General features: G+C 68.1%; 102 protein-coding genes, 2 tRNA genes, 1 pseudogene and 1 other annotated feature (2 of these 106 cut by a window edge). Of the genes and pseudogenes, 47 read left to right on the top strand and 58 right to left on the bottom strand.

Annotated features, from left to right (window positions below):
* Together MKK88_RS32275 and MKK88_RS32270 are read left to right on the top strand one after the other, a co-directional pair.
* Positions 1-575 carry the 3' portion of a YqaA family protein gene (locus MKK88_RS32275; RefSeq protein WP_244007629.1) on the top strand. 7 nt of this gene lie to the left of the window's left edge, so the window shows 575 of its 582 coding nt (coding positions 8-582); its start codon lies beyond the left edge, outside the window; it ends in the stop codon at positions 573-575.
* Between the two features lie 2 nt (positions 576-577).
* Entirely contained in the window at positions 578-1,066 is a 489-nt protein-coding gene (locus tag MKK88_RS32270; RefSeq protein WP_244007627.1) for a disulfide bond formation protein B, read from the top strand.
* Positions 1,067-1,103: 37 nt separating this feature from the next.
* On the opposite strand, the gene MKK88_RS32265 is transcribed toward MKK88_RS32270, so the two are convergent.
* The 4 genes from MKK88_RS32265 to cpdR all read right to left on the bottom strand — a co-directional run bounded on the left by MKK88_RS32265 (position 1,104) and on the right by cpdR (position 3,174).
* Positions 1,104-1,559 (bottom strand): DUF1178 family protein, encoded by a 456-nt coding sequence (locus MKK88_RS32265; protein ID WP_244007625.1) that lies wholly within the window; start codon positions 1,557-1,559, stop codon positions 1,104-1,106.
* A gap of 17 nt (positions 1,560-1,576) precedes the next feature.
* Complete coding sequence (locus MKK88_RS32260; RefSeq protein ID WP_244007623.1) at positions 1,577-2,434, bottom strand: carbon-nitrogen hydrolase family protein; 858 nt, start codon at positions 2,432-2,434, stop codon at positions 1,577-1,579.
* Positions 2,427-2,696, bottom strand: coding sequence for a glutaredoxin 3 (gene grxC / locus MKK88_RS32255; protein ID WP_244007621.1), 270 nt, complete (start codon positions 2,694-2,696; stop codon positions 2,427-2,429). The genes MKK88_RS32260 and grxC overlap by 8 nt, the downstream gene beginning before the upstream one ends.
* A gap of 121 nt (positions 2,697-2,817) precedes the next feature.
* The gene (gene cpdR, locus MKK88_RS32250; protein WP_003603128.1) at positions 2,818-3,174 is read right to left on the bottom strand and encodes a cell cycle two-component system response regulator CpdR; all 357 of its coding nucleotides are present in this window, start codon (positions 3,172-3,174) and stop codon (positions 2,818-2,820) included.
* Positions 3,175-3,380: 206 nt separating this feature from the next.
* Here cpdR and MKK88_RS32245 point away from each other — a divergent pair, with 206 nt between their 5' ends.
* The gene (locus MKK88_RS32245) at positions 3,381-4,283 is read left to right on the top strand and encodes an N-formylglutamate amidohydrolase (RefSeq protein ID WP_244007619.1); all 903 of its coding nucleotides are present in this window, start codon (positions 3,381-3,383) and stop codon (positions 4,281-4,283) included.
* A 220-nt stretch (positions 4,284-4,503) separates the two neighbouring features.
* Here the strand turns inward: MKK88_RS32245 and MKK88_RS32240 are convergent, their stop codons facing one another.
* Complete coding sequence (locus MKK88_RS32240) at positions 4,504-5,373, bottom strand: UTP--glucose-1-phosphate uridylyltransferase (RefSeq protein ID WP_244007617.1); 870 nt, start codon at positions 5,371-5,373, stop codon at positions 4,504-4,506.
* Positions 5,374-5,706: 333 nt separating this feature from the next.
* On the opposite strand from MKK88_RS32240, the gene galE reads away from it, so the two are divergent.
* The 3 genes from galE to MKK88_RS32225 all read left to right on the top strand — a co-directional run bounded on the left by galE (position 5,707) and on the right by MKK88_RS32225 (position 9,422).
* A complete protein-coding gene (gene galE / locus MKK88_RS32235; RefSeq protein ID WP_244007615.1) occupies positions 5,707-6,699 on the top strand; it encodes a UDP-glucose 4-epimerase GalE in 993 nt (330 codons plus the stop codon).
* Between the two features lie 4 nt (positions 6,700-6,703).
* Positions 6,704-7,906 carry a lytic murein transglycosylase gene (locus MKK88_RS32230; protein WP_244007613.1) on the top strand — a complete coding sequence of 401 codons (1,203 nt, stop codon included), beginning with the start codon at positions 6,704-6,706 and terminating at the stop codon, positions 7,904-7,906.
* An 85-nt stretch (positions 7,907-7,991) separates the two neighbouring features.
* Positions 7,992-9,422, top strand: coding sequence for a DUF459 domain-containing protein (locus MKK88_RS32225; protein ID WP_409566739.1), 1,431 nt, complete (start codon positions 7,992-7,994; stop codon positions 9,420-9,422).
* 37 nt (positions 9,423-9,459) lie between these two features.
* On the opposite strand, the gene MKK88_RS32220 is transcribed toward MKK88_RS32225, so the two are convergent.
* The 4 genes from MKK88_RS32220 to gltB form a co-directional block, all read right to left on the bottom strand.
* The gene (locus tag MKK88_RS32220; protein ID WP_244007609.1) at positions 9,460-10,893 is read right to left on the bottom strand and encodes a glutamate synthase subunit beta; all 1,434 of its coding nucleotides are present in this window, start codon (positions 10,891-10,893) and stop codon (positions 9,460-9,462) included.
* Positions 10,894-10,975: 82 nt separating this feature from the next.
* Positions 10,976-11,266 (bottom strand): BrnA antitoxin family protein, encoded by a 291-nt coding sequence (locus tag MKK88_RS32215; protein ID WP_244007607.1) that lies wholly within the window; start codon positions 11,264-11,266, stop codon positions 10,976-10,978.
* Positions 11,208-11,498 (bottom strand): BrnT family toxin, encoded by a 291-nt coding sequence (locus MKK88_RS32210; protein WP_244007605.1) that lies wholly within the window; start codon positions 11,496-11,498, stop codon positions 11,208-11,210. Before MKK88_RS32210 ends, MKK88_RS32215 begins: the two co-directional genes overlap by 59 nt.
* Before the next feature lie 24 nt (positions 11,499-11,522).
* Complete coding sequence (gene gltB, locus MKK88_RS32205) at positions 11,523-16,238, bottom strand: glutamate synthase large subunit (protein ID WP_244007603.1); 4,716 nt, start codon at positions 16,236-16,238, stop codon at positions 11,523-11,525.
* 547 nt (positions 16,239-16,785) lie between these two features.
* Here gltB and MKK88_RS32200 point away from each other — a divergent pair.
* Entirely contained in the window at positions 16,786-17,658 is an 873-nt protein-coding gene (locus tag MKK88_RS32200) for a hypothetical protein (protein ID WP_244007601.1), read from the top strand.
* Positions 17,659-17,662: 4 nt separating this feature from the next.
* Here the strand turns inward: MKK88_RS32200 and fdhD are convergent, their stop codons facing one another.
* Positions 17,663-18,502 carry a formate dehydrogenase accessory sulfurtransferase FdhD gene (fdhD, locus tag MKK88_RS32195; protein ID WP_409566738.1) on the bottom strand — a complete coding sequence of 280 codons (840 nt, stop codon included), beginning with the start codon at positions 18,500-18,502 and terminating at the stop codon, positions 17,663-17,665.
* A 282-nt stretch (positions 18,503-18,784) separates the two neighbouring features.
* On the opposite strand from fdhD, the gene coxB reads away from it, so the two are divergent.
* The 10 genes and pseudogenes from coxB to MKK88_RS32145 form a co-directional block, all read left to right on the top strand.
* A complete protein-coding gene (coxB, locus tag MKK88_RS32190) occupies positions 18,785-19,624 on the top strand; it encodes a cytochrome c oxidase subunit II (RefSeq protein WP_244007599.1) in 840 nt (279 codons plus the stop codon).
* Positions 19,625-19,674: 50 nt separating this feature from the next.
* Positions 19,675-21,303, top strand: coding sequence for a cytochrome c oxidase subunit I (gene ctaD / locus MKK88_RS32185; RefSeq protein ID WP_243965008.1), 1,629 nt, complete (start codon positions 19,675-19,677; stop codon positions 21,301-21,303).
* A 216-nt stretch (positions 21,304-21,519) separates the two neighbouring features.
* On the top strand, positions 21,520-22,470 hold the full coding sequence (locus MKK88_RS32180) for a heme o synthase (protein ID WP_244007597.1): 951 nt from the start codon (positions 21,520-21,522) through the stop codon (positions 22,468-22,470).
* Positions 22,471-22,475: 5 nt separating this feature from the next.
* Entirely contained in the window at positions 22,476-22,640 is a 165-nt protein-coding gene (locus MKK88_RS32175; protein ID WP_167627646.1) for a hypothetical protein, read from the top strand.
* A gap of 11 nt (positions 22,641-22,651) precedes the next feature.
* Entirely contained in the window at positions 22,652-23,263 is a 612-nt protein-coding gene (locus MKK88_RS32170; protein WP_244007595.1) for a cytochrome c oxidase assembly protein, read from the top strand.
* Positions 23,264-23,416: 153 nt separating this feature from the next.
* A complete protein-coding gene (locus tag MKK88_RS32165) occupies positions 23,417-24,277 on the top strand; it encodes a cytochrome c oxidase subunit 3 (protein ID WP_244007593.1) in 861 nt (286 codons plus the stop codon).
* Positions 24,278-24,424: 147 nt separating this feature from the next.
* A complete protein-coding gene (locus tag MKK88_RS32160) occupies positions 24,425-24,799 on the top strand; it encodes a DUF983 domain-containing protein (protein WP_244007591.1) in 375 nt (124 codons plus the stop codon).
* Between the two features lie 59 nt (positions 24,800-24,858).
* A complete protein-coding gene (locus MKK88_RS32155) occupies positions 24,859-25,557 on the top strand; it encodes an SURF1 family protein (RefSeq protein WP_244007961.1) in 699 nt (232 codons plus the stop codon).
* 210 nt (positions 25,558-25,767) lie between these two features.
* Positions 25,768-26,883, top strand: a complete 1,116-nt coding sequence (sfnG, locus tag MKK88_RS32150; protein ID WP_244007589.1) for a dimethylsulfone monooxygenase SfnG — start codon at positions 25,768-25,770, stop codon at positions 26,881-26,883.
* 41 nt (positions 26,884-26,924) lie between these two features.
* A pseudogene (locus tag MKK88_RS32145) lies at positions 26,925-27,377 on the top strand (hypothetical protein); the annotation flags it as partial.
* 105 nt (positions 27,378-27,482) lie between these two features.
* On the opposite strand, the gene MKK88_RS32140 reads toward MKK88_RS32145, so the two are convergent.
* The 3 genes from MKK88_RS32140 to MKK88_RS32130 all read right to left on the bottom strand — a co-directional run bounded on the left by MKK88_RS32140 (position 27,483) and on the right by MKK88_RS32130 (position 28,872).
* A complete protein-coding gene (locus tag MKK88_RS32140; RefSeq protein WP_244007587.1) occupies positions 27,483-28,370 on the bottom strand; it encodes a cation diffusion facilitator family transporter in 888 nt (295 codons plus the stop codon).
* A gap of 97 nt (positions 28,371-28,467) precedes the next feature.
* Positions 28,468-28,689: a hypothetical protein gene (locus MKK88_RS32135; protein WP_244007585.1), complete on the bottom strand. Its 222-nt coding sequence runs from the start codon at positions 28,687-28,689 to the stop codon at positions 28,468-28,470.
* Positions 28,690-28,695: 6 nt separating this feature from the next.
* Positions 28,696-28,872 carry a hypothetical protein gene (locus MKK88_RS32130; protein ID WP_244007583.1) on the bottom strand — a complete coding sequence of 59 codons (177 nt, stop codon included), beginning with the start codon at positions 28,870-28,872 and terminating at the stop codon, positions 28,696-28,698.
* 169 nt (positions 28,873-29,041) lie between these two features.
* Here MKK88_RS32130 and queA point away from each other — a divergent pair, with 169 nt between their 5' ends.
* Entirely contained in the window at positions 29,042-30,106 is a 1,065-nt protein-coding gene (gene queA / locus MKK88_RS32125; RefSeq protein ID WP_244007581.1) for a tRNA preQ1(34) S-adenosylmethionine ribosyltransferase-isomerase QueA, read from the top strand.
* Positions 30,103-31,239: a tRNA guanosine(34) transglycosylase Tgt gene (tgt, locus tag MKK88_RS32120; RefSeq protein WP_244007579.1), complete on the top strand. Its 1,137-nt coding sequence runs from the start codon at positions 30,103-30,105 to the stop codon at positions 31,237-31,239. The genes queA and tgt overlap by 4 nt, the downstream gene beginning before the upstream one ends.
* A gap of 7 nt (positions 31,240-31,246) precedes the next feature.
* On the opposite strand, the gene MKK88_RS32115 is transcribed toward tgt, so the two are convergent.
* From MKK88_RS32115 to MKK88_RS32105, 3 genes are all read right to left on the bottom strand, one after another.
* On the bottom strand, positions 31,247-32,302 hold the full coding sequence (locus tag MKK88_RS32115) for a hypothetical protein (RefSeq protein WP_244007577.1): 1,056 nt from the start codon (positions 32,300-32,302) through the stop codon (positions 31,247-31,249).
* Positions 32,303-32,414: 112 nt separating this feature from the next.
* A tRNA-Pro gene (locus MKK88_RS32110) sits at positions 32,415-32,491 on the bottom strand.
* An 84-nt stretch (positions 32,492-32,575) separates the two neighbouring features.
* Positions 32,576-33,259 carry a 4'-phosphopantetheinyl transferase family protein gene (locus MKK88_RS32105; protein WP_244007959.1) on the bottom strand — a complete coding sequence of 228 codons (684 nt, stop codon included), beginning with the start codon at positions 33,257-33,259 and terminating at the stop codon, positions 32,576-32,578.
* A 135-nt stretch (positions 33,260-33,394) separates the two neighbouring features.
* Here MKK88_RS32105 and MKK88_RS32100 point away from each other — a divergent pair, with 135 nt between their 5' ends.
* The 3 genes from MKK88_RS32100 (at position 33,395) to MKK88_RS32090 (ending at position 38,112) form a co-directional block, all read left to right on the top strand.
* Complete coding sequence (locus MKK88_RS32100) at positions 33,395-34,690, top strand: MFS transporter (RefSeq protein WP_244007575.1); 1,296 nt, start codon at positions 33,395-33,397, stop codon at positions 34,688-34,690.
* Between the two features lie 48 nt (positions 34,691-34,738).
* Positions 34,739-37,171, top strand: a complete 2,433-nt coding sequence (gene ligA, locus MKK88_RS32095) for an NAD-dependent DNA ligase LigA (protein ID WP_244007573.1) — start codon at positions 34,739-34,741, stop codon at positions 37,169-37,171.
* A 71-nt stretch (positions 37,172-37,242) separates the two neighbouring features.
* Positions 37,243-38,112, top strand: a complete 870-nt coding sequence (locus MKK88_RS32090) for a 3'-5' exonuclease (RefSeq protein WP_244007571.1) — start codon at positions 37,243-37,245, stop codon at positions 38,110-38,112.
* A gap of 6 nt (positions 38,113-38,118) precedes the next feature.
* Here the strand turns inward: MKK88_RS32090 and MKK88_RS32085 are convergent, their stop codons facing one another.
* The gene (locus tag MKK88_RS32085; protein WP_244007569.1) at positions 38,119-39,168 is read right to left on the bottom strand and encodes a threonine aldolase family protein; all 1,050 of its coding nucleotides are present in this window, start codon (positions 39,166-39,168) and stop codon (positions 38,119-38,121) included.
* Between the two features lie 31 nt (positions 39,169-39,199).
* Positions 39,200-40,084, bottom strand: a complete 885-nt coding sequence (locus MKK88_RS32080) for an amino acid ABC transporter substrate-binding protein (RefSeq protein WP_244007567.1) — start codon at positions 40,082-40,084, stop codon at positions 39,200-39,202.
* A gap of 140 nt (positions 40,085-40,224) precedes the next feature.
* Here MKK88_RS32080 and MKK88_RS32075 point away from each other — a divergent pair, with 140 nt between their 5' ends.
* The gene (locus MKK88_RS32075; RefSeq protein ID WP_244007566.1) at positions 40,225-41,169 is read left to right on the top strand and encodes a LysR substrate-binding domain-containing protein; all 945 of its coding nucleotides are present in this window, start codon (positions 40,225-40,227) and stop codon (positions 41,167-41,169) included.
* A 2-nt stretch (positions 41,170-41,171) separates the two neighbouring features.
* On the opposite strand, the gene MKK88_RS32070 is transcribed toward MKK88_RS32075, so the two are convergent.
* Positions 41,172-43,373, bottom strand: a complete 2,202-nt coding sequence (locus MKK88_RS32070; RefSeq protein WP_244007564.1) for an FAD-dependent oxidoreductase — start codon at positions 43,371-43,373, stop codon at positions 41,172-41,174.
* 113 nt (positions 43,374-43,486) lie between these two features.
* On the opposite strand from MKK88_RS32070, the gene MKK88_RS32065 reads away from it, so the two are divergent.
* Positions 43,487-44,266 (top strand): EAL domain-containing protein, encoded by a 780-nt coding sequence (locus MKK88_RS32065; RefSeq protein ID WP_244007562.1) that lies wholly within the window; start codon positions 43,487-43,489, stop codon positions 44,264-44,266.
* Positions 44,267-44,297: 31 nt separating this feature from the next.
* Here MKK88_RS32065 and MKK88_RS32060 read toward each other — a convergent pair whose 3' ends face one another.
* From MKK88_RS32060 to rpsT, 4 genes are all read right to left on the bottom strand, one after another.
* Positions 44,298-44,804 carry a hypothetical protein gene (locus MKK88_RS32060; protein ID WP_244007560.1) on the bottom strand — a complete coding sequence of 169 codons (507 nt, stop codon included), beginning with the start codon at positions 44,802-44,804 and terminating at the stop codon, positions 44,298-44,300.
* A 120-nt stretch (positions 44,805-44,924) separates the two neighbouring features.
* Positions 44,925-46,133: an acetyl-CoA C-acetyltransferase gene (locus MKK88_RS32055; RefSeq protein ID WP_244007558.1), complete on the bottom strand. Its 1,209-nt coding sequence runs from the start codon at positions 46,131-46,133 to the stop codon at positions 44,925-44,927.
* A 219-nt stretch (positions 46,134-46,352) separates the two neighbouring features.
* A complete protein-coding gene (dnaA, locus tag MKK88_RS32050; RefSeq protein WP_244007556.1) occupies positions 46,353-47,846 on the bottom strand; it encodes a chromosomal replication initiator protein DnaA in 1,494 nt (497 codons plus the stop codon).
* A gap of 495 nt (positions 47,847-48,341) precedes the next feature.
* Positions 48,342-48,608, bottom strand: a complete 267-nt coding sequence (gene rpsT / locus MKK88_RS32045) for a 30S ribosomal protein S20 (RefSeq protein WP_007561677.1) — start codon at positions 48,606-48,608, stop codon at positions 48,342-48,344.
* A gap of 276 nt (positions 48,609-48,884) precedes the next feature.
* Here rpsT and MKK88_RS32040 point away from each other — a divergent pair, with 276 nt between their 5' ends.
* Positions 48,885-49,964 (top strand): hypothetical protein, encoded by a 1,080-nt coding sequence (locus tag MKK88_RS32040; RefSeq protein ID WP_244007554.1) that lies wholly within the window; start codon positions 48,885-48,887, stop codon positions 49,962-49,964.
* Positions 49,952-50,728, top strand: a complete 777-nt coding sequence (locus MKK88_RS32035) for a hypothetical protein (protein ID WP_244007552.1) — start codon at positions 49,952-49,954, stop codon at positions 50,726-50,728. The genes MKK88_RS32040 and MKK88_RS32035 overlap by 13 nt, the downstream gene beginning before the upstream one ends.
* Before the next feature lie 483 nt (positions 50,729-51,211).
* On the opposite strand, the gene ccmB is transcribed toward MKK88_RS32035, so the two are convergent.
* Both ccmB and ccmA read right to left on the bottom strand, forming a co-directional pair.
* Complete coding sequence (ccmB, locus tag MKK88_RS32030; protein ID WP_244007550.1) at positions 51,212-51,880, bottom strand: heme exporter protein CcmB; 669 nt, start codon at positions 51,878-51,880, stop codon at positions 51,212-51,214.
* Complete coding sequence (gene ccmA, locus MKK88_RS32025; RefSeq protein ID WP_244007548.1) at positions 51,877-52,515, bottom strand: heme ABC exporter ATP-binding protein CcmA; 639 nt, start codon at positions 52,513-52,515, stop codon at positions 51,877-51,879. The genes ccmB and ccmA overlap by 4 nt, the downstream gene beginning before the upstream one ends.
* Before the next feature lie 102 nt (positions 52,516-52,617).
* On the opposite strand from ccmA, the gene MKK88_RS32020 reads away from it, so the two are divergent.
* Positions 52,618-52,800 (top strand): hypothetical protein, encoded by a 183-nt coding sequence (locus tag MKK88_RS32020; protein WP_244007546.1) that lies wholly within the window; start codon positions 52,618-52,620, stop codon positions 52,798-52,800.
* A 3-nt stretch (positions 52,801-52,803) separates the two neighbouring features.
* On the opposite strand, the gene MKK88_RS32015 is transcribed toward MKK88_RS32020, so the two are convergent.
* Positions 52,804-53,577 (bottom strand): RNA methyltransferase, encoded by a 774-nt coding sequence (locus MKK88_RS32015; RefSeq protein ID WP_244007545.1) that lies wholly within the window; start codon positions 53,575-53,577, stop codon positions 52,804-52,806.
* 194 nt (positions 53,578-53,771) lie between these two features.
* Between MKK88_RS32015 and MKK88_RS32010 the strand changes: the two genes are divergently transcribed.
* Positions 53,772-54,986: an NADP-dependent isocitrate dehydrogenase gene (locus MKK88_RS32010; protein ID WP_244007543.1), complete on the top strand. Its 1,215-nt coding sequence runs from the start codon at positions 53,772-53,774 to the stop codon at positions 54,984-54,986.
* Positions 54,987-56,939: 1,953 nt separating this feature from the next.
* On the opposite strand, the gene MKK88_RS32005 is transcribed toward MKK88_RS32010, so the two are convergent.
* Together MKK88_RS32005 and MKK88_RS32000 are read right to left on the bottom strand one after the other, a co-directional pair.
* The gene (locus MKK88_RS32005; protein ID WP_244007541.1) at positions 56,940-57,377 is read right to left on the bottom strand and encodes a DUF3429 domain-containing protein; all 438 of its coding nucleotides are present in this window, start codon (positions 57,375-57,377) and stop codon (positions 56,940-56,942) included.
* A 138-nt stretch (positions 57,378-57,515) separates the two neighbouring features.
* Entirely contained in the window at positions 57,516-60,851 is a 3,336-nt protein-coding gene (locus tag MKK88_RS32000; protein ID WP_244007539.1) for a hypothetical protein, read from the bottom strand.
* 294 nt (positions 60,852-61,145) lie between these two features.
* On the opposite strand from MKK88_RS32000, the gene MKK88_RS31995 reads away from it, so the two are divergent.
* Positions 61,146-62,933, top strand: a complete 1,788-nt coding sequence (locus MKK88_RS31995; RefSeq protein ID WP_244007537.1) for an acyl-CoA dehydrogenase C-terminal domain-containing protein — start codon at positions 61,146-61,148, stop codon at positions 62,931-62,933.
* A 10-nt stretch (positions 62,934-62,943) separates the two neighbouring features.
* Positions 62,944-63,459: a hypothetical protein gene (locus MKK88_RS31990; protein ID WP_244007536.1), complete on the top strand. Its 516-nt coding sequence runs from the start codon at positions 62,944-62,946 to the stop codon at positions 63,457-63,459.
* A 73-nt stretch (positions 63,460-63,532) separates the two neighbouring features.
* Here the strand turns inward: MKK88_RS31990 and MKK88_RS31985 are convergent, their stop codons facing one another.
* From MKK88_RS31985 to MKK88_RS31975, 3 genes are all read right to left on the bottom strand, one after another.
* Positions 63,533-64,813 carry an O-acetylhomoserine aminocarboxypropyltransferase gene (locus MKK88_RS31985; protein WP_244007535.1) on the bottom strand — a complete coding sequence of 427 codons (1,281 nt, stop codon included), beginning with the start codon at positions 64,811-64,813 and terminating at the stop codon, positions 63,533-63,535.
* A 103-nt stretch (positions 64,814-64,916) separates the two neighbouring features.
* Positions 64,917-65,132, bottom strand: coding sequence for a hypothetical protein (locus MKK88_RS31980; RefSeq protein WP_244007533.1), 216 nt, complete (start codon positions 65,130-65,132; stop codon positions 64,917-64,919).
* 22 nt (positions 65,133-65,154) lie between these two features.
* The gene (locus MKK88_RS31975; protein ID WP_244007531.1) at positions 65,155-65,397 is read right to left on the bottom strand and encodes a hypothetical protein; all 243 of its coding nucleotides are present in this window, start codon (positions 65,395-65,397) and stop codon (positions 65,155-65,157) included.
* 185 nt (positions 65,398-65,582) lie between these two features.
* Here MKK88_RS31975 and MKK88_RS31970 point away from each other — a divergent pair, with 185 nt between their 5' ends.
* The 3 genes from MKK88_RS31970 (at position 65,583) to MKK88_RS31960 (ending at position 69,849) form a co-directional block, all read left to right on the top strand.
* On the top strand, positions 65,583-65,768 hold the full coding sequence (locus MKK88_RS31970) for a hypothetical protein (protein ID WP_244007529.1): 186 nt from the start codon (positions 65,583-65,585) through the stop codon (positions 65,766-65,768).
* A gap of 591 nt (positions 65,769-66,359) precedes the next feature.
* Positions 66,360-68,183: an ATP-binding protein gene (locus tag MKK88_RS31965; protein ID WP_244007527.1), complete on the top strand. Its 1,824-nt coding sequence runs from the start codon at positions 66,360-66,362 to the stop codon at positions 68,181-68,183.
* A gap of 1 nt (position 68,184) precedes the next feature.
* Entirely contained in the window at positions 68,185-69,849 is a 1,665-nt protein-coding gene (locus MKK88_RS31960) for a putative bifunctional diguanylate cyclase/phosphodiesterase (protein WP_244007526.1), read from the top strand.
* Between the two features lie 378 nt (positions 69,850-70,227).
* On the opposite strand, the gene MKK88_RS31955 is transcribed toward MKK88_RS31960, so the two are convergent.
* The 3 genes from MKK88_RS31955 to MKK88_RS31945 all read right to left on the bottom strand — a co-directional run bounded on the left by MKK88_RS31955 (position 70,228) and on the right by MKK88_RS31945 (position 71,586).
* Positions 70,228-70,302, bottom strand: a tRNA-Gly gene (locus MKK88_RS31955).
* Positions 70,303-70,407: 105 nt separating this feature from the next.
* Positions 70,408-70,872: an NUDIX domain-containing protein gene (locus MKK88_RS31950; protein ID WP_244007524.1), complete on the bottom strand. Its 465-nt coding sequence runs from the start codon at positions 70,870-70,872 to the stop codon at positions 70,408-70,410.
* An 18-nt stretch (positions 70,873-70,890) separates the two neighbouring features.
* Positions 70,891-71,586, bottom strand: a complete 696-nt coding sequence (locus MKK88_RS31945) for a fumarylacetoacetate hydrolase family protein (protein ID WP_244007522.1) — start codon at positions 71,584-71,586, stop codon at positions 70,891-70,893.
* Positions 71,587-71,720: 134 nt separating this feature from the next.
* On the opposite strand from MKK88_RS31945, the gene MKK88_RS31940 reads away from it, so the two are divergent.
* Complete coding sequence (locus MKK88_RS31940; RefSeq protein ID WP_244007957.1) at positions 71,721-73,172, top strand: FAD-binding oxidoreductase; 1,452 nt, start codon at positions 71,721-71,723, stop codon at positions 73,170-73,172.
* 266 nt (positions 73,173-73,438) lie between these two features.
* Positions 73,439-73,732: a DUF2218 domain-containing protein gene (locus MKK88_RS31935; protein WP_244007520.1), complete on the top strand. Its 294-nt coding sequence runs from the start codon at positions 73,439-73,441 to the stop codon at positions 73,730-73,732.
* A gap of 50 nt (positions 73,733-73,782) precedes the next feature.
* Here the strand turns inward: MKK88_RS31935 and putA are convergent, their stop codons facing one another.
* Together putA and MKK88_RS31925 are read right to left on the bottom strand one after the other, a co-directional pair.
* A complete protein-coding gene (gene putA, locus MKK88_RS31930) occupies positions 73,783-77,448 on the bottom strand; it encodes a trifunctional transcriptional regulator/proline dehydrogenase/L-glutamate gamma-semialdehyde dehydrogenase (protein WP_244007518.1) in 3,666 nt (1,221 codons plus the stop codon).
* A gap of 210 nt (positions 77,449-77,658) precedes the next feature.
* Positions 77,659-78,321: a DUF4163 domain-containing protein gene (locus MKK88_RS31925; RefSeq protein WP_244007516.1), complete on the bottom strand. Its 663-nt coding sequence runs from the start codon at positions 78,319-78,321 to the stop codon at positions 77,659-77,661.
* A 152-nt stretch (positions 78,322-78,473) separates the two neighbouring features.
* Here MKK88_RS31925 and MKK88_RS31920 point away from each other — a divergent pair, with 152 nt between their 5' ends.
* The gene (locus MKK88_RS31920; RefSeq protein WP_244007514.1) at positions 78,474-79,520 is read left to right on the top strand and encodes a saccharopine dehydrogenase family protein; all 1,047 of its coding nucleotides are present in this window, start codon (positions 78,474-78,476) and stop codon (positions 79,518-79,520) included.
* A gap of 223 nt (positions 79,521-79,743) precedes the next feature.
* Here MKK88_RS31920 and MKK88_RS31915 read toward each other — a convergent pair whose 3' ends face one another.
* The 4 genes from MKK88_RS31915 to MKK88_RS31900 form a co-directional block, all read right to left on the bottom strand.
* Positions 79,744-81,267: a UxaA family hydrolase gene (locus MKK88_RS31915; protein WP_244007512.1), complete on the bottom strand. Its 1,524-nt coding sequence runs from the start codon at positions 81,265-81,267 to the stop codon at positions 79,744-79,746.
* Between the two features lie 29 nt (positions 81,268-81,296).
* On the bottom strand, positions 81,297-82,607 hold the full coding sequence (locus MKK88_RS31910) for an MFS transporter (RefSeq protein WP_244007510.1): 1,311 nt from the start codon (positions 82,605-82,607) through the stop codon (positions 81,297-81,299).
* Positions 82,608-82,703: 96 nt separating this feature from the next.
* The gene (locus tag MKK88_RS31905) at positions 82,704-83,774 is read right to left on the bottom strand and encodes a malate/lactate/ureidoglycolate dehydrogenase (RefSeq protein ID WP_244007509.1); all 1,071 of its coding nucleotides are present in this window, start codon (positions 83,772-83,774) and stop codon (positions 82,704-82,706) included.
* A gap of 103 nt (positions 83,775-83,877) precedes the next feature.
* On the bottom strand, positions 83,878-84,513 hold the full coding sequence (locus MKK88_RS31900; protein WP_244007507.1) for a DUF1194 domain-containing protein: 636 nt from the start codon (positions 84,511-84,513) through the stop codon (positions 83,878-83,880).
* 327 nt (positions 84,514-84,840) lie between these two features.
* Here MKK88_RS31900 and MKK88_RS31895 point away from each other — a divergent pair, with 327 nt between their 5' ends.
* Entirely contained in the window at positions 84,841-85,062 is a 222-nt protein-coding gene (locus tag MKK88_RS31895) for a hypothetical protein (RefSeq protein WP_244007505.1), read from the top strand.
* 29 nt (positions 85,063-85,091) lie between these two features.
* On the opposite strand, the gene MKK88_RS31890 is transcribed toward MKK88_RS31895, so the two are convergent.
* The 10 genes from MKK88_RS31890 to MKK88_RS31850 form a co-directional block, all read right to left on the bottom strand.
* Complete coding sequence (locus tag MKK88_RS31890) at positions 85,092-85,859, bottom strand: DUF1223 domain-containing protein (RefSeq protein ID WP_244007503.1); 768 nt, start codon at positions 85,857-85,859, stop codon at positions 85,092-85,094.
* Between the two features lie 7 nt (positions 85,860-85,866).
* Complete coding sequence (locus MKK88_RS31885; protein WP_244007501.1) at positions 85,867-86,883, bottom strand: lipid A biosynthesis lauroyl acyltransferase; 1,017 nt, start codon at positions 86,881-86,883, stop codon at positions 85,867-85,869.
* 85 nt (positions 86,884-86,968) lie between these two features.
* Positions 86,969-87,994, bottom strand: coding sequence for a zinc-binding dehydrogenase (locus tag MKK88_RS31880; protein ID WP_244007955.1), 1,026 nt, complete (start codon positions 87,992-87,994; stop codon positions 86,969-86,971).
* Positions 87,994-88,119, bottom strand: a complete 126-nt coding sequence (locus MKK88_RS34005; RefSeq protein WP_279602669.1) for a hypothetical protein — start codon at positions 88,117-88,119, stop codon at positions 87,994-87,996. Before MKK88_RS34005 ends, MKK88_RS31880 begins: the two co-directional genes overlap by 1 nt.
* 95 nt (positions 88,120-88,214) lie before the next feature.
* Positions 88,215-88,502 (bottom strand): SH3 domain-containing protein, encoded by a 288-nt coding sequence (locus MKK88_RS31875; RefSeq protein ID WP_244007498.1) that lies wholly within the window; start codon positions 88,500-88,502, stop codon positions 88,215-88,217.
* 30 nt (positions 88,503-88,532) lie between these two features.
* Positions 88,533-89,300, bottom strand: a complete 768-nt coding sequence (locus tag MKK88_RS31870; RefSeq protein ID WP_244007496.1) for an SDR family oxidoreductase — start codon at positions 89,298-89,300, stop codon at positions 88,533-88,535.
* A complete protein-coding gene (locus tag MKK88_RS31865) occupies positions 89,297-90,580 on the bottom strand; it encodes a beta-ketoacyl-ACP synthase (RefSeq protein WP_244007494.1) in 1,284 nt (427 codons plus the stop codon). Before MKK88_RS31865 ends, MKK88_RS31870 begins: the two co-directional genes overlap by 4 nt.
* Positions 90,581-90,641: 61 nt before the next feature.
* Complete coding sequence (locus MKK88_RS31860; protein ID WP_244007492.1) at positions 90,642-91,934, bottom strand: Zn-dependent hydrolase; 1,293 nt, start codon at positions 91,932-91,934, stop codon at positions 90,642-90,644.
* Between the two features lie 98 nt (positions 91,935-92,032).
* A complete protein-coding gene (locus tag MKK88_RS31855) occupies positions 92,033-92,494 on the bottom strand; it encodes a tellurite resistance TerB family protein (protein ID WP_244007490.1) in 462 nt (153 codons plus the stop codon).
* A 517-nt stretch (positions 92,495-93,011) separates the two neighbouring features.
* On the bottom strand, positions 93,012-94,526 hold the full coding sequence (locus tag MKK88_RS31850) for a CYTH and CHAD domain-containing protein (RefSeq protein WP_244007488.1): 1,515 nt from the start codon (positions 94,524-94,526) through the stop codon (positions 93,012-93,014).
* A gap of 360 nt (positions 94,527-94,886) precedes the next feature.
* On the opposite strand from MKK88_RS31850, the gene selB reads away from it, so the two are divergent.
* The gene (gene selB / locus MKK88_RS31845; RefSeq protein WP_244007953.1) at positions 94,887-96,827 is read left to right on the top strand and encodes a selenocysteine-specific translation elongation factor; all 1,941 of its coding nucleotides are present in this window, start codon (positions 94,887-94,889) and stop codon (positions 96,825-96,827) included.
* On the opposite strand, the gene MKK88_RS31840 is transcribed toward selB, so the two are convergent.
* The 3 genes from MKK88_RS31840 to MKK88_RS31830 form a co-directional block, all read right to left on the bottom strand.
* Positions 96,824-97,132: a hypothetical protein gene (locus MKK88_RS31840; RefSeq protein ID WP_244007486.1), complete on the bottom strand. Its 309-nt coding sequence runs from the start codon at positions 97,130-97,132 to the stop codon at positions 96,824-96,826. The two genes, selB and MKK88_RS31840, sit on opposite strands and share 4 nt — an antisense overlap.
* 92 nt (positions 97,133-97,224) lie before the next feature.
* Positions 97,225-97,503, bottom strand: a complete 279-nt coding sequence (locus MKK88_RS31835) for an MSMEG_0570 family nitrogen starvation response protein (RefSeq protein WP_244007484.1) — start codon at positions 97,501-97,503, stop codon at positions 97,225-97,227.
* The gene (locus tag MKK88_RS31830) at positions 97,496-98,734 is read right to left on the bottom strand and encodes an MSMEG_0565 family glycosyltransferase (RefSeq protein ID WP_244007482.1); all 1,239 of its coding nucleotides are present in this window, start codon (positions 98,732-98,734) and stop codon (positions 97,496-97,498) included. Before MKK88_RS31830 ends, MKK88_RS31835 begins: the two co-directional genes overlap by 8 nt.
* 321 nt (positions 98,735-99,055) lie before the next feature.
* On the opposite strand from MKK88_RS31830, the gene MKK88_RS31825 reads away from it, so the two are divergent.
* From MKK88_RS31825 to MKK88_RS31800, 6 genes are all read left to right on the top strand, one after another.
* Positions 99,056-99,826: an SGNH/GDSL hydrolase family protein gene (locus tag MKK88_RS31825; RefSeq protein WP_244007480.1), complete on the top strand. Its 771-nt coding sequence runs from the start codon at positions 99,056-99,058 to the stop codon at positions 99,824-99,826.
* Between the two features lie 141 nt (positions 99,827-99,967).
* Positions 99,968-100,498, top strand: a complete 531-nt coding sequence (hslV, locus tag MKK88_RS31820) for an ATP-dependent protease subunit HslV (RefSeq protein ID WP_244007478.1) — start codon at positions 99,968-99,970, stop codon at positions 100,496-100,498.
* 140 nt (positions 100,499-100,638) lie between these two features.
* Entirely contained in the window at positions 100,639-102,309 is a 1,671-nt protein-coding gene (locus tag MKK88_RS31815; protein ID WP_244007476.1) for a methyl-accepting chemotaxis protein, read from the top strand.
* Positions 102,310-102,373: 64 nt separating this feature from the next.
* Positions 102,374-102,429: a sequence feature (sul1 is cis-regulatory element that is thought to sense ions involved in sulfur or methionine metabolism; They are found in Alphaproteobacteria), on the top strand.
* 63 nt (positions 102,430-102,492) lie between these two features.
* The gene (locus MKK88_RS31810) at positions 102,493-103,989 is read left to right on the top strand and encodes a SulP family inorganic anion transporter (protein ID WP_244007474.1); all 1,497 of its coding nucleotides are present in this window, start codon (positions 102,493-102,495) and stop codon (positions 103,987-103,989) included.
* A 100-nt stretch (positions 103,990-104,089) separates the two neighbouring features.
* Complete coding sequence (gene hslU, locus MKK88_RS31805; RefSeq protein ID WP_244007472.1) at positions 104,090-105,403, top strand: ATP-dependent protease ATPase subunit HslU; 1,314 nt, start codon at positions 104,090-104,092, stop codon at positions 105,401-105,403.
* A 35-nt stretch (positions 105,404-105,438) separates the two neighbouring features.
* Positions 105,439-106,290 carry an EamA family transporter gene (locus MKK88_RS31800; protein WP_244007470.1) on the top strand — a complete coding sequence of 284 codons (852 nt, stop codon included), beginning with the start codon at positions 105,439-105,441 and terminating at the stop codon, positions 106,288-106,290.
* A gap of 7 nt (positions 106,291-106,297) precedes the next feature.
* Here MKK88_RS31800 and MKK88_RS31795 read toward each other — a convergent pair whose 3' ends face one another.
* From MKK88_RS31795 to MKK88_RS31780, 4 genes are all read right to left on the bottom strand, one after another.
* Positions 106,298-106,699, bottom strand: coding sequence for a PTS sugar transporter subunit IIA (locus MKK88_RS31795; protein ID WP_091714599.1), 402 nt, complete (start codon positions 106,697-106,699; stop codon positions 106,298-106,300).
* A gap of 175 nt (positions 106,700-106,874) precedes the next feature.
* On the bottom strand, positions 106,875-107,318 hold the full coding sequence (locus MKK88_RS31790) for an HPr kinase/phosphorylase (RefSeq protein WP_244007468.1): 444 nt from the start codon (positions 107,316-107,318) through the stop codon (positions 106,875-106,877).
* Positions 107,315-109,069 (bottom strand): sensor histidine kinase, encoded by a 1,755-nt coding sequence (locus MKK88_RS31785; RefSeq protein ID WP_279602715.1) that lies wholly within the window; start codon positions 109,067-109,069, stop codon positions 107,315-107,317. The genes MKK88_RS31790 and MKK88_RS31785 overlap by 4 nt, the downstream gene beginning before the upstream one ends.
* A 68-nt stretch (positions 109,070-109,137) precedes the next feature.
* Positions 109,138-109,848 (bottom strand): response regulator transcription factor, encoded by a 711-nt coding sequence (locus tag MKK88_RS31780; RefSeq protein WP_244007464.1) that lies wholly within the window; start codon positions 109,846-109,848, stop codon positions 109,138-109,140.
* A 289-nt stretch (positions 109,849-110,137) separates the two neighbouring features.
* Between MKK88_RS31780 and MKK88_RS31775 the strand changes: the two genes are divergently transcribed.
* The 3 genes from MKK88_RS31775 to lepA all read left to right on the top strand — a co-directional run bounded on the left by MKK88_RS31775 (position 110,138) and on the right by lepA (position 113,205).
* Complete coding sequence (locus tag MKK88_RS31775; protein WP_244007462.1) at positions 110,138-110,923, top strand: HugZ family protein; 786 nt, start codon at positions 110,138-110,140, stop codon at positions 110,921-110,923.
* Between the two features lie 60 nt (positions 110,924-110,983).
* Entirely contained in the window at positions 110,984-111,184 is a 201-nt protein-coding gene (locus MKK88_RS31770; RefSeq protein ID WP_091714603.1) for a hypothetical protein, read from the top strand.
* Between the two features lie 218 nt (positions 111,185-111,402).
* Positions 111,403-113,205, top strand: a complete 1,803-nt coding sequence (gene lepA / locus MKK88_RS31765; RefSeq protein WP_244007460.1) for a translation elongation factor 4 — start codon at positions 111,403-111,405, stop codon at positions 113,203-113,205.
* A gap of 49 nt (positions 113,206-113,254) precedes the next feature.
* Here lepA and MKK88_RS31760 read toward each other — a convergent pair whose 3' ends face one another.
* Positions 113,255-113,443 carry the 3' portion of a c-type cytochrome gene (locus tag MKK88_RS31760; protein WP_244007458.1) on the bottom strand. It continues 129 nt past the right edge of the window, so the window shows 189 of its 318 coding nt (coding positions 130-318); its start codon lies beyond the right edge, outside the window; the stop codon is at positions 113,255-113,257.

Here is a 113,443-nt window from a genome sequence, read left to right as displayed (position 1 = left end):
GCCGGCTCTATGCGTGGATCCTCGCCCTCAGCGGCAGGCCGTCCGCGCCCTACGCGCTCGGCGCCGTGGCTTTCGCCGAGAGCTCGTTCTTTCCCGTGCCGCCCGACGCGATGCTGGTCCCGATGGCGGTGAGCCGTCCGGACCGGGTCTGGCTCTACGCGACGATCGCGACGATTTCATCGGTGCTGGGCGGCCTTGTCGGCTATGCCATCGGCGCCCTGCTGTTCGACTCCCTCGGGGAGTGGCTGATCCGCCTCTACGGTCTGCAGAACTCGGCGACCACCTTCCAGGATTCCTACGCCCGGTACGGGCACTGGGTGATCCTGCTGAAGGGTCTGACGCCGATCCCCTACAAGCTCGTCACGATCACATCGGGCTTCGCCCATTACAGCTTGTTCTGGTTCACCGTTCTGTCGATCGTCACCCGCGGCGCCCGGTTCTTCATCCTGGCCGGGTTGCTCGGTCGATACGGCGTCCAGATCCGGGGCGTCCTTGATCGGCATCTCAACGCCGTGGCGGCGATTTCGGTGGCGATGATCGTCCTCGGCTTCCTGCTCTTCAAGGTGATCCTGTAGCGATGCAGATGGCGGCCGCGCTTCGTCTCAAAACCGCCGGCTTGTGGCTGGCGATCCTGTCCGCCGCCACCCTCGGTGCCGTGCTGGTGATGCAGTACGGATACGGCTATGCGCCCTGCAAGCTATGCCTGACGGAGCGTCTCCCCTACTACGCGGCCGTGCCGCTGGGACTGATCGCGCTGTTCGCCCCGGAGCGCCTCGGCCGGATCGCCCTCGGTCTTGCGGCGTTGGGCCTGCTCTATGGGGCCGGCGTCGGCGTCTATCACGCCGGGGCCGAATGGGGCTTCTGGCCGGGACCGAGCGATTGCGGCGGCGGGACGGGCACGAATCCGGGCCAGATCGGCGATTTCCTCAACACCCTGCAATCGACCAAAGTGGTGGATTGCTCGGTTGCGGCGCTGCGGGTGCTCGGGGTGTCGCTCGCGGGCTGGAACGCCCTCGTGTCGTTCGTGCTGGCGTCTCTGGCGGGAACCGCAGCGGTGCGGCGCTGACAGGCCGCAGCTCTGCCGTCCACACGTGGCGGATGCTCTAGTTGCGGTCGTCCGGCAGGATCGGGATAGCCGCAACCTCGATCCCCTCTTCAACCAGAGCGCGTGCCTCCGCCGGGCTAGCCTCACCGTAGATTGAGCGGCCCTCCGCCTCTCCGTAGTGAATCTTGCGCGCTTCTTCGGGGAAGCGGGTGCCGACATGCTCGGCATTTGCCACCACGTGCTCGCGCAGAGCCTTGAGCATCGCCCGGACTTGTCGCTCGGGCTCAGCGATCAAGGCGACCGGGGCCTCGGTCTGAACCGGCGGCGCAGCCGGGATTCGCCCGCGATCGGTGCGCGCGATGCTCGGCACCATCAGAGCCTTGCTGACCGAGGTGCTGTCACAGACCGGGCATGCCACGAGGCCGCGCGCCGCCTGCGTGTCGAAGGACTCGGAGGACGGGAACCAGCTCTCGAAGCCGTGCCCGGCCTCGCAGACGAGACTGTACCGGATCATTGATCTGTTTTGGGTGTCTATTGTGCCGGCTCGACCTGCCGGCCGACCCGCTGGACCGTAAAAGCGCGTCCATGGTTCAAAGACGGGATCCGTGCCCGGGCATCCATGACCTGGGCCAAGTCGATCTCTGCCATGACGATCCCGGGTTCGTCCCCGCCGGCATCGGCGAGCACGCGACCCCAGGGATCGACGATCAGCGAATGTCCGAATGTCTCGCGGCCGTCCTCATGGACGCCGCCCTGCGCCGCCGAGATCACGAAGGCGCCGGTCTCGATCGCGCGCGCCCGCTGCAGGACGTGCCAGTGCGCAGCCCCCGTCTGGCGGGTGAAGCAGGCCGGCGCGGTCAGCACATCGGCGCCCGCCTCCGCCAGGGCGCGGTACAGGCCAGGAAAGCGGACGTCATAGCAGATCGTCAGGCCGATCGTGGCCAGGTGCGTGTCGGCGACGACCGCGCAGGCCCCGCCGGTATAGGTCGCCGATTCGCGCCAACGCTCGCCGCTCGGCAGGTCGACGTCGAACAGGTGCAGCTTGTCATAGGATGCGATGATCGCGCCCCCGGCATCGATCAGGTAGGCACGGTTGGCGATCTTGTCGCCGGATCGAACCGCAATGGAGCCGACCTGCACCACCGTACCGGTTTCCCGCGCGGCCTCGCGCAGGGCTGCGAGCGTCGGATCCCGCTCTTCGGTGGTTACGTGGGCGAACAGGCGCTCGCGGTTCCGCTCGACCAGGGAGGTAATCTCCGGCGTCTGCACGTAGGCCGCGCCCCGGGCCGCCGCCTCGCGTACCCCCGCCACGGCCGCGTCGCGATTCGCGCCCGGATCTCGGCCCGAGCGCATCTGCACGCAGGCAGCCGTGAACCGGGACTCAGGCATCCGCGGTGTCTTTCAGGAGGGGATCGAGCTTGCCGGCCCGATCGAGGGCGTAGAGATCGTCGCACCCGCCGACATGCCGGCCACCGACGAAGATCTGGGGCACGCTGGTGCGGCCGCCGGCCTTCTCGACCATGGTGGCACGGGCACCCTGCACGCGCTCGACGTCAACTTCCTGGAAGGCGGCGCCCTTCTCCTTCAGCAGGCTCTTCGCCGCCGAGCAATAGGGGCACCACGCCGTGGTGTAGATGGTGACCGGCTGCATGGCGTTCGATGTCCCGCGCGTAACCACCCGACATATAGGTGCGCGCAGGGCGAATTGCCTATGTCCGCGTGGCCACAGCCTTAACGTGGCTCCACCGGCACCACGGCCGAGCCCGGCGCCCTTAGGCGGCGAGCAGCTTCTCGACCTCGTTGACGAGGTCGCGCAGATGGAACGGCTTGGACAGGACCTTCGCGTCCTTCGGCGCCTTGGAATCGGGGTTCAACGCCACGGCCGCGAAGCCGGTGATGAACATGACCTTGATGTCGGGGTCGAGCTCGGTGGCGCGGCGCGCCAGCTCGATCCCGTCCATCTCGGGCATCACGATATCGGTCAGCAGCAGTTCGAACGGTTCCTCGCGCAGGCGATTATACGCCGAGAGGCCGTTGTCGAAGGATAGGACGTCGTAGCCCGCGTTCTGCAGCGCCTTGGCCAGAAACCGGCGCATGTCGTTGTCGTCTTCCGCCAGCAGGATTTTCATCGGCCGGATCCGAGCCTTCGTATCGTGGTGTTGATCCCATAAAGGGACGGGATGGTAAACAAGGTGTTAGGATCGTTGGCCGAGCGCAGGCCGCCTGTGTCGCCCATGGCACGATTGCCCGACGCCACGGAGTGGACAGGCGGACGAACCCGCACCACAGTGCAGGTCTGCCGTGCTCCTTCCATCGCCGGGTTGTCCACGCATCGATGAGCGCTCCCGAATCGGTCAAGCCAGACGCCTTCGGATTCGCACCACCCTATGCAGTGGACGAACCCGCGGCGCATACCCTGCCGTTCGTCTTCAATACCGGCCATTCCGGGGCCGTCTACCCCCCGTATTTCATCGCGGCATCGCGCCTCGATGCCCTGGCCCTGCGGCGGTCCGAGGATGCCCATGTCGAGCGCCTGTTCGCGCCCGTCGTGGAACTCGGCGCGCCGCTGCTGCGCGCCAACTTCCCGCGTGCTTTCCTGGATGTGAATCGCGAGCCCTTCGAGCTCGACCCGCGGATGTTCGACGGACGGCTTCCGCCGTTTGCAAACACCCGCTCGATGCGGGTCGCGGGTGGACTCGGGACGATCCCACGCGTCGTCGCTGACGGCCAGGAGATCTACGCCAAGCGGCTGCCGGTCGAGGAAGCGACCGCACGGATCGAAGGACTCTATCGGCCGTATCACCGGATGTTGCGGGATCTGATCCAGCGCACCGCCAGGTTCCACGGGCATTGCGCGCTCGTCGACTGCCATTCGATGCCCTCGTCGAGCCTTGGGCGCGACGCAGAGTTGAAGGCCGACATCGTGCTCGGAGACCGGTTCGGCACCGCCTGTGCACCGACGTTGATCGATGGATTCGAGGCGGCCTTCCGCGCCCGCGGTTTCCGCGTGGTGCGCAACAAGCCCTACGCGGGGGGCTTCATCACGGAACATTATGGTGAGCCGAACCTGGGACGTCACGCGCTCCAGATCGAGGTCAACCGTGCGCTCTACATGAACGAGAGCAGCCTCGCGACGCATGCCGGATTTCCGGCCCTGGTGGCTGCATTGCGCGCCGTCATCACAGAGGTCGCATCCGACCTGAGTGATCTGTCGCCGCGCCGGATGGCGGCCGAGTGATGAAGACCACCCGCTGAGCGCGACGGCCGGAAACAAAAAAGGCCACTCCCGAAGGAGCGGCCCGAAGTCTAGGGAGGAAACGCCCAAGAAGGGCTGCGTGACCGCGACGCCATCGCGATCTCGCAACGCACAAAATAAAGTGCGCCGCACAAGACGCAAGGATTAAATCGCCGCTGGTGCCGCATCAGGCGCATGGCTGCGTCGCGTCCGGGTCGTTCGCTCAGCCGTGCTCCTTAAGGAGTCGGGCGATCTCGGCCTTCAGCGGACCTGCGAGATCGGCGCGCTCCAGGGCGTAGGCGAGGTTTGCCACCAGGAAGCCGAGCTTCGATCCGGTGTCGTAGGTCCGGCCCTCGTAGCGCATGCCGAAGAAATCCTGCGTCCCCATGAGCTCAATCATGGCGTCGGTGAGCTGGATTTCGCCGCCCGCGCCCTTCTTGCCGTGCTCCAGGATCCCGAAAATCTCCGGTTGCAGAATGTAGCGCCCGGAGATGATGAAATTCGATGGCGCGGTACCCTGCTTGGGCTTCTCGACCATGCCGGTGATCTGAAAGGACTGACCGAAGGTCTCGCCGACGCTGACGATCCCGTACTGATGGGTCTCCTCAGGGGCCACCTCCTCGACCGCGATGACGTTGCCGCCATGCCGCTCGTAGGTCGCCAGCATCTGCTCCATGCAGCCCCGGCTCAGCATGTCGGGGAGCAGGACCGCGAAGGGCTCGTCGCCGATGATCTCACGGGCACACCACACCGCGTGGCCGAGCCCGAGGGGCGCCTGCTGGCGGGTGAAGCTCGTCTGCCCGGCCTTCGGCAGATCCCTCTGGAGTTCCTCATAGGCGGCCGTCTTGCCGCGCTCCTGGAGCGTGCGGTCGAGTTCGTACGCGATGTCGAAATGATCTTCGATCACCGCCTTGCCGCGTCCGGTGACGAAGATGAAATGCTCGATGCCGGCTTCCCGGGCCTCGTCGACCACGTGCTGCACGACCGGCCGGTCGACAACAGTCAGCATCTCCTTCGGAACTGCCTTGGTGGCAGGCAGGAAGCGCGTGCCCAGGCCCGCGACGGGCAGGACGGCCTTGCGGATCGGTTTCATCGATCGGTAACCCCGAAGACTGAAAGAACAACGTGCGCGAGGATTGAAACGATTGGCTCGACACATTCCGGGTCGGAGCCGGACCTGCACCGTGGACAGCGCCGCAGTCAGACAGGGTAACGCGGTGCGTCGCAAGAGCCTGTTGTGGATAGTATGGGGGCAGTGTGCCGTAAATATAGCGTCTACAACCACGTAAGCAGGCGTAAAGCGCTCCTCTGCGCAGACGTGGCCGCTGGTCCCGGGCAGCAGAGCGCGTAGAGGTGGGCAAGGGCCGGGCCTGATGGCAACGTGGGCGTGACCGGCTTCCGCGACGAAGGCTTCTAGGGGAATGACATGGCGGTCCTAGTAACGGGCGGAGCCGGGTATATCGGCAGCCACATGGTTTTGGCGCTGCTCGACGCCGGCCATGAGGAGATCGTGGTTCTGGACGATCTCTCGACCGGCTTCGATTGGGCCGTCCCGGAGGGCGTGAAGCTCGTTGTCGGCGACGTGGCGGATCAGGCCCTCGTCACCCAGACGATCCTACAGCACCGGATCGACGCGCTCGCACATTTCGCGGCCAAGATCGTGGTTCCCGAATCCGTCTCGGACCCCCTCGGCTACTATCTCGCCAATACGGTTAAGACCCGCGCGCTGATTGAGGCCGCGGTCCGGGCCGGTGTACGGCACGTAATCTTCTCGTCGACGGCGGCCGTTTACGGCGAGCCTGAGATCGTGCCGGTCCCCGAGGATCTGCCGCTCAAGCCGATCAATCCTTACGGTCGCTCCAAGCTCATGAGCGAGTGGATGATCGCCGATGCGGCGGCGGCTCACGACTTCACCTATGTCGTCCTGCGCTATTTCAACGTCGCCGGCGCCGATCCGCAGGGCCGTTCCGGCCAATCGACACCCAACGCCACCCACCTGATCAAGGTCGCGACGCAGGCGGCTCTCGGCCAGCGCGAACGCCTCGACGTCTACGGCACCGACTATGCGACGCCGGACGGCTCGTGCCTGCGCGACTACATCCAGGTCTCGGATCTGGCCGAGGCGCACCGGGTCGCCCTCGATCATCTGCGGGCGGGCGGCGAGAGCCTGACGCTGAATTGCGGCTATGGGCGCGGCTACTCGGTCCTCGAGGTGATCGAGGTCGTCAAGCGGATCGCCGGGCGCGACTTCCAGGTTCGGCTCTGTCCCCGGCGCCCCGGGGACCCGGCGCAGATCGTGGCCGAGGCGGCACGCATCCGGGAGCGGCTGGGCTGGCAGCCCCGGCACGACGATCTCGACGTCATCGTGGGCCAAGCGCTCGCCTGGGAAGATCGCCTCGCCAAGCGAAATCGGATCTGAACGGGTGCTGTCGCGGCGAACGGTCCTGGCGGCTGGCCTGTGCCTTCCCGGCGCGGCACGTGCGAAGGAGAAGGCGCGCGCCGACAGCGCCTTTCGTGGGTTCATCGAAGCCCTGCGCCCCGACGCGGCCGCTCGGGGCGTGACGCCGCAGACCTTCGACGCCGCTTTCCGGGGCATCGACGCTCCGGATGCCGCCGTCCTGGCGCGGACGCGCCGCCAAAGCGAGTTCGTCCGGCCGGTCTGGGACTATCTGGTCGGGGCGGTATCTGGTGGCCGGCTCGCCCGGGGGCTGGCGCGCGCGGCCGCTTTGGCCCCAACGCTGCGGGCGATCGAGGGCCGATACGGCGTGCCAGGCCCGGTGATCCTGGCGATCTGGGGCGTCGAATCCGATTTCGGCGCCAGCGCTGGCGATGTCTCGACCATTCGCGCGCTGGCGACCCTGGCGGCGGCCGGCCACCGGGGCGCCCTGTTTCGCGACGAGCTGCTCGCGGCGCTGACGATCCTGCAGCGGGGGGATGTTACCCCTAAGCAGATGCGTGGAAGCTGGGCGGGTGCGATGGGGCAGGTCCAGTTCCTGCCCTCCACCTATCTGGCGCACGCCGTCGACTTCGACGACGACGGCCATCGCGATATCTGGACCAGCCCAGCTGATTCACTTGGTTCCATCGCGGCTTATCTGAAGGATCTCGGCTGGGATCCGGCTCTGTCGTGGGGATACGAAGTGCGCCTGCCCGAGGGATTCGATCTGACGCGCTACGGCGGTGATCTCTCGGCTTTCACCGAACGCGGCGTCCGACGGGCGGATGGCGGTCCGCTGCCGCCGCGGGGGCGCGCCAGCCTGTTCCTGCCGGGCGGAGTCGGCGCGCCGGCCTTCCTGATCACCGACAACTTCGAGGTGATCCGAGGCTACAACACCTCAGATTCCTACGCGTTGGCGGTCGGCCATCTCGCTGACCGGCTCGGGGGCGGGTCAACCCTTGCCGCGCCCTGGCCGACGGCCCCAGGCCTCGACCCTTCGAGCTTGCGAAAGCTCCAGGTCGGGCTGGCATCGGCGGGCTTCTATGATGGGCCGACGGATGGCCGCGCCGGCCCCAAACTGCGCGAGGCCGTGCGACGCTACCAGATCAGCACGGGCCTGCCGGCCGACGGCTACGCGACGCCGGGGCTTCTCGCTCATGTCGAAAGCCGGCCCACGCCCAGGCCGTGAGACGACTTTCGCCTTTAGACCTCTGAGAAACTTCACCCTATAGTGCCGCGGGGTCAGGGGCACCGTTCCACGTGAAGAGTGCGGGATGCGCATGAAAGTCGCTGGTCGGCGCGGCCTCAATCGGGCGGTGCATGCGGGTGCGGCCGCCGCGCTCTGGCTCGTCGGCCTCCCGCTGCTCGGCGGCGCGCCTGCCTTCGCGCAATGGGGCGACGGCTACCAGCAGCCGGGGAACGGGACCTACTACGAAGCGCCGCCGCGGCGGCGGCCCCGGGATGCCTATTACCGGGATGACGGGAGTTACGGGCGCCAGCCCCGCTACGCGCCGCCTCAGGAGGCGCCGCGCCAGTTCTACTGGCCCTGGGAGGATCGGCCGCAGCCCGTCGCGCCCCCACCCGAACGGACCTACCGGGCGCCGCGCCCCCGGAACACCTACAGCCCGACCGAGGCGCAGCGGCCGGCTCCCGCGATCAAGCGCCGGGTACGTCCCGCCCGGGCTCCGACGCCGCCGAAGCCCGCAATCGCCAAGACCGAGCCGCATGTGCAAATCGCCGTGTTCGGCGATTCGCTCGCAGATCACCTCGCCAAGGGCCTCGACGATGTGTTCGAGGACAATGCCGACGTCGCGGTGATCGACCGTGCCAAGGGCGACAGCGGGCTGGTGCGCAAGGACGTCGTCGATTGGCCGAAGGCGGCGCAGGATTACCTGCAGGCGAACCCGAAGGTTCGCTATGCCCTGGTCATGCTGGGCGCCAACGACCGGCAGCCGATTCGCGACGGCGACGAGACCGTCGAGCCCCTGACCGATCGCTGGCGCGTCCTGTATCGGGCGCGCATCGACGCGCTCATCAAGGTGTTCACCGACCGAAAGCTGCCGCTGGTCTGGGTGGGGCTGCCCCCCGTGCAGAGCGAGTCCCTGAGCCGGGACCTTGCCGCGATCAACGACATCGTGCGCGACAGCGTTACCAAGGCTGGGGCGACCTATGTCGATATCTGGCCGGGCTTCGTCGATGACCGGGACCGCTACGCGGCGTCGGGACCGGATCCGGAGGGGCAGATCGCCAAGCTGCGCACCGCGGACGGCATCCATTTCACCAAGGCGGGTGACCGGAAGCTGGCGCATTTCGCCGATGTCGAGCTCAAGCGCCTGATGGGTACGGCGCCGGCGCAGGCCGATCAGCCTTCGGCCGCCGTGACGCCGAGCGGGGCGCCTGCGACAGCTGCCCCGAGCCTCGACGGAGCGGGTGAGCCGACCGACACGGCGGCGATCGATCGTCAGATCACCGCCATGCTGCCGAGCCTGCCCGAACCCCCGGGTATCCCGGCCTTGCCGGTGAAACCGGCAGCCGGTCCTGTCGTGCCGCTGAGCCGGACAGAGGTTTCGCCCGGCGGCGCGTTGCTCAATGGGCGTCCCCGGGACGGGGATAACCTCGGAACTGTGGAGCGGACGCTGCTGCGCGGGAACGCGCCGATGCCGCAACCCGGACGGGCCGACGATTTCCGCTGGCCCCCCGGCTGACGCCAGGGGGCCTCGGAGAGCTCGTCGTATCGGAGTTCTATCGCGGCAGGACGCTTGAGCCCATCAGCGTCTCGTCGATGGCGCGGGCGGCCTGGCGGCCCTCGCGGATCGCCCAGACCACCAGCGACTGCCCCCGGCGCATGTCGCCGGCCGCCCAGATCTTCGCGTCTGAGGTGCGGTAATCCTCCTCGTTCGCCTCGACATTGCCGCGCTTGCTCACGCCGATCCCGGACTGCTCCAGCAACCCCTTCTGCACCGAACCCGCGAAGCCGATTGCCATGAAGACGAGGTCGGCTGGCATCACGAACTCGCTGCCGGGGATCGGCTGACGCTTGGCGTCAACCCGGGCGCAGACGACGCCCGTGAGCTGACCCTTCTTGTTGCCTTCGAGGCGGAGGGTGGCGGCCTGGAACTCGCGCTCGGCGCCCTCGGCCTGGCTGGAGGAGGTGCGCATCTTCGTCGGCCAGTAGGGCCATACGGTGAGCTTGTCCTCCCGTTCCGGCGGCCGCGGGCGGATGTCGAGCTGCGTCACCGACAGGGCGCCCTGGCGGAAGGCGGTGCCGACGCAATCGGAGGCCGTGTCGCCGCCCCCGATCACCACCACGTTCTTGCCCGAAGCCAGAATCGGCTGCTCGCCGTTTCCACGCATCGGCTCGTTGTTCACCCGCCGGTTGGATTGGACGAGGTAGGGCATCGCGTAGTGGACGCCTTCCAGATCCTGGCCAGGGAGCTGCGGGTTGCGCGGATCCTCGGCGCCGCCGCAGAACATCACGGCGTCGAACTCAGCCTTCAGTTCATCGACCGGCTTCGTGACGCCGATGTTCTGGTTGTAGTGGAAGACGACGCCCTCGGCTTCCATCTGGCGGACGCGCCGGTCGATATGGCGCTTCTCCATCTTGAAGTCCGGGATGCCGTAGCGCAGCAGGCCGCCGGCCTTGGGCTCGCGCTCAAACACGTGGACGTCGTGCCCGACGCGGGCGAGCTGCTGGGCGGCCGCCATGCCGGCAGGGCCTGACCCAACGATCGCAACGCGCTTGCCCGTGCGCATCTGCGCCGGCTCGGGCTTGACCCAGCCCATGTTCCAGGCGCGGTCGGCGATCGCCTGCTCGATCGTCTTGATGGCGACCGGCTGGTTCTCGAGGTTCAGCGTGCAGGCCTCCTCGCAGGGTGCGGGGCAGATCCGGCCGGTAAACTCGGGGAAGTTGTTGGTGGAGTGGAGGTTGCGCGAGGCCTCCTCCCAATCCGACTGGAACACGAGGTCGTTCCAGTCCGGGATCTGGTTGTGGACCGGGCAGCCGGTCGGCCCATGGCAGAACGGGATGCCGCAATCCATACAGCGGGCCGCCTGTTTGGTCAGGTCGTGCTCGTCGAGCGGCAGCGTGAACTCACGGAAATGCCGGACCCGGTCGGCGGCGAGCTGATACTTCTGCTCCTGCCGGTCGAATTCGAGGAAGCCTGTGATCTTGCCCATCGTGCTCGTCTCTTCATGCCCCTGTCGCGACGGGACCAGTCACCACCAGGACGAGCCGGACATCCGCTCGTCGCAACACCACTCACACCCGTTCCGGGTGCTCTGCCAGCCATTCCCGGAGCGCCGCTTCGATCCGGATCTGCCAGTCGGCGCCTTGGATGCGAAACGACTCGACCAGCGCCGACGGAAGGACGACAGTTTCGGTTTCGCCCGCCCGTCGCCCGCGACGGATGAGCGTGCCACGGGAACGGACATCCGCCTCGGCGAACCAGCGCTCGTCCAGCTCGGGAGCGTCGTCCGGATCCCAGCCGATCTCATCGGGGGAGCTGGGCCGACCTGAGTCGTGCGCCGAAGCGCGCTTGCTCTCGCTCATTGGCTTTCCTCAAGCTGATGATCCGCCGATCACCGTCCCGCTCCGTCCAAACCGTCACGACAAGACGGTCATCGAGATAACCAACCGTTATCCAACGCGTCTCACCGTAGTCGCCCCGCGTATCCTGGCCGGTCACCTCCGTCCCATCGAAGATCTCTGCACACCGCTCGAAATCAAGGCCGCGCTCGCGGAGTGTGCGAGCGCGTTTCTCGGCATCGTACGTGATGCGCATGAAAGCCCGAAAGTCCGGACTCCCCTACTCCGCCGCCACTGGCATGCGCGCCATCTCCATCTCGCGCAGCGCCCGGCGGTACTCCACCGGCATCACCTTCACGAACTTGGTGCGGTAGCTGCCCCAGTCGTCGAGGATCGCCTTCGCCCGCGGACTGCCCGTGTACTTGAGGTGGTTGGTGATGAGCTGCGTCAGCCGCTCCTCGTCGTGCCCGGACATGTCGGCCAGGATGTCGACCCGCCCCTTGGTCTCCAGGTCGCCGTCCTGGTGGAAGCGACGCATCAGGTCGTCCTCCTCCTCGACCGGCTCCAGATCGACCATCGACAGGTTGCAACGCGCCGAGAACGAGCCGTCCTCATCGAGCACGTAGGCGATGCCGCCCGACATGCCGGCCGCGAAGTTGCGCCCGGTCTCGCCGATCGACACGACCACGCCGCCGGTCATGTACTCGCAGCCATGGTCGCCCATGCCCTCGACCACCGTGATGGCGCCGGAGTTGCGCACCGCGAAGCGCTCGCCCGCGGAGCCGCGGATGTAGCATTCGCCCGCGATGGCCCCGTACAGCACGGTGTTGCCGACCATGATGGTCCGGTCCGGGGGCGACTTCAGCGCGTCGCTCGGCCGGATGATCAGCTTGCCGCCCGACAGGCCCTTGCCGACATAGTCGTTGCCGTGGCCGGTCAGCTCGAGGGTCACGCCCGCCGCCGCCCAGGCGCCGAAGCTCTGGCCCGCCGTGCCGGCGAGCTTCACCACGATGGTGTCGTCGGGCAGGCCCTCATGGCCATGGGCCTTGGCGACCATGCCGGAGAGCATCGCGCCCGCGGCCCGGTCCGAGTTCCGGATCGTCTCGGTGATGACCACCGGTTCGCCGGTCTCGATAGCGGGCTGTGCCTTCTCGATCAGGCGCCGGTCGAGGACCGTGTCGATCGGGTGATGCTGCACGTCCACGTGGCGGATCGCCGTGCCCTCGGCCACCTTCGGCCGATAGAACAGCTTGGTGAAGTCGAGCCCGCGCGCCTTCCAGTGGGCGATGGCCTCGACCTTGTCGAGCACGTCCGAGCGGCCGACCGCCTCCTCCAGCTTGGTGAAGCCGAGCGAGGCCAGGATCTCCCGCACCTCCTCGGCCACGAAGAAGAAGTAGTTCACCACGTGCTCGGGCGTGCCCTTGAAGCGCTTGCGCAGCACCGGATCCTGGGTGGCGACGCCGACCGGGCAGGTGTTCAGGTGGCACTTGCGCATCATGATGCAGCCGGCCGCGATCAGCGGGGCCGTCGAGAAGCCCATCTGGTCGGCGCCGAGCAGCGCCGCGATGATCACGTCGCGACCCGTGCGGATGCCGCCATCGGCCTGCAGGGCGACGCGGCCGCGCAGGTTGTTGAGCACCAGCGTCTGCTGCGTCTCGGCCAGCCCGGTCTCCCAGGGGCCGCCCGCGTGCTTCAGCGAGGTCAGCGGCGCCGCGCCGGTGCCGCCGTCATAGCCGGAGATCGTGATGTGGTCGGCCCGCGCCTTGGCGACGCCGGCCGCGACGGTACCGACACCGACCTCGGAGACGAGCTTCACCGACACGTCCGCCGACGGGTTCACGTTCTTCAGGTCGAAGATCAGCTGAGCCAGATCCTCGATCGAGTAGATGTCGTGGTGCGGCGGCGGCGAGATCAGGCCGACGCCCGGGGTCGCGTAGCGGACCTTGGCGATCTTGGCGTCGACCTTGTGACCGGGCAGCTGGCCGCCCTCGCCGGGCTTGGCGCCCTGGGCGACCTTGATCTGCATCATGTCGGAATTGACGAGGTATTCCGTCGTGACGCCGAATCGGCCCGAGGCCACCTGCTTGATCGCGGACCGGCGCGAGCGCCCGTCCGGCAGCGGCTTGAACCGCTCGACCTCCTCGCCGCCCTCGCCCGAGTTCGAGCGACCGCCGAAGGAGTTCAGCGCGATGGCGAGCGTCTCGTGCGCCTCCTTGGAGATGGAGCCGTACGACATGGCGCCCGTGGCGAAGCGCTTCACGATCTCGGAGGCCGGCTCGACCGATTCGAGCGGCACCGGTGCGCGGCCGATTTCGGAGGCCGCCTTGATCCGGAACAGCCCGCGTAGGGTCTTGAGCTGGTTCTCCTGCCGGTTCACCAGCTGCGCGTATTCCCGGTAGCGCTCGGGCACGTTGAGGCGCACCGCGTGCTGCAGCGTCGCCACCGTGTCGGGCGTCCAGGTGTGGGTCTCGCCGCGGAGCCGATAGGCGTACTCGCCGCCGACATCGAGGGCGTTCCGGTAGACCGGCGCATCGCCGAAGGCGTCGCAGTGACGGCGGACCGTCTCCTCGGCGACCTCGGCCATGCCGACGCCCTCGATGGTCGTGGCCGTGCCGAAGAAGTCCCGGCCCACAAAGGTCGAGTTCAGGCCGACCGCATCGAAGATCTGGGCGCCGCAATAGGACTGGTAGGTGGAGATGCCCATCTTGGACATCACCTTCAGCAGGCCCTTATCGATCGCCTTGATGTAGCGGTAGATGATCTCGTCGTCGGTGAGATCCGGCGGGAACTCGTCCTTCATTTCGAGCAGCGTCTCGAAGGCGAGGTACGGATTGATCGCCTCGGCACCGTAGCCGGCGAGGCACGCGAAGTGATGCACCTCGCGCGGCTCGCCCGATTCGACCACGAGGCCGACCGAGGTCCGCAGGCCCTTGCGGATCAGGTAGTTGTGCACGGCGGCCGTGGCGAGCAGAGCCGGGATCGGGATCCGATCCGGCCCGACCGCCCGGTCGGTCAGCACGATGATGTTGTAGCCGCCGCGCACCGCCGCCTCGGCCCGGTCGCACAGGCGGTCGAGCGCCCCGTCCATGGCCGCCGCGCCCATCTCGGCCGGGTAAGTCATGTCGAGGGTCTTGGTGTCGAACCGGTCCTCGAAATGGCCGATCGAGCGGATCTTCTCGAGATCCGCGTTGGTGAGGATCGGCTGGCGGACCTCCAGGCGCTTGCGCCGGGACGCGCCCTCCATGTCGAGCAGGTTCGGCCGCGGCCCGATGAACGAGACGAGGCTCATCACGGCCTCCTCGCGGATCGGATCGATCGGCGGGTTCGTCACCTGCGCGAAGTTCTGCTTGAAGTAGGTGTAGAGCAGCTTCGACTTCTCGGAGAGGGCCGAGAGCGGCGTGTCCGTGCCCATGGAGCCGACCGCCTCCTGGCCGGTGACGGCCATGGGCTGCATCAGCAGCTTGAGGTCTTCCTGGGTGTAGCCGAAGGCCTGCTGGCGATCGAGCAGGCTGACATCGCCGCGGGACTCGCGCGGCTGCACCGGGCGCAGGTCCTCCAGCACGATCTGGGTGTTCTTCACCCAGTCGGCATAGGGATGCGCGGCGGCGAGCTCGCCCTTGATCTCCTCGTCGGAGACGATGCGGCCCTTCTGCAGGTCGATCAGCAGCATGCGGCCCGGCTGGAGGCGCCAGGACTGCACGATCTTCTCGTCCGGGATCGGCAGGGTGCCCATCTCGGAGGCCAGCACCACGAGCCCGTCGTCGGTGACGATGTAGCGGGCAGGGCGCAGGCCGTTGCGGTCCAGGGTCGCGCCGATCTGGCGACCGTCCGTGAACGCCACGGCGGCGGGGCCGTCCCACGGCTCCATCAGGGCGGCGTGGTACTCGTAGAAGGCGCGCCGCTCCTCGCTCATCAGCGGATTGCCGGCCCAGGCCTCCGGAATGAGCATCATCATCGCGTGGGCGAGCGGGTAGCCGCCCTGCACGAGGAATTCGAGGGCGTTGTCGAAGCAGGCGGTGTCGGACTGGCCCTCGTAGGAGATCGGCCAGAGCTTCGAGATGTCGTTGCCGAACAGATCGGAATCGACGCTGGCCTGACGGGCGGCCATCCAGTTGACGTTGCCGCGCAGCGTGTTGATCTCGCCGTTATGCGCGACCATCCGGTACGGGTGCGACAGGCGCCACGTCGGGAAGGTGTTGGTGGCGAAGCGCTGGTGGACGAGGGCGATCGCCGAGACGAAGCGCTCGTCCTTCAGGTCGAGGAAATAACCACCGAGCTGCGTGACCAGCACCATCCCCTTGTAGACGATGGTCCGGGTCGACACGGAGACCGGGTAGAATTCCTTCACCCGCGGGTCGTCGAGGGCGTAGACCTTGTTGGAGATCACCTTGCGGGCGACGTAGACCCGACGCTCGAACGTATCCTGATCGGTCACCGAGGCCGGCCGGCCGATGAAGACCTGACGGTGATGCGGCTCCGTCGCCTTCACGGCGGCGCCCAGATCCTCCGGATCGACCGGGATGTCGCGCCAACCGAGCAAGGGCAGCCCCTCGGACGCGAGGACCGATTCCACGATCTCCTGGATGATCGCCCGGGGCTCCTCGGCCTTGGGCATGAACAGCTGACCGATCGCGTAGGCGCCGGCCGGCGGCAGCTCGAAGCCCAGCCGCGAGCATTCCTCGGCAAAGAAGCCGTGCGGGATCTGCGTGAGGATGCCGCAGCCGTCTCCCATCTTCGGGTCGGCACCGACGGCACCCCGGTGGTCGAGATTCTCCAGGATCTTCAAACCCTGCTCGACGATGGCGTGGGTACGGCGGTCGTGCATGTCGGCGATGAAGCCGACGCCGCAGGCATCCCGCTCCTGGGCCGGATCGTAGGCGCCCTGCGGTTTCGGCAGCGCCGGATCACGGACGATGAGCGGCATCGCGCCGCCGCGGGGGGCGGCAGCCTGAATCGTGGAAGCGGCAAACGCGTCGGCGGGTCTGCGCTGTGACATGCTTCGATTCGTCCTTCCCTCGACACCGTCCGTCCATGAGCGCCCCGCCCATGAACTTGCGAGCATGTTTCGTGCCCGCGAGCCGTCGGCGCCAGCCATTCCGACCTCATGTCGCAGGCCATCCGGCCGGTCCGCGGGGACACGTCCTTCAGCTGGCGTTCGTCGAGGACCCGGACCGCTTTGGGAGCGGTGTGCTGGCGCGCCCGTATCCGTCTGCCGGAACCCTCGCCCGCGCGCGAGACGGCGACGGCCGGTGCACGGCCGATGGGACAGTTGTGCTGTCCTAAGTCGCGAAATTGCCAGATTGAAATGCTTTCAGCAAGTGACCGCCGCCCTGACCCTTTGTGCCGCTCGGGTCGCCGGTCGAACCGTTGCAAAAAGTGTCCGTATTCTCGCCCGAATCAGGCGGTCTACCCCGAGGGCCGAGCACAAGCGGCATGCGGGGCAACGACCCTGCCGGCATGGTCAAGGTCCGGGTTCTACCGGCCCGGACCATGCCGGGACCGGATACTCTGCCAGGTCTCCAAAACGGGAACGCACCAGAGTGATGATCACGAGCAGGACAGCCGCGCGCCTCCGGACCACGACGACCCGGGCACTCTGCGCTGCGCTGCTGTCCGGCGGTACCCTTATGGGGCTTTGCCGGAGCGCCAGCGCGCAATTCGCCTTCGAGGAAGAGGTGGTGCCCCCGCGTGTAGTGGCCTGGCGTCTCGCCGATCAGGGCTTCACCGGCCTGAGCCGTCCGCGCTTCAACGGACGTGTCTACGTGGTCGAGGCGGTGAGCCCGGCGGGCATGCCGATGCGACTATTCGTCGATCCCGCATCCGGTGGAATCATCGGTCGCCAGCGTCTCGGCGCGCCCGACACCTATGCCCGCCTGGAGCGGCCCGCCCCGGGTTTCGGCTGGACGGAGGAGGATGCCGGCCCCCGACGCGTCCTGCGACCTATCCCGGGAGCAGACGCACCAGCCTTGCGGCTCGATCGACGGCCGGCCGGCACGGCCGCACGGCCTGAGGGCAATCTCGACGGCGTCAATCCCGACAGCGTCGGGCGGGCCGCCTCCCCGCGGAAGGTTGCCCGCACAGCGCCGATGCGGAACCCCGAGCTGCGCGCACCGCATCGGACCTCTCCCGAGGCGCCGGCCCCGAAGATCGCCCCGGCCGAGGCGGCGAAGCCCGAACAGAAGGCCGATTCCGCACCAGAGACCAAATCTGCGGCGATCGAGACGGCACCGTCCACCAATCCCGCCCCGCGGCCCGACGACACGGCCAAGCCTGCCGCCCCAGCGGTCGCGGATGCGGCGAAGCCGGCCGCCAAGGATTGGAAGGACCCGCCGACTGAGCGGAAGCCCGTTCGGGTGATCGGCGGCGCGACCATCGTCCCCGGCCCGTCCGAGAAGGAGCCGGCAGCGGCCCAATAGCGGCCTAGGCCGTTGCGAGCCGCTCCGGACCTGTGAACACCGTCACCGAATCGGCGCGCGCGATGGCGCAGAGCGTGATCCCGTGCGCCCGGGCACGGTCCAGCGCCAGGGAAGTCGGAGCGGAGATCGCCACGATCACGGCCGCACCGAGCCGCGCCGCCTTCTCGACCATCTCGAACGAGCAGCGACTGGTGATCACCAGAAAGCCCTGATCAGACGCGGTCCCGGTGCGCATCATGGCACCGATCAGCTTGTCGAGGGCGTTGTGGCGCCCGACATCCTCCCGCACGGCCGAGAGTTCGCCGTCGAGCCTCGCCCAGGCCGCGGCATGAACCGCCCGGGTCTCAACCCCCAAGCGCTGAGCTGCGTCGAGGCCGGTGAGCGCTCGGGCGATCGCCGGCAGCGGGATCCGCAGATCCGGGACCGCGCGCATCTCCGCCCGCGGCAGCTCCGTCAGATCCTCGATGCCGCAGACGCCACATCCGGTGCGTCCGCTGATCGCGCGCTTGCGGGCGAGGTGCTCGCGCAGCCGCCCCGGGGCCAGGTCCACGTGCAACCGGATGCCGTCCGGGGTGGCCTCGATCCGGGTCTCGCGAATCTCCGCGGCCTCCTCGATGATGCCTTCGGTAAGGCTGAAGCCGTAGGCGAAATCCTCCAGATCGGCCGGCGTCGCCATCATCACCGCATGCGGCACAGAGCCATAGACGAGGTTGATCGGGCTCTCGACCGCGAGCGCCCTTTCCCCAGGCCGCACCGCGTCACTCGTGTAGGCTACGACCTGCATCGGGACCGTCAGCGAGCAGGGCGGTAGAGCCATGGGTTGAGTCCCGGCGTCCTTCGACATTCAGCGCTCCGATGGTGTGGCTTCTCCGTATCGGTCGCGTGGCATGACGCATAGGTGCCGCGCCAGACCTACGCGTGGCCGCAGTTGGATGCTCACAAATACCCGGAAACCGCGCGATGCGACGCTTGTGCGGTTGCGCCTTTGCGGCCCTTGTGGTCTGAAGCCCCGGTCGGATAATGCCGGGTGACACAACCGGTACTCCGTCACGTCGGCACAATCTCACCTCCAAGTTATGGTGAGGGCCGATGGGAGACTAGCAGCCAGGGGAGCCACGAGAGGCAGATGCGGACGGTGCGGACGATCAACCGATCACTCTGGAGCCTCGCCACGTTCGGCGCCCTGCTCTTTCCGACAGTCCAAGCCCAGGCCGGCGGCTTGGGCCAGCCGATCCCATGGGAGATGAGCCGGCAGATCCCGGTCACCGAGAACGCCCGGGACATCCTGAGCTTCGAGATCGGTCTGCATTGGCTGTCGCTCGCCATCTCGGTCTTCGTGCTGGGCCTGATCCTGTGGTGCATTTTCCGCTTCGGCGAGAAGCGGAACCCGACGCCCTCGCGCACCACCCACAACACCGCGATCGAGATTGCCTGGACGATCGTGCCGGTGCTGATCCTGGTCGCCGTGGCGATTCCCTCGTTCCGCCTGCTGCGCACACAGCTTTCGGACCCGAAGGCCGACATGATCGTCAAGGTCATCGGCCACGCCTGGTACTGGTCCTACGAGTATCCGCAGACCGAGGCTGGTGGCGGCTTCACCTTCGACGCCAACATCGACGAGGACAAGCAGCCGCGCCTGCTCCAGACCGACAACGAGATGGTCGTCCCGGTCGGCAAGATCGTGAAGATCCAGGTCACCGCCGCGGATGTGCTGCATTCCTGGGCGATGCCGTCCTTCGGCTTCAAGATCGACGCCGTCCCCGGCCGCCTGAACCAGATGTGGTTCAAGGCCGACAAGGAAGGCACCTTCCACGGCCAGTGCTCCGAGCTGTGTGGCCAGCGCCACGCCTACATGCCGATCGTGGTCCGCGTGGTCAGCGAGCAGGCCTATGCGGATTGGCTGAAGGAAGCGAAGACCAAGTACGCCAGCATCGACAACGGCACGAGCTTCGCCGAGGCCCGCTGAGCCCCGGCTGACCGAACCGCACCCATCCGATTCACAAGGCACCCGAATCCATGGCTACAGCCGCAGCCCATGCCGAGGCCCACGAGGTCCACGACCACAAGCCCTCGTTCTTCGCCCGGTGGTTCCTGTCGACGAACCACAAAGATATCGGCACCCTCTACCTGCTCTTCGCCTTCTGCGCCGGCATGATCGGCGCCTTCCTCTCCTTCGGCATCCGGATGGAGATGGAGCAGCCTGGCCTGCAGTATTTCTCGAACCCCGCGACCTACAACGTGTTCGTCACGGGCCACGGCCTCATCATGGTGTTCTTCATGGTGATGCCGGCGCTGATCGGCGGCTTCGGCAACTGGTTCGTGCCCCTCATGATCGGCGCGCCCGACATGGCGTTCCCGCGCATGAACAACATCTCGTTCTGGCTGACGGTGGCGGGCTTCTGCTCCCTGCTGTGCTCGCTGTTCGTCGAAGGCGCGCCCGGCGCGTCCGGCGCCGGCACGGGCTGGACCGTCTACCCGCCGCTCTCGACCGCCGGCCATCCCGGCCCGGCCGTCGACTTCGCGATCTTCGCCCTGCACCTCTCGGGCGCGGGCTCGATCCTGGGCGCGATCAACTTCATCACCACCATCCTGAACATGCGCGCCCCCGGCATGACGCTGCACAAGATGCCGCTCTTCGCCTGGGCCGAGCTGGTCACCGCCTTCCTGCTGCTGCTCTCGCTGCCGGTTCTGGCGGGCGCCATCACGATGCTGCTGACCGACCGCAACTTCGGCACGACCTTCTTCGACCCGGCCGGCGGCGGTGACCCGATCCTGTACCAGCACCTGTTCTGGTTCTTCGGTCACCCCGAAGTGTACATCATGATCCTGCCGGCCTTCGGCATCGTGTCGCACATCATCGCCACGTTCTCGCGGAAGCCCGTGTTCGGCTACCTCGCGATGGCCTACGCCATGGTGGCGATCGGCGTCGTCGGCTTCGTGGTGTGGGCGCACCACATGTACACGGTCGGCTTGTCGCTCCAGACGCAGTCCTACTTCGTGTTCGCCACGATGGTGATCGCGGTCCCGACCGGCGTGAAGATCTTCTCGTGGATCGCCACGATGTGGGGCGGCTCCATCCGCTTCACCGCTGCGATGCACTGGGCGGTGGGCTTCATCTTCCTGTTCACGGTCGGCGGCGTGACCGGCGTCGTGCTCGCCAACTCGGCGGTCGATAAGTACCTGCACGACACCTACTACGTCGTCGCGCACTTCCACTACGTCCTGTCGCTCGGTGCGGTGTTCATCATCTTCGCCGGTGTCTACTACTGGTTCCCGAAGATGACCGGCCGGATCATCCCGGAATGGGCCGGCAAGCTGCACTTCTGGCTGGCCTTCATCGGCGCGAACGTCCTGTTCTTCCCGATGCACTTCCTGGGTCTCGCCGGCATGCCGCGTCGCTATGCCGACTATCCGGACGCCTTCGCGGGCTGGCACAAGGTCTCGACCTACGGCGGTCACATCTTCGGCCTCGGCATGTTCGTCTTCGTGATCGGCGTCGTCCTGGCCTTCCGTTCCAAGGAGCGGGCTGCCGACAATCCGTGGGGCGAAGGCGCCACCACCCTCGAGTGGACGCTGCCCTCCCCGCCGCCCTTCCACCAGTTCGAGACGCTGCCCCGCATCGTCGACGAGCCCGGCGCGCACTGATAGACACCCCGCGAGGGCCGCATCAGCGGCCCTCGCCCTTCCCCGGAGGCCGGTTCACCCGACCTCCCGGCAAGGGCGAGCGTCGAGGGCGATCCGCACGGGCCAAGGGAGCATTCCCGGGCCCCGCTCACGCCGGCACTTGGAACACGTCGAATTCGAAACACGACTCGGCCGTGACGCGCGTGGCCGGGCGCCGGCACAGCAGCGGCAGACGCGATGACGAGCCTGACGAACAGCATCGGACGCGAAGGTCCGGCCCCCGCCCTCTCGGCGGCCGGCGGCGACGTCCCGGACTATTTCGCGCTCCTCAAGCCGCGGGTGATGGTCCTCGTGATCTTCACAGCGCTTGTCGGCATGGTCGTGTCGCAGGGCCACGTGCAGCCGATGATCGGCGCGATCTCGCTGCTCGCCATCGCGGTGGGTGCGGGCGCCTCCGGCTGCCTCAACATGTGGTGGGATGCCGACATCGACGCCGTGATGAGCCGCACCGCCACCCGGCCGATCCCCTCGGGCCGGATCACCTCTGAGGAAGCTCTCGGCTTCGGCCTGTTCCTCTCGGTGGCCTCCGTGGTGGTGCTCGGCCTCGCCGCCAATGTCCTCGCCGCGGCGCTGCTTGCCTTCACCATCGTGTTCTACGCGGTGGTCTATTCGATGTGGCTGAAGCGGGCGACCGCGCAGAACATCGTCATCGGCGGTGCCGCCGGTGCCCTGCCCCCGGTGATCGGCCAGGCTGTGGTCACCGGATCGGTCGGGATCGAGTCGCTGATCCTGTTTGCGATCATCTTCATCTGGACCCCGCCGCATTTCTGGGCGCTGGCCCTGATCAAGGCTGACGACTACGCCCGCGCCGGCATCCCGATGATGCCGAACGTCGCCGGCCCCGCCTCCACCCGCCGCCAGATCGTCTGGTACTCCCTGCTCCTCGCCCCCCTCGGGCTGGCGCCCGTGGCCCTGGGCTTCGGCGGCCTGCTCTACGCGGTGATCGGCGTCGTCGGCGGCCTCGGCATGGTGGCGTTCAGCATCCGCGTCCTGCGCAACCGCGAGGGCGAGGCGGAGCGGCGCGCGGCGATGGGCATGTTCGGCTTCTCGATCCTCTATCTGTCCGCACTGTTCTCCGCACTGTTGGCCGAGCAGAGCTTCGGCCTGTTCCGGCCGGTCCTGGGCTGAGCACCATGCCGGAGCCCGAGATCCAATATCGTCCCCTCACACCCGAGCAGGAAGCCCGGCGCCGGAAGCGTTCGATCGCGATCGCCCTGGCGCTCGGGGCCTGGGTGCTGCTGTTCTTCGTGCTGACGATCGTCAAGCTCGGGCCGCAGATCCTGAGCCGGCCGCTCTAGGGAGACCCGCCATGGCCTCACCCCAACCGAGTCCGGGCCGCGGCGCCAATCGCACCGCCCTGGCCTGCGCGGGTCTCGCGGTCGGCATGGTCGGCTTGGCCTTCGCGTCGGTCCCGCTCTACGACGCCTTCTGCAAGGCGACCGGCTACGACGGCACGCCGCGCCAGGGCCCGGCGCTCGCAGCCTCCGCGGCGCGCGCCAACGACAGCATGGTGGTCCATTTCGACACCAACGTCGCGCCCGGCCTGCCCTGGAAGTTCGCCCCCGAGACCAACAGCGTCGAGGCCAAGCTGGGCGAGACCAAGACGGTCTTCTTCCGGGTTCAGAACACCGGGACGAAGCCTTCGACGGGAGTCGCCACCTTCAACGTCCAGCCCGGGCTGATGGGCGGCTACTTCGTGAAGATCGCCTGCTTCTGCTTCAACGCGCAGACCTTGCAGCCGGGCGAGACCCTCGACGTGCCGGTGGTGTTCTATGTCGACCCGGCCGTGCGCGACGATTCGAACACGGCCCATCTCTCCGAGATGACCCTGTCCTACACCTACTTCGCCAGCAAGAACGGCGAACCGGTCACGGCCGCCGCGGCCAACACGGCGACCGTCGGGCAGAAGCGGGAATTCTGATCGCGGGCGCGTGACAATACGGGCCCGCACGGACTACACGTGCAGACAAGCTTGGGCGTGGTCTGTGCCACGCCCGGCCAAGAGCAAACAGCCAGCAGCGTCAGGCCGGATGCCGGGTACGGCACAGGGCGGCGGGTGAGGAGCGACGGGACGATGGCCGAGGCGCACGCCAAGAATCACGACTTTCACATCCTGAACCCAAGTCCGTGGCCGCTGATCGGCGCCTTCTCGGGCTTCTTGATGGCGTTCGGCGCCGTCTTCTGGATGAAGAGCCTGCAGATCGGCACCCTGTCGCCGGGCCCCTACATCTTCGGCGCCGGCGCGATCGGCGTCCTCTACACGATGTTCTCGTGGTGGAGAGACGTGGCGCACGAGGCGAATTCCGGCGACCACACCCGGGTCGTCCAGCTCCACCACCGCTACGGCATGATGATGTTCATCGCCTCGGAGGTGATGTTCTTCGTCGCTTGGTTCTGGGCCTATTTCGAGGCCGCCCTCTACACGGCCGATCCGATCCAGATCTCCCGGGTTGAGTTCACCGGCGGCGTCTGGCCGCCGAAGGGCATCGAGGCGTTCGACCCCTGGCATCTGCCGCTCCTCAACACCCTGATCCTGTTGACCTCGGGCACCACCGTCACCTGGGCACACCACGCGTTGCTCGAAGGCGATCGCAAGGGCCTGAAATACGGCCTGTGGCTGACCATCATCCTCGGCGTTCTGTTCACCGCCTGTCAGGCCTACGAATACAGCCACGCCGAGTTCGGCTTCTCGGGCAGCATCTACTCGTCGACCTTCTTCATGGCGACGGGCTTCCACGGCGCCCACGTGATCATCGGCACGATCTTCCTGGCCGTGTGCCTGTTCCGGACTTATGCGGGCCAATTCACCCCGCGCCAGCATCTCGGCTTCGAGTTCGCTGCCTGGTACTGGCACTTCGTCGACGTCGTGTGGCTGTTCCTGTTTGCCGCGATCTACGTGTGGGGCTCGGGCGTCTTTCACGGCGGCGCCCACTGAGATCCATCCCGCCTCTGCATGGCGGGCCTGCGAAGGGCGGCTCCGGCCGCCCTTTTTCGTGTGCGGGATCTGCGAATCCCCATATCGAGTGGGATGAGCCGGAGGCGGCGCGGTCGCGTCAGCCTTGGATCGGTCTGGAGTGTACCCGTGGACCAACGCACCTTCTCGCCGCCGCCCCCGATCCCGACAGGTCTGCGAGGCCGTTGCCCGCGCTGCGGCGAGGGTCATCTGTTCAAGGGTTTCCTGGCCCTCCGCCCGTCCTGCGAAGCCTGCAACCTCGACTATTCGCATTTTGATTCGGCTGACGGCCCGGCCTTCTTCGTGATGTCCATCGTTGGCCTGATCGTGGTCGGCCTCGCCCTCTGGCTCGAGATCACCTACGAGCCGCCGATCTGGGTCCATGCCCTCGTGGCGACGACGCTGTCGGTCGGCCTCAGCTTGATGCTCGTTCGGCCGTTGAAGGGCATGCTGATCGCGCTCCAATACAGCAACAAGGCCGAGCAGGGACGCCTCGAATCGTGAGCGCAGCGACCGCCCGGGCTGCGTGGCGCGATCTCGTCGCGCCGGGATTGGCCACGCTAATGGCGCTTGCGATCCTCCTCGGCCTTGGGACGTGGCAGGTGGAGCGCAGGGCCTGGAAAGAGGATCTGATCGACCGCCTCATCCGGCAGACGAGGGCGGAGCCGGTCGCTCCACCGACCGCCGCGGATTGGGATGCTGCCCGGGACGAGTTCCGCCATGTGCGCGTCTCCGGTCGCTTCCTCAACGACAAAGAGACCCTCGTGCATGGGCTCGCCCCCGGCGAGACGCCGGGCCGGGCCCTTCAGGGCTTCTACGTGCTCACGCCTCTTGTGCGCGACGATGGCAACGTGGTGCTGGTCAATCGCGGCTTCGTGCCGACCGAGCTCAAGGCCCAATCCGATCGGCGGGACGGCCTGGTCGACGGATCGACCACGGTCACCGGCATCCTGCGCGCCAGCGAACCCCGTGGGTTGTTCGTCCCGGAGCCGGATCCGGCCCGCGGCGAATGGTTCAACCGGGACATCGCCGGCATCGCGTCCGCCCGCGGGTTGTCGGACGTGGCGCCCTACATGATCGAAGCCGATGCGATCCCCGGTCAGACCTCGTGGCCCCAAGGTGGTCAGTTGCGGGTTGATCTGCCCAATAACCACCTGCAATACGCATTCACGTGGTTCGGCCTCGCCGGCTGCCTCATTGCGGTCTTTTCCGTCTTCGCATGGCGCCGCCTGCACGAGACGGATACGCCCCACACCGCCTAGCAGAAATTGGCTGCCGCGGAGCCGGCAAGAAGAATAAGCCCATTCAAGACGGGTTGAAAAAAGCAACGCGTTCCTTTGACGGATCGCCTCCCTCCCAGAATACTTCCGTTCGTCTTGAGTGATTGTCCGCCTTCTGGATCATGTATTCAGTTTGCGGCGATCCGTAGAGGGAACGCGGCGCCGCGCGCCGTGCAGTGCAGGGAGCGCCGGATGAGCAGCCATCACATCGCAGAATCGGACCGGGCGCCGATCCGCTTCGCCTATTGGGTGCCCAATGTCTCGGGCGGGCTTGTGATCAGCAAGATACCCCAGCGGACGAGTTGGGACGCCGCGTACAATCGCAAACTGGCGCGGATCGCCGAGGAGGCGGGCTTCGACTACGCGCTGACGCAGATCCGCTTCACCGCCGGCTACGGCGCCGAATATCAGCACGAATCGGTGGCGTTCAGCCACGCCCTGCTGGCCGCCACCACCAAGCTCAAGGTGATCGCCGCGATCCTGCCGGGACCCTGGAACCCGACGCTCGCCGCAAAGCAGATCGCCACGATCGCGCAGCTCACCGAGAACCGCGTCGCGGTCAACATCGTGTCGGGCTGGTTCTCGGGTGAGTTCCGGGCCATTGGCGAGCCCTGGCTCGACCATGACGAGCGCTACCGCCGCTCGGAGGAATTCATCCGCAGCCTGCGGGGGATCTGGACCCAGGACAACTTCACCTTCCGAGGCGATTTCTACCGCTACAGCGACTACACGTTGAAGCCGAAGCCGGGGCAGCCGCTGCCTGAGATCCTCCAGGGCGGATCGTCCCGGGCGGCGCGCGACATGGCGGCCCGGGTATCCGATTGGTACTTCACCAACGGCAATACGCCCGAGAACATACGCACTCAGGTCGCCGATATTCGCGCCAAGGCGGCCCAGAGCGGCAACAACCCGCGCATCGGCGTCAACGCCTTCGTGATCGCCCGGGATACCGAGCAGGAGGCCCGCGCCGTTCTGCAGGAGATCATCGATCACGCCGATACCGATGCCGTGAAGGCCTTCGGCCATGAGGTGAAGAATGCCGGCACGGCCTCCCCCGAGGGCGAAGGCAACTGGGCTAAATCCACCTTCGACGATCTGGTCCAGTACAATGACGGGTTCCGGAGCAACCTGATCGGAACGCCCGATCAGGTCGCCGAACGGATTCTGGACCTCAAGGAGGCGGGCGCAGATCTCGCCCTGCTGGCCTTCCTTCATTTTCAGGAGGAGGTCGCGTATTTCGGCACGCACGTGATCCCGCGGGTGCGCGCCCTCGAGGCCGCCCGCGCCCGGCGCGCCGAAGCGGCCTGACTGTCTCGCTCCTCCGTTTCTGACGGATCCTGGCGCAGGTCATGGCCATCATCGTGGCGGCGGACACCGCCGTCGCACAGAACCATCTCGGCATCGTCGCGGCGATCCGCAGGGTGTCGGGCAACGCGCCGAGGCCTCTGCTGTGCGGAGAGATTCTGCGCAGCCTTCGATCCCGCAACGACGTCCCGGGTCACGGCACCCAGCGGGCAGCCGGTCATCCCCACACGATCCAGGCGATCGGCGACCTGTCCATCCGCCAGCACGCTGCCGAGGCGCGGCTTGAGCGCGCCGAGCTCGTCCTCGACGAGGCCGTGGCCCGTCCGGATGCCGGGAGGGTAGCGGCCGCGCAAATCGCCGTGGCGAAGGCGACGGGGCTGACCACCGCGGTCGCCCCAGCGGCCTCCAACAAGCTTTTCGAGCTCTCAGTCACCTGCTCGACCCTGGCCGCCGGGAACCTCCACCGGTACTGGCGCAACGCCCGGCCCCATACGCGGCACGACCCGGTCCAGTGGAACTTCGCCATCATCGGCATCCAAGCATGGAACGGCGTCGGTTCGCCGTCCCGCGCCTGGAGCCGACGCCTGGAGCTGATCGCCGGATCAGAGCACCGGCACGCCGCGGGCCTTGGCGAGTTCGCCGGGCTCGACATGGATTGTCACCACGGCCCCGGGAATGGTCGTCTCCAGGGCGTTCTCCAGCCGGTCACAGATCGCGTGAGATTCCTCGACGGTCATGACGCCGGGGACGACGAGGTGAAAATCAATAAAGGTCGCCTGCCCGGCCGCCCGGGTGCGCACGTCGTGGGCCTCCAAGGCGCCCTCGCCGTGCTCCGAGATCAGGGATCGGATCTGGGCCACCATCTCGTGCGGGGCGGCCCGGTCCATCAGGCCGTCGACCGATTCGCGCACCATGCGGAAGCCGGACCAGAGGATGTTGAGCGCCACCAGCCCAGCCACGATCGGATCCAGAATCGGGTAGCCAGTCGCCAGTACGGCCCCGACGCCGACCAGCACGCCGCAGGACGTGACGACATCGGCGAAGATGTGCCGCGCGTCGGCGATCAGGGCCGGCGACCGCCACCGCTGCCCCCATCGAATCAGGGCGATCGCCCAGGCGGCATTGATGATACCGGCGACGACATTGATCGCTACGCCGAGGGCGGGGGCATCGAGTGGCCTGGGGGCGAGCACGCCGTAGTACGATTCGCGCAGGATCAGGAGTGCCGCCACGATGATCAGCGCACCTTCGATCACCGCTGAGAAGAACTCGGCCTTGTGATGCCCGTATGGGTGGTCGTCGTCGGCGGGCCGCGCGGCAACGCGCAGCGCCACGAAGGCGCCGATCGCGGCCACCACGTTGATGATGCTTTCCAGGGCGTCCGAATAGAGCGCGAGGCTGCCGGTTAGCCAGGCGGCATAGAATTTGAGGGCCGTGACGGCGAGTCCGATCGCGGCGCTGAAGAGGGCGGCTTTCTGTGTGCGGTCCATGGGGGGCGCCGAATGAGAGTCGGCGCGGCCTTACGGCATGAACCTTACCCCAGGCCACGGCAAAGGTTCGAGGCTCCCGAAAAGGTCATAGCCGCAGCTATGTGCGCTCCGACCCGGCATCGTTCCCGCGCGCGGCCTCGCGCTGACGGCTGGCTTCGGCCTTGGCATGGGCCGCCTCGGCTTTCCGCAGATAGCGGCGCCGCTGCCATGCGAAGCGCGTGCTCGCGGCCAGGGATTCCAGGCGGGCGGCCTCGCGCTCCCAGTAGCCGAGCAACTGACCATCCAGAGTCACGCGCCGGGGCCGGCCGAGGGTCGCCACGGCGCGTTACGTCCGGTCGGCGGGCGGCTCGCCCGTCTCGTTCACGACCAGCGCGTCGGCATCGCCGCGGAAGCTGCCGAGCCCCGCATCCGGCACCGGCACCGCCGGGCTTCCGAAGGGCTGGCTCGGATAGGCCGCCTCGAATTTCGCCCGGGCTTCTTCGGGAGTCCCGGCCTTCAGCACAATTTCGGGCTTCCCCGGCAGAGGCCACCGCGGATCGGCTTCATCGCGTGGACGGACGGCGTACCAGGGCATCGTTGAAGGTTCTCGCGTCTCGGTGACGCGGAAACGGGTAGGCCTCCCGCGGGTTCCGCGGTTGAAACCGGTTGCGGTTCCGTGCAGGCAGCCGGCGATGCGCGTGGATCTGTTCGATTTCGACCTGCCCGAAGCCAGCATTGCCCTGCGTCCGGCCGAGCCGCGGGATGCCGGGCGGCTGCTCGTGGTGCAGCCGGGCGCGGCTTTGTCCGACCGGACCGTGCGCGACCTGCCCGGCGCCCTGCGGGCCGGCGACGCCCTGGTGTTCAACGACACGCGGGTCATCCCGGCGCGGCTTCACGGCGTGCGGACGCGGCCGGGGGCGCCCGGGCAGCGCACCGAGGCGATGCTGCATCTGCGCGAGGGACCGGCGCGGTGGCGTGCCTTCGGCCGCCCGGCCAAGCGGCTTGCCCCCGGCGACACGCTGCGCTTCGGGGATCTGACCGCCACCGTGTTCGAGAAGGGCGAGGCCGGCGAGATCGTCCTCGACTTTGACCGTTCGGGTCCGGACCTCGATGCCGCCATCGCGGCCGAGGGTGTGCTGCCCCTGCCCCCCTATATCGCCGGCAAGCGCGCCGCCGACACGCGGGATATCACCGACTACCAGACGATCTATGCCCGCAACCCGGGCGCCGTCGCGGCCCCCACGGCGGGCCTGCATTTCTCCGAAAGCCTCCTCGCGGATCTCGATGCGGCCGGACTGCGGCGCCACCACGTCACTCTGCATGTCGGAGCTGGCACCTTCCTGCCCGTGAAGGCCGAGGATACGCAGGGCCACCGGATGCACGCGGAGGTAGGCATCCTGGACGCGGCCACCGCCGACGCGCTCAACGCGACCCGCGCCGCGGGGGGCCGGATCATCGCGGTCGGAACGACGGCCCTGCGCCTCCTCGAAAGCGCCGCGCGCCCGGACGGAACACTCGCGGCCTTCTCGGGCCCCACCGACATCTTCATCACGCCGGGCTATCACTTCCGGGCGGTCGACGCATTGGTGACGAATTTCCACCTGCCGCGCTCGACGCTGTTCATGCTGGTCTCGGCGTTCTCGGGCCTCGACACGATGCGCGCCGCCTACGCACACGCGATCCAGGCCGGCTACCGGTTCTACTCCTACGGCGACGCCAGCCTGCTCTTCCCGGGCCCCGGCGCGGACCTGTCATGACCGATCCCCTCCCCTTCGGCTTCACCCTATCGGCGCAGGACGGCGCGGCACGAACCGGCGCAATCACGACGCATCGCGGCGCGATCCGAACGCCGGCCTTCATGCCAGTCGGCACCGCCGCAACCGTCAAGGCGATGTACCCGCAGCAGGTCCGTGACCTCGGCGCCGATGTTGTGCTGGGCAACACCTACCACCTGATGCTGCGCCCGGGCCCCGAGCGGATGGCCCGCCTCGGCGGCCTGCACCGCTTCATGAACTGGGACCGGCCGATCCTGACCGATTCCGGCGGCTTCCAGGTGATGTCGCTCTCAGCGCTCCGGAAAATCGACGAGCAGGGGGTCACCTTCCGCTCGCATATCGACGGGACGGCGCACCACATGAGCCCGGAGCGCTCGATCGAGATCCAGGGGCTGCTGGGCTCCGATATCCAGATGCAGCTCGACGAATGCGTGCGCCTGCCGGCCGACCATGCGGCGGTCGAGAAGGCGATGCACCTGTCCCTGCGCTGGGCCGAGCGCTGCCGGGTCGCCTTCGGTGAGCAGCCCGAGCGGGCGCTGTTCGGCATCGTGCAGGGGGGCGACGTCCCGGCTCTGCGGATCGAGAGCGCCCGCGCCCTGACCGATCTCGACCTCAAGGGCTACGCGATCGGCGGCCTCGCGGTGGGCGAGCCGCAAGCGGTGATGTTTGCGATGATCGAGACGGTGGAGCCGCATCTGCCCGCCGCCAAGCCCCGCTACCTGATGGGCGTCGGCACGCCGGACGACATCCTCGGCGCGGTGGCCCGCGGCATCGACATGTTCGACTGCGTGATGCCAACCCGCGCCGGCCGCCACGGCCTCGCCTATACACGCCACGGCCGGGTCAACCTGCGCAACGCCCGCCATGCCGAGGACACGGCGCCCCTCGACGAGGCTTCGACCTGCCCGGCAACGCGGGATTATTCCCGCGCCTACCTGCATCACCTCGTTCGATCGAACGAGATCCTCGGGATGATGCTGCTGACTTGGAACAACCTCGCCTACTACCAGGACCTGATGGCCGGCGCCCGGGCGGCGATCCGCGATGGGCGATACGCCGACTATTGCAGCGAAACCCGGGCGGGTTGGGCACGGGCCGAGCGCGCCGCCGCATGAGGCGGCGTCAAGGGTGCGCCAGCACCCGATAGGTGCCGGCTGGATCGTCCGTACCGGTCGACACCGCTTCCTTCAGGTCCGCGACGATTCGAGCCGCCACGGGCAGGCGGTAATGCAGCGCGTCCCAGTAATTCGCGTCCCGCGTCGTGAGCATCGACGCGATGCGGAAATCCACCACCGTGGCGCGGTGGCGAACGCCGATCGCGGCCACGCGGCGCTTGCAGGCTGCCTCGCGCCGGCCCGCCGCCGTGCCGGGCGCGCCTTGCGCGGCCGCGTGGATCGGCGTGAACACGAGGAGCTTCACCGCATCGGCGGGCATGCGGCTCAAGAGACCGTCGAGGCGGACAAGCGCCGGCATGGGCGCGTCCTCCGGGTCGGATGCTGCGGCCGGATCGGCGGCGCCCGCCCTGATATGGACGCGCGCGCGCTCGGGATCGTAGCGATCCTCCGGCGGGGTGAAGACCGCGTAGCCGTCCTGCCGGATCCGGGGCCGAGCCAGACCCAACCGCCCAAGCCCGACCTGTGCCGCCACCGTGAGGGCGCGCAGGTTCACCTGCCGTAGCACGCCCCAGGGCGTGCCCTCTGCGTAGAGCCAGTCCGGGAAGGCATTGGCCGTGCGGGCGGGGGGCTTGGCCGAACACCACGTTCCGTCGAGCCCGAACAGGATTGCACGCACTGGATGATTTGCGATGAACAGCTCGGCCAGGCGGATCTGCTCGTCCGGTGTCGCGGCATTAACGGCGAGGTTCGCGAACCGGGCGCCGAAGGCTTCATCCAGCGCATCCGGATCAAGGAGCCGCGCGGTGGAGGTGCCGAACACCGCCGCGTCGAACGACCCGCCCCGGGCAATCTGGGGATAAGACAGGCGCTGATTGGCGTCCATGATCGGCCCCGGGGGATGACCGGGGGCAGCCCGCAGGCCGTATGGATCGAGCAGAGCCACGAAGGCGATAACGGAGATGCTGATGAGCAACGCGGCGGCGATGAGGCTGCGGGCGAAGCTGCGCCACGGTGAGGACGCCTGCGCTTCGTGAGAGGGCCGTTCCGGCAATCGCGATGCCATGGACGGCGCGCTCGCTCCTCCGGTCGACAATCCTGCCTGACGCGGCACGCCTCGACGACGCGATTGCGGTCCAGGCGTCCCAGGCAGAACTAGGCAGGATCTCGGGAAATACTGGTCGGAGTGGCAGGATTTGAACCTGCGACCCCCACGTCCCGAACGTGGTGCGCTACCAGACTGCGCTACACTCCGAAGGCCGGCCCGCATCGCTGCCAGGGCCGGTGAGCGGGCTTATAGCCGTGCCTTGGCCGGGCCGCAAGCGCGGTTTCGCGGCTTTCAGGTGAGTCGATCGGGCCAGCCCGGCGGAAGCGTGTGATGCCGGATCGCGGCGGCGTCGGTCCGAACGGCCACGGTGGCGGCATAACCGGCTCCGGCTTCGATCGCAGCAAGGGTCCATCCGGTGCAATCGCGCAGCAGGCGCGGGGCCGCCGGTGGCAGGGTCACGCTGAAGCGGTCGAGCGGCAGGGATAGGCCGGTGCCCAGCGCCTTCACCACCGCCTCCTTGCGGGTCCAAAGCCCGAAGAAGGTCGCCTCGATCGCGTCGGGCGATAGCTTCGCCAGGGCGGCGGCCTCGTCGGGCGCGAAATGCATCCTTGCGATCCGCACCGCATCCGGGATTGGCCGGATCTGCTCGATATCGACGCCGATGGTGGCTGAACCCGCAAGGCCGATGAGGGCGCGGGCTGCGGAGTGCGACAGATTGAATTCCAGAGGGCTTCCGGTTGGCTCGGAGAGCTGCGGCTTGCCGGCGGCCTGCGTGCTCAGGCGGATCTCGGACGAGGTGCAGCCGCGTGCTTCCGCAAGCACCAACCGGAGCGCGGCGTGACTGGCGATGAAACGCGCGCGATCCACGGGCCGCAGGAACCGGTCGGCGCGCTCGCGCTCCGCGCGGTCGAGCACCTGCGCACAGTGATCGAGCTGGTCGAGCGACAGGGAAAGGTCGACCAGCCACACATCCACCGCGCTCAAGCGACGCCTCGCGGCCGTCTGACGCAGCGGTTAAGGTCGTTCGATGGTGGGGGCACAGGGTGCATCCGGTGACGACGGCATGAGGAGCATCGCGCCCCAGCGTGCGATGGGCAAGGTGCGGCGCGCTTGAGCGATCCCGCCGTGCTTCCCGTCCGCATATCCCTGGGTGGGCCGCTGAGCCTCGCCAATCGCCGCACCCGCTACGGGGTGTTCTTCGCCACCTACCTCTATCAGGGCCTGATCGCCGGATTCTCGCTCACCGCGCTGGCGAATCATCTCACGGCCCAGGGCGTGTCGGCGGCGGAGATGGGCTTTCATTTCGCCCTCGCGGGCCTGCCCTGGACGCTCCAACCGATCCTGTGGGGGCCGGTCGTCGATCGGGCCGGCGATTTCCGCATGGGGCGACGCCGGGCCTTCGCGGTCGCGGCGGTTCTGGGGTGTCACGCCGCGCTCGCGCTTCTGCTGTGGGGCGCAGAGGACCATGTCGGCTGGCTCGGCCTGATCTTTCTGGCACACAGCCTGTGCGCGTCGCTCCTCGACACGGCCTGCGACCGGATGATCATGGACCACGTTCCGGCCACCGAACTCGGCCGGGTGAGCGGCTGCACGCGCGCGGGCTTCGTCGCCGGCAGCAGCGTCGGCGCGGCCGCTTTCGGATGGATGCTCACGGCTTACGGCTTTGCCATCAGCGCGCGCTGGCTCCTCGCAGCCGCAATACTGGCGAGCCTGCCGATCCTGCTGATCCGCGAGGCGTCGACGGATGCGCTTGTCACCCTGGCGCGACGCGGCTCGGCGCCGCGGCGCATGCCCTTCCGCCGCTTCCTGCGCCGCTTGGTTTTGAGCCTGCGCCGGCCACGGGCGCTCCGGCTTCTCGCCCTGTGCTTCGGCCTGGATGGCGCGCTCGGCCTGTTCGAACTGCCCTTCTCGGTGGATCTCCTGCAGCGGCAGGCGTGGGATCCGGCCGACCTGTCCCGGCTCCAGGCCGGTCTGGCGCTCGCGAGCGGCACGGCCGGTGCGCTGGCGGTCGGATTCTGGTCCGATCGGGCTAGTCCGGTGCGGCCGCTGCGTATCCTCCTGATCGCCAGCGCGGGCACCTTTTTGTTGGCGGGTGGCCTGATCGCGTTCGAGCTCGTCGGCGCGGCTGGCCCGGCGATCCTGGCGCTGACCAACATGCTGCCCGGCCTGCTCATCGTCGCGCTGATGCCGGCTCTGCTCCAGGCCAGCCAGGGGCGTGCAGGCGCCGCGACGCAGTTCGAGGTCTACATGGCGGCGATGAATCTCGGGTCCGTAGCCGGCACCGCTGTGGCCGGCTGGCTGGCACCGATCCTGCCGCTGGCGGCCGTGGCCGTGTTCGTGGCCGCAGTCTTCCTGGGTGCTTTCCGGATTGCCGGCCGCGGCGATCTGCTGAGCCCCCGCGGGTGAGGGAAAACGGCGACTCCCGCCGGGCCGCCGATGCGCTAGAACCCCGCCATGGCCGCCGCGAAAACCGACACGCCCGATCTCGACCTGACCGCCGAGGAGGCCCGCTCCGAGCACGCGCGCGTCTCGGAGGCGATCCTCGAAGCCGATCGGCTCTACTATCAGGAGGACGCGCCCGAGATCTCGGACGCGGAATACGACCGCCTGCGCCGAAGCCTGGAGCGTCTGGAGACCCGCTTTCCGGAGCTTGCCGGGACGGGCGCGGCCAGCACATCGGTCGGTGCGAAACCGTCGGAGAAATTCGCCAAGGTGCGGCACGCCGTGCCGATGCTGTCGCTCGGCAACGCCTTCGACGATGCGGAGGTGGCCGAGTTCGTTGCCCGGGTCCGCCGCTTCCTCGGCTGGCCGGAGGACGCGCCGCTCGCCTTCACGGCTGAGCCGAAGATCGACGGCCTGTCCCTGTCGCTCCGCTATGTGAACGGGCGCCTGGACACCGCGGCCACCCGCGGCGACGGCGAGGTCGGCGAGAACGTCACCGCCAATGCCCGGACCTTACAGGACATTCCGGAGACGCTTGAGGGCTCCGGATGGCCGGAGATCTGCGAGGTGCGCGGCGAGGTCTACCTGTCGCACGCCGATTTCGCCGCCATCAACGCCCGGCAGGAGGCGGCGGGCAAGCCGCTCTTCGCCAACCCGCGCAACGCCGCGGCCGGCAGCCTACGCCAGCTCGATCCGGCGATCACCGCGTCCCGGCCGCTCCGGTTCTTCGCCTATGCCTGGGGTGAGCTCTCGACGCCGATCGCCGAGACGCAGACCGGCGCCCTGCGGCTTTTCGCGGAGTGGGGCCTGCCGGTGAACCCGCTGACTGAGACCTTCACCGATGTCGAGGCGATGCTCGCCCATTACCGGCGGATCGAAGCGGACCGGGCCGGGCTCGGCTACGACATCGACGGCGTCGTCTACAAGGTCGACGACCTCGCCCTGCAGAAGCGGCTCGGCTTCGTCTCGCGCTCGCCGCGCTGGGCCCTCGCTCACAAGTTCGCTGCTCAGGAGGCGACGACGGTGGTTGAGGACATCGTCATCAATGTCGGCCGCACCGGCTCGCTGAATCCGCTGGCGAAGCTCAGACCGGTGACGGTCGGCGGCGTGGTGGTGTCGAACGCGACCCTGCACAACGAAGGTTACGTGAAGGGGATCGGCGCCGACGGCGAGCCGATCCGCGACGGTCGCGATATCCGCGTGGGCGACACGGTGACGGTGGTGCGGGCCGGCGACGTCATCCCCAAGGTGATGGATGTCGATCTCACCAAGCGCCCAGCGGATTCGCAGCCCTACGCCTTCCCGGAGACCTGCCCGGCCTGCGGCAGCCGCGCGGTCCGCGCGATCAACCCACGCACCGGCCGTCCCGACGCGATCCGCCGGTGCACCGGCGGCCTGATCTGTCCGGCGCAAGGCGTGGAGCGGCTGAAGCACTTCGTGTCACGCAACGGCTTCGACATCGAGGGGTTCGGCGAGACGTATATCGAGGTGCTGTTCGAGGCGGGCCTCGTGCGCCAGCCCGCCGACCTGTTCCGGCTCGACTTCGACAAGCTGAAGGCCGCCATCGTGGCCCGGCGCGAGGCGCTCTCGGCCGAGCGGCGCGCCGAATCCGGCGCGACGGAACCACCAAAGAAAATCGCCAAGAAGAAGGGTGAGGACGAGGACAAGGCAATCAAGAACCTGCTCGCCGGTGTCGAGGCGCGGCGCCAGGTGCCGATGAACCGTCTCCTCTTCGCCCTCGGGATCCCGCAGATCGGCGAATCGACCGCCAAGGCACTGGCGAAGCGGTTTTCCGACATGCCGTCGCTCATCGCGGCGATCCACGAGGCCGCCGCGGCCCAGCCGGGACCTGATTGGGTCGAGCTTACGGCCGTGCCACGAATCGGCGGGACGACCCGAGATCGTCTGCTCGATCTCGGCCTTCCGGACGACGAGGCGACACCGGGACAGGAGAAGGCGCGCCTGAGCGCGGTTCAGCGCGAGAATCTGATCGCGCATTACGGCGACACCGACGCGGTGCGTTCGGCGATTGCACGGGCTGCGGCGCAGCGCCCCGGGGATGCCTACCGCCTGTTCGCCGATGACGGCGAGATCGGGCCGGTGGCGACCGATGCGCTCATCCTGTTCTTCTCCGAACCCCACAACGCCAAAGCGGTGTCGGCCCTGCTCGACGCGGTCGCGGTCGAGCCGATGGAGCAAGCGGCGTCGGCCTCGGCCTTCGCGGGCAAGACCGTGGTGTTCACCGGCACCCTGGAGAAGATGACGCGCAACGAGGCCAAGGCCGTGGCCGAACGCCTGGGCGCCAAGGTCTCGGGCTCCGTTTCGGCGAAGACCGATCTGGTGGTGGCCGGCCCCGGGGCGGGCTCCAAGCTGAAGGATGCCCAGAAGCACGGCGTCAAGGTCGTCTCGGAAGACGATTGGCTCGGGATGGTGACACAGGGTTGAAGCCCGAGTCCGGGAGGCCTAGACCCCGTGGGGAACACCCCGCGAACTCCCACCCGGCAGGTCGATCCCCGATGACGGTCCTGGCCCTCGACTTCGAGACGGCCAACGAGCGGCGCGACAGCGCCTGCGCGGTGGGTCTCGCCTGGATCGCGGATGGACGGGTGATCCGCCGGGAAAGCCATCTGATCCGCCCGCCGGAGATGCGCTTCTCACCCGGCAACATCCGAGTTCACGGTATTCTGCCGGCCAACGTCGCAGACGCACCGGATTTCGCCACCGCGATGGCGCCGTATCTGGGCGATCTGAGGCGCGGGCTGATCCTGGCGCACAACGCGAGCTTCGATATCGGCGTCCTGCGCGCCGGGCTGGTACGGGCCGGCCTGCCGGTCCCGGATTTCTCCTACCTCTGCACCGTCCAGATCGCGCGCCGGGTGTTTCCGGCGCCGGAGGGCTGCGGGCTGGGCAAGGTGGCGCGGCGCCTCGGCATCCGCTTCGAGCACCACGATGCCGGCGAGGACGCCTATGCCTGCGCGGAGATCGCGCTGGCGGCGATGCGCGAGCGGGAGGCCGCCGACGTTCACGCCCTGGCCGCCGCGCTCGGCCTGCCGATCACGCGGGCAACCGGCGGCCCTGCTGTGCCTCGACGCGCTCCGGGGGCGATCAGCGGGCGCGCGATGGCCGCCTTCCCTCAGACGCCCGCGGCCCTCCGCTTCGCCATGCGGGGGTCCACCGGCAACCGGTACGACGTAAGCTTCGAGGAGCGGCCCGGCGGCCCGCAGCTGCGCTGCACCTGCACGGCGGGCCGCTTCGGCGTGCGCTGCCGCCACGTGAAGGCGTTGGAGGTCGGCGACATCACCGACCTGCTCTCCGACAATGCCGCCGACGTGCTGCTCCTCGCCCGCATGCTCGGCGCGAAGGCGCACGTCGCCGGAGCGGCCTGAGACCGGTCAGGCCGCGTCGAGGCAGGTCCGGAAGACGGCAACGGCGCGCTCGATGTCGGCGGCCGTAATGTGCCGATGCGTCACGAGGCGCAGCCGCTTCGGACCCAGCGGACGGGTGCGGATACCGGCCGCGTCGAGATCCGCGACCCAGCGGCCGCTGTCGCGGCCCGTCTGCGCCAGATCGACCTGCACGATATTGGTCTGCGGCACGTTCGCTGAGAGACGCGGCCCGAGCGCGTTCAGCCCATCGCTGAGCTGCCGGGCCCGGTGGTGGTCCTCGGCCAGCCGCGTGCCCATGGCGGTGATCGCTTCAAGCCCTGCCGCCGCGACGACGCCCACCTGCCGCTGCGTGCCACCGATCATCTTGCGCAGTCGCCGGGCCGTCGCGATCACGGGGGCGTCGCCGGCCAGCACCGCACCCATCGGCGCGCTCAGGCCCTTCGACAGGCAGAGCGAGACCGTGTCGACATGCGCAGTGAGTTCGGCTGGCCGGACACCGAGCTGCGTCGCGGCGTTGAAAAGGCGGGCCCCATCCAGATGGATTGGGATGCCCCGCGCCCGGGCGATGCCTGCCACCGCCGCCATATGGTCGATCGGCAGCACGGTGCCGCCGGCGGCGTTGTGCGAGGTCTCCAGCGCAATCATCGCGGTGCGGAGCGGGCTCGCGGAGGGATGCAGCGCCGCCTCCAGCGTGTCGAGATCCATGGCGCCATCCGTGCCTGGGATCCCGAACAGGAACGCCCCCGTGAGGGTGGCGGCCCCGCGCTCGGTGTTGAGCATGTGCGCCTGGGTTTCGAGCAGCACCTGCTCGCTGCGCTGGACCTGGGCCAGGATCGACAGAAGATTGCCCATCGTGCAGCTCGGCACGAACAGGCCGGCGGCCTTGCCGAGCATCGCAGCCGCCGTCTCCTCCAGCGCGCGGGCAGTCGGGTCGGCGTCGAGCCCGTCGTCGCCGAGCGGGGCGGACCGCATCCGCGCGTACATGGCCTCGGTCGGCCGGGTGACCGTGTCGCTGCGCAGGTCCACCATGCCGGGGGCTTCGGCGATGTCCGTCATATCGCTCTGCATCTCGAACGCACCGGCCGCCCTAGCGGTAGGCCGCTTCATCGCCGGAATCGGTTGGGTTCGCCAGGGCGCGCTTGAGCACGTCGCTCATCGGCAGGTCGAGATTGATGCCCTTCGGCGGGATCGGCTGTTCGAAGTAGCGGCTGTAGAGCCGCGCCACGGTGCCGTCCTGGATCAGTTCGACCACGGCCTTGTCGACGGCCGCCTTGAAGGCCGGGTCGTCCTTCGGCTCCAGAATGCCGTAGGGCGCGAATTCGAGCCCCTTCGTGCCGATCTTGTAATCGCCCGGCCGCTTGGCGCCCGCCACGGTGGCGTGTGCCAGGGCATCGTCGTTGATCGTCCCCGCGGCGCGGCCGGTTTCCAACAGGAGAAAGACCTCCGCCGTGTCCTTGGCGGGCATCACCTGAAGGTCGAGCTTGTCGCGGACGTTGATCCGCGTGGCGACCCGCTGGGTCTCACCGCCCGCCTGGGCCGAGAGCGCCTTGCCGCGGAACGAGGCGATGTCGTTCACGTCGACCGGCGAGTCCTTCTTGGCCGTCAGCACCACCTGCGCCACGAAGGTGGTCGGCGCGAAGGAAATCAGCTTGTGCCGCTCCGGCAGGTTGCTGGCGGTGCCGCATTCGAGATCGATCGTGCCGTTGTTAATCAGCGGGATCCGCGTCGCGGACATCACCGGCACGTGGCGGATGTCGAGCTTGGGCAGGCCGAGCGCGGTCTTGAGCTTCTCGGCGACGTGCTCGCATATCTCGACCGAATAGCCCACTGGCTTGGCGTTCTGGTCGAGGAAGCCGAAGGGCGGCGACGCGTCTGGAAAACCGAGGCTGATCTGGCCGCTCGAGCGGATCTTGTCGAGACGCCCCTGCGCCGCCGACGGTGCGGCGAGCCCGGCCCAGCATAAGGAAGCCACGATGAGTGAAAGCGTCCTCGACACGATCAGAACCCCCTGGTTATGCCAGACCCTGCGTCCCAAGCTTAGCCGGCTGATCCTAGAAGCGACCGCGCGTCGACGTCCAATGCCGAATCCTGGCCCGAGCATACGGATCTGATATGGCTGCTCGGCGCATGACCTTCCGGCACATCGAGGCCTTCCGAGCTGTTGTCGCCACGGGCTCGATGACCGAGGCGAGTCGGCAACTCCATACATCGCAACCACAGGTGAGCCGTCTGATTGCGCAGCTCGAGGCGATCACGGGCCTGCCACTGTTTGACCGCAGCGGCAGCCGGGTCGTGCCCTCCCTCGACGGCACCCGCTTCCACGCCGAGGTGGAGCGGGCCTTCGTCGGCCTCACCAGCCTGGAGGCGGCGGCTACGCGGATCCGCGCCTTTGGCGCCGAGCGGCTGCGAGTCGCTGCGATGCCCAGGCTGGCCGGGGGGCTCCTGGCACGGGCGGTCGTGCGCTTCCGGGCCGCACATCCGGACGTGATCGTGGCGATCCATTCCGGTGACGACGAGACCGTGAACCACTGGATCGCCACCGGTTCCTGCGATGCCGCGTTGACGATGCTCTATGGCGACCTCCCGGACGCCAAGCTCGACCATGTCGAGACGCGGGCCTGCGTGGCCGTGCTGCCGCAGGACCACCCGTTGGCGGCGCGCACAGCGCTCAGCCCAGAGGATTTTCGCGACGTGCCGTTCATTGCGGCCTCGCTCGGCAGCGCTCTGCGCGATCGGACCGAGGCCATCTTCGCGACGGCGGGCGTTGCGCTGGCCATCACCGCCGAGGCTGGGCTCGGGGCCTCGATCTGCACCCTCGTCTCGGCCGGGCTCGGGGTCAGCGTGATGAACCCACTGGCCGCCCATGAGGAAGCGAAGGTCTCACCGATCGCGATCCGGCCCTTCGCCCCTGCCCTGCCCGTGCATTTCGCGCTGCTGTTCCCGCCCGACCATGCCCGCGGTCGGCTGATGCGGGCCTTCGGCGCCTGCGCCCGAGCGGTGCTGCTGGAGGAACTCGCCGCCTTGCCGGACGCCGCAAACGGGCGCTCGGCGGGCTGAGGTCAGGCGGCGCGCTTCTGGGCCTCGCCGTAGAAGGTGCCGCCATGCTCGGCCATGGTCGAGAGGACGTCAGGCACGGCGAACCGCGGTCCGTGCTTGGCTTCGAGCCTCCGGGCCAGATCGACAAAGGCCGCCGCACCCATGAAGTCGATGTAGGACAAGGCCCCCCCGGTGAACGGCGCGAAGCCGAAGCCGAGGATCGAGCCGACATCCGCCTCGCGGGGGTCGGTCACCACGCCTTCGCCCACCGTGCGGGCGGCCTCCAACGCCTGCACGACCAAGAGCCGCTGCTTCAGCTCGTTGAAATCCACCGCATCGGGATCGAGTCGGTTCGGCTGAAGATCCGTCAGCCCGGGCCAGAGGCGCTTCGGCGCGCCCTCGGGGTAATCGTAAAAGCCCTTGCGGTTCTTCCGGCCCAGCCGGCCCTGCTTCTCCACCAGTTCGGACAGGATTGCCTTCTGCGCCGGATCGACGGCCCCCGCTCCCACTTGCGCCTCGGTGGCCTTGGCGATCTTGAGCACGAGATCGAGGGCGACCTCGTCGTTGAGGGAGAGCGGCCCGACCGGCATCCCGGCCTGGCGGCCGGCGCTCTCGATCATGGCCGGCGGCACGCCCTCGGCCAGCATCTTGTGGCCCTCGAGGATGTAGGCGCCGACACAACGGTTGGCGAAGAAGCCGCGGACGTCGTTGACGACGATCGGAGTCTTCTTGATCATCCGCACGTAGTCGAGGGCCGTGGCCAAAGCCGCATCGCCGGTGGCCTCACCCTTGATGATCTCGACCAGCATCATCTTCTCGACGGGGGAGAAGAAGTGGATGCCGACGAACTGGTCAGGCCGCTGCGAACTCATGGCGAGGCCGGTGATCGGCAGGGTCGAGGTGTTGGAGGCGAAGATCGCGTCCGGGCGGATCACCGCCTCGACCTTCCGGATCACCTCCGCTTTCACCTTCGGATCCTCGAACACCGCCTCGATCACGAGGTCGCACTCGGCCAGCGTGGCATAGTCGGAGGTGGCCTGGATGCGGCCGAGCAGCGCGTCCCGGTCGGCGGTCTTGGCGCGGCCCTTGTTGATCTGGCCGGTGATGAGCGTGTGGGCGTAGGCCTTGCCCTTCTCGGCGGCCTCGGCCGACTGATCGACCAGCACCACCTCGATCCCGGCCTGCGCGGTGACGTAGGCCACGCCCGCGCCCATGAAGCCGGCGCCGATCACGCCAACCTTGCGCAGATTGCTGGGCGGCGCGTCCTTCGGACGGCGCGCGCCCTTGTTCAGCTCACCCATCGAGATGAACAGCGTGCGGATCATCGCCGCCGCTTCCTTGCTGCGCAGGATATGCGCGAAGTACCGGCTCTCGACCCGCAGGGCGAGGTCCATCGGCAATTGCAGGCCCTCGTACACGGAGGCCAGGATCGCCTTGGCGGCGGGGTAATTGTCATGGGTCTCGCGCCGGTAGATCGCGTTGGCCGGCGGCCAGATCATCATGCCGGCGGGCGAGTAGACCTTGCCGGAGGGCGCCTTGAACTTCGGAACGTCCCAGGGCGCCACCGCCGAGCCGCCGTCACGGATCCAGGCCTTGGCGCGCTCCACAATCTCGGCCTGTGGCGCCACTGCGTGGATCAGCCCCATGCCCTTGGCCATCGGCGCGCGGATCTGCTCGCCCTTGAACAGCATCTGGAGGGCGTCGCCAGTCTGCATCAGCCGGGCGACCCGCTGCGTGCCGCCGCCGCCCGGGAACAGGCCGACCTTGATCTCCGGCAGGCCGACCCGGGTCTTCGCATCGTCGGAGGCAACCCGGAAATGGCACGACAGGGCCAGTTCGAAGGCGCCGCCGAGGCATAGGCCCTGGATCGCCGCCGCGAAGGGCTTGCCGCTGGTCTCCAGCCGCCGGAACAGCAGCGACAGGCGCCGGGACGCCTCGAAGAAGTGGCGCATCGCCACCTCTTCGCCCTGCTCGGCTCTCAGCTTCTCGTAGGCGAGGCCGAGGCCCTGCAGCATGGTGAGGTCGGCGCCGCCGGAGAAGTTGTCCTTGCCGGTGGCGATGACGCAGCCCTTGATGGCGGCATCCGAGGTGACCTGCCCGATGATCTGCTCGAGCTGATCCATCACGCTTTCCGTGATGACGTTCATCGAGCGGCCGGGCATGTCCCAGGTCGCCAGGGCGATACCGTCGGGGTCGGTCTCGAACCGGAAATCGGTCAACGTCATGGTGCCGTCCTCCCAGGAAAGCGTCGGAAAGATACCAAAGCGGTCACGTTAAGGTTGTGTAGAGCTCGGTCAGGCACATACCGCCGGTCGGGGGGCACCGACGGAAGCCAGCCATGACGAAGGAAACCGGGTGCCGCGCCTGCCGCGCGGGTACCACCCTCGACTTCGATTTTTCGATGGCCTTCCAGCCGATCGTGGATGTCGGCACGGGCACGGTCTGGGCCTATGAGGCCCTGGTGCGCGGCCCGAATGGGGAGCCGGCCCCGACGATCCTCGGCCGGGTGACGGACGAGAACCGCTACCAGTTCGATCAGGCTGCCCGCGTCCGGGCGATCGAGCTCGCCGGCCGGCTCTTTCCGCGGGACAGCGGCACGCGGCTCTCGATCAACTTCATGCCGAATGCCGTCTACGAGCCGATCGCCTGCATCCGCGCATCCCTGGAGGCGGCCCGGCGCGTCGATTTCGCCCATCAGCGGCTGATGTTCGAGTTCACCGAGCAGGAGCGCTTCCGCGACATCGCGCATGTGCAGCGCATCGTCGCCGCCTATCGCAAGCAGGGCTTCCTCACGGCGCTCGATGATTTCGGCGCCGGCTTCGCGGGCTTGAGTCTGCTGGCGAATTTTCGTCCCGACCTGATCAAGATCGATATGGACCTGGTCCGAGGCATCGACACCGATGCCGGGCGCCACGTCATCGTGTCGGGTGTCGTCACCATCGCCCAGGCGCTCGGCGTGACGGTTCTGGCCGAGGGCATCGAGACCGCGGCGGAACGCGAGGCGCTGCGTGCCCTCGGGATCGACCTGATGCAGGGCTACCACTTCGCGAAGCCGATGCTGGAGGCGCTGCCCCCGGTGACCGGCTTCGCGCCCATGGCCGCCGCGCGCGCGGCCTGAGGCCAATCGGGGGCGCGCGGCGAGCATCCGCTTAATTCGGAGCCGGGGCGGGCGCCGCGGCCGGCGGCATCGGCGCCGCGCCGGCCTTGGGCGTGTTGTCGGTCGCCGAGGCTACCGCCAGCATGTTGAGCAGCTTGGTGACCGAGTTCTGCGAGATCGCCGTCACAGCCGAATTCGGATCGGCGTTCATCGTCTGGAACTTGAGGTAGGTCGGATCGGAATAGATCTCGTCGAGATGCTTCAGCTCCGCGAGGCTGAACTTCTCAGCATATTCCTTCGACAGCCCCTCGACCATGATCTTGCGCTGCTTCTCGAACTCGTCGGTGAGTTCCTTGCGCACGGCCTCGGCGCGAGCCTCCGGCATCGGCGTGACGGTCTTCTCCAGCGCGGCGTTGAAGCCGGTCTGCAGGTTCTTGATCAGGGTCTTGTTCACGAGGGTCGTGGCCGTGGCGACGCGGTCCGCCGCCTCGTCGGCGTGGGCGGCGAGCGGCAGGCTCAGAGTGACGCCGAGGCAGAGCGTCGCGATCAGGCGGTTCAAGGGCTTGTCTCCCATGGTCTTATCGTCCGGCCCGGGTTCGGGCCGGTCGTCGCCCGCGCCTCTAGCAGCGTTCCCGCGCTTTGGGGAGCGGCGGCACGTCGCTCCCCAAAGCGGGCTTGGTCAGACCCGCTCGATGATTGTCGCCGTGCCCATGCCGGCGCCGATGCACAGGGTGATCAGCGCGCGCTCCTTGCCGGTCCGCTCCAGCTCGTCGAGGACCGTGCCGAGGATCATCGCGCCGGTCGCGCCGAGCGGATGGCCGAGCGCGATCGCCCCGCCGTTGACGTTCACGGCCTCCGGATCAAGGTCGAAGGCCTGGCAGAAGCGCAGGACCACCGCCGCGAAGGCCTCGTTCACCTCGAACAGGTCGATGTCCGACACACTCATGCCAGCCTTGGCCAGGACCTTCCGGGTGACATCGACCGGGCCGGTGAGCATCAGGGCCGGGTCGGAGCCGATATTGGCGAAGGCCCGGATCCGCGCGCGCGGACGCAGGCCCGCGGCCTCGCCGGCCGCCTTGGAACCGACCAGCACGGCGGCCGCGCCGTCCACGATGCCGGAGGAATTACCGGCGTGGTGGACGTGATCCACCACCTCGACATCGGGATGCGCGTCGGTCGCCACGGCGTCGAAGCCACCCATCTGGCCCATCTGCACGAAGGAGGCCTTCAGCGCGGCGAGCGACTGCATGTCGGTGCCGGGGCGCATGTGCTCGTCGCGATCCAGCAGGGTGATGCCGTTCACATCGCGCACCGGGACCACGGAGCCGTTGAACAGCCCCTCCCCCCAGGACTTCGCCGCGCGCTCCTGTGAGCGGACCGCGTAGGCGTCGCACTCGTCCCGGGTGAAGCCGTACTTGGTGGCGATCAGGTCGGCCGAGACGCCCTGCGGCATGAAGTAGGATTTGATGGCGATCGCGGGATCGACCGGCCACGCGCCGCCCGAGGCGCCGATACCGATGCGGCTCATCGATTCGACGCCGCCGCCCACGGCCATCTCGTGCTGGCCGCTCATGACCTGCGCCGCCGCGAAATTCACCGCATCGAGTCCAGAGGCGCAAAATCGGTTGATCTGCACGCCGGGCACATGGACCCCGTAATCGGCCACGAGGGCCGCCGCCCGGGCGATGTCGCCGCCCGCCTCGCCCACCGGATCGACACAGCCCAGAATCACGTCGTCCACGAGGCCAGTATCGAGCCCGGTGCGATCCTTGAGAGCGCGGAGCGCCGTCTCGGCGAGGCGCAAAGCCGTGACCTCGTGCAGGGAGCCATCCGCCTTGCCGCGCCCGCGGGGCGTGCGCACGTGGTCGTAGATGAAGGCATCCGTCATCAGCACTCCCCGGGGTGTCGGTCCTCGCCTCACGGCGACGCGGCCTTACAGGGCCGTCTCGGTTCGCGCTACTGTGCCACGGCGCGCGCGCCCTCGGCCAGTCCCAATTGCATGGTGCCGGCGGAGAGCGCGTGACAGTACAGAGGATTTGGCAGCGCTTGTTCCCAAGGCCGCACCGGGCCCCGGCCAGACAAAGTCCGGCCGGAACTTATGCGTCGGCTAGTCCTGAAGCATCCGCTTCAGGAGCTCGACTTCATCGCCGAGCACCGAATCTTCGCCGATCTGCTTCTCGATCTTGCGGACGGCGTGCAGCACCGTGGTGTGATCGCGCCCACCGAAGCGTCGGCCGATCTCGGGCAATGAGCGCAGCGTCAGCACCTTCGACAGATACATGGCGATCTGGCGCGGCTTGACCACGGCGGCGGTCCGGCGCTCCGACAGGATGTCCGAGCGCGAGACGTTGTAGCGCGAGGCCACCAGTTTCTGGATGTCCTCGATCTTGATGCGCTTCGGCTCGCGGTTCTTGACGAGATCGCGGATCGCGGCCTCGGCGGTCTCCATCGTCACCGCGGTGCCGGTGAGCGTGGCGTGCGCCAGCAGGCGGTTCACGGCGCCTTCAAGGTCGCGGCCGTTGGCTGTGATCGCCCGGGCCACGTAGGACGCCACCTGGGGCGAGACGTCGAAGCCCGGATGCGAGGCCCGCACCGCGGCGAGCCGCGCCGACAGGATCGAGATCCGCAGGGCCTCGTCGAGGGCGGTGATCTCGACCACAAGGCCGCCGCCGAGGCGCGACCGGACCCGCTCGTCCAGTGCCTCCAGCTCGGTCGGCGGGCGGTCGGAGGCGACCACGACCTGCCGGCCGGCATCGATCAGGGCGTTGATCGTATGGCCGAACTCGGCCTGGATCGACTTGCCCTGGATGAACTGGACATCGTCGAGGATCAGGAGGTCGATACCGCGCAGCCGCTCCTTGTAGGCCAGCGCCGACTGCGTCTTCAGGGCGTTGACGAAGCCGTACATGAACCGATCGGCCGTCAGGTAGATCACCCGGCGCCCCGCCTCCCGGGCGGCGTGGCCGATCCCGTGCAGCAGGTGCGTCTTGCCGAGGCCGACGCCGGCATGGAGGTAGAGCGGGTTGTAGAGCGCCCCCTCCCCCTGATGGGCGGCGACCCGCTCGGCGGCGGCATGCGCGAGGGCGTTGGAGCGGCCGATCACGAAGCTCGCGAAGGTCAGCCGCATATCGAGCGGCGTGCCGCTGAGATCGCCGCCAGCCTCCGTGGCGGGGCGTGGCTCCGGAGCCACCGCGGCAACCGGAACCGGATTGCCGGCCGCGTGCAGACGGGCGAGCGGACCGCTGGCGGGGCCGGCCTTGGGCGCCCCCGTCGCGACCGTGCGGACCGGGGCGCCGGAGCCGCGCACACCGACCTCGATGCGCGCGATCTCCTCGACTTCCGCCTTGAAGGTGTTGAGGACGCGATCGAGGTAGTGGGACTCGATCCAGCTCTTGAGGAAGCGGGTCGGCACCGTGAGGCGGGCCGTGCCGCCCGCGACCGCCTCCAGCTCAAGGCGGGCGAACCAGCTCGCGAAGACATCCTCACCGAGTTCAGCGCGGAGCCGGCGCTTCACACGCGCCCAGGCGGATCCGTAATCCATGGTGCCACCGCCGTTGCGGCCGCCCTCATCGTCGCTCGCCACCGTTCCGTCGACACGCATCATTGGCTCTCCCGACGCTGCCCCGGTGTCCCGCAGGCCGCGCCTACGCACGATTTACGCCTTCAGAGTCCCGCACGAACGGGCGGGACAGAGTCCCCCGAACAGAGTCAAGCCCGTTGCGAGGAACTTTTGCCGATTGAGAGAGCCTATCAACAATTACCTACGGTTCCTTTAACAGTGGGACTTGTGGGGATGGCGCAGATTCCCATCCGAAAGTCTTTCGGCCGACGCCGAACGATCCGGCTAGAGTCTTGGCGAATCGGAATGATTCGTCGGAATCCAGAACGCGCCGCGTTTTGCTTGATCGGTGTCAGTTTTTGTTAAGCTACATGGCGCGCCGAGACTCCGCAATGTCGCCGATTCTTGGATAGGGTTAATGGTTTCGAGTGGCGGCCTCGGTTACGGCGGCGCGCCGTGATGCGAGCCGGACAGCGGGCAAGAAAAAAGCCCGGCTCGTGGAGCCGGGCTTCAAACCGTCTGAAGGCTGTGGGTGGTTTAAGCGGCGAGGGCCTTAACCCGGGCGGCCAACCGCGAAACCTTCCGCGAGGCGTTGTTCTTGTGAACGATGCCGTGCTGGGCGGCACGCATCATCTCGGGCTCGGCGGCGCGGAGCGCAGCGAGCGCGTCCTGCTGGTTGCCGGTGGCGATGGCCTCCTCGACCTTGCGGACGAAGGTGCGCATGCGCGAACGGCGCGAGCGGTTGATCGCCGTGCGCTTGGCGATCTTGCGGGTCATCTTCTTGGCCGAAGCGGTGTTGGCCATGGAATCCTCGTTCTCTTCGTCGGGCGATGCCGACGGGCCAGGCTGGCCGGAGATCGGTCGTCGCGTCAGGTTGTGTGGCGATGGCCGAAACGCAGCGCGCGCGAAAGCGCGGCCCCTCGGCGAAGCCGTCTCTATAGTGAGCGGGGCGCGACGCGTCAACGCGGAACAGGCTGCCGGCAGTCGGTCGGGCAGCGAGTCCCAGATCTTGACATTTTTCCTATTGTTCCTCTTATGTTCTCGCCGTCGCAACACGGCGGCGGGCGGGGCGGGGCTACCATGCGTCACGAGTCTCAAGCGCACAGCGAAGCAATCGTTTTGCGCGACGTTCTGGCCGGCCTCACGCTGGAGACCAAGCTGATCCGTTTGCAGCGGGAGTTTCAGGCCAAAAATTGGGAGACGCAGCCGCGGGCACCGGCGGGACAGTCGAACGGCGGCGAGTGGGTGCCGGCTCCCATCGGTGCACAGTGGGCCTCGCTCCAAGAGGATCGACCGAACGGGCCGTCCCCCCAGGATCCGCCACCGCTCACGGAGAGCGCGACATTGGAGGATGGGACGCGGGTCCTGTCGATTCGGATCCGGGCGGGGCGCAGACCCTTCGACGAACAGGATACAGTCACGGCGCCGGATGGTGAGAGCCGCGTCTTCGAGACCTCCGGGGAAACGCAGACGATTCGCGACGGCAAAACAGGCGAGGTCCTATCGCGGACCACCTTTACGCCGACCAGTCTCGTCTCTGAGCCGATCGTTCAACAGGCCTTCGCCCCCGCCCTACCGCTGATCGCCGCCTCCGTCATCGCAACCTTCGAGCTTGGGTTGCAGCTCCTGACGTACCTCTCCGCTCGTGAGGATGGGTATGGCACCGTTTTAGGGATGTCGGCGCAAGAATATAAATTTGGGGACGATCCGCAGATGGATATGCCGATGTGGATCGGCCGGCTCGACCAAGCTCAATTAGATGACGCCTGCCCAAGAGCTGGGGAAGTACAGGCCATTGTGGACGAAGCAACTGCGCGTGTGACAGCGCGTGGTGGGTATGCAAATGCGACCCAGCTGGGTACCATGATCCATGTTGAGATCGCGCGCATCATCAACAGGAAGGAAGATCCAAATTTTGTTGCAGAACTTATTTTAGCTAACCTGGACGATAAAGGAAAGATGATACTGCTAGGCAGCAAGAGATCCGACGTATTTGAACGGCCTCGGTTCGACACCGCCTGTATCTATGATCCAAAAACCGGACGGGAGGGATGGACGCCCAAACAGGCCGTCGCTTCCATCATGGCTGCAAAACGCAAATTTCCCGAAGTGGTACGATACGTCATGATACAAGTGAGGCCCAGGAAATGGCCCAATTAACTCGTACCTCAGCACAACAAATTCGAGCGTTGTCTGCTCCGTTGATCGATCGAAACCCCGATATTGCTTTTACGGGGGGCAAGTTTCTATGCCTCCAAGGCGTCGGGCATATTGCAAGGCAGATTCGAATCTATGATCGCCCCAGTCGCGGATACTTCACGCTGGAGTGGAGGCTTACGGAGCTATATATTCGCGGGGACAAATTCGATTTTGGAGGTTATGGGCGATCAATCGGTATGATCGGTCGGTCGCGTCAGTTCATGCCTGCTGGCGAGGACGGCGTTTGGGACTGGGACGACCCGACCATCGCTGGCAATTTCGTCGATCAAATTGAAACCAAGGTCCTTCCGCTTCTCAGATCCTTAGACACAATCGAAAAAATTTTAACATTTATTTTGTCCCAAGAAATGCTAGGTTATAGCTTCAGTAAAGATCATATCTGGATGTGCCTCACAAACGCAGCGCTCGGCGAACTTGCGATTGCCAGGAAACATTGGGATCTGATTACCCCGAGCTTCAGGGAGCGATACGAGAAGCAAAATGCGATCGCTGGCGAGCCGATATCGGATTATTTTCGGAGTTGGGTTGCGGTAGGGGATGCCTTGCAGGCCGGCGATCGCATGGCTTTGGCGAAGCTTCTTTGGGAGAACGAGCGCACTGAAGCAGACCGTTTCAAGCTCGGTCGCCACTGGCAGCCCACGGCCTTTCCATTTCAGAAGGCTGCCATTGCCCTTACGATCACCGGCGGACCGGACCAACAATAGTCAGCGCCCTTGTGAGGGCCCTCACCTCAGTTGCGTCGAGGGCTGCCAAAATCTGCATAGCCAGGGGACAAGCGCGATAGAGACGTCTGCAGCCGAACGGTCGCGATAAGCCAAGCGCGCCAAAGTCTCCGATGTCGCACACGCGCCAGCATCGCTTCGCGGACGAGCCAGAGCCTTGAAAAAATCATATAGTTTCCTGCCTGCAAATAAATTTGGAGCAGACAAAGACTTACTCCTCGCTTGCGCGGGATTGTCCTGAAACAATCAAAGTCGATGTGACGCAGTATGGGTTGCAACACGAAGAGGAATGCTTTGACGACAAAAATATCAGGGTACCGAAATTTCGAAACACCGGAGAAAACGACGCGTGCTACGACAATGTTTTAGAGATTTTATCCCGAAGTTCTATAAATTATCCTTCAGGACATTGATGTGACAATCTTCGGCCCGACTACGGTAGTACGGAGCGCTTGAAGGCCAGCCTCACTCCGGCCAGCGCAACGCGGCCGCCGCCGCCAGCGTCCCGACCACGGCGGCGATCAGCGTCAGCGCGGCCAGCACGGCCAGCGGCACGAGGAACGGCACCGTCCCCCCGCTCGCCGCCTGAGCGGCCGAGACGCCGAAGATCAGCGTCGGGATCATCAGCGGCAGCACCAGCACCGCCAGAATCAGCCCGCCCCGGCGAATCGAAGCCGTCAGCGCCGCGCCCACGGCGCCGATGAAGCTCAGCGCCGGTGTCCCGGCGAGCAACGTCAGGGCCGTGGCGCTCATGGCGGTGCCGTCGAGGGCGACGAGCAGGCCGAAGAGCGGCGCGGCCAGCGCGAGTGGCAGGCCGGTGGTCAGCCAATGCGCCGTCACCTTGCCGAGCACCACCAGTTCGAGCGGCACCGGCGCGGCGGTCATCAGGTCGAGGGAGCCGTCCTCCTCATCGGCCTGGAACAGGCGGTCGAGGCCGATCAGCGTCGCCAGCACCGCGGCAAGCCAGAGGATCGCCGGGCCGATCCGCGACAGCAGGTTCAGATCGGGTCCCAGGGCGAACGGCACCAGGGCGACAATCATCAGGAAGAACACCAGCGACAGCGCGCCGGACCCGCCGACGCGGCCGGACAGGCGCAGGTCGCGGGCGATGAGGGCGAGGACGGCGCGGATCACGCCCACTCCTCCAGGATATCCGCCATGGGGGCAGCGGCGGCGGCCTCGATGCGCAACTCCGCGGCGTCCGCGAGGCCGAGCGCCTGATGGGTCGCCGCGATCACGAGGCCGCCGCCCTCCCGGTGGCCCGCCATCAGCTCGGCGAGCACGGCCTGCGACGCCGTATCGAGTGCGGCTGTCGGTTCATCGAGCAGCCAGAGCGGCCGGGCGCAGACGAGGAGCCGCGCGAGCGCCACCCGCCGCCGCTGGCCGGCCGAGAGATACGCCACCGGCAGATCGTGGGCATGGCCGAGGCCGAGCCGTTCCAGCGCGTCGCGGGGGGCAAGGCGCGGCGCGCCGAGGATGCGCTGGGCGAACAGGAGGTTCTCGCCAGCCGTCAGGGAACTCTTCAGCCCGTCCCGGTGGCCCACCGCGTGCAGGCATTCCGGCAGGCTCGCCTCGCCGACCTCGGCGACGTCGATCCGCCCGGCATCCGGCCGCAATCGGCCGGACAGGATGGCCAGCAGGCTCGATTTGCCGGCGCCGTTGCGGCCGGTCACCGCCAGGGCGTCGCCCGGCCCGAGGGCGAAGGACAGGTTGGCAAAGATGCGGCGGCCGGAGCGGCGGCAGGCCAGATTGTCTACACTCAGCCGCACCCGATGCCCCGCCTATTCCCTGGCGCCCTCCATGCCCGAATGCGCGGCGGAACGGAACCGCACGGCCGAGCTGCGCTTTCGTTCCCAAACGGAGGCATATCCATGGCCAAAGCGAGCAACCCGAGCGAGGCGGAGGTCGCCACAACCACCGACGCGGTGGCGGGCCGCGCCAAGGTCGAGGCGCGCATGGCCGCCTGCACCGAAGAGGAGCAGGCGGCCTTCTGGGAGGCGGTCGGGCGCTGCTTCGGTGGGGGCAAGCCGCCGGAGATGGAAGCGGCGCCCTAGTCGTCAGACGCCCTTCCGGGTCAGCGCCCGCAGCGCGCCGCGGAAGGTGCGCACATCCTGCTCGGTCAGCTCCATGCGATGGAGCATGTCGCGCATGTTGCGGGCGATGATGTCGCGCTTCTCCGGCGGGTAAAAGCCGGCCGCGTCGAGGGCGGCCTCCAGGCTCCCGAACAGCGCGAGTAGAGCCTCGCGGGTCGCCGGTGGCGAAAGCAGCTCCCCCGAGAACGGCAGCTTGGCCCGGCCGCTCGCCTGACGCCACGCGTAGCCGACCAGCAGCACCGCCTGGGCGAGGTTGAGCGAGGGGAAATCCGGCGAGACCGGAAACGTCACGATGGCGTCGGCCAGCGACACCTCGTCATTAGTGAGCCCGACCCGCTCGCGGCCGAACATCACGGCAATGCGCTGCCCCTCCCGCGCGACGACTTCACCCATCGCCTCCTCGGGCGCGAAGACGCGCTTCATCTGCCCGCGCTCGCGCGCCGTGGTGGCCAGCACGTAGTGGCAATCGGCGATCGCCTCGGCGACGCTGCCGAAGAGCGTCGCCCGGTCGAGGACATGCGTCGCGCCGGAGGCCGCTTCGCGCACGCCCTTCTTGGGCCATCCGTTCTTCGGATTGACGAGGCGCAAGTCCGACAGGCCGAAATTCGCCATGGCGCGGGCCGTCATGCCGATATTCTCGGCGAGCTGTGGCTCCACGAGGATCACCGTGGGGGCGAGCCCCGGCGGGAGTTCGGTCACCTTTCTGGGGGCGTCGCCCTGTGTGTCTCGGCTCGTCATACAGGCCGTCTGGCATGGCCGGGCCGCGCCCGTCGAGGCCCGGGTGACGAAGCGGCCCGGATGACAGCCCGCGCCTTCCGTCGCCGGAAGGGCCGCGCTATGTCGCGGGGCGAATTTTCGTCCGACCCGTCCGGGCGGGCGACCGCACGGCCCTTGCATGCCGTGCGCGGGGACAACGCGGGAGGCAACTGTCCATGGCGAAGATCAAGGTAGCGAACCCCGTCGTCGAGCTCGACGGCGACGAGATGACCCGGATCATCTGGGCCGAGATCAAGAACAAACTGATCCATCCCTATCTCGACGTCGACCTCGACTATTACGACCTCGGCGTCGAGCACCGCGACGCCACCAACGACAAGGTGACGGTCGACGCCGCCGAGGCGATCAAGCGCCACGGCGTCGGCGTGAAATGCGCCACCATCACCCCCGACGAGCAGCGGGTCCAGGAATTCGGCCTCAAGGAGATGTGGCGCTCGCCCAACGGCACGATCCGCAACATCCTGGGCGGCGTGATCTTCCGCGAGCCGATCATCTGCAAGAACGTCCCCCGGCTCGTCCCCGGCTGGACCCAGCCCTTCGTGATCGGTCGCCACGCCTACGGCGACCAGTACCGCGCCACGGACTTCAAGGTGCCCGGCAAGGGCCGCCTGACCATCAAGTTCGAGGGCGATGACGGCACGGTCATCGAGAAGGAGGTGTTCAAGTTCCCCGAGGCCGGCGTCGCCATGTCGATGTACAACCTCGACCAGTCGATCATCGACTTCGCCCGGGCGTCACTGAACTACGGGCTGGCCCGCAAGTACCCGGTCTACCTCTCGACCAAGAATACCATCCTCAAGGCCTATGACGGCCGGTTCAAGGACCTGTTCCAGAAGGTCTACGAGGAGGAGTTCGAGACGAAGTTCAAGCCGCTCGGCATCACCTACGAGCACCGCCTGATCGACGACATGGTGGCCTCGTGCCTCAAGTGGTCGGGCGGCTACGTCTGGGCCTGCAAGAACTACGACGGCGACGTGCAGTCGGATACCGCCGCGCAGGGCTTCGGCTCGCTCGGCCTGATGACCTCGGTTCTGATGACGCCGGACGGCCAGACCGTGGAGGCCGAGGCCGCCCACGGCACGGTCACCCGCCATTACCGCGAGCACCAGAAGGGCCGCGAAACCTCGACCAACTCGATCGCCTCGATCTTCGCCTGGACCCGCGGCCTGTCGCACCGCGCCAAGCTCGACGGCAACGACGATCTGGCGAAGTTCTCCGCCACCCTCGAGAAGGTCTGTGTCGACACCGTCGAGGCGGGCTTCATGACCAAGGATCTGGCGTTGCTCGTCGGGCCGGAGCAGAAGTGGCTCTCGACCACGGGCTTCCTCGACAAGGTCGATCAGAACCTGAAGACCGCCATGGGTGCGTGAGGCTTACACGCCTCGATCGAACAGGCGGCGGGCGTCCTCTGGGGCGCCCGCCGTTGTGTTGGGGGGGGGGCTTGTGCGCGGTGGGACGGGCCGCGGCCGCTTTTGGCGCAGGCAAACCACGCGCTCCCTGCGCGGACGTCCATGGGTCGAGCAGGCAAGCGGCTGGTCTCGACGCGACCCAGTCATTCATGAGCGGCTGGGCGGCTCTCGGTAGCGGATGCGTGTTCCGCCGGTCCTTTGACAGCGATGCGCCCCACCGCGGTCAGTCGAGACATTCCAGGCGTTCAACCAGCGCGGATATTCTGCGTGGCCCGCGGCCGTATCGCCCGCACGCTCAACGTGGCCTGAGACAAAGCACGAGACACATGACCGGACCGGGCATCGTCGGGAAACACCGGCGAAACCGCCCCAGTCGCCGCCGCCGTACAGGCCCGAGGTGACGTGCGGGCAATTGGTTCCATGGCACGGTCGTGTCGAAGAGGCGCACCGCCTCCCCTGCCGCGGGGCTGATAACCCCGGTCGCAGCGCTCGACACGAGCGCACATCCTTTTGACCTCCGCGGGCGTTATCGGGCCCGACCCAGTCGGATTATAAAAATGCCTACTGGTAGATTTTTCTTAGTGAAACGAGGGATCCCGTTTCCATATCTGCTCAATCCGCTTCGTAGTGGCAATGTTGCTCGTGCTCGAATTCTATCCCCATTCTGAGGTTGTGCTGGGCCGGTCGCCCTCTTGCTCGGCACGGCCGCGCGGCCGGGCGCCCGCACCACTCCCGGTGCGCGTCCGGCCCGTAGCCCTTCGTGATGTGACCTTCACCCAGGTCGTCACCAACCACCGTCGGTCGGATGCCGATGGCGCCGTTCCAGGCTTGGTGGACGTGCGGCGCAGGTCCGGGCTGCACCCGAACCAAAGTCCGATCCGGTTCGACGAGCCTGAATGCGGCACGATTTCAAGGCATCACGCCCGTACGTCAGTTTAGATGCGCCATCTGAGGGTCAGTTCAAGGCCATTTCGTGTCCGAGCCAAGCATTGAAACGTCCACACTGAGCGGATCCCATCCGAGCCATAGTGCGCATCATGCCGCGCGTCAAGTCATAAGGGCGGGCAAGGGGTTCGGCGAAATCGAATATCGTCAGGGGCCTTCGATAACCCTGCTCGTCCCGCAACAGCTCGGCGAACATGCCAACGCCCGCGTCGAGCGCACATGTCTTGAAGTGTCGGCTTCGAGCCGCACTGTAGAATTGAGTATACGAACTCAACTCAACTAGATTGCAATCTAAACTCTACTTCCACGAGAGACGATGATGGTCAATTTCCAGAACGCGACGCGTTCGTCCGCCTTGATCCTGGTCCTTGGTCTGGCTCCCACGCCGTCTATGGCGGCCGGGCGCTTTGACGGCGCTTGGTCGGTCGTTGCCACGACCGAAACGGGTTCGTGCACGGGGCCATACCGCTACCCGATCGTCATCCGCGATGGAAACGTGGACGATGCCGGAGAGAATAGCGTCGACGCCTCGGGTCGCACCGCAGCGGACGGACGGATCCGCGGCACGATCCGCAAAGGCCTCGCCAATGTTCAAGTCGTGGGTCGCCTGCGTGGGTCAGGCGGAAGCGGTCGGTGGTCACTGTCTGGTCTGACGTCGTGTTCGGGAAGCTGGACAGCCCGTCGTCAAAGCTAGGTTCGATCAGGCGGTTTCATCGCTGACGTCGCGAAGCCCCATCGGGAATGACCCGAACGGGTCAGAATCAGTTTGTCCGCTGGTCTGGCAGTTCCCCTCCGAAGCGGACGAGCACCGGGCGGCCGGCTTCAGCCAATCGCTGACCGTCCGCTGTCCTCAGTTCTGCACCCGAAACGGGAACAGCAGATATCCACCACCACAAACGACCGTGGGAACCGACTGCCGGGTTTCGGGATCCGACCCCCCTGGCCAAACGCAGTCCGCAAAGCCCGGCTTCAGGCCGCCACCAGCAGCGCCGCGCCGGCCACGCCCGACAGCACCAGCCGCAACCGCCCGAGCCAGAGCGGCGCCAGGCCCCGGCGGTGCAGGTCCTGATCGATGAGGCCCCAGGCGAGCACGAGAACGCCGAGGATGCGCAGATCCCACGGCGCCGGCGCCGCCATCGCGGCCCAGGCGACCAGGGAGGGGATGATCGCCACGAGGTAATCGGCATTGCCGGCATTGCGCGCCGCGGCGGCCCCCCAACGGATGCCGCCGAGGAACGAGGCGATCACCGCGCCATAGGCCGAGAGGATCGTCCGCGGCGCCAATCCAAGGCTGCTCAGGCCGCCATCACTGCCCGAGACCGCCAGGGCCGCGAAACCCAGGAACGGGATGAGCCCGGCCACACCGAGCACCAGGGCGCCGATCGGGATGGTGTTCCGGCGCGCCATCCATCCTCCGAGCAACGGCAAGGGCTGGCGACCTACGCGGCCCCACTTCGGTCCGACGCCACCCGGGCGGAGCGTTCCCGCATCGCGGGAGCGCGGTCAAGCTCGGATTGTCCGGCACCGCGCTCCGTTCAATCCCAGTTAGGACCGCTTCGGTCCGGTCGTGAAGGCGACGGGGCTCGGCGTGGGAGCGCCGATCAGCGACATCGGGGCCGGAGCACCGGCTTTGGCACTCGGCGGCTCGTTGACCGCCGCGTCAATCTTTCGCGGCTTGAACGAGGCTGCGAGGCTCTTCCCGCTGGCGAGTTCAGCAGTGCTGAGCTTGTTGGCCACGTCGTCCCGCTTCTTGGCCGCGTCCTCGTCGCCCTGGGCGGCGGCGGCGGCGAACCACGCGTAGGACTGCACCAGATCCTGTGTCAGACCCATGCCGCGGGCGTACAGCACGCCGAGGTTGTACTGGCTGTCGCGGACACCGTACTCCGCCCCTTGGCGGAACCAGGACGCCGCGGAGGCGAAGTCCGGCTTGCCATTGGCGGCCGGGTTCTCGGCGAAGATCACCGCGAGGTTGTGCATCGACCGGGCATGACCCTGATCGGCGGCGCGGCCGTACCAGAGCTTGGCCTTATCGAGGTCGCGGACAACGCCAGCACCCTTCTCGTACTGGCCGGCAAGCTTGTACTGCGCCGGAGCATAGCCCGCCGTCGCCAGCTTCTCGAACAGCTTGGCCGCGAGCGCGAGATCGCGCGGCATGCCGCGGCCATCGGCCTCCCGCGTGGCAAGATCCCAGACCGCCGTGCCGTCGCCCCCGAGCGCGGACGCCTTCGTTTTGGCAAGGCCCACCGGCACGCCACCGAGATCGGCCTGCAGGGTGTTCATCCCCGCGACCTGCGGAAGGGCGGCCTTCGCGGCGCTCGCATGCGCCTCGGCGGGAACAGGGTTCGGCAGGGCCTGGGTGGTGGTCGGATCGGTCACGGGCGGCTTTGCGCCCGGGGCATCCTTCCAGCCCTCCGCCCCGGCGACCTTGGCGGGCTCCTTCGCGGCATCTTTCGAAGCCTCCCTGGCAGCCTCACCGGTCTCGGACTTGGCGTCCGCCTTCGCGGTGTTACCTGGGGCCTCGCCGCCGACCGGTGCGGCCTGGCTCGCGGCGACCACCGGACGGGGCTCATCAGGTGCGCGCAGCTTGACCGCCTGCAGGGCGCCGAGCGCCAGGACGATCGCGGCCAGCCCGAGCAGCAGCGGCCGACGCCGGCGGTCGATCTCGCTCCGCAACCGGCCGAGCCGGCCCGGCTCGCCCGAAGCCTGCGGCATCGCCGGCTTCGTGGCACGGGTGTCCCGACGTTCGGCAGGCGCTTCCGCGGCCAGTTCCGCCTGGGCAGCCTGTGCGGCCCGGCGCGCCGCCGCGATGAAGCTCGTCTTGATATCGCTCTCGGGTCCGGAATCGACGCTGAGCCGAACGCGGACCGATTCGGCCTGCGGATCCTTGGCAGACCGGCGGCCTGCCGAATCACGCCCCCCGCGCGGCGCACGCGCAGGCCGCCCGCTCCCGGGTTCGAGGAGGTCGTCGGCGAGCAGCGGGGTTTCGCCCACGGACGACCGGCCGGCCGTTTCCCGATCCGCGGCGGCCAGCGTCACATCCGGGCTGGTGGACGACATCAGGCGTTCGCCCAGGGACGGAACCCGCGGTTCGCCAGCCTCCGCGGGACCAAGGCGGACGATCAGACGTTCGAGGGCGGTCTGAACCCCCTCCAGCGTGGCGCCGAGGCGTTCGTCCGAGGCGGCCTGCCGCGCCTGCATGTCGGCGAGGCTGGCGCGCAGCAGGCCGATCTCGCCCGATTCCGCGGCGATCCCGGATCCGCTCAGGGTGTGGGCGACCGCGTTGCGCGCGGCGCGCTCGACCACGGCCTCGCTCGGGGCGGCGTCCCGAAGGGCCGCGACCTGCGCGAGAAGATCGCCCATGGTGCGCTCGAGTCCGGCCAGGGCCGGATCGCCGCCATGGGGCGTGTCCAGCCGGTCGGCCAGGGTCATCACCTGCTTCTCGAGGGCGTCGAGGCCCTCGTGCTCGCCGGCTGCGTCCACCTTCTCGGCCAGCGTGTGAAGCATGGCTTGGATGGAGGCCATCTCGCCGGGCTGCGCGCGCTCCTCCTCGATGACGGGCTCAGCCCGATCCTGCAGCGCGCAGAGGTGATCGACCTTCTCGGCCAGCGTCTGGATCTGCTCGGCGAGCGCTGCGGGCGCGGCGACCTTCACGTCGCCGCGGACCTCATCCAGCAATGGGCGCAGGTCCGGCCCGGCTCCGATGCGCTGCAGCTGCACCACCTGGGCGCTGATCACCTGCAGGCTGTTCGCGAGGCTCTGGATCCGCTCCGGATCGGCCAGCGCAGTGATCAGCTGCCGGATCTCGGCGAGTTCCGTGAACAGCCCGGCCAGGGTCTGTCCCTCCGGATCCGCCGGGCCGGTCGCCGCGACATCGTCGAGGCGCTCGGACAGGCGGCGGACATCCTCGGCGACGCGGGCATGGACCTGCTCGGCCACCGCCTCGGCCAGGAGCTCGACCTGAAGCCGAATCGCCTCGATCGGCGCCGCGATGGCGGTGAGGTCGGTGCCGATCTGGGCGCGATCGAGACCGTTCGTGAGCGCGGTGACGGCCTGCTCCAGCGCGCCGATGTCGCGGCTCGTGGCCAGCTGGTCGATGGCCCGGCGCAGACGGACGGTCTCCACCTGGAGCTCGGACAGGGCCGCCGACGTCGCGGTGGCATCTTCGGTGCGCGCCTCCAGGCGGCGGGCGAGATCCAGACGCATGCTGGCGACCACGCCGCCATCGGCCGGCAGCGAGGCTGCGTCGCCGGTCACCTCCTGCGACAGCTCCCGCTGGCGCTGGCGGATATCCTGCACGGCGTTGCGGATGTCGGCGGCGGCCGGGCGGGCGCGCCGGCCGGGTTGACGCGTGGCGGCGACCTGCTCGCCGAGCTGCGACATACGGCGCTCGATATCCCCGAGCCGCTCGGTCACCTGCTGGACCGGAGCGGCCTTCAGGGCGCGTTCGATCCGGGCTTCGATCTCCGCGAGCCGATGTTCCTCGGCCATCTGCGCGTCACGCCGGTCCGCGTCCAGCGTTTGATTGAGGCCGTCGAGGCGGCTCATGAGGGCGGCGATGCCGTCCGTGTAGGTTTCGGCGACGGCAGCTGGCCGGGCGGGTGGGCGATCCTCGGCCGGGCGTTCCCACCGCCGTGATCCGATCGCGTCGATGCCGGCATCCGCACGCACCGGGGTCTCCGGCCGGCTCACCGGCCGGTCGAGCTGTTCGGCGCGAAGGCGGCGACGCTGCCGACGATTGCCCGCTGTGCCGGGCTGCTGCTGGGGAACGACCGAGGCGATCCAGGTCTCCAGCGGAACACCAGCCCTGGCGGCGACGTCACGGGCGGCGTCGAGCACCTCAGGATCGAAACTGTCGAGCTGCGGCATCGCGGTGTGGGTCATCGGGGGCCTATGGTCGGCAGCGTTCGTCGTCCGATCCGGTGCGCGGCGGCCCCCAACTGGGTATCCAATGAAGGCACCCCGGATCGTTCGAGAGCGATCCTTAACTTTCTTGGTAAACACGAGGTTAAGGGTCTACTGACCTGGTAATCAGCTTGGTGTTCAGTGCGCCGCATGGACAGCGGCATGTCGCCGTGCGGCCGAACCAAGCCGTTGCTACCCGGGCGGCCGGGCGGTTACATGCGCTGCTGAAGCGGATCGCTCCGAGAGATTCGCGCAGACGGGGGAAGCCTCACGATGCCGCAGTACCGCGCTCCGGTCGACGATACGGTGTTCCTGCTCGCGGACGTGCTGGGTTTCCACACGCGGGACAACCTGGCGGGCTTCTCCGACGCGTCGCCCGATGTGGTCGAGGCGGTCCTGCGCGAGGGTGCGAAGCTCGCCGAGGCGGTTCTGGCGCCGCTCAACCGGACTGGCGACCTCGAAGGCTGCCGCCGGGAGGCCGATGGCAGCGTGCGCACGCCGACCGGCTTCAAGGCTGCCTACGATACCTATGCGAGCGGTGGCTGGATGGGTCTGTCCGTCCCCGAGACGTATGGCGGCCAGGGCCTGCCGCACACGCTCAATACGGCGATCCAGGAATTCGCCTCGGGCGCGAATCTGGCCTTCGGCATGTATCCGGGCCTGACTCAGGGCGCCATGGCGGCCCTGCTGGTGCACGGCAGCGAGGAGCAGAAGGCGCTCTACCTGCCCCGGATGGTTGAGGGCGCCTGGACCGGCACCATGAACCTGACCGAGCCGCATTGCGGCACGGATCTGGGGCTGCTCAAGACCAAGGCGGTGCCGAACGGCGACGGCTCCTACAGCCTGACCGGCACCAAGATCTTCATCTCGGCCGGCGAGCACGACTTGGCGGAGAACATCATCCACCTCGTCATCGCGCGAATCGAGGGGGCGCCCGCCGGCACCAAAGGCATCTCGCTGTTCGTGGTGCCGAAGTTCCTCGTGAATGCCGACGGGTCGCTCGGCGCGCGCAATGGCGTGTCCTGCGGCTCGCTGGAGCACAAGATGGGCATCCACGGGAACGCCACCTGCGTGATGAACTACGACGGTGCGACCGGCTGGCTGGTCGGCCAGGAGAATCGCGGCCTCAACGCGATGTTCGTGATGATGAACGAGGCACGGCTTGCCGTGGGCGTGCAGGGCCTCGGGCAATCTGAGGTCGCCTACCAGAACGCCGCCGCCTACGCGCGGGACCGGCTCCAGGGACGCGCGCTGACCGGCGCCAAGGCGCCCGAGAAGGTCGCCGATCCGATCATCGTACATCCGGACGTGCGCCGGACCCTGCTGCATATCCGGGCCTTCAACGAGGCGGCCCGCGCCCTGATGCTCTGGACCGCGCTGCAGGCCGACATCCTGCACCGCTCGGAGGATGCCAAGGAGCGACAGGCGGCCGACGATTATCTCGGCCTCATGACCCCGGTGGTGAAGGGCGTCTTCACCGATCGCGGCTTCGCCAACGCGGTGGAGGCGCAGCAACTGCTGGGCGGGCACGGCTACATCGAGGAATGGGGCATGTCGCAGTTCGTGCGCGATGCCCGCATCGCGATGATCTACGAGGGTGCCAACGGCATCCAGGCGATGGACCTGATCGGCCGCAAGCTGCCGAAGGATGGCGGGCGGGCAATGATGGCCTTTCTGGGTGAGGTCCAGAGCTTCGTGAAGGATCACGGCGAGGATCCCGTCATGGCGCCCTTCGTCAAACCACTCCAGGCCGGGCTGAACGACCTCCAGGGTGCTGTGATGTGGCTGATGCAGAACGCGTTCGCCAAGCCCGACAATGCCGGCGCCGGCGCGACCGATTTCATGCATCTCTTCGGGCTGGTCGCATTGGGCTACATGTGGGGCCGGATCGCCAAGGCCGCGCTGATCAAGCAGGCCGAAGCCCCCTCCCCGCGCTGGGAATCGAAGCTCATGGGCGGCCGATTCTTCATGGAACGGATGCTGCCGGAGACGAGCCTGCGTCTGGCCCGGATCAAGGCCGGGGCCGAGAGCACCATGGCGCTGGAGGCGGAGGCGTTCTGAGGAGGCTGGTATGACGGGGAACCGTCGACGCTTTGTGCTGACGGCCGAGGGTATGGCGGCGATTCCCCAGCCGGAACCACAGGATATCCTGTCCACCGTAGACCTCCTGTGCCCTGCAGAGGGCCGTGGCTTCATGATTCTCGAAGAGGACAGCACGGACGGGTTGGGGGACTACGTCCAGGCCGCAGGTGGGCGTGATGGCAGCGCTGGCGTGAGCCGCGTGAGCGTCGAGCGACGACTCTATCCACGGCTTGAGCGCGGCGAGCCCGACCTGCGACAGCCTCACCAACACTTCGTCGCCGGACTTTGGACTGGAGATGTGACGCAGGTCACGCGCATCGCCACGAACGGCTATCACGTCACCGTTCGGGACAACGAGGTCCTTCACCCGCGGGATATCGTGCGCGTTATGGTGGCGTTTCTCGACAGTCGCACACTGCCGACAGCCTATCGCTGGCGCTCAATTCGTGAGGAGGTCGAGAGGATCATCCGGGAAAGCGGTGCCTCGTCGCCGATGCACGGATAACGGCCCGAGGTTTTGGATCTCGGCAGACGGCGCGGATGAGCTCGATCCGATCGACGAAGGATCGCTGCGCTGCTCAGCTCGTCAGCGCCCCATCCAGATCCTCGATCAGATCCGCCGGATCCTCCAGCCCGATCGACAGCCGTACCACGTCCGGCCCCGCCCCCGCGGCGGTCTTCTGCGCGTCGGTGAGCTGGCGGTGGGTCGTCGAGGCCGGGTGGATGATCAGCGAGCGCGTATCGCCGATATTGGCCAAGTGCGAGAACAGCTGGAGATTCGACACGAGCTTCACGCCGGCCTCGTACCCCCCCTTCAGGCCGAAGGTGAAGACCGCGCCGGCGCCGTTCGGCGTGTAGCGCTTGGCGAGCTGATGGTAGCGGTCAGTCTCCAGGCCGGGATAGCTCACCCAGGATACCGCCGGGTGCTGCGACAGGTGCTTGGCGACAACCAGCGCGTTGTCGGAATGGCGCTGCATCCGCAGCGGCAGGGTCTCGATGCCGTTGAGGATCAGGAAGGCGTTGAAGGGCGACAGCGCCGGCCCGAGGTCGCGCAGACCGAGCACCCGGCAGGCGATCGCGAAGCCGAAATTGCCAAACGTCTCGGCCAGCACCATCCCGGAATATTCCGGCCGCGGCTCGCTCATCATCGGGTAGCGGGCATCCCCCGCCCATTGGAACGTGCCGCCGTCGACGATCAGCCCGCCGATCGAATTGCCGTGACCGCCGAGGAACTTGGTCGCCGAATGCACCACGATGTCAGCGCCGTGCTCGAAGGGCCGAAGCAGGTACGGCGTCGCCATCGTGTTGTCGACGACGAGCGGGATGTTGTGCCGCTTGGCGATCTGCGCCAGAGCCGCGATGTCGGTGACGACGCCGCCCGGATTGGCGATCGATTCACAGAAAATCGCCTTGGTGCGCGGTGTGATCGCCGCCTCGAACGAGGCCGGGTCGTCATTCTCGGCCCAGGCCACCGACCAGCCGAAGTTCTTGTACGAGTGGTTGAACTGGTTGATCGAGCCGCCATAGAGCTTGTTCGAGGCCACGAACTCGTCGCCCGGCTGCATCAGGGCGTGCATGGTCAGGAACTCGGCCGCGTGGCCGGAGGCGACCGCCAGGGCCGCCGTGCCGCCTTCGAGTGCGGCAATGCGCTCCTCCAGCACGGCGTTGGTCGGGTTGGTGATCCGCGTGTAGATGTTGCCGAAGGCCTGCAGACCGAACAGCGAGGCGGCGTGGTCGACGTCGTCGAACACGAAGCTCGTCGTCTGGTAGATCGGCGTCGCCCGCGCGCCCGTGGCGGCGTCAGGTGCGGCGCCCGCGTGGATCGCCAGCGTGTTGAAGCCGGGCAGGCGGTCAGTCATCGTCGTGTCTCCTCCGGGCCCGCGAGCCTCTACGCTTGTGCTGGAGCCGGGCGCAAGGGACCGCACGATTTGGTATCGCGCGCTGAGCCCGGCATCCGATCGGCTACGCCTCCGGCCCCGGGCCGATATCCACGTGCGGCTGGCCGGCATCCACCAGAGCGCGGTCCACGGCCTCGATGGCCAGAAGGGTCCGGGTCAGGTCCTCGGACATGGAGATCGGCGCCACGTCGAGGCCGCCGATCCGGCGCGCGATGGCATTCCGCTGCCGCGCAAGCGCCGCACGGGCCCGATTCAGGTCATGGATCTCGTCGGCGGTCATCCGTGCTTCCTTTCCGGGCCGGTCAATTCCCGGGCATCCAGTCGATGTTCGGCCGCTGTGCCAGCATGCGCTCGAAATAGTCGGCCACCGCCTGAGCCCCGTCGGTGTGCATCATCGCGACAGGGTGCGCGAGATAGGCCCGGGCCAGATCCAGCGGAATTTCACCCGATTGAAGGGCCTTCAGGACCTCGTCGATGAAGGCGTCGTTGGCCTCGTTGAAGTCGTTCGACAGCTTCTTCCGGTCGTTCAAGGCCTTGATCGCCATACCACATCCTTGCTGATCGACGAGGGGCTCCGCTGACCCGCTCGACCACGCGAACGGATTACGGCATCGCGCGTTCCTGCGACAGGCCGCTGCTGGCGGCGGGCGCAACGCGGCGCGCTTCGGTAACCCTGCGCGCGAAGGTCCCGGAGCGAAAGCGTCCGCAGACACGTTTACCGGGTATGTCGATGCATTCCTTCCCCACCCACTTGGTCGAGATCGTCTCCTGCGAGGAGGGTTATCGCTGGATCATCCGGGCCCGCAGCGGCGTCGTGGTCGAATCCTCGCCCTACGCGTTCATGAGCTCGAACGGTGCTCGTATCTCCGGCGAGTGCTGGAAACGCGAGCATTTCACCGACTCGCAGGGCGACTAGCACGGCCACCGTCCGCGAGGGTGACGATTCGGCGGCGGGGCACGCATCACGAGGGCGGCTGAGAGCCGCATCTAAGTGCAAAGCAATCCGGTTGCGACATGAACCAGCTTTCCATGCCGCCCCGTTCGACGACGGGCGTTCGCTCATGCGGTGAACGGACCGCGTATCGAGAACCTTGCGATATTGCACAGCTCACTGACACGACGGCGCCGAAACAATGGGGCGCGCTACCGAGGCCGGTTCAACCGGCAGGACCGGTCGCTCATGGTTCGTGGCGCCGGTGATGCATCGCCAGGCAGCGAGACGCCCTGGCCAAACGATGACCCTTCAGCCGGAACAGCGGCACTGCATGCGGACCGTCGATGCAATCAGAGCGTGTGAGCTAACGGCAGATCTATACGTAGAGTGTAGGCTGGTCGACCGGAGCCTCATCGTGACCAGCCTCGGAATATCTTTGAGTATCGAAGTCTGACATGTATTGACAGAAGAAACGATTAATCATCGGGCATCCTGAACACCGGTCTTGTCGGATTTTTAATCTGAGGCCCCTACCGTCGCGGCATATTGGATTGGCAGCTTCGGAAACACGTGATGCTGGACGGTGACGGTATCGAGTTGAACGCATCGACCGCGGCGCGGATGGGTTCGGTGACGTCGATCGACGGCTCGAAGGTTCATCTCGAACTGGCCGGGCAGAACGGTCGGCCGAACGTGCGAGCGACGGTCGGCAATTTCGTGCGGATCGAGACCGGCGCGGCCCTCCTGATCGGGATCATCACGACGCTCACCTCGGGTGGCGATCGGTCGCGACAGCTGGGCGCCTATGCCAGCATCGACCTCCTGGGTGAAATCCAGTCGGAGGAGGGAATCAAGCGCTTCCGCCGGGGCGTGACCGGCTACCCCGCCATCGGAGACGCGGTCGAGTTGCTGCCCCGGGAGGATCTGCGCATCCTGTATCAGGTCTCCGCCGCGCACACGGCCGCGGTGGGTGCGCTGTATCAGGATCCCGACACGCCGGCCTGCATCAAGGTTGAGGATCTGCTGACGAAACACTTCGCCGTGCTGGGCACGACCGGCGTCGGCAAGTCCAGCGGCGTCGCGGTCATCCTGGATCAGGTGATGCGCGCGCAGCAGTCGGTGCGCATCTTCCTGCTCGACGTCCACAACGAGTATGCGGCCTGCTTCGGGGACCAGGCGAGCGTCATCAGCCCGCGCAATCTCAAGCTGCCCTTCTGGCTGTTCAACCTGGAGGAAATCGCGGACGTCATCTACGGCGGCCGCTCGCCCATCGACGAGGAGATCGAGATCCTCGCGGAAGTCATTCCCCTGGCGAAGAGCAAATACGCTCAGTACAAGGAAGCCAGCGACCGGCAGGTCGTCAAGCGCAGCATCGGCAAGAGCTCCGGTTACACGGTCGATACGCCGGTTCCCTACATGCTGCAGGACCTGATCGCGCTGATCGACGAGCGGATGGGCCGCCTCGAGAACCGCGTCGGGCGGATGCACTACCACCGCCTGATCACGCGCATCGAGGCGATCCGCAACGATCCGCGCTACGGCTTCATGTTCGAGAACGCCAATGTCGGCGGCGACATGATGGGCGAGATCCTGGGACACCTGTTCCGGCTCGATCCCGACGGGCGCCCGATGACGATCATGCAGCTCGCCGGGCTGCCGATGGAAGTCGTCGACGCCGTGGTCTGCGTCCTGTGCCGCCTCGCGTTCGAGTTCGGCATCTGGAGCGAGGGCGCGATCCCGCTGCTGTTCGTGTGCGAGGAGGCGCACCGCTACGCCTCGGCCGACCGCTCGATCGGCTTCACCCCGACCCGCCGGGCGTTGTCGCGGATCGCCCGCGAGGGTCGGAAGCACGGCGTCTATCTCGGCCTCGTCACGCAGCGGCCCGCGGAGCTCGATCCGACGATCATGTCGCAGTGCAGCACACTCTTCGCCATGCGGATGACCAACGATCGCGATCAGGCCTTCCTGGCCGCGGCGGTCTCCGACGCGGTGAACCTTCTGACCTTCGTGCCGTCACTCGGCACCGGGGAGGTCATCGCCTTCGGTGAGGGCGTTCCGATGCCGGTGCGAATGAAGTTCGCCGCCCTGCCCCCGGAGCGTCAGCCACGCAACGACATGAGCGGGCGTGCCTCCGATCACGGCGACACGATCCCGGGTGCCGCCTTTGTTGGGGCCGTCGTGGAGCGCTGGCGCGGGGCCACCATGAGCAAGCCCAACGGCCTCGACGCGGATTCGTCCGGAAGCGCCCGTCTGGCGCGGGAGCCGGGCACCGAGGGCGGCCACGGTGCCGCGCTCGACCAGGTGCACCGGCGCCTGCTCCGGCGCCCCCTGGAGGGCGGCGACGCCTCAGCGGAGGCCGGCCTGCGCGCCCCCAAGACGCTCTGGCAGCAGGGCTGACGTGAGCACGTCCGCGTCCAGACATCGTCAGGGCCTCCTCGAAGCCGCCATCCAGGCGATTCCGGTCGGCATCGTGGTGCACGACGAGCGGGGGCACTGCATCCTGGCCAACGCCTCGGCCAGGGCCCTTGGGCCGCGGGCGGTCGACGATCTCCCGGCCATCGCCTTCGACTGCCCGGATGCCGCGATCATCGAGCAGATCGGTGATCTCGTCGTCGAGGCCCAGGCATGCCCGGTCGCTACCCCGGAAGAAACCTTCACGCTCACGACCATCACGGATGTCACGCATCATCACGCGATCCAGCGCGACCTGATCGCGCGGGCCTATATCGACGCGCTGACGGGGCTCCCGAACCGGACGATGTTCGAGCACAGCATCGAGGATCTGATCGCCGGGGCCCGCCCCAGCGACCGCTTCGCGCTGGCCTTCATCGACCTCGATAATTTCAAGCACATCAACGACTATTACAGTCACGCAGCGGGCGACGCCCTGCTGCGCAAGGTGGCCGACCGAATCCGGGGCGCCCTGCGCCCGAGCGATATGCTCGCCCGGATCGGCGGCGACGAATTCGTGCTCCTGCTCAGTCCGGTGACCGATCAAGCCTCCACCCTGGCTTCGGTGCTCGACATCTCGGACCGCCTGAAGCAGCCCTTCTTCATCGACGATCACGAGATCTTCGCCTCGGCATCGATCGGCCTGAGCCTGTTCCCGGAGCACGGGACAACCTACGAGATTCTGCGCCGGCAGGCCGACAACGCCATGTACCGGGTGAAGGGCGACGTGAAGGGTGGCGTCAGCGTCTTCGAGGAGACGATGAGCCACGCTGCCACCGCCCGCATGGCGGTCGAGCAACGCCTGCGGCTCGCGATCCGCGACCGCTGCTTCTGCTGCGCCTTCCAGCCGAAGGTCGATATGCGCACGCACGCGGTATCGGGCGTCGAGGTTCTCCTGCGCTGGCGGGACGAACTGGGTATGATCCAGGCCCCCGGCGACTTTATCGGGTTGGCGATCGAGCTCGGCCTGATCAACGAGATCACCCTCCAGGTCCTGAACGAAACCGTGCGGACCATGCCGGACATCGACGAGGTGTTCGGGCCCGACGTCTCGGTGAGCCTCAACATCGCCGCCAAGCAGGCCTGCGACGTGCCGTTCATGTCGGCCTTCTGCGACGCCCTCGGCGCCACCGGGATGGCACGGCGCTTCGTGCTCGAGCTGACCGAGGAGGCCTTCTTCACGAAGGGCCGCTTCCAGCTCGAGGTCCTGCCGCGAATCCGCGCGATCGGCGCCCGGGTCTCGATCGACGATTTCGGGGTTGGCTACTCGTCGCTCGCGGCGCTGGCGGAGATCACCGCCGACGAACTGAAGATCGACCGCTCGTTCATCATGGATATCGACAAGCGGCCGCGCAGCCAGATCGTGCTGAAGGCGATCGAGTCGCTCGGTCTGGCGCTCGGCATGTCGGTCGTGGCGGAAGGTGTCGAGACCTTCGAGGAAGTCGCCTATCTGCTGGGAGCCACCCAGATCCGTTGCGCGCAGGGATACTATTACGCCAAGCCGCAATTGATCGAGCAGATCCGGCAGGGGGATCAACGGGTATCGGCGCCGCGTGCTGCCCAGAGCCGTGGGTCGGATTTCCGCTCGCCGAGCCTGCTGCGACGGGCCTGAGCAGAGACTTGCGTCGGCAAGCGGGTCCGTCGCCCGCTTCGATGACGATGCGGCAGGGCAACGCGATACGGGTCGCCCGCGCGGCGGCACCTCCGCCCTTATCCCGCCAGGCAGATGGCTTTCTGACCAACTGACGCTGTTGTCTGCAAGCAGCCAACCGATCAACCGGTGGGGTCGGTGCAGCGAGGCGCCGACGCCCAGATGCCCAAGCTCGCGTCGCGCACTGGTCCAGCGCTCGACAGACAGTCGGCGTCGCGCAGGATCATGCGGGATGCTGGGCCGTCCAGCGTGAACCGCGTCCCTGAGCGTCCCGATCGATAGAAACAACAAAGGCCGCACATCTGCGGCCCTGTGTTTCGTTTGACTGGTTGGGAAAACTGGAGCGGGCGAAGGGATTCGAACCCTCGACCCCAACCTTGGCAAGGTTGTGCTCTACCCCTGAGCTACACCCGCTCACTAACCGCGCCGCCCGGACTTGCGTGCCGGCGGCCCCGGCGGCGCTCTCTAAACACCATTCCGCGGGACGACGCAAGCGTCTCTTTGCCCACACATGACGATTCACCAATGCGGGTCCGGCGGCAGGCTCTGCCGCATCTCTTCCAGGCGGGCGCGTGTGCCGCGGGTCGTGCCCTCCGGGAGCGCATCGACCGGGAAGAACGTGCATGCGGCGATCTCCGGGTCGGGTTTTTTGGGACGAAGCACCGTGAAGGCCGGCAGTACAAACAGGGCGACGTGATCGCGGGGGGCGGCCACGACGTTCCGATAGAGGCCGGCCAGGCGAAGCGGCGCGTCCGGGACGATCTCCGCTTCCTCGCGGAACTCGCGGATCATCGCCTCGGCCGCAGTTTCCCCGCGCTCGACGCCGCCGCCCGGCAGGTGCCATCCGCTGACATAGGTGTGGCGCACCAGCGCCACGCGACCTTGCGGATCGATGGCAACACCGCGGACGCCGAGCGTCATGCCCCGGGTGGCGAGCGCCCCGAGGTGAAACAGGCGCCGCAGCAGCCGCCGATCGAGGAGCATGTCGGTCCGTATGCCGAATCAGACGACGTCGAGGGTGATTGCGCCGAGGCCGGCGATCGCCGCCACCATGCGCTGGCCGCGCTCGACCGGGCCGACGCCCGACGGCGTGCCCGTGAAGATGAGGTCGCCCGGTTGCAGCGCGAAGTAGCCCGACAGGTACGCGATCTGCTCCGCGACCGACCAGATCATATCGCCGAGATCACCCGTCTGACGCGTCTGCCCATCGACCGACAACGTGATCTCCCCCCGCGCCAGGTGACCAATCAGCGAGACCGGGTGCAGGGCCCCGATCGGACCCGATCCGTCCGCCGCCTTGGCGGTGTCCCACGGCCGCGACAGCTTCTTGGCCTCGTCCTGAACGTCGCGCCGGGTCATATCGAGGCCGATCGCGTAGCCATAGACATGATCGAGCGCGTCCGCGACCGGGATATCGGTCCCGCCGCCGCCGAGCGCGGCCACCATCTCGACCTCGAAATGATAGCTCTTCGTCTTGGACGGATAGGGATGCGGCGTCGGCTCGGAACCCACGATCTGCAGGGCGTCGGCCGGCTTCATGAAGAAGAACGGCGGCTCGCGATCCGGATCGGCACCCATCTCGCGGGCATGGGCGGCGTAGTTGCGGCCGACGCAGTAGACGCGGCGAACAGGGAAGAGATCGCTGCTGCCGACGATCGGCAGCGCGACGCGGGGCGGGTTCTGGATGACGGACAGCATCTCTGCCTCTGCGGTGGAACGTCCGGGGTCGGGCGGGCGCCGCCCGTGATCGACGTAATCGTTGTAAGGTGCCAGCCGCCGCACGCCATACGGGCAGTTGCCGACAGCGCGGCTTGGTCTACAAAATTTTCGCGATGACACCCATGGCGACCACCACCGATACCCTGCTCGCCGCGCTACGCGACGGCCTCGGCGCGCGCCATGTGCTCACCGAGCCGGAGGATCTGGCCCCGTATCTGATCGAGACCCGGAAGCTGTTCACGGGATCAGCCGTGGCGGTGCTGCGGCCGGGATCCACCGACGAAGTGGCCTTCGCGGTCCGCGCCTGTACGCAGGCGGGGCTTTCGGTGGTGCCGCTGGGTGGCAATACCGGGCTCACCGGCGCCGGTATCCCGCAGGGCGGCGTGGTGCTGTCCCTGGAACGGATGACGCGGCTGCGGACCGTAGACCCGGTGGACGCGACCATCACGGTGGAGGCCGGGATGATCCTGCAGGAGGTCCAGGAAGCCGCCGAGGCTGCCGGGATGCTGTTCCCGCTCTCCTACGCGTCGCGCGGCTCGGCCCGGATCGGGGGCGGCATCAGCACCAATGCCGGCGGCATCGCGGTGCTGGCCTACGGCAATGCCCGCGATCTCGTGCTCGGCCTTGAGGTGGTCCTGGCCGATGGGCGGGTCTGGAACGGGCTCCGGGCACTTCGGAAGGACAATGCTGGCTACGATCTCAAACAGCTCTTCATCGGCTCGGAGGGCACGCTCGGCATCGTCACGGCGGCGGTGCTGAAACTGTTCCCGAAGCCGCGCAGCACCAGCGTCGCTTTGGTGGGCCTGGATTCGGCACAGGCCGCCCTCGACCTGTTCGTCGATCTGCGGACCCGGCTCGACCGGGATCTGACGGCCTTCGAGTACCTGCCGCCCTTCGCGCTGGAACTCGTCCTGCGGCATGTCCCCGGTGCGGTCCCACCATTGGCTGGCGCGCACGGTGCCTACGCGCTGATCGAGGCCGCCTCGGCCCGGCCCGACGCCGACATGCAGGCCTCCCTCGAGGCCGCCCTCGGCGATGCGCTCGCGGCCGGCACGGTGCAGGACGCCGTGATCGGCGCGAGCGGCGCCCAGAACGATGCCCTCTGGCGTCTGCGCGAGGGCGTGCCCGAGGCGCAGACCCGCGAGGGTGCCTCGATCAAGCACGACATCTCGGTCCCGCTGTCGCGCCTGCCCGAATTCCTGAACCGGGCCGGCGCGGCCTGCATGGCGGAGATGCCGGGCCTGCGTCCCTGCGGCTTCGGGCATTTCGGCGACGGCAACATCCATTTCAACCTGTCGCAACCCGTCGGCATGCCGGCGGCGGATTTCCTGGCGCAGTGGGGCCGCTTCAACCGCATCGTCCACGACATCGTCCATGCCCTGGGCGGCTCTATCGCAGCCGAGCATGGGGTGGGGCTGATCAAGCGAGAGGAATTGGCCCGCTACGGCGATCCGGTCGGTCTCGACCTGATGCGCAGGATCAAGGATGCCATGGATCCCGAGCATCGGCTCAACCCCGGCAAGATCCTCGCCGAGATCCCGGCAGAGGGTTCGCACGAGCCCTGATCCGCTGTCGCTTGATTTGTGCACCGCGCCATAATTCGGCGCCGCGGCCGGTGCAGGACTGACACGGACCGCCGCCATCCGCAGCGGCCGCCCGCGGCGTTAAGCATCTGCTAACGTGGCGGCTAGACTTTTGGCGATCACGACAAGGACGGTCCGTCGCGGGCCGGCATGGCAATTGCTCTGAAGCCTTCCTATCTCGCACCTGCGAGATCAAGCGACGAACCGTCAACGACTGGCTGAACCACGTTCATTTGGAGATCGACGGAATGCCCACTTCATTGGCCCGTGTGCAGACCACGGAGGCGAGCCGCTACCTTCAGCAGCTCTGCCGGCACTGGAGCCACAAATTCAAGGTCGAAGCGACCCCGCAGCACGGCACCGTGCCGTTCGGCGAAGACCGCCTCTGCACCTTCGACGCCGAGCCCGATGCGCTCGTGATGCGCATCGACAGCGCCGATCCTGTCAATCTCACCCGGCTGGAAAACGTCGTGGCCGATCATCTGGCCCGCTTCGCCTTCCGCGAGAGCCTCGGCGACATCCGCTGGTCGCGCGCCGCCTGAGGGCACGGCGGCCTGGACCCGCTTTCGCTTGAGGGCGAGATTACACGCCCTCACCCGACGCAGATCAGGCTGGCATTGCCTCCGGCCGCAGCGGTGTTGATCGCGGTCGATACCTCTTCGACGAGACCGGCCGCGTCATAGAGGTCGCCCCGCTCCAGCCCGTCCAGCGTGCGTGCCTGGATCGACAGGATCGCGCCGGGCCGGGCCGCGACGGCCGCGGACAGAATCCGCAAAACGTCCGGATTGCCCTCGAACAGGATCGCCCGGACATCACCCGCCGCTTCGAGATCCGGGGCGTGTGCGACCCGATCCGCCATTCCGACCGGTAGCGCCCGCAGGACGGCGCTGTGCCGCTCGTCGCCCACCACGATGGCCTCGCCGCCGCAGGACAGAATCGTCCCGATCTGGATCAGCAGCCCCGCTTCCGTCTCGGCGAGGGCCGCGATCCGCCCGCGCGGGCGCAGGCCGTAGAGGTTGCGCTCGCCGACCGGCCCTGTCAGCGCGATCTCCCCCAACGCCGGGTAGCGCATCCTGGTCAGACGTTCCGCCAGGGCGCCGTGGCCCCGCGCGCTCAGCCAAACGAGATAGGTCGGGAGCGGGAACGCGTCCGCCGCCAGCCCGTCGAGCGCCCGGTCCGGCGTACGACGCACCAGACGACCGAGGTAGAGCGGCCCGCCGGCCTTCGGTCCCGTCCCGGACAGGCCCGAACCGCCGAAGGGTTGCACGCCCACCACCGCGCCGATGATGTTGCGGTTCACGTAACGGTTGCCGGCCCGGACGTGGCCCAAGGCCCGGTCGATCGTCTGGTCGAGGCGGCTGTGCAGGCCGAAGGTCAGGCCGTAGCCGGTGGCGTCGATCGCCGACAGCAGCGCATCGAGGTCCGTCCGTCGATAGCGCAGGACGTGCAGCACCGGCCCGAAGACTTCGCGTTCGACATCCGCCACATGGTTGATCTCAATCAGGGTGGGCGGCACGAAGGTCCCGCCGGCGGTTCCGGGCGGTAGGACGCGTTCATCCACGGCAAATCCACGGTCGCGCATCGCCGCTACGTGGCAGGTGATTCCCGCGGCCGCCTCGGCGGTGATGACCGGGCCGATATCCGTGGACAGGCAGCGAGGATCGCCGACGGCCAGCTCGCGCATCGCGCCCTTCAGCATAGGCAAGATCCGGTCGGCGATTTCCTCTTGCAGGCACAGGATCCGCAGGGCCGAGCAGCGCTGACCCGCCGAGTCGAAGGCGGAGGCGATCACGTCCGCCACCACCTGCTCGGCCAGGGCGGAGGAATCCACCACCATGGCGTTCTGGCCGCCGGTCTCGGCGATAAGCGGCACGGGTTCACCGTGGCGGCCAAGCCGTTCGGCGAGGCGGCGCTGGATCGTCTTGGCGACCGCCGTCGAGCCGGTGAACATCACGCCCTGGACCCGGGGGTCGGCGACCAGGGTGGCGCCGACCGTACCGTCCCCCGGCAGAAGCTGAAGTGCTTCCTCTTGGATGCCGGCTTCATGCAGGACCCGCACCGCCTCCGCGGCGGTCAGCGGCGTCTCCTCGGCGGGCTTGGCGAGCACCGTGTTGCCGGCCGCCAAGGCGGCCGCGACCTGCCCGATGAAGATCGCGAGGGGAAAATTCCAGGGCGCGATGCAGGCCACGGCCCCGAGCGGTTCGTGTTCCGGATAGAGCGTCCGTTCGGCCTCGGCCGCGTAGTAGCGCAAAAAATCCACCGCCTCGCGGATCTCCGCGACCGCGTTGCCGTACGACTTGCCCGCCTCGCGCACGATGAGGCCGATGAGCGGCGGCATCCGCGCCTCGAAGATGTCGGCCGCCCGGCACAGGCTAGCGGCCCGCCCGGCGGCCGACGTTCCGGCCCAGCCCGGCGCGGCCGCCTCGGCACGCGCTAGTGCCCGGTCGATGCAGGCCGCCGTTGCCGGTCGATAGACGCCAACCACGTCCCGGTGATCGGCTGGGTTCCGAACGGGGATATCCGCCGCATCGCAACCCCGCGACAACGCCCGCCACGTTGTCCGGCCGCTTGCTGCGAGCCCGTCCGCAAGCTGCCGGAGCGCCGCCTCGTCGGCGAGATCGAGGCCGGCGGCATTCATCCGGGCCGGCGCGTAAAGATTTGGCGGCAAGGCGATCCGCTCGTGTCCCGCGCCCGGTACCGGCATGGCCTCCACCAGGGCGACCGGATCGGCAATCAGCGTCTCGACCGGCACCGCTTCATCGGCGACGCGATTCACGAATGAGGTATTCGCCCCGTTCTCGAGAAGCCGACGCACGAGATAGGCGAGCAGCGTCTCATGCGTCCCGACCGGCGCGTAGATCCGGCACGGGCGCCGCAGGTCCAAGCCGGACACCACGCTCTCGTAGAGCGGCTCGCCCATCCCGTGCAGGCACTGGAACTCGTATTGGCCGAGCTCGAAATCCGGCCCCGCCATCTCGACGACGCTGGCGAGCGTCTGCGCGTTGTGGGTGGCGAATTGCGGAAACACCGCGTCGGGCGCATCGAGCAGCCGGCGCGCGCAGGCGAGATACGACACGTCGGTATGGACCTTCCGGGTGAAGACCGGGAAGTCGGTGAGCCCGTCCACCTGTGCGTGCTTGATCTCGCTGTCCCAGTAAGCGCCCTTGACGAGGCGCACCATCAAGCGCCGCCGGCTGCGCCGGGCGAGGTCGATCAGACCATCGATCACGAACGGGCAGCGCTTGCCATAAGCCTGGACCACGAAGCCGAGCCCGTCCCAGCCGGCAAGCTCCGGATCCACAGCGAGCCGTTCCAGGATATCCAGCGACAGGTCGAGCCGGTCGGCCTCTTCGGCATCGATGTTGAGGCCGATGGCGTAGTCCCTGGCGAGACGGGCCAAGCCCAGGACGCGCGGCACAAGCTCGGTCAGGACGCGTCCACGTTGCGAACGGACGTAGCGCGGATGGAGCGCCGACAGCTTGATCGAGATCCCCGGCCCGCGCAGGACCCCGCGCCTAGCCGAAGCCTCGCCGATCGCCCGTATCGCGTTCTCGTAGGAGGCTAAGTACCGCGCCGCATCCTCGGCGGTGACCGCGGCCTCGCCCAGCATGTCGTACGAGTAGGTAAAGCCCTTTGCCTCCATCCGGGCGGCGTTGCGCAGGGCCTCCTCGATCGACCGGCCGGTGACGAACTGCTCGCCCATCATCCGGACGGCGAGATCGACGCCACCGCGAATCAGCGGCTCGCCACCGCGGGCGATCAAGCGGGTGAGCGCGGCAGACAGTCCGGCCTCGTCCCGGGTTGCGACGAGGCGGCCGGTGACCAGCAGGCCCCAGGTCGCCGCGTTGACGAAGGGCGACGGGCTGTGGCCGAGATGGGCCGCCCAATCACCGCGCACGATCTTGTCGCGGATCAGTGCGTCGCGGGTGGCCGCATCGGGGATGCGCAGGAGCGCCTCGGCGAGGCACATCAGGGCGACGCCCTCGTCGCTCGACAGGGCATATTCGTGGATCAGGCCTTCGACCCCGCCGCGACGGCCTCGGCGGCGCAGGGATTCGACGAGCGCCCGGGCCATCGCGGCGACGCGGGCCGCAGCCTCGCCGGGCAGGCGCGCCTGGTCGAGGAGCGGCGCGATACAATCCGGCTCGAGGCGCCGGCAGGCCGCGACCACGGCCTGCCGCAGGGGCGAAAGCTCGGGCAGGTCGGCGAAAGCTCCGACCGGGTCGGCCGCGCCGTCGGCGATGCGGGACGCGAGCATGAATCATCCCCGGACGCTGCGGCGGCTCACCCACCAGACCGGCAGGCTACGCCGTCCGCGGCCGCTGTTTAAGCCCCGACCGACGTCTCGCTCATCAGGCCGTCACGGCGCGGCATGCGCGGCCTCGATCGCGTCGGTGAGGACGGGCTGGGCACCCGCCTGCCGCAGAATCGCGTTCGGGATGACGACGGTGTCGGCGCAGGCTTGTGCTTAGTGGGGCAGATCGAACTGGACGGCGAGGCCGCCCGCTTTGGCATCGAGCCATGCCATCATGCCCGGCGGGTCGCTCTGCGTGGTTTCCTGCACGACCTCACGGCACGCGGTGTCGTCCCCATCGCGCTCCACCTTGCTGTCCTTCGGACGGTAGCGTTCGAGATACAGGGCGTGCAGCCGCTTGGAGGCGAGGGTCACCATCTTGGTCCCGTCCAGGCCTTCGGCGAGGGCGACCGTGCCGGTCAGCGTCGGCGGAAGCAGCTTGGTCCAATCGACCGGCGCGCCGGTCGTCAGGTCGTACACGATCGCCATCAGGCTGGTGCTCGGATGGGCACCACCGCAGAACATGTCGTCGTCGATCGCGACACTCAGGAAGCGCGGGCCGCGCATCGGTGTCCGGACCGTCCGAGTCCAGGAACTGCGCGCCCCGCCATCCGCTTGGCAGGACTTCGCGGCCTTGCGGACATTGCCGTCGAGCCGCCGGAGCGCGGCGTTGATCCGCCGCTCCGCATCGTCGGCTGGCGCCGCGATCTGCGGCATCGCCGCTAGGCCCGGCTTCAACTCTGGCTGCGCCGTCACCGTGACCGGCCGATCGGCCGCCCAGGACGAGCCAGCGAGAACGGCCAGAAGGACGCTTGCGCCGAGCTGAGATCGAAACATCCGGTTCATCGTCGCGTCGCTCCTGGGCGAATCGGGTCGCACCCCGGCGCATTGACCGCGCTGCTGCGCTCCGGGCCGAGCACCGATGCGGCGAAGCCACGCGGGGCGCTGCGCGCTTTCACACACGCGGTCGCGGTGGCAGAACGCCGGCCATGAGCACGATCCTCATCTACGGCGCCACCGGCTATACCGGCATGCTGCTCGCCGAACACGCGCTCGCACAGGGCCTGCGACCGATCCTGGCCGGGCGAGACCCGGAGAAGCTGCGCCCGCTCGCCCAGCGGCTCGGCCTCGAATCGCGTGCCGCGCGCCTCGACGAGCCGGATCGCCTGCGAGCCACGCTCGCGGGCGTCAGATCGGTGATCCACGCCGCCGGCCCCTTCTCCAACACCGCCCGACCGATGGCCGAGGCGTGCCTCGCCGCGGGGGCGCATTACGTCGACATCACCGGCGAGATCTCGGTGCTGGAGGCGCTCGCCGCCCGGGACGCGGAGGCGAAGGCCGCCGGTATCGTGCTGCTGCCCGCCGCGGGGTTCGACGTCGTGCCGAGCGATTGCCTGGCAGCGCACGTGGCGCGGCGGCTTCCGGGCGCGACGCATCTGCGGATCTCGATCGGCGGGTTCGGCGGCTTCAGCCGGGGGACGGCCCGCACCATGGTCGAGGGTATCGCCTGGGGCACGCGGGTCCGGCGGGACGGCCGGATCGTCGAACTCCCGAGCCCGCCCCGCGGAAGCGCCGATTTCGGCCGCGGGCCGCGCCGGACCGTGGGGCTCGGCTGGGGCGACGTGTCGAGCGCGTGGTACTCGACCGGCGTCCCGAACATCGATGTGTATTTCGAGGCGTTACCCGCCATGGCGGCCGCCGCCGGGCTGCCGGCCGGGATCCGGCGGATCATCGCCAGTGGGACCGCGCAGCGGCTGATTAACCGCGGCATCGACCGGCTGCCTGCCGGGCCGTCCGAGGCGGCGCGGAAAACAGCGCGCAGCACGTTTCTGGCCGAGGCCTGGGACGGTGCAGGGCGGCGGACGGCGAGCCGCATGGAGACACCCGAAGGCTACACGCTGACGGCCGCGACGGCCCTTGAGGTCGCCCGACGCCTCGCCGCGGGCACGGTGCCGGCGGGCTTCCACACGCCGGTGACCGCCTTCGGCCCCGACTTCATCCTCGATTTTCCGGGCGTGGTGCGGACCGACCTTTGATCCTCCAAGGCATACGGCACAAGACCGGGAAACCCTGAGATCGGTTGTCCAATCCACTCCCTCATCCTGAGGTGCCGGAGCGCAGCGCAGGCCTCGAAGGAGCCCTCCGGAGATCGCGCGTCTCCTCGAGCCCTCCTTCGAGGCCCGCTGACGCGGGCACCTCAGGATGAGGGGATTGAGTGGGATCGACCCGGCCGAGCGCTGTCGTGAACCGCGCTACGCCTCACACCGTCGCGCCGATCTGCCAGGGGGCGAATTCCGACGATCCGAAATCGAACTGCTCGCTCTTCGTCCGCTCGCCGCCCGCGACCTTCAGGATCAGCTCGAAAATCCGCCGCCCGGCCTGCTCGACGCTCTCCTCCCCGTCGAGGATGGTGCCGCAATTGACGTCCATATCCTCCTCGAGCCGCCGGTACATGGCCGAGTTGGTGGCGATCTTGATCGAGGGCGCTGGCTTGCAGCCGAACACGCTGCCGCGCCCGGTGGTGAAGCACACGAGATTCGCCCCGCCCGCCACCTGCCCGGTCGCCGAGACCGGGTCGTAGCCGGGCGTGTCCATGAAGACGAAGCCCTTCGCGGTGACCGGGTCGGCGTAGCGCAACACGTCCACGAGGTTGGTGCTCCCGGCCTTCGCCATGGCACCGAGCGACTTCTCCAGGATCGTGGTCAGGCCGCCGGCCTTGTTGCCGGGGGACGGGTTGGCGTCGATTTCCGAGCCCTCCTTGCGGGTGTACTCCTCCCACCAGCGCATCAGGTCGACGAGCTTCTGCCCCACCTCCGGGCTCACGGCGCGGCGGGTGAACAGGTGCTCGGCCCCGTAGGTCTCGGTGGTCTCCGACAGGATCACCGTGCCGCCGTTCTGCACCACGAGGTCGCTGGCGATCCCGAGCGCCGGATTGGCCGAGACGCCGGAATACCCGTCCGACCCGCCGCATTGCAGGGCGACGATCAGCTCGCTCGCCGGCACCGTCTCGCGGCGGACGACGTTGGCCTCGTCCAGGATCCCCTTCACAAAGTCGATGCCGGCCTCGACGGTCTTCCGGGTGCCGCCGAGGCTCTGGATGTTCATGCTGCGGATCCGGTCGCCGAGCCCCTGCTCCTCCAGGAAGGCGCCGATCTGGTTCACCTCGCAGCCGAGGCCGATCATCACGATGTGCGAGAAGTTGACGTGCCTCGCGTAGCCCGCGAGCGTCCGGCGCAGGAGCCGCAGCGGCTCGCCCATCGCCATGCCGCAGCCGGTCTTGTGGGTGAGCGCCACCACGCCATCGACGTTCGGATAGGCGGCCAGCGGATCGAGCCCGAGGATCGGATGGCGCCGGAACGCGTCGGCGATCAGGTCGGCGACATGGGCGCTGCAATTCACCGAGGTGAGAATGCCGACATAGTTGCGGGTCGCCACCCGCCCGTCCGGCCGGCGGATGCCCTGGAAGGTCGCGGGCGGCGTGACGAGCCGGGTCGGCTTGGCATCGACCCCGAACGCGTAGTCCCGGGCGAACTCGCCCATCCCGAGGTTGTGGACGTGGACGTGCCGCCCGGCGGCGATCTCCTCCTTCGCGAAGCCGATGATCTGGCCGTACTTCGTCACCGCCTCGCCGCTCCGGTGCGGGCGCACCGCGACCTTGTGGCCGGCCGGAATCCGCTCGGCGGCGATGACGCCCTCCGCGACCGGCGTGCCGGGCTCGATGGCGCCGCGGGCGACCACGACGCCGTCGTCTGGGCGCAGGGTGATGACGGGATAGGCGGCCATGGCTGTCTCCTGGCGATGCGTTGTGGCGCTCATCGGGCCGCCTCGGGCCGCAGCGCCGGAGCGCGAGCCTCACGGACCGGCAGCGGCGCGATCTCGCCGACCACGAACAGGTAGATGAAGGCGCCGAGCAGGCAGAAGCCGCCGGCCACGATCAGCGGGATGACGAAGGAGCCCTGCGTGACGGTCAGCATCACGCCGGTGAAGGTGGTGGTCACGATGCCGGCGACGTTCGACGCGAAATTCTGGATGCCGCCGATCGAGGCCACGTGGGCGGGCGTCGGCGCAACGTCCCCGGGCAGCGCCCAGATCGAGGCCGCCGTGAAGGCGAGGCTGCCATAGGCGACCGCGAAGCACAGCAAAGCCACGTAGACGTTGGGCGCGATGATCGAGAGCGTGATCACCGAGGACATCAGCATGCCGCCGACGAGGCAGGTCTTGCGGGCGGCGGTGAGGCTCCAGCCCCGGCGGTAGAGCGCGTCGGAGGCAAAGCCGCCGAGCCAGCCCGCGGGGATCGATGCGAGCGCCGGCAGGCTGCCGAGCGTGCCGAGTTCGGCGAGCGAGAAGCCCCGCGCCTTCACGAGGTAGGTCGGGAACCACGTGATGAAGAAGTAGATCACGAAGTTCAGGCAGAAGAACCCGGCCATCATCCCCCAGACCGTGCGGTAGCGGAACAGGGACAGCCACGGCACCTGTTCCTGCGCCTCGGCGGCGTGGACCGCCTTCGGCCGGTCCTGCGCGGCGCGCAGGCGCGCGAGGTCGTCGGCCGAGACGGCGGGGTGATTCTCGGGCTCGCGGTAGAGCCACATCCAGAACACGGCCCAGACGAAGCCGAGCACGCCGGTGATGATGAAGGATTCGCGCCAGCCCAGCGTCGCGATCACCCAGGAGACCAGCGGGATCGCGAGCGCCGAGCCGACCCGCGAGCCGCTGTCGAAGATGCTGCTGGCGAAGCTCCGCTCGCTGCGCGGGAACCACGAGGCCGCAACCTTGGCGAAGGACGGGTAGGCGCCGGCCTCGCCGACGCCGAGCAGCATGCGCAGGCCCAGCAGCGACAGGAAGCCCCGCCCCGCCGCGGTGAGCGCCGTGCAGGCCGACCACCAGACCACCGCCACGACCAGCGACAACCGCGCTCCGACCCGGTCGGCGACGTAGCCGAACGGCAATTGCATGATCGCGTAGGTCCAGAAGAAGCCCGACAGGATCAAGCCCATATCGGTCGCGTTGAGCCCCAGTTCCTTCGACATGGAGGGGGCTGCGACCGCGAGATTGGCACGATCGATGTAGTTGATGGCGTTGGCGGCCATGCAGAGGCCGATCATGAGCCAGCGTAGGCGCGGCATCGTATTCCTCCCGAAACGCGGGGATGGCGTCCCCGCTTGGCGCGGCGCCCCCATTCTGGCCGGGGGTCACCGCAATGAATGGCGTCCGCGGCCCGATCAGGCGCGGTAGGCATCTCCGTCGAGGCCGTGCGGCCGTCCGGCGGCGAGGAGTGTCTCCCAGACCGGTTCGGGCAGCGGCACGCCTTCCGCGAGGCGCTGCGCGCGCATCCGGCGCTCCGGCTCGCCGGGCAGCAGCACCTCGGCGCCCGGCATCGGGCGGGCGCTCTTGAAGAAGTCGAGATAGGTCCGCGCCTCGGTGGCCAGCACGTCCTCGGTCCCGAGGGCGGCGGGCGTCACGTAGATCGAGAGCATGCCGTTGCAGATCCGGCGCTTGCCCGGCCCCGCCGTGCCGGACCCGGTGAGCGCGCCGGCGAGCAATTCGCACATCAGCGCCAACCCGGAGCCCTTGTGCTCGCCGAAGGCCCGGATCGCGCCGGAGCCGCGCTGGTTGTCGCGCTCGACCCCCTCGAGGGGTCCGAATAGGGTCGCCGGATCTGCGCTGAGTCGGCCGTCCGGCTCGATCAGCGCGCCCTCCGGCAGCGGCTTGCCGCCCCGGGAGGCGACGAGCACCTTGCCCTCGGCCACCAACGACGTGGCAAAATCCAAGATAATCGGATCAGAATCCGGCACCGGGAAACCGGCCGAGAACGGCGCGGTGGAGAACCGCCGCTCGACGGAGCCGAACGGCGCCACCAGCAGGCTTCCCGCCACGTTGACGAAATGGACCGAGACCAGCCCGGCGGCGGCGGCCCGCTCGGACCATTCGCCGATCCGGCCGATATGCCCGGCATGCCGGAGGGCGATGATCGCCACGCCGTTCGCCCGCGCCTTGGCGATCCCGAGATCGACCGCGAAGGGGCCCGCGGTCTGGCCGAACCCGTACTGGGCATCGACCAGGGCGAAGCACGGCGCATCGGTAACGATCTCGGGTGTCCGGCCGGCCTCGACCTCGCCGCTGCGCAGCCACTCGACGTAGCGGGCCACGCGAACGACCCCGTGGCTGTCGTGGCCGGTCAGGTTGGCCGCCACGAGGAAGCGGCCGATCCGCTCGGCTTCCGCCTCGGCGCAGCCCTCACGGACAAAGATGTCCCGCACAAAGGCGGATAGCCCCTCGGCCGAAATCCGCATTCCGACTCCTCCCTGGCCGCGCCTCAACGAGCGCGTGCGAGATGAACCTAGCGCCCGTAAACGTGCCAGGCGAGCGATCCGGGTGACGCCGGCGGCGGACGCGTCACGAAATCTCGCGAATCAGCTTGGCGATGATGGCGCGCCCGAACGCGTCAAAACTCTCGGCGCTCATCACGAATGCCCCCTCGCCGCCGATGACGTGCTCCCGATAGTAGGCCGTGAGCCCGCCGGGCGGGTTGGTGTGCTCCTTCAGGAAGCTCGGCATGCCATCAGGGTCGGTGAGGACGACGATGCCGTTGATGGTGATGCCGGCCGTGACGGCCGCGTCCCGGGCGTCGGTGATGGAGCGGCCGGCATTGCCGGTGCCGTCGCCCGAGATGTCGATCACCGTCCGCTCGGTCCGGAACGGCGCCCGCGCCAGCAGATCGGCCGCGAAGCCGAGGGCTGAGCCGATCGCGGTCCGTCCGTAGAACGGGCGCGGCACACCGGCGAGCCGCGCCGCGAATAGGGCCGCATCCTCAGCGGAGCCGACGATCATCCAATCGACCGCCACGCGCTGCTCCCCGGGCCCGGCCCAATCGAACAGGGCGACGCCGATGCGTCCGGCCGCACCGTCGCCGATGGCGCGCAGGACCCGGGGATCGGCGAAGGCCTCGGCATAGCCACGCCGTTCAAGGTCGAAGCGCGCCTCGCTGATGCTCAGCGACACATCCACGGCGAGCACGAGGAGCACATCCACGTCCTGCTGATCCGCGGCCCCAGCGCGGCGCCCGGCGAGTGAGAGAGCCGCGAGCAAACCGGACAAGAGATGGCGTCGCCGCATGGCCGACACTCGATGGAGAAGGCAACGCGGCTGCGCGACCCTATCCAACGCAACGGGCTTGCCGCCTCGGCGGTTCGCGAAGCCCGCTCTGTGCCGTGATGGACCGTCAGGACAAGGTACGATTTTGTTCCGCGCGATGGTGTTGAGGCTACGCCGCTTTTGGTCCCATACCGCCGGCATCCGGCCGCGCTACGTCACGTCGGCACAGGCGTATTCCGCGCCGCAAGCCCGAGACATCCGTCCATGCAGCTCATTCGCCGGATCCTGCGCGTCATCGAAAGCCTCATCGTCGCGGCCGTGATCGGCACCGTTGCGCTCGTCAGCAGCGTCATCGACGGGATGATCGGCCTCGTCAGCCGCCTGTCTGACCGGTTCGATGCGAAGCTTGCCGAACTCGCGCGGGAATCGCGGGCCCGGCACCAGCGGGAAGGCCGGCGTCAGATCGACCCGATCGCGCTGGATTAACGACCTGGAGCTTTAGGGCCGGGGATTGCCTAAAGCCCCGGCCCCTTGGCGGCCCCGAAGATGCGACCAGGCCGGTTGTCCGCGCCACCCTGGAGCAGCACGACCCAACTGTCGGCATCGGCGATCTCGGCCTGCGTGTCGGGTACCGTGAGGGTCAGCGCCTGCCCGTTCCAATGGCCGAGGTGCAGCAACCCCCGCACCACGTTGACGTAGGTCGCAGTCCGCCCGCCATTCTCGCCGGCCTGGATCGCGATCGCCCGGCGGCGAAGCACGGGCACCAACCAGACCTCGCCACGCAGTTCCGCCTTGGCATCCGGCGCAGCGCCGATCTCGACCCAGATCCGGTCCCCGCGCGCCTCGCTGCGGATCGGGACCGGCAAGCCGCCGTGCTGGACCCCGTCCCGCATCAGCCGGTCGAGGGCGACCCTGTCCGAGCCTACTGCCACACCGCTGCCATCCACCACCGCCTGCGGCGTGAAGACCTGCCGGCCACCGCGTGCTCGAGCGTAAGCGCGCTGGCGCTCGGTGAGCGGGCGCGAGGCCAGCGTGTCCTTCCAGCCGAGGTAGTCCCAGTAAGTCACCGGCAGGGTGAGGGCGATCACCCCGGGTTGCCGCGACAGATCGCGCAGGACGGGCTCGGCCGTGCGGCAGGCGCCACACCCCTGGCTGGTGAACAGCTCCACGACCGCGTGAACCGCCTCGGCCCGCGCCGGGGAGGCAGCCGCGGTGGTGCCAAGCAGCACGGCCGCGCACAGCGCACGACGATTGCAGGTCCAGGCGCAGTGCCAACGCGTCATGAGACTATCAGAGCGTGTGGTCCGCCGTCTGGGAAATCACGTTGGCTTGAGACGGATGTACCGGTACCCCTGACGATGCCGGGTCCGTCCGGGCTTTCGGCAGCATGTCGGCACGCCACCGGCGATGCATCCACAGCCATTGCCCGGGCGTTTCGCGCACCCAGCCTTCGACCACCGCGGTCATTGCCTGCATGGCACCGGGCACGTCGATGGTCCCGTCCGCCGCCCGCGGCAAATCGAGCGGCCCGGTCAGTTCGAGCCTGAACCGGCCCTGCGGCAGGCGGACGACCCGGACGCCGTGGACCGGGCATTCGTAATGCCGGACCAGCTTGGCGAGGAGGGGATTGGCCAAGCACGGCCGGCCGAGGAACTGCACCACGACGCCGCGGGTGAAGTGCTGGTCGATTAGCTGGCCGAGGTGACCGCCCTGCTCCACCACATCGCGCATGGCGAAGACGGCACCCGGCGTCGAGGCTGCAAGCCCGCCCATGGAGCGCCGGCGGACCTCCTGTACGAGGCGTGCCGCCGCCGGGTTGTTGGGCGGCCGGAACACGGCGGTCGCGTCCAGGCCGAACCGGGCCGCGCAGATCGCCGGCAATTCCCAGTTGGCAAGATGCGCGGAGAAGATCAGGCCCGGCGCCCCGTCGTCGCGCAGGGCGAAGAAATGCTCGATCCCGGCGACCTCCGTCCGCAGCGGTCCGGCGGCCTCCGGATCGTAATCGAACAGGCTGTCGAGATGGGCGTATTCGGCTCCCACGCGGCCGAGATTATCCCAGGCCTCCAGGGCGATCCGCCTGTGCTCCGCGTCCGGCAGATCCGGGAAGGCCGCCCGCAAATTCGCCAGGGCCGTGCGGTGCGCTGGCAGGAACGGCCCGATCCGGCGCAGCATCCCGGCACCGAACGCAGTCGAGCGCTCCGGCCCGAGGAGGCGGGCGAGCAAGACCAGGGCGCGGATCAGCGGGATCATGGCATAGCCTGCGAGGCGCGGCCAGGACCGTTTCAGAACGAGGGCGAGACGCAGCACTGTTATATCCCGGGCCGATACGGGCCGCCCCCACGCACCCATACGGCTCCGTTTAAGCCATGTTCACCGCAGCGCGAAACCTGCGCTACAGACCGACGAGGATTTTTCCGAACACCGTCCGCGATTCCAGGCGCTCCAACCCCTGCGCGAAATCGGCGAGGGGGTAGACGGTATCCACCACAGGCCGGATGCCGCTCGCCATCTTGTCGAGGGCCTGGCGGATATTGGTGAGCGAGCAGCCGAACGAGCCGGTGATTCGGTATTGCTGCTGGAACAGTTGCATCAGGTTCATCGTCGCCGAGACGCCGGAGGTCGAGCCGCAGGTGACGAGACGGCCGCCGCGCTTGAGGCAGAGCAGCGAGCCGTTCCACGTATCGGCGCCGACATGCTCAAACACGACATCGACGCCCTTGCGCTTGGTCAGGCGCCGGACCTCACCCTCGAACCGCTCGGTCCGGTAGTTGATCACGTGGTCGGCGCCCAGTTCGGCGGCCCTACGGCCCTTCTCGTCGTCGCCGACCGTCGTGTAGACGGTGCAGCCGATCGCCTTGGCCATGCGGATCGCCGCGGTGCCGATCCCCGAGCCGCCGGCATGAACCAGCACGCTCTCCCCGGGCTCCAGACGGGCGTTGTCGAACAGCATGTGCTGGACGGTGCCGAAGGCGATGCCCGCGCAGGCGGCGTCGGTATCGCTCACCCCGTCCGGCACCCTCACGACCAAACGCGCCGGCAGCGTCACCAGCTCCCGGGCGAAGCCGTCGAGATGGAAACCCATCACGCCCGACACGTCTTCGCAGAGGTTGTCCCGGCCCTCGCGGCAGGCCCGGCATCGACCGCAGGTCATGGCGCCGTAGGGCACGACCCGATCGCCGGGGGCGAGATCCGAGACGCCCTCCCCAACCGCTTCGATCGCCCCTGACGCTTCCGCGCCGACCACGAGGGGCAGCTTGCGCTTGGCGAAGGCCATGCCGCGAAAACCCCAGACATCGATGAAGTTGAGGCCGACGGCGCGGATGCGGATCCGGACCTCGCCCGGACCGGGGGCGGGCGCGGGCGCGATCTCGGTCAAGCGCAGATCGCGGTCGCCGAAGAGCTGGAGGGCTTGTACCATCATCGTCTTTCAGTCGTCGGCGTACCGGTAGTCTCGGCGGCCGCGCGGATCGCCCGCGCGAGATCCGGGTCGCCCTCGACATGCCGCGCCCAAGGAACGTCGTCGCGCAGGATCCGTGTCGCCATCGCTGCACCTGCTGAAGAACGCTACGCACCACCCTTCCGCGGATCAACAGGGCCTCACCCATCCTTGCGTCCGACGGCGGGTCCCGTTTGACGGTCTATTCGGGCGCCAGATACCGTCGCCGCGCCCAACCCAGGGTCCGGCCGGCCTTGACCCGGCACCATGTCGTGCGGCTGGGTGTGTCGTTGGTACAGCCGAAGACCAGGGCGCGGACGCGGATCTCGCCGATCTGCTCGGCGGCGGCATCGGGCTCGACGCGGATGCTCAGGGCCTCGCCCGGCGCCAGGCCCGTGATCCGGTAGACCTCGGGTTCGGCCGATGCCGGACCGGCCGTGAACGAGGCCGAGAGGCAGACGATCGCTATGAAGGCAGAGCTGGCGCGCATCGATGGGTTCGTCCGGTTCGGCATCTCGGATCAGGCCCGGTGGACGCCCATCATCGCAGTCAAGCCGCCATCCACCGGCAGCACCGCTCCGGTGATGTAGGACGCCCCCTCACCCATCAGAAAGGCGGCGAGCGCCGCGACATCTTGGGGCCGCGCGAAACGACCGGCGGGGATCTGCCGTTCCATCCCGACCCGATAGGCGGCGTAGCGCGCCATCATGGCAGTGTCGACGAAGCCGGGGGCGATCACGTTGACGGTCACGCCGCGCTTGGCCGACTCGATCGCCAGCGTGCGGCAATAGGCGATCAGCGCCCCTTTGGTAGCGGCATAGGCGGCATTGCCGGCGTTACCCCGCAGGGCGGCCACCGATCCGATCGCCACGATGCGGCCGGAACGCGCCCGGGTCATCGGGCGGACCAGCGTCTTTGCGAGGCGGGTCAGCGAGAAGAAGTTGACCTGCATGGCTGTCTCGGCCCGATCCTGGTCCAGCATGGCGGCAAGCGCGTCGCTGGACTGACCGGCATTGTGGACGAGGCCGTAATAGCCGGTTTCCTCCGCGGCCTCGCAGAAGGCGTCGAGGGCAGCTCGATCGGCGAGATCGAGGGGAATAGCCGCGACACTGCGATCCGGATGGGCTGCACAGAGCTCCGCGCAGAGTGCCTGAGCCGCCTCAGCCGACGAGCGATAGGTGAAATCCACGGCGAAGCCCGCACCGGCCAGGGCCTGGACAATCGCCGCACCGATCCCGGAGGCGCCCCCCGTGACGAGGACGCGGCGCTGGGCGGAGGCCGCGCTCACGCCGGCTCCGCGCCGAAGACGAGGCACGTATTCTGACCGCCGAAACCGAACGAGTTCGACAGCACGGTGCGGACCGGTAGATCGCGGGCCAACTCGACGATGTCGAGGGCGATCGTCGGATCCGGCACGCGGTGGTTGATGGTCGGCGGGATGCGGCCATGTCGGATGGTGAGCAGCGATACCGCCGCCTCGATGGCGCCCGCAGCCGTCAGGGTATGGCCGATCATCGATTTGTTGGAGGTCACGGGCAGGGATGCGGCGCGATCGCCGAACACGGCGCCGAGGCCCAGAGCCTCCATCTTGTCGTTCTCGGGCGTCGAGGTGCCGTGGGCGTTGACCGTGTCGATCCCGTCGGGTTCGAGCCCGGCATCCTCCAGGCTTGCCCGGATCGCCGCGATGATCGGCGCCCCATCGGGACTCGAGCGGGTACGATGGAAGCCGTCGCCCTTCTCGCCGCAGCCGAGCACGTAGCCGAGGATCGTGGCGCCACGCGCCCGCGCGGTTTCCGCGTCTTCCAACACCAGGGCGGCCGCGCCCTCACCCATCACGAAGCCGTCCCGGTCCTTGGAAAACGGCTTCGACGCCGCCCCCGGCTCGTCGTTCCGGGTCGAGAGGGCCGAGAGCAGGGAGAACCGGATCAGCGATTCCGGGTTCACCGAGCCGTCCGTGCCGATGCAGAGCGCTGCCGCAGTCTCGCCGCGGCGGATTGCCTCGACGCCGAGCTGGATCGCGGTCGCACCGGACGAGCAGGCGGTGGAGAGCGAGATCGGCGAGCCCTTCGTGCCGAACCGTTCGGCGACGCGGTCGGCGACGGTGCCGAAGATGAACAGGTCATGCCAGGAATCGAACCGCCCCGTTGCGGCGGCCCGGATCAGCCCGGCGTAATCGACCGGACCGTCGCCGCCCAGGGCTTCCGCGAGGGCCTGCCGCTGCGGCCACTCCATTTCCACCGGCGGCACCGCGATGAACAGCGCGCCGGGGAAATCACCGGCCGTTCCGATCCCAGCCTGCGCGATCGCCTCCTCGGCCGCTACGGCGGCGAAGCGCTCGGACAGGAGTGGCGCCACCAGGGGCTCGGTGTCGAGGAAATCCACCGTGCCGGCGATGCGCGTTCGCAGGCCTTCGGTGGGGAACCGCGCAATCGCGTGGATGCCGGACCGCCCTTCGGTCATGGCAGCCCAGGTCTCAGCCTGTCCCTGGCCGAGGGAGGAAACGACGCCAAGGCCGGTGACCGCGACGAGCGGCCGACCTCGGGCGTCGCGGTACGATCGCGCGCTCATGACGCGGCCCTTACCGGATTTTCCGCGGTCTTACACCACCGGTCGACCCGGGGCCGCACCATCATGCGCCTGTAGCGGCGCGGGATGCGTCCGAGCTGGGGGCGTTGGCAAGGCGCAGCACCGTCTGGAGCAGCACGTCGGCGCCGGCCGCGCAATCGGCCTGGGTCGCAGATTCCGCCTCGTTGTGGCTGATGCCGTCCTTGCACGGCACGAAGATCATCGCGGCGGGCACCTTGGCGGCGAGATTGCAGGCATCGTGACCCGCCCCCGAGATGATCCGGCGCCGGGCATGGCCCAGGCCCTCGGCCGCCGCGTCGATCGCCGCCACGATGGTGGGGTCGAACGGGATCGGCTCCTTTCGCCAGATCCGGTTGAGCTGGATCTCCAGGCGGCGGCGCCCGGCGATCTCGGTGGCGGCCTCCTGCAGGGCGGCCTCCATGGCGTCGAGGGTGGCCGAACGCGGGTCGCGCACGTCGACCGTGAAGGCCACGCGCCCCGGCACGACGTTGCGGGAGGGCGCCAGAATCGCCGCCTCGCCGATCGTGGCCACCGCCGAGGGGGCATGCGCCAGGGCGATGCGCTCCGCGGCGAGGGCGAATTCGGACAAGGCCAGCAGCGCGTCGCGGCGCCGCGGCATCGGCGTGGTGCCGGCATGACTCTCGAAACCGGTGATCACCCCGTCGAACCACATGATGCCCTGGCCGCCCTCGACCACCCCGATGGTCTTGTCCTCGGCCTCCAGGATCGGCCCCTGCTCGATATGCAGTTCGACGAAGGCACCGATCTCGCGGGTGCCGACGGCCTCGACCCCACGATAGCCGATGGCATCGAGGGCCTCCGCCACCGTGATCCCCGCGGCGTCGCGTTTGGCCAGGATCTCGTCGGTGGTGAAGTCTCCGGCAAAGGCCGCCGAGGCCATCATGGCGGGCGCGAAGCGGGAACCCTCCTCGTTGGTCCAGTTGACCACGAGGAGCGGCGCCTCGGTCTCGATGCCGGCATCGTTGAGGCTGCGCATCACTTCGAGGCCGGCCAGCACGCCCAGCACACCGTCGAACTTGCCACCGGTGGGCTGCGTGTCGAGGTGGGAGCCGAAGGCGACCGGCTTGCGGCTCATATCCCGGCCCGGGCGCAGGGCGTATTGCGTGCCCAGGGCATCGACCGAGACCTCCAGGCCGGCCGCCGTGCAGGCGTCCCGGAACCAGTCGCGCACGCGGCCATCCTCATCCGAGAGCGTCAGGCGATTGATGCCGCCGGCCGGCGTGCCGCCGAACGCGGCCGTCTCCAGGATGGTGGACCAGAGCCGCGCGCCATCCGCGCGCAGGTTATGTGTGTTGCTCAGCTTCGTCTCGGCCATGCCGGTTCCTCTCACGGCCAAGTGCCGTGTCACGCGTTCATCGTCGTTCCGCCCGCCGTCCGGCGCCGGGCGCATCGCACCAGCAACGCCGGTGCCAGTCAGGCCGGCCGGCGCCGCACCGGATTGGCCCGCAGGAGCCCGACACCGTCAACCTGAAGGGCAGCCGCGATCTCGCCCAGCGCGCTCGCCTCGATGTTACTGATGCCGTCCTGGTCGGCGACGTCGGCGGCGATCAGGAAGACGTTCTCGCGCTGGTTCGCCGGCCGCTCAGCCACCGCCCCGACGTGGCGCAGGTTCTCCGCCCGACCGAGGCGGGTCCGCGCCCGGGCAATACCCTCGTAGAGTTCAGTCTCGAGCATGAGGGCATCGTAGCCCTTCATCAGCACGGGATCGGCGCTCAGTCCGTGGAGCGCTGCATCGAACTCCTGGCCGGCGACTTCGCCATCGGCCACGATGACGTTGGACGCGGCCGAGACGGCGGCGAGCATCAGCACCTTGTCGCCGACATAGGCCGTGACGGTACGGCTCACTTGGCCGAGGAGGTCGCGCAGAAGGCTCATGGAGGCTGTGCCGGGGGCCGGACGAATGCGGAAACGCCGGAGGGATAGCAGAGGCTGGCGCCGAAGGAACCCGGCGCGGCCCAAACGGGCAAAGCGACGCGCCCAATGTGGCCAACGAGGTCCGTCGGCCGAATATTGCAACTTCTGCTGGATCTCACCGAGACAGACATGCTTCGGCAACACCGTCATGCGAGACCTTGCGCCAGCCGCACCGATCGCGGTCGATGGACGGCGGAACAAGTCCCCCCAGCAAGAGCCGCCTCCATTGTCTCGCCGCCGGAACGTTGGTCGGGTGCCCCCCAGGCCCGATCTTCGTGCCGGCGGCGATCCTTCATTCCACGCGTGCTTTGCCCACGCGGAACCGAACGATCCGCCGCGTCTGTTGAGAGACTGACCGAGGGGATCCGCCGGACCCGCTCGGCCGGGTCGCGATGGTCACCGCCCCCCATCGGCTTGCCGGTGCAGGACGCGCGAGGCGGTCCGGATCCTCAAGGGGGGACCGGCAGTGCCGGTCGCCTCACCGCCAGAACGGCTTCACGTCGAGGAGGTCGGACCGCGCATCGGCGGCATCCTTGAGCAGATCCCGCGTCCCCGGCCCGTCCGAGCCGGGCATCGGCGGGCCCGACAGGCTCTCCGACATCGACCGGGCCGTCTCCAGATCGTTGAGCGCGCCGAGATGGTCCTGAAGATCCGACAACGCGTCACCGAACTTCGCCTGCCGGCGCTGCGCTTTCTTTTTGTGGTAGAGGCCGGAGAAAAACTCGGCCCCATAGCGCAGTTTCTTGGCGGCGATGCGCGCGCGGTGCCGCGTATGCGGGTCAAGATGCTTGAGTCCGCGGCCGCGCGTCTTGAGCCGCCCGCGGGCCTTATCGAGCACGCGAACAGCGAAGTCCTTCCCGTCCTCGGCAGCGCTCGGGTGCGTGATCCAGGCGCCGGTCTCAACCCAGCCGGCCAGATCGATGATCAGGCTGCGCCATTGCGGGCTGTGCAGGGTCGTTAGCACCACCTCGTAGGCGCGCGCGCGCTCCGCCTCGGCGCGTTCCCGGAGCCCGTCGAGCCCGGCCTCGTCCGGGCGCTCCTTCGCGAGATCGGGCAACGTATGGCCCAGGAAGACGTCGAGGTTGCGGGCGTGGCCGAACGGTTCGGTGACGCGCTTGATCTCATCGGCGAAACCGACCGCGCGGGAATCGCCCTCCAGCATGGGGGCGAAGAGCGACAATGCGGAGCGAAGCCGGCGCAGGGCCACGCGGATCTGGTGGAGCGCCTCCGGCGGTTGCCCATCCTCCAGGAAGACGGTCTCGTTGAGTCGCATGTGGCGCAGGCAGGCGCGGGCCACCCGGCGGAAGATCTCCCCGGCGCTGGCATCCTCCGGCAGGTCGATCGCCTCGGCCTTGACGATGGTACGGTCGGTGCCGTCGATCAGCCCGAAACCGATCCCGCTCTTGGCATGTACGCTGAGGCGCAGCTGCACGGTCTCGGCGAGTGCCATCGCGAGCTGGAACAGGTCGGCCGGATCGCCCGCCTGGAGTTCCAATTCGACTTCGCAGAGGGGCGCGACGCCCGCCGGACTCTCGACCCGGCCTTCATCGAGGGTGACGAGGATGCGGGATTCACCCTGATGGACCGGAAATTCCCGGCGCATCACGACGGTCGAGAACAGCCGCTCGACGGGCGCATCGGCCTCGCGCAGGACCGCCTCAGCTGCCGTCCCGGCCCAGGCGGCTGGATCCGGCGCATCGCCGCCGATTTCGGTCTCCCACTCGGCCCGATCGAACAGCCCGACATCGCCAGCCCCGGCCTTCACGGTCTGGATATGGCGGCCCCCCTTCGCGCGTACCCGAAGCGACAGACCAGCCGCCCGCAGGTCGCGCTTCGCCGTATCGTAATACGTCGTGGTCAGATGCTCGGGCTCCGCCTCTGCGGCGCCCGGAAGCCGGGGATGGGCGGCGAGCACCGTCAGATCCGGTCCAGCACAAACGAGCTTCAGCTCGATTTCGCGCGGTTCGACGGTATTGCCTGGGCTATCGCTCATGCTCTCCTCATCATGACCATGGCCGCCCAACCGTTCAGGGCCGCCATCCGGTTACCGCGAACTGTCGCGCCGCATCACCTGACGGCGCGATGCGTCGGCATCTGTCTATCAAAATCCGAAGCCTTACGGAGGAGCGAGCCGCCCCGACGCGGCAGCTCTGCGTACCAAGCATGTTGCACTGCGTAAAAATGACTCTTCCCCAAAGCCGAAACGCATGGCAAAACAAATTGTCCACAATCCATCTGCTGCGCAGCCCCCGGCCCCGACCGTCCGGTGGCCTGTAGCTCGACGACGAGCCGGCGCAGCGGGGTTCCTTACGACAAGAATTGTGCGCGCCGCGTGGACGGCAGCCCCATGGAGATGGTCAGGTCGGTGACTGCGGTGAAGACACTTCTCGTGGGCGTGATCGGGCATGTGGACCACGGCAAGACCGCCTTGGTCCGCGCCCTCACCGGTATCGAAACCGACAGGTTGAAGGAAGAACGCGCCCGCGGCGTCTCGATCGTGCCGGGCTTCGCGCTCCTGTCCACCGGGAACGGTGAGGTCGACCTCGTGGACCTGCCCGGCCACGAGCGCTTCGTACGCGCCATGGTCTCGGGGGCGACCGGAATGCGGGCCGTTCTGCTGGTGGTGGATGCCCAGGAGGGCATCAAGCCGCAGACGGTCGAGCACTTAGAGATCGCCCGGCTGATCGGCGTTCGACGCGGCGTCTTGGCCCTGACGAAGTGCGATCTGGCGAACCCCGAAACGATTGCGGCGCGTTCGGCTGAGATCGCGGCCGCCGCGGCCAGGGCCGGGCTCGAAGCCGGTCCGGTAATCCCCACATCGACCGTCACGGAGGCGGGACTCGGCGATCTTGCGCAGGCTCTTGCAGCCCTGCTCGATGAGGCTCAGCCCAGCAGCGACGACGGCTTCCCGTACCTGCCCGTGGATCGGGTCTTCTCCCGGCCGGGCTTCGGTACCGTCGTGACCGGCACCCTGCGGCGCGGGCCGCTCGCAGTCGGCGACACCGTCGAGATCGTGCCGGGCGGCCGGAGCGCCGTCGTGCGGGGCCTCCAGATTCACGGGCGACCGGTGGAACGGGCCGAACCCGGACGGCGCACGGCGGTGGCGCTGCGCGGCGTCGGCTTGGACGAGATCGCCCGGGGACAGGCCCTCGCGCCGGCAGGCCTCCTGACACCGTGCGCGTGGCTCGACGTGTCGATCACGGCAGCCGCCAGCGCGGACGTACCCTTGGCGAGCGGCACCGCCTGCCGCCTGCTCTTCGGCACCACCGAGGTCGAGGCCCGGCTGCGTCTGCTCGATCGCGATGCCCTGGAGCCGGGGGGGCACACCCAGGCGCAGGTGCATCTCGCCGAACCCGTCGCCGTACCGGCCCGGGAACCCTTCGTCCTGCGGCTCGACTCGCCGGCCGCCACGATCGCGGGTGGCCGAATCCTGGATCCGGTGAGCCGGCGTCGGCGGCGCAAGGATCCGCGCATCCTGGCCGATCTCGCCGCCCTGGCATCGGGCGAGCCCGCGAAGGCGATTGCCGTCCGCCTCGGGCAGGTCGGTGCGGTCGGTGCGCCCCTGGCTGAGTTCGCACGCCTCGCCGGCCTTGCACCGGATCGGGCGCGGACCTTACTGCGCCAGTCCGGCGCGCACGACATCACCGATCGGTTCATCGGCGCCGCAGCCTTCGAGGCCCTGCAGACCGGTATCCTGGCGGCACTCGCGCAGCATCACCGCGACTACCCGATGGAGCACGGGATCGCCCTCGAACGCCTGTCCCGCTCCCTGGCGCTCCCGGACCCACTCGTCGCGACAGCCCTGCGGGACCTCACCTCGGCCGGGTCTGTGGGCCAGGCCGGTGCGCTGTGGCGGCGCGCCGATTTCGACCCCGCCCGCAACGAGAGCGAAGCCGCCCGCCGCTTGGAGCAGATCTTTCGCCGCGCCGGCCTGAACCCGCCCGACGAAAGCGAGGCCGTCGGCCGGGACGTGCGGCGGCGGGAAGCCCTGACCTATCTGGTCGGCGCCGGAACGGTGATCCGGGCCGTGGACCGGGTCCAACGCCGTGCCGTCCTGTTCCACCGGGAGGCGGTCGCGGCTGCCCGGACGCGTCTGACCGAGGCCTTCCCCCATGCGTCGACACCGGAGACCGGCTTTCTGGCCCGGGAGGCGGGTTCGACCCTGGGAATCTCGCGCAAGTTCTCGATCCCCCTGCTCGAGCATCTCGATGCCACGGGGTTCACCCGCCGCGCCGGGGATCGCCGAATCATCGTCGCCCTCGAACCGGAGACCGCCGGCCAAGCGGGCGGCTAGAAGTCCTCCCCCGGCCAGTCTCCCGGCCCAGGCTCATAGCAAGTGTAGCCGATCAGGCAGTTCGGGTTGTCCCGGGTCGGGCGAAAGGCGCGCTTTGCGATCTCCGTGGGCTCGCAGAACGAGCGGTCGCGCACGAACCGGTCATAGGTCATGCCGCCCGTGCCCAGGACGAGGGCACCCCGCGCCTGGATCAACTGCGTCGTCTGCCGACAGGTCATGGATGTGCTCGACGGCCGCGTCTGCGCGCCGACGGGCGTGGCGGCCAGGACGAGGGCCGCAGCGATCCAGGTCACCCGTGCGTTCATCGGCCTCGATCCCCTCCGGTCCGGTGCGAACGTGCCGATAACCCGGGCCGGCGGGTTTTGTCCCGGGCTCGCTACACCCCGGTGGACCGGTTTCACTCCTCGAAGGATTCGACGTGGACGGTTCCCCCGTCCTGGCGCCCCGCCGTGTCCTCGATCCGGGCGATCTGGGCCTGCGCCCGCCCGCAGGGAAAGCCGTACAGGGCGCGCACGCGCTCGCTGGCGAGGCCGAGGGCGAGGCGGCTGAGATATACGAACTCGTCGACGGCGTAGTCCTGCCCGACAGCCAGATGATCCTTGATGACGAGCGATGGCGAGTAGCAGGCCTCGCGGGATCCATCCGGCCAGCGGATATGGAAGCGCATCTCAGGCATCGGGTGACATCCGAAGGGTGTTCCAGGCCGCCGCGCCGGTGGCTGGCGGTGGTACCGGTGCAGCGCCCGGCCGGAGCGCGGCATAGCTCGGCAGATGGCGTGCCGCGCAGCTGGCCCAGGCATGGGCGCGGGCGACCTCCAGGCCGGCGTTGCGCAACCGACCGCGCCGGGACGGCTCCAAGCTCGTCCGCATCGCCGCCGCGATCGACGCGACATCCTCCGGGTTCACCGCCAGCGCCTCGCCGGGGGCGAGATATTCGGTGAAGGGCGGCCGCGCAGGGACGATCACCGGCGTGCCGGAAGCCATGGCTTCCAGGACGGGCTGACCGTATCCCTCCGCCAGGGACGGGAAGACCAGGGTTTCGCAAAGCCGGTAGAGCGCCGGCATATCCGCCTGCGCGACCCGTCCGGCATGGACCACCGGCTGTCCCGGGCCGACCGTGAGGCCGGCGTGCTCCAGCGCGGCGCGGCATCGCGCCTCGTACCCATCCGTCTCGGGAGAAGCGGCCACCCCCGCCACGACGAGCTGCGCGGCCGGAATGGCGGCGCGGAGTGTCGCGAAGGCCTCGATCACGGCGAGGCTGTTCTTGCGCGCGGAGAAACCCCCGACACTCAGGAAGATCGGACCGTGGTTCAGCCCCAGGCTCCGGCGCAAGGCGTCGTCGTCCGGATTCGGTCCCGGTCTGAAGAAGGCCGTGTCGACGCCGCTGCCGACAACCTCGGTCTCGATGCCGTATTCACTTGCAAGCGCCGCCCCCCAGGTCCGGCTGAGGCAGAGCAGCCGCCCGGCATCGACGATCGCGCGATCCTGCCATCGCGCAAGCTGCAGATCGGGCCATGCCTCGATGCGGTGGACCGTGCGGACGAAGCCCGGGATCAGGCGACGACGCGTGAGCGTAGCCAGCGCGTTGCCGCTGATGGTGCAATGGCCGTGAAAGACGTCGAAGTCGCAGGCGGCTGGCGTCGAGAAATGCGACAGGTAGTCAGCGATTCGTGCGCCGACCAGCGCCGCCCCCGACCCGCAGGCGGCTTTGGCGGCCACGGACACTGTGGGACAGCGCGCATCGCGAAAGAAGCCGCGGCCGGTCGGGTCGGGGGCATGGACCACGGCCTCGTGGCCCAACATGCACAGGGCTTCGCCCAGGCCCAGGGCATAGCCCACGGTGCCGCGGGCATCGGTGGACGGTGTAAGGATCGCGATGCGCACGCTGTCGACCCTGGGACGGCGCAACGCAGCTCGTGGCCGGTCCGGGACGCGAGATCCCGTCTCCCGAACACCGGTCTCCGCCGCCCTCTCGGAGACCCGTCGGACGCACAGACGCATTGTCCGTGCCGCGGCCGAGACCGGTCACCCATTTCGAAATCCCGGTGCGACGCACGATCGGCGGGCGTTAATTTTGTGTTACGAATTCATCTCACTTTAACGCCGATTGCCGAACGGCCCTTTTCAAGTCCCTGTGTCAGATTGTATCCGTCGCTGGCGAGCGCCGGAGCTGTCGGTCCCGTGTTTAAATCCTCGAACACCCAGAGTCCCGCGCGGCCGGTTCGCCGAATGTTGCGTCGCTTGAGCGTGCTCGGCGGCCTCCTCCTGCTCCCGACCGCGGTCCTTGCCTACGCGGATCTTCTGCCCGAATCGCTCGATCTGCTCGGCTTCGATCTGCGCGAAAGCCCGGATCTTCCGCATGTCGCCCGGCAGATCGCCATCGGTGCACCGCTCAAGATCGTGGCGTTTGGTTCGTCCTCCACCGAGGGTATCGGCGCGTCGAGCCCGGCCAACGCCTACCCGGCCCGGTTGCAAATCGATCTGCGCAAGAAGCTTGGCGGGATTGATGTGGCGGTCATCAACCGTGGCATCGGCGGCGAGCATGTGGACGACATGCTGGCGCGCCTGGACCGCGACGTGATCAAGGCCGAGCCGCAGCTCGTCATCTGGCAGACCGGGAGCAACGATCCCCTGCGCGGCGTGTCGGTCGCGCATTTCCGTGAGGTCACGGTGGCGGCGATCCGCCGGATCCGCGAGGCCGGTATCGATGTGGTGCTGATGGAACCGCAATGGTGTCCGAAGCTCGAAGCGACGCCCGGGGCCTCACGATTCCTCGAAGCGGTGCGCGGTATCGGGGATGAACTCGACGTTCCGGTCATCCGGCGCGCCGACCTGATGCATGGCTGGGTGCAGGACGGGAAGCTGACGACCAAGCAGCTCTTTGCCTCCGACGGCCTGCATATGGCCGATGGCGGCTACGCCCTCCTGGCCGAGGCTGCGGCCCGTTCGATCCTAGAGGATGCCGGTTCGGTGCAGGCGCCGGAGGCGGTCGCCGAGTAGGCCACACCGCAGGACCCAATCGGCGGTGACGATTCGGCTGGACGTGACCGGCCGATCTCCCCATCTCGACGCGATCGAGATCGGAGCCGAGCTTTGAGCCAGGACGCATTCAGATACGACGACCGGGGCGCGGTGCCTCAGATGCACGCCACAACCATCCTGATGGTTCGCAAGGGCGGCCGGGTGGTGTTGGGGGGCGACGGTCAGGTCAGCCTGGGCCAGACCATCGTGAAGGGCAACGCCCGCAAGGTCCGGCGGCTCGCCAAGGGTGCCGTGATCGGCGGCTTCGCGGGGGCCACGGCCGATGCCTTCACGCTGTTCGAGCGGCTCGAAGCGAAGCTGGAACAATATCCCGGGCAACTGACCCGCGCCTGCGTCGAGCTCACCAAGGATTGGCGCACCGACCGTTACCTGCGCCGTCTTGAGGCGATGATGCTGGTCGCCGATCGCGAAGTCAGTTTACTCCTCTCAGGCTCTGGCGACGTTTTGGAACCGGAAAGTGGTGTCATGGCGATCGGGTCGGGCGGCAACTACGCGCTGGCGGCTGCCCGGGCGCTGGAAGACGGCGACCTCGATGCGGAAGCGATCGTGCGCCGCGCCATGGCAATCGCCGCCGAGATCTGCGTCTACACGAACGGGAATCTGGTGATCGAGGCACTCGACGGCGCTTAAGGTCTGGATACGCGACCTGCGAGGTGCTGGATGGTGAGTATCAGCACCGTATATTGAGCTCCGCACGCCCGTGCGGTTAACGAGCCCTTGAGCAATTGTCGATATTTTGCATCCAATCGAGCAAGCTGGGTTGGGGCGCAATGAAGATCGGCGGCAAACTCCTGGGCTTCGTTGGCGCCTGCAGCCTGACGACATTGGTGGTCGCGGGCGTCAGCGTGGTCACCCTGCAAAGCTTCGAAACCGCGCTCGCAAACGTCGAGAGCGCCTCGATCCGGGCGCTCGACGCGGCCAATTTCAATCGTCTCGCCGCCGAAGTGACGATGGATTCCCGCGGCGTCTATGCCTCGGCCGACCGCGCCGAAGCGGCAAAATACGCCGCCGGCATCCGGAAGGGCTTGGCCGGGATGGAGGCTCTGCGGGCCGAGTGGGCGCCGCGGCTGGCCGCATCCGAGCGGCCCCTGTTCGACGTGATGACACGCAATTTCGAAGCGTTCCGATCCCTGCGCAGCGCCCTCGCCGACGCCGGGGAGACGGTGAGTCCGCGCGCCGCTGCGGAACTCGGATTCAACGACACCAACCGCGCCAATCGCAAGACCTTCCAGGCGAGCATCGACGCCCTGGTGAGCCAGGGCCGTACCGAGATGGCGGCGATCAAGGCCGACACCCAGGCGCTGTTTCAGGCGCGGACGCTGCTTCTGCTTGGTCTGGCCCTGATCGGTACGCTGATCTGCTGCGCCCTGGGCCTCCTCGTCGGGCAGCGCCAGATCGCCGGCCCGCTGCGCGCGGTGTCGGACGCCATCGAACGCCTGTCGCGGGGCGATCATGCGCTGCCGGTCGTGCGGCCGCGTCGCGACGAGATCGGCGCGATCTGGACGAGCACGCAGATCCTCAATGAGACGCTGCTGCAAGCCGAGGCATCGCGCCAGGAGCATCAGCGCATGGATGCCGTTTCCGTGACGCGCAAGCGCGCCGAGATGACCGAATTCGCTCAGCAATTCGAAGGCAACATCGGCGGCCTCGTCGGCCATCTGGCCAGCGCGGCGGCCGGGATGGAGCGGGCCGCCGCCACGATGGCCGGCAATGCCGAGCGGACCGGGACGCAGTCGCAGGCCGTCACGCGCGCCGCCGAGACGATGTCGCACAATGTCGACGCGGTGGCGGCTGCCACAGAAGAACTCGCCGCCACGGCGAGCGAGATCGGCGTCCAGGTTTCCCAGACCTCGAACGCGGCCGAGAGCGCTGTGGAGGCGGCCCGGCGGACGCGGACCAGCGTCCAGGCCCTGGCGCGCAGCGCCGACGGGATCGGGCAGGTCGTATCACTCATCTCGACCATCGCCGGCCAGACCAACCTGCTGGCGCTGAACGCCACGATCGAGGCCGCTCGGGCGGGCGAGGCCGGACGGGGCTTCGCGGTCGTCGCCACGGAGGTCAAGGATCTGGCGACCCAGACCGCCAAGGCCACCGAGGAGATCGCCGGCCAGATCGCCGCCATGCGCGCCGCGACCCACGACGCGGTCTCGGCGATCGAGGAGATCGGCGGCACGATCGAGCAGGTCCACGGGATCGCCATCGGCGTCGCCGCCGCGGTCGAGGAGCAGCAGGTCGCCACGCAGGAGATCGCCCGCAGCGTCGCCGAGGCGGCGAACGGGACCCGATCGGTGACCGAGACCATGGCCCTGGTGCTCGATGCCGCGCACGAGACCGGGCTCAGCGCCGCACAGGTGCTCGAGGCCGCCGCCGACATTGCCAGGCGCTCGAATGGGCTCGGCGGGGAGGTGACGGGCTTCGTGACGCAAGTCAGGGCTGCCTGAACCCAACCAAGCAGCCCGGCAATGTTGCGTCGCAGCGCGGAGCGCCGTAGGGATACGGCATTCGCAAGGACCCGGTGAAAGCCCGGGTGGCTCTTCCGGCCGCCGATCCGCCGGACCACGCATCCAGGGCCTTTTGATCGTCCGCTTCAAAAGCGGACGGGCCTTGTGCGGATTGTTCACCCTATGCAACGCGACACAGCTGGCGCCACTGGCCTTCGCAGCCGGTGGTTCTCCAATCTCCGCGGCGACACCCTCTCGGGGATCGTCGTCGCCCTCGCACTCATCCCGGAAGCGATCGGCTTTTCGGTGATCGCCGGGGTCGATCCCAAGGTCGGCCTCTACGCCTCCGTGGTCATCGCCTGCACCATCGCGTTCGCGGGCGGGCGCCCCGCGATGATCTCGGCCGCCACGGCCGCCACCGCGGTGGTGATGGTGGAACTCGTGCGCGATCACGGGGTGCAGTACCTCTTCGCCGCCACCATCCTGATGGGTGTGTTCCAGATCCTGGCGGGCCTGCTCCGCCTCGGCCGGCTGATGCGGTTCGTCTCGCAATCGGTGATGACGGGTTTCGTCAACGCGCTCGCGATCCTGATCTTCCTGGCCCAGCTCCCGGAACTCACCGGCGTGACGCCGGCGACCTACGGGCTGATCGCGCTCGGATTGGGAATCATCTACGGATTCCCGCGGATCACCCGGGCCGTTCCGTCGCCCCTCGTGGCGATCGCGGTCCTCACCGCGGTCACGGCCCTCTTCCACCTCGACGTGCGCACGGTCTCGCATCTCGGCGCGCTGCCGTCGTCGCTGCCGAGCTTCGCGCTGCCGGACGTGCCCCTGACGCTCGAGACGCTGCGCGTCATCGCGCCCTACGCGGCGACCCTCGCGGCGGTCGGCCTTCTGGAGAGCCTGCTCACCGCCCAGATCGTCGACGACATGACCGATACGGGCAGCGACAAGAACCGCGAGTGCATGGGCCAGGGCGTGGCCAACATGATGTCGGCCGTGTTCGGCGGCATGGGTGGCTGCGCGATGATCGGTCAGTCGGTCATCAACGTGTCCTCGGGGGCGCGGGGCCGGCTCTCGACCCTGGTGGCCGGGGCCTTCCTCCTCGTGCTGCTTGTAGCCCTCCAGGACCTGCTCGCCGTCGTGCCGGTGGCGGCTCTGACCGCCGTCATGATCATGGTCTCGCTCAACACCTTCTCGTGGCGCTCCCTGGCGCAGTTGCGCACCAACCCCCTGCCCTCCTCGGCGGTGATGCTGGCGACGGTCCTCGTCGTGGTCGCTACCAAGGATCTCGCCATCGGTGTGTTGGTGGGCGTGCTCCTCTCGGGTGTGTTCTTTGCCGGCAAGGTTTCTCGCCTCAGCCGGGTCACCTCCGAGGTGTCGACCGATGGACGGACCCGGACCTATCGGGTTGCCGGGCAGATCTTCTTCGCCTCCGCCGGCACCTTCTCGGAGGCGATCGATTTGCTGGAGCCGGTCGAGCGCTTGGTCATCGACGTCACGGCGGCGCATTTCTGGGACATCTCGGCCGTGGGTGCCCTCGACCGCGTGGTGCTCAAGGCCCGGGCACGGGGTCGGGTCGTCGAGGTCGTCGGGCTCAACGCGGCCAGCGCGACGCTGGTCGAACGGTTCGGAACGCATGACAAGCCCGGTGTCACGCCATCGCTCGCCGCACACTGAGGCGGCATCCGCCCCGCGGCGCCCCTTGCGCGGGCGCGCGCGGGACCCCATTCCCGGCCATGGGCCTTGAGACCGGGCCGGGAACAGGGATGGACCAGCGGTGACGACGTTCTCTCCGCGCGAGATCGTGTCCGAACTCGATCGCTTCATCGTCGGACAGCACGACGCCAAGCGCGCCGTCGCGATCGCGCTGCGCAACCGCTGGCGGCGCCAGCAGCTCACCGGCCCGCTCCGCGAGGAAGTGGCGCCCAAGAACATCCTGATGATCGGGCCCACGGGCTGCGGCAAGACCGAGATCGCCCGGCGCCTCGCCCGGCTCGCCAACGCCCCCTTCCTGAAGATCGAGGCGACGAAGTTCACCGAGGTCGGCTATGTCGGCCGGGACGTCGAGCAGATCGTGCGTGACCTCGTGGAGGTGGCGATCGGCCTGACCCGGCAGACCAAGCGCGAAGGTGTGCGCGCCAAGGCCGAGGCAGCCGCCGAGAACCGGATCCTCGATGCGTTGGTCGGGCCGACGGCCAGCGCGGCTACCCGCGACAGCTTCCGGCGCAAGCTCCGCGATAGCGAACTCGACGACAAGGAAGTCGAGCTGGAACTCGCCTCGAGCGCGCCTGCGGGCCTGCCGATGTTCGAGATTCCCGGCATGCCGGGGGCATCCATGGGGGCGATCAACATCGGCGACATGCTGGGCAAGGCGCTGGGCGGCCAGCGCGGCAAGCCGCGCCGGATCCTCGTGCGGGACGCCTATGCGCCGCTGATGGCGGAGGAATCCGACAAGCTGGTCGACGACGAGGCACTCGTTCGCGAGGCGATCCGCGAGGTGGAGAATAACGGCATCGTGTTCCTCGACGAGATCGACAAGATCTGCGCCCGCGAAGGCCGGACCTCCGGCGATGTCTCGCGCGAGGGCGTGCAGCGCGACCTCCTGCCGCTGATCGAGGGCACCACCGTCGCCACGAAGCATGGGCCGGTCAAGACCGACCACATTTTGTTCATCGCCTCGGGCGCCTTCCACGTGTCCAAGCCGGCCGACCTCCTGCCCGAGCTGCAGGGCCGTCTTCCGATCCGCGTGGAATTGCAGCCGCTCACGGTGGATGATTTCCGCCAGATCCTCACTTCCACCGAGGCGAGCCTGATCAAGCAGACCGTTGCGTTGATGGAGACGGAGGGCGTGACCCTCACCTTCACGGACGATGCGGTGGATGCGCTGGCGAAGGTCGCCGTCGAGGTGAATTCCTCGGTGGAAAATATCGGCGCCCGCCGGCTCCAGACGGTGCTGGAACGGGTCATCGACGACATCTCCTTCACCGCCACCGATCGCTCCGGCGAGACCGTGCCGATCGATGCCGCCTATGTGCGCGCCCGGGTCGAGGATCTGGCCGCGAACGCCGATCTCAGTCGTTTCATCCTGTGAGCCCGCTCGGACGGGTGCGCCCGTCCCCGATCCTCATGCCGGTTGCCGCCCTCGTCGCCGGCATGGTCTCCCTTCAGAGCGGCGCGACCTTCGCCAAGAGTCTGTTTCCGGCGGTCGGCGCGGCCGGCACCTCGAGTCTGCGGGTCGGCTTCTCGGCGCTGATTCTCATCGCGGTCTGGCGGCCCTGGCGGCGGAGCCTGAACCTGCGCGAGGCCGGGTGGATCGCGCTGTACGGCGCAGCGCTCGGGCTGATGAACCTGTTGTTCTACCTCGCCCTGGCGCGCCTGCCGCTCGGGCCCGCGGTGGCGATCGAATTCGCCGGACCGCTCGCGGTCGCGCTGATCGCGTCGCGCCGAGCTTCTGATTTCCTGTGGATCGGCCTCGCCGTTCTGGGATTGATGCTGCTCCTGCCGATCGCCACCACGGACGGGCTCGATCCTGTCGGCGTCGCCCTCGATCTCGGGGCCGCCCTGTGTTGGGCCCTCTACATCCTGTTCGGCCAGCGTGCCGGGCGGGTCGACGGCGGTCAGGCGGTCTCGCTGGGGATGCTGACGGCCGCCCTCGTGGTCGCACCCTTCGGGGTGGCCCAGGCCGGCACGGGTCTACTCGCCCCTGGGATCCTGATCGCCGGCCTCGCGGTGGCGGTGATGTCGAGTGCCCTGCCCTATTCCCTCGAAATGGTCGCCCTGCGGCGCCTCGATCGGAAGAGTTTTGGCGTGTTGATGAGCCTTGAGCCCGCAGTCGCGGCCTGCGCCGGGCTGATGGTTCTGGACGAGCGAATCAGCGTGGTTCAGTGGCTCGCGATCGGCCTCGTCATCGCGGCATCCGTGGGGATCACCGCGGGCTCGCGCCGTCCGGCGCCCGGGGCGGCGATCCTAAAGACGTAAGGGCGACTTACTTGCCCGCCAGGACGCGCGAGGCGACGTTGATGTATTTCCGCCCCGCCTCCTGGGCGTGCAATACGGCGTCGCCGAGATTCTCCTCGTCGCGGACGCTGGCGAGCTTGATCAGCATCGGCAGATTGATGCCCGCCACTACCTCGACCGAGCCGCCGTTCATGCACGACAGCGCGAGATTCGACGGTGTGCCGCCGAACATGTCGGTCAGCACAACCACGCCCTCACCGGTATTCACGCGACAGACCGCGGACATGATGTCCCGCCGCCGCAATTCCATATCGTCTTCCGGCCCGATCGTGATCGTTTCGATCTGATCCTGGGGGCCGACCACGTGCTCCAGAGCGGCCTTGAACTCGGTCGCCAGGAGGCCGTGAGTGACGAGCACCATGCCAATCATCGACACGTGTTCCAACGTCCTATGAGTGCCGCCATGTTGTGCATCGCACAGCCCCCCACAAGGCGAACGCGACTTTTTTGCCCGGACATTGCCACGATCATGGCACGGCCGCCCCGCTTACGCCATGGGTCAGCACCACCGGTGAGCGATTCGGGGCGCCTGTGCGGCTGCGAAGTCACGACTCCGACTTTCGCAGTGCCGCACGGATGAGGAGCGGTGCCAATCCGGCGGCGCGGACGCCGTGATCGAGGATGAGGCACGGGAGCGGGACCCCCAGCAGGTCCGCCGTCCCGGGCAGCTCCGGCAAGCGCGGGGATACGGCCACGAGATCCACGACGAGATCCAGTGTCGCCTCGGAGCAGGACGCGACCCCCAGCTCGGCCACCGAAAGAATGCCCTGCCCCCGCACCTCGACACGGCCGGCAAGCGCAGGATGGGGGCGTCCCCGGACGCGCCCGCCGCTGACCGCGCAGACGATCCTGTCGTCCGCCACAAAGGCTCCATCCTCCAGGCTGGCGAGCAACAGCGCGAGACTCGACTTCCCCGAACCGGATTCGCCGCGAATCAGGATGCCGCCGCCGCGGAGCGTGCAGCAGGCGCCATGAAGCGTGGTGGTCACGCGTGGAGCTGGCGCGGCGCGGCCGGCAAACGCACGATGAAGCGCGCGCCGCGCACGGTGGGCTCGCCGTCCTCGTCGGGGGCACCGGGGCGGTTCTCGGCGCGGATGGTACCACGATGGGCCTGCACGATCTGACGGGAAATCGACAGACCGAGCCCGGAATTCTGGCCGAAGCCCTGCTCGGGGCGGTCGGTGTAGAAGCGCTCGAAGATGCGCTCCAGGGCATGCTCCGGGATACCGGGCCCCTCGTCCTCGCAGATCAGCTCGACCTCGCCCCGCACCCGGCGCAGCACGACGCGGACCTTCGCGTCGCTGGGCGAGAACGAGCGGGCATTGTCGAGCAGGTTGTTGACGACCTGGCCGAGCCGGCTGTCATGGCCGATGATCGTGAACGGCGCCTCGTTGTCGAACCCCGTCGGCTCCACATCGAGCTGGATCAGGCAGTCCTTCGCCCGCCGCCGTTCGTTGGCGACAGACACGACGGTGGTCAGCAGGCGCCGCAGATCGACCCGCCGGGCCTCCGCCCGGGCGAGCTCGGCGTCGAGGCGCGAGGCGTCGGCGATGTCGCTGATCAGCCGGTCGAGGCGCTTCACGTCGTGCTGGATGATCGCCATCAGCCGGCCGCGCGAATCGTCGGACTTGGCGAGCGGCAGGGTCTCGACGGCGCTGCGCAGCGAGGTCAGCGGGTTCTTCAGCTCGTGGCTGACATCGGCCGCGAAACTCTCGATCGCGTCGATCCGCCGATAGAGCGCCTGGGTCATGTCGCGCAAAGCCCCCGACAGGTGGCCGATCTCGTCGGTGCGCTCGGTGAAGTCCGGGATCTCCTCGCGGGTCTTGATGCCCATGCGAACCTTCTCGGCGGCCTCGGCGAGGCGGCGCACCGGGCCCGCGATGGCGCCGGCCAGCAGGAACGACAGAACCACCATCACCGCCGAGGCGACGAGGAACACCTGCAGCAGGCCGAACCGTTCCGAGGCGATCACCCGGTCAATGGCGTCGCCCTGGGTCGAGATCAGCAGCGCGCCGCGCACCGAGCCAGCCCGATGAATCGGCACGGCGACCGACACGGTGGTCTCGCCCTGCTTGTTGCGGCGGACGAGGCTGCCGCGATTGCCGCCGAGCGCCGCCTGAACCTCGCGGAGTGAATGGCCGTTCAGCGGGCCGCTCTCCTCCGCAGGTTCAGCCCGGCTGCGGAACAATGCGCTCAGCTTGGTCTGAGCCGTCTGAAAGGCCGATTCGAGCATCCCGGGCTTGTGCGGCCTGGGTTCCAGCGGGTCCGGCCGGCCGGCATCGCCACGCTTGAACAAGGTGCGGGTGTCGAACAGGAGGCCGCCCTCCTGATCGTAGACCCGCGCGCGGTTTCCGGTGGGCGTGACGAGGCGCGAGAGGAGCGGCGCCACCTTCTCGGGGTTGAGCGAGAAGGCGAGCGGTTGCGATTCCTCCTCCGCGGCCTCGCCGGCCTGCTGCTGCAACAGCTTGTCGGGGTCGATGCGGATCGTGTCGGTGTCCACCGAGGCCGAGGCCGCGATGGCGCCCGCGATGATCTCGCCCTGTATAGCAAGGCTCTGGATTCGCGCCTGGATCAGGCCCTGCCGGAACTGATTGAGGTACAGAAACCCGACCAGCAAGGCGATCAGCCCGACGAGGTTGAGCACGACGATACGGCGCGTCAGACTCGACGAGGCGCGCTGGCCGATCGCGTCCCAGAGGGCACGGGGCCAAGTCAGGGGGCGGGAGAGGGCTTTGGCCAGGGAGGTGCGGGGTTCAGCCTCCTCGGTCTGGGTCTGTATGCGAGCGGACACGCGGCGGATTCCGAAGATCACGCCTCCTTGAACCGGTAGCCGACGCCGTAGAGCGTCTCGATCATGTCGAAGCTCTGGTCGGTCACCTTGAACTTCTTGCGCAGGCGCTTGATGTGGCTGTCGATGGTCCGGTCATCGACGTAGACCTGATCGTCGTAGGCCGCGTCCATGAGGGCATTGCGGCTCTTCACGACGCCGGGGCGCTGGGCGAGCGCCTGCAGGATCAGGAACTCGGTGACGGTCAGCGTTACCGGCTCGCCCTTCCACGTGCAGGTGTGGCGCTCGGGATCCATCATCAGCAGGCCGCGCTCGAGCGAGCGGGCCGCGATCTCCTCGGCCCCGCGCGGCGTGGCGCCGGGCGCCTCCTTGGCGAAGCGGCGGAGCACCGCCTTGACGCGCTCCACCAGCAGACGCTGCGAGAACGGCTTATGGATGAAGTCGTCCGCGCCCATCTTGAGCCCAAACAACTCGTCGATCTCCTCGTCCTTCGACGTCAGAAAGATCACGGGGAGGTCAGATTTCTGCCGCAGGCGCCGGAGAAGCTCCATCCCGTCCATGCGCGGCATCTTGATGTCGAAGATCGCCAGATCCGGCGGGGAATGGCGCAACCCATCGAGGGCGGAGGCGCCGTCCGTGTAGGTCTGGATGCGGTAGCCTTCGGTCTCAAGCGCGATCGACACCGAGGTGAGAATGTTCCGGTCGTCGTCGACGAGGGCGATGGTCGGCATGCGCGGTCCCTGACTGAACGGGTTCGGGCGCGGTCCCGGCTTTACGCACAGGCCGCGCCGCATCCCGGCCCCCGAGGGGCAGACAAGAGCGCGTACCGGGCGGTTTCGGCGCAGCCCGGCGCGCGCAAAGGGACAGGTGCTTTAGTACGGCCGATCGGAAAAAGCGAGCGGCGGTCATAGCTTGGCCGTAACGGCCGATCTGACGCGGGCCGTCCGCCTCGCGCGCCGGCCTTGGCCCCGCTAACGTGGCGGGCGCGTCGAGCGGCAATTCGCGAGGGGGAGGAACGGCATGGGCGAGACCGGCGGAAACGCATCCGAACCGCGGGGACCCGCCCGGCCGCTGCCGGCCGACGCGGCGCCCTTCGACGCGATCGGCCTCGCCCGGAGCCTGCTACGCGGCATCCGATCCGGCGCGCTGGCAACGCTGGACCCGGACGGCACGCCCTTCGCCTCGCTCGTCACGATCGCCACGGATGCCGACGGCACGCCGCTGATGCTGCTGTCGCGGCTCTCGGCCCACACCCGGAACCTGCTGACAAATCCGCGCTGCTCGCTGCTGTTCGCCCAGACCGGCAAGGGCGATCCCCTTGCGCATCCCCGGCTCACCGTGGTCGGGCGGGCCACGCAGACGGGCGAGACGCGGGCGCGCGAGCGGTTCCTGGCCCGTCACCCCAAAGCCAAGCTCTACGCCGACTTCCCCGATTTCGGCTTCTTCGCCCTCGATCCTGAAGCGGGCCACCTCAACGGCGGCTTCGCCAAGGCCGCGACACTGACCCGTGATCAGCTGCTGCTCGATCTCGCCGGCGCCGAGGCCATCGTGGCCGGCGAGCGCGGGGCGGTGGAGCATATGAATGCCGATCACGCCGATGCGCTCGCCCTTTACGCCGCCGGCAGCGGCGCCGAGGCCGGGCTGCCCTGGCGGCTCACCGGGCTCGACCCCGAGGGGATGGATCTGATGGCCAACGAGCGGACCGCCCGGGTCGTCTATCCGGAGCGCGTCTCCGACATGGGTGCGCTGCGCAAGAGCTTGGTTGCCATGGCCGCGCGGGCGCGCGCGAGCGATGCGCAGGGCTAGCGCGCAAGGACTTCGCGAAGGGGCATGGCGAAATGCCGCCGACTGCCCCATATCGGCTCCATGAGCGAAACGCAGACAGACACCTACCCCTTCAGCCTCGATGTTGAACCGGTCGGCGAGAGCGGCTCCCTGTTCCAGTGGAGCATCCGCAAGCACGGCAAGCTGCACCAGCGTTCGGACCGGAAGCATCCGACCGAGGCGAAGGCGCGCTCCCACGGCGAGGCCGAGATCGAGCGCCTGATCCGCGATCGCGGCCGCTGAGGCGGCCCGCGCTTCGCAGCCAACACCTTCGTGTGCCCGGACGGGGGCCGGTTCAATCCGGTCCCCGTCTTTCTGCTTGCCCGGTGACAGGATAGCGCGCCGGTTGCGGGCGCGCTTGGCGCCTTCCCCCCGCGCTGCTATCTCGCGCGTGAGCCGCCCCATCGAACTCGCCCTGATGTCAGACGGTGCGCATTGGCGCGCGCCCGAACGGAATGCCGATGACAGCCCCGATCGAAACCATCCGCAACTTCTCGATCGTCGCGCATATCGACCACGGCAAATCGACGCTCGCAGATCGTCTGATCCAGGCCACCGGCACCGTCGCGCTGCGCGACATGTCCGAGCAGATGCTCGACTCGATGGATATCGAGAAGGAACGCGGCATCACCATCAAGGCGCAGACCGTGCGCCTGGAATACAAGGCGCAGGACGGCAAGGATTACGTCCTCAACCTGATGGACACGCCCGGCCACGTCGACTTCGCCTACGAGGTGTCGCGCTCGCTGGCAGCCTGTGAGGGCTCGCTGCTGGTCGTCGACGCCTCCCAGGGCGTGGAGGCGCAGACGCTCGCCAACGTCTATCAGGCGCTGGACGCCAACCACGAGATCGTCCCGGTCCTCAACAAGGTCGATCTGCCGGCCGCCGAGCCCGACCGGGTGAAGGAGCAGATCGAGGAGGTGATCGGCCTCGACGCCTCGAACGCCGTGCCGATCTCGGCCAAGACCGGCCTCAACATCGAGGCGGTGCTGGAAGCAATCGTCACGCGCCTGCCGGCCCCGAAGGGCAAGAGCGACGCGCCGCTGAAGGCGCTCCTCGTGGACAGCTGGTACGACGCCTATCTCGGCGTCGTGGTGCTGGTGCGGATCATCGATGGGACCCTCAAGAAGGGCATGACCATCCGCATGATGGGCGCCGACGCGGTCTACGGCGTCGACCGGATCGGCGTGTTCCGGCCGAAGATGGCGGATATCGACGCGTTGGGCCCCGGCGAGGTCGGTTTCTTCACCGGCTCGATCAAGGAGGTGGCCGACACCCGGGTCGGCGACACCATCACCGAGGACAAGCGCCAGACCACCGAGATGCTGCCGGGCTTCAAGGAAGTGCAGGCGGTGGTGTTCTGCGGCCTGTTCCCGGTGGACGCGGCGGAGTTCGAGAACCTGCGCTCGGCCATGGGCCGGCTCCGGCTGAACGACGCCTCGTTCTCCTACGAGATGGAGAGTTCGGCCGCCCTCGGCTTCGGCTTCCGCTGCGGCTTCCTCGGGCTCCTGCATCTGGAGATCATCCAGGAGCGGCTGGAGCGGGAGTTCAACCTCGACCTGATCTCGACCGCGCCGTCCGTGGTCTACCGGCTGCGGATGCGCGACGGCGAGATCAAGGAGCTGCACAACCCGGCCGACATGCCGGACGTGATGAAGATCGAGCTGATCGAGGAGCCCTGGATCCGCGCCACGATCCTGACGCCCGACGATTACCTCGGCGGTGTGCTCAAGCTCTGCCAGGACCGCCGGGGCGTCCAGATCGACCTCAACTACGTCGGCAAGCGCGCCATGGTGGTCTACGACCTGCCGCTGAACGAAGTGGTGTTCGATTTCTACGACCGGCTGAAGTCGATCTCGAAGGGCTACGCCTCCTTCGACTACCACGTGTCGGATTACCGCGAGGGCGACCTCGTGAAGATGTCGATCCTCGTGAACGCCGAGCCGGTGGACGCCCTCTCGATGCTGGTCCACCGCACCCGTGCCGAGTCGCGCGGTCGGGCCATGTGCGAGAAGCTGAAGGACCTGATCCCCCGCCACCTGTTCCAGATCCCCGTCCAGGCGGCGATCGGCGGTAAGATCATCGCCCGCGAGACGATCAAGGCCCTGTCCAAGGACGTCACCGCCAAGTGCTACGGTGGCGACATCTCGCGCAAGCGCAAGCTTTTGGACAAGCAGAAGGAAGGCAAGAAGAAGATGCGCCAGTTCGGGCGCGTGGAGATCCCGCAGGAGGCGTTCATCGCCGCGCTGAAGATGGACGATTGATCCACCACGTGCTTCCCCTCCCCCTCTGCGGGGGAGGGAGCCGCGCGGATCACCCCGGCGGCAGCACGTCGATCTGGATCCCCGAATAATACGCCGCCAGATTGGCGATATCGGCGTCCGCCAGCTCCTTCGCGACCACGTTCATGATCTCGTTCTGCCGCTTGCCGTCGCGGTAGTCGGTGAGCTGCTTGACGAGATAGGGCTCGACCTGCCCGGCGAGGTTCGGCGCCTCCGGCAG

It is taken from the genome of Methylobacterium sp. E-005, from assembly GCF_022829725.1.
Lineage (GTDB): Bacteria > Pseudomonadota > Alphaproteobacteria > Rhizobiales > Beijerinckiaceae > Methylobacterium.
Note: the sequence above shows the minus strand (reverse complement) of the source record. Positions and strands in the feature narration are given on the sequence as shown.

What these genes read in the sequence shown, in the direction of transcription:
- ctaD (WP_243965008.1), top strand. Translation starts at nt 19,675, where the DNA reads ATGGCTACAGCCGCAGCCCATGCCGAGGCCCACGAGGTCCACGACCAC.
- MKK88_RS31825 (WP_244007480.1), top strand. Translation starts at nt 99,056, where the DNA reads ATGTTGCGTCGCTTGAGCGTGCTCGGCGGCCTCCTCCTGCTCCCGACC.
- MKK88_RS31905 (WP_244007509.1), bottom strand. Translation starts at nt 83,774, where the DNA reads ATGCGGATTTCGGCCGAGGGGCTATCCGCCTTTGTGCGGGACATCTTT.
- MKK88_RS31835 (WP_244007484.1), bottom strand. Translation starts at nt 97,503, where the DNA reads ATGCCTGAGATGCGCTTCCATATCCGCTGGCCGGATGGATCCCGCGAG.
- MKK88_RS32090 (WP_244007571.1), top strand. Translation starts at nt 37,243, where the DNA reads ATGACGGTCCTGGCCCTCGACTTCGAGACGGCCAACGAGCGGCGCGAC.
- MKK88_RS31995 (WP_244007537.1), top strand. Translation starts at nt 61,146, where the DNA reads ATGCCGCAGTACCGCGCTCCGGTCGACGATACGGTGTTCCTGCTCGCG.
- MKK88_RS31875 (WP_244007498.1), bottom strand. Translation starts at nt 88,502, where the DNA reads ATGCGCGCCAGCTCTGCCTTCATAGCGATCGTCTGCCTCTCGGCCTCG.
- grxC (WP_244007621.1), bottom strand. Translation starts at nt 2,696, where the DNA reads ATGCAGCCGGTCACCATCTACACCACGGCGTGGTGCCCCTATTGCTCG.
- MKK88_RS32175 (WP_167627646.1), top strand. Translation starts at nt 22,476, where the DNA reads ATGCCGGAGCCCGAGATCCAATATCGTCCCCTCACACCCGAGCAGGAA.
- queA (WP_244007581.1), top strand. Translation starts at nt 29,042, where the DNA reads ATGCGCGTGGATCTGTTCGATTTCGACCTGCCCGAAGCCAGCATTGCC.
- MKK88_RS31775 (WP_244007462.1), top strand. Translation starts at nt 110,138, where the DNA reads ATGGGCGAGACCGGCGGAAACGCATCCGAACCGCGGGGACCCGCCCGG.
- MKK88_RS32020 (WP_244007546.1), top strand. Translation starts at nt 52,618, where the DNA reads ATGGCCAAAGCGAGCAACCCGAGCGAGGCGGAGGTCGCCACAACCACC.
- MKK88_RS32070 (WP_244007564.1), bottom strand. Translation starts at nt 43,373, where the DNA reads ATGACGTTGACCGATTTCCGGTTCGAGACCGACCCCGACGGTATCGCC.
- MKK88_RS31810 (WP_244007474.1), top strand. Translation starts at nt 102,493, where the DNA reads ATGCAACGCGACACAGCTGGCGCCACTGGCCTTCGCAGCCGGTGGTTC.
- MKK88_RS32055 (WP_244007558.1), bottom strand. Translation starts at nt 46,133, where the DNA reads ATGACGGATGCCTTCATCTACGACCACGTGCGCACGCCCCGCGGGCGC.
- MKK88_RS32260 (WP_244007623.1), bottom strand. Translation starts at nt 2,434, where the DNA reads ATGCCTGAGTCCCGGTTCACGGCTGCCTGCGTGCAGATGCGCTCGGGC.
- MKK88_RS34005 (WP_279602669.1), bottom strand. Translation starts at nt 88,119, where the DNA reads ATGGCGACACGGATCCTGCGCGACGACGTTCCTTGGGCGCGGCATGTC.
- dnaA (WP_244007556.1), bottom strand. Translation starts at nt 47,846, where the DNA reads ATGCGTGTCGACGGAACGGTGGCGAGCGACGATGAGGGCGGCCGCAAC.
- MKK88_RS32180 (WP_244007597.1), top strand. Translation starts at nt 21,520, where the DNA reads ATGACGAGCCTGACGAACAGCATCGGACGCGAAGGTCCGGCCCCCGCC.
- MKK88_RS31770 (WP_091714603.1), top strand. Translation starts at nt 110,984, where the DNA reads ATGAGCGAAACGCAGACAGACACCTACCCCTTCAGCCTCGATGTTGAA.
- MKK88_RS32155 (WP_244007961.1), top strand. Translation starts at nt 24,859, where the DNA reads ATGGCGCTTGCGATCCTCCTCGGCCTTGGGACGTGGCAGGTGGAGCGC.
- MKK88_RS31850 (WP_244007488.1), bottom strand. Translation starts at nt 94,526, where the DNA reads ATGAGCGATAGCCCAGGCAATACCGTCGAACCGCGCGAAATCGAGCTG.
- putA (WP_244007518.1), bottom strand. Translation starts at nt 77,448, where the DNA reads ATGCTCGCGTCCCGCATCGCCGACGGCGCGGCCGACCCGGTCGGAGCT.
- MKK88_RS32220 (WP_244007609.1), bottom strand. Translation starts at nt 10,893, where the DNA reads ATGGGCAAGATCACAGGCTTCCTCGAATTCGACCGGCAGGAGCAGAAG.
- MKK88_RS32010 (WP_244007543.1), top strand. Translation starts at nt 53,772, where the DNA reads ATGGCGAAGATCAAGGTAGCGAACCCCGTCGTCGAGCTCGACGGCGAC.
- galE (WP_244007615.1), top strand. Translation starts at nt 5,707, where the DNA reads ATGGCGGTCCTAGTAACGGGCGGAGCCGGGTATATCGGCAGCCACATG.
- MKK88_RS31965 (WP_244007527.1), top strand. Translation starts at nt 66,360, where the DNA reads ATGCTGGACGGTGACGGTATCGAGTTGAACGCATCGACCGCGGCGCGG.
- cpdR (WP_003603128.1), bottom strand. Translation starts at nt 3,174, where the DNA reads ATGAAAATCCTGCTGGCGGAAGACGACAACGACATGCGCCGGTTTCTG.
- MKK88_RS31975 (WP_244007531.1), bottom strand. Translation starts at nt 65,397, where the DNA reads ATGGCGATCAAGGCCTTGAACGACCGGAAGAAGCTGTCGAACGACTTC.
- MKK88_RS31890 (WP_244007503.1), bottom strand. Translation starts at nt 85,859, where the DNA reads ATGACGCGTTGGCACTGCGCCTGGACCTGCAATCGTCGTGCGCTGTGC.
- MKK88_RS31980 (WP_244007533.1), bottom strand. Translation starts at nt 65,132, where the DNA reads ATGACCGCCGACGAGATCCATGACCTGAATCGGGCCCGTGCGGCGCTT.
- MKK88_RS32075 (WP_244007566.1), top strand. Translation starts at nt 40,225, where the DNA reads ATGGCTGCTCGGCGCATGACCTTCCGGCACATCGAGGCCTTCCGAGCT.
- MKK88_RS32035 (WP_244007552.1), top strand. Translation starts at nt 49,952, where the DNA reads ATGGCCCAATTAACTCGTACCTCAGCACAACAAATTCGAGCGTTGTCT.
- MKK88_RS32005 (WP_244007541.1), bottom strand. Translation starts at nt 57,377, where the DNA reads ATGGCGCGCCGGAACACCATCCCGATCGGCGCCCTGGTGCTCGGTGTG.
- MKK88_RS32015 (WP_244007545.1), bottom strand. Translation starts at nt 53,577, where the DNA reads ATGACGAGCCGAGACACACAGGGCGACGCCCCCAGAAAGGTGACCGAA.
- MKK88_RS31865 (WP_244007494.1), bottom strand. Translation starts at nt 90,580, where the DNA reads ATGAGCGCGCGATCGTACCGCGACGCCCGAGGTCGGCCGCTCGTCGCG.
- MKK88_RS32165 (WP_244007593.1), top strand. Translation starts at nt 23,417, where the DNA reads ATGGCCGAGGCGCACGCCAAGAATCACGACTTTCACATCCTGAACCCA.
- MKK88_RS32140 (WP_244007587.1), bottom strand. Translation starts at nt 28,370, where the DNA reads ATGGACCGCACACAGAAAGCCGCCCTCTTCAGCGCCGCGATCGGACTC.
- MKK88_RS31970 (WP_244007529.1), top strand. Translation starts at nt 65,583, where the DNA reads ATGCATTCCTTCCCCACCCACTTGGTCGAGATCGTCTCCTGCGAGGAG.
- MKK88_RS31895 (WP_244007505.1), top strand. Translation starts at nt 84,841, where the DNA reads ATGCAGCTCATTCGCCGGATCCTGCGCGTCATCGAAAGCCTCATCGTC.
- MKK88_RS31880 (WP_244007955.1), bottom strand. Translation starts at nt 87,994, where the DNA reads ATGGTACAAGCCCTCCAGCTCTTCGGCGACCGCGATCTGCGCTTGACC.
- rpsT (WP_007561677.1), bottom strand. Translation starts at nt 48,608, where the DNA reads ATGGCCAACACCGCTTCGGCCAAGAAGATGACCCGCAAGATCGCCAAG.
- lepA (WP_244007460.1), top strand. Translation starts at nt 111,403, where the DNA reads ATGACAGCCCCGATCGAAACCATCCGCAACTTCTCGATCGTCGCGCAT.
- MKK88_RS31925 (WP_244007516.1), bottom strand. Translation starts at nt 78,321, where the DNA reads ATGTTTCGATCTCAGCTCGGCGCAAGCGTCCTTCTGGCCGTTCTCGCT.
- MKK88_RS31860 (WP_244007492.1), bottom strand. Translation starts at nt 91,934, where the DNA reads ATGGCCGAGACGAAGCTGAGCAACACACATAACCTGCGCGCGGATGGC.
- MKK88_RS31940 (WP_244007957.1), top strand. Translation starts at nt 71,721, where the DNA reads ATGACACCCATGGCGACCACCACCGATACCCTGCTCGCCGCGCTACGC.
- MKK88_RS31920 (WP_244007514.1), top strand. Translation starts at nt 78,474, where the DNA reads ATGAGCACGATCCTCATCTACGGCGCCACCGGCTATACCGGCATGCTG.
- MKK88_RS32085 (WP_244007569.1), bottom strand. Translation starts at nt 39,168, where the DNA reads ATGACGGACATCGCCGAAGCCCCCGGCATGGTGGACCTGCGCAGCGAC.
- MKK88_RS32000 (WP_244007539.1), bottom strand. Translation starts at nt 60,851, where the DNA reads ATGACCCACACCGCGATGCCGCAGCTCGACAGTTTCGATCCTGAGGTG.
- MKK88_RS31840 (WP_244007486.1), bottom strand. Translation starts at nt 97,132, where the DNA reads ATGAACGCACGGGTGACCTGGATCGCTGCGGCCCTCGTCCTGGCCGCC.
- MKK88_RS31795 (WP_091714599.1), bottom strand. Translation starts at nt 106,699, where the DNA reads ATGATTGGCATGGTGCTCGTCACTCACGGCCTCCTGGCGACCGAGTTC.
- tgt (WP_244007579.1), top strand. Translation starts at nt 30,103, where the DNA reads ATGACCGATCCCCTCCCCTTCGGCTTCACCCTATCGGCGCAGGACGGC.
- MKK88_RS31985 (WP_244007535.1), bottom strand. Translation starts at nt 64,813, where the DNA reads ATGACTGACCGCCTGCCCGGCTTCAACACGCTGGCGATCCACGCGGGC.
- MKK88_RS31945 (WP_244007522.1), bottom strand. Translation starts at nt 71,586, where the DNA reads ATGCTGTCCGTCATCCAGAACCCGCCCCGCGTCGCGCTGCCGATCGTC.
- MKK88_RS32210 (WP_244007605.1), bottom strand. Translation starts at nt 11,498, where the DNA reads ATGCGCATCACGTACGATGCCGAGAAACGCGCTCGCACACTCCGCGAG.
- MKK88_RS31990 (WP_244007536.1), top strand. Translation starts at nt 62,944, where the DNA reads ATGACGGGGAACCGTCGACGCTTTGTGCTGACGGCCGAGGGTATGGCG.
- selB (WP_244007953.1), top strand. Translation starts at nt 94,887, where the DNA reads ATGGTCAGGTCGGTGACTGCGGTGAAGACACTTCTCGTGGGCGTGATC.
- MKK88_RS31935 (WP_244007520.1), top strand. Translation starts at nt 73,439, where the DNA reads ATGCCCACTTCATTGGCCCGTGTGCAGACCACGGAGGCGAGCCGCTAC.
- MKK88_RS31800 (WP_244007470.1), top strand. Translation starts at nt 105,439, where the DNA reads ATGCCGGTTGCCGCCCTCGTCGCCGGCATGGTCTCCCTTCAGAGCGGC.
- MKK88_RS31910 (WP_244007510.1), bottom strand. Translation starts at nt 82,607, where the DNA reads ATGCCGCGCCTACGCTGGCTCATGATCGGCCTCTGCATGGCCGCCAAC.
- MKK88_RS31915 (WP_244007512.1), bottom strand. Translation starts at nt 81,267, where the DNA reads ATGGCCGCCTATCCCGTCATCACCCTGCGCCCAGACGACGGCGTCGTG.
- sfnG (WP_244007589.1), top strand. Translation starts at nt 25,768, where the DNA reads ATGAGCAGCCATCACATCGCAGAATCGGACCGGGCGCCGATCCGCTTC.
- MKK88_RS32115 (WP_244007577.1), bottom strand. Translation starts at nt 32,302, where the DNA reads ATGGCATCGCGATTGCCGGAACGGCCCTCTCACGAAGCGCAGGCGTCC.
- MKK88_RS31780 (WP_244007464.1), bottom strand. Translation starts at nt 109,848, where the DNA reads ATGCCGACCATCGCCCTCGTCGACGACGACCGGAACATTCTCACCTCG.
- MKK88_RS32200 (WP_244007601.1), top strand. Translation starts at nt 16,786, where the DNA reads ATGATCACGAGCAGGACAGCCGCGCGCCTCCGGACCACGACGACCCGG.
- MKK88_RS32270 (WP_244007627.1), top strand. Translation starts at nt 578, where the DNA reads ATGCAGATGGCGGCCGCGCTTCGTCTCAAAACCGCCGGCTTGTGGCTG.
- MKK88_RS32040 (WP_244007554.1), top strand. Translation starts at nt 48,885, where the DNA reads ATGCGTCACGAGTCTCAAGCGCACAGCGAAGCAATCGTTTTGCGCGAC.
- ligA (WP_244007573.1), top strand. Translation starts at nt 34,739, where the DNA reads ATGGCCGCCGCGAAAACCGACACGCCCGATCTCGACCTGACCGCCGAG.
- MKK88_RS31855 (WP_244007490.1), bottom strand. Translation starts at nt 92,494, where the DNA reads ATGAGCCTTCTGCGCGACCTCCTCGGCCAAGTGAGCCGTACCGTCACG.
- hslV (WP_244007478.1), top strand. Translation starts at nt 99,968, where the DNA reads ATGCACGCCACAACCATCCTGATGGTTCGCAAGGGCGGCCGGGTGGTG.
- MKK88_RS32265 (WP_244007625.1), bottom strand. Translation starts at nt 1,559, where the DNA reads ATGATCCGGTACAGTCTCGTCTGCGAGGCCGGGCACGGCTTCGAGAGC.
- coxB (WP_244007599.1), top strand. Translation starts at nt 18,785, where the DNA reads ATGCGGACGGTGCGGACGATCAACCGATCACTCTGGAGCCTCGCCACG.
- MKK88_RS32065 (WP_244007562.1), top strand. Translation starts at nt 43,487, where the DNA reads ATGACGAAGGAAACCGGGTGCCGCGCCTGCCGCGCGGGTACCACCCTC.
- fdhD (WP_409566738.1), bottom strand. Translation starts at nt 18,502, where the DNA reads ATGTCGAAGGACGCCGGGACTCAACCCATGGCTCTACCGCCCTGCTCG.
- MKK88_RS32170 (WP_244007595.1), top strand. Translation starts at nt 22,652, where the DNA reads ATGGCCTCACCCCAACCGAGTCCGGGCCGCGGCGCCAATCGCACCGCC.
- MKK88_RS32240 (WP_244007617.1), bottom strand. Translation starts at nt 5,373, where the DNA reads ATGAAACCGATCCGCAAGGCCGTCCTGCCCGTCGCGGGCCTGGGCACG.
- MKK88_RS31815 (WP_244007476.1), top strand. Translation starts at nt 100,639, where the DNA reads ATGAAGATCGGCGGCAAACTCCTGGGCTTCGTTGGCGCCTGCAGCCTG.
- MKK88_RS32245 (WP_244007619.1), top strand. Translation starts at nt 3,381, where the DNA reads ATGAGCGCTCCCGAATCGGTCAAGCCAGACGCCTTCGGATTCGCACCA.
- MKK88_RS31950 (WP_244007524.1), bottom strand. Translation starts at nt 70,872, where the DNA reads ATGCTCCTCGATCGGCGGCTGCTGCGGCGCCTGTTTCACCTCGGGGCG.
- MKK88_RS32225 (WP_409566739.1), top strand. Translation starts at nt 7,992, where the DNA reads ATGCGCATGAAAGTCGCTGGTCGGCGCGGCCTCAATCGGGCGGTGCAT.
- gltB (WP_244007603.1), bottom strand. Translation starts at nt 16,238, where the DNA reads ATGTCACAGCGCAGACCCGCCGACGCGTTTGCCGCTTCCACGATTCAG.
- MKK88_RS32215 (WP_244007607.1), bottom strand. Translation starts at nt 11,266, where the DNA reads ATGAGCGAGAGCAAGCGCGCTTCGGCGCACGACTCAGGTCGGCCCAGC.